This window comes from Acidobacteriota bacterium (assembly GCA_030697165.1).
Taxonomy (GTDB): Bacteria; Acidobacteriota; Vicinamibacteria; order Vicinamibacterales; family UBA2999; genus 12-FULL-67-14b.
Map to the genome: position 1 here is coordinate 1 of JAUYQQ010000022.1, position 114,155 is coordinate 114,155.

Annotated in this window: 110 protein-coding genes, 2 tRNA genes and 1 riboswitch; of the genes, 56 read left to right on the forward strand and 56 right to left on the reverse strand. The window is 64.9% G+C overall.

Annotated features, from left to right (window positions below; all coding sequences use genetic code 11):
* Window positions 1-461: 461 nt before the first annotated feature.
* A complete protein-coding gene (locus Q8T13_19575; protein MDP3719967.1) occupies window positions 462-1,130 on the reverse strand; it encodes a metal-dependent transcriptional regulator in 669 nt (222 codons plus the stop codon).
* Between the two features lie 89 nt (window positions 1,131-1,219).
* On the opposite strand from Q8T13_19575, the gene Q8T13_19580 reads away from it, so the two are divergent.
* The 5 genes from Q8T13_19580 (at window position 1,220) to Q8T13_19600 (ending at window position 7,689) form a co-directional block, all read left to right on the forward strand.
* Complete coding sequence (locus tag Q8T13_19580; GenBank protein MDP3719968.1) at window positions 1,220-2,251, forward strand: iron dependent repressor, metal binding and dimerization domain protein; 1,032 nt, start codon at window positions 1,220-1,222, stop codon at window positions 2,249-2,251.
* Window positions 2,248-3,066, forward strand: a complete 819-nt coding sequence (locus Q8T13_19585) for a FeoB small GTPase domain-containing protein (GenBank protein MDP3719969.1) — start codon at window positions 2,248-2,250, stop codon at window positions 3,064-3,066. Before Q8T13_19580 ends, Q8T13_19585 begins: the two co-directional genes overlap by 4 nt.
* The gene (locus Q8T13_19590) at window positions 3,063-4,466 is read left to right on the forward strand and encodes a nucleoside recognition domain-containing protein (protein ID MDP3719970.1); all 1,404 of its coding nucleotides are present in this window, start codon (window positions 3,063-3,065) and stop codon (window positions 4,464-4,466) included. The genes Q8T13_19585 and Q8T13_19590 overlap by 4 nt, the downstream gene beginning before the upstream one ends.
* The gene (locus tag Q8T13_19595; GenBank protein ID MDP3719971.1) at window positions 4,466-5,173 is read left to right on the forward strand and encodes a ubiquinone/menaquinone biosynthesis methyltransferase; all 708 of its coding nucleotides are present in this window, start codon (window positions 4,466-4,468) and stop codon (window positions 5,171-5,173) included. The genes Q8T13_19590 and Q8T13_19595 overlap by 1 nt, the downstream gene beginning before the upstream one ends.
* Window positions 5,174-5,358: 185 nt before the next feature.
* Entirely contained in the window at window positions 5,359-7,689 is a 2,331-nt protein-coding gene (locus Q8T13_19600) for an ATPase, T2SS/T4P/T4SS family (protein ID MDP3719972.1), read from the forward strand.
* A 46-nt stretch (window positions 7,690-7,735) separates the two neighbouring features.
* On the opposite strand, the gene Q8T13_19605 is transcribed toward Q8T13_19600, so the two are convergent.
* From Q8T13_19605 to Q8T13_19620, 4 genes are read right to left on the reverse strand one after another with little or no spacing between them, the layout of a single operon-like run.
* Window positions 7,736-8,164, reverse strand: a complete 429-nt coding sequence (locus Q8T13_19605) for a hypothetical protein (GenBank protein ID MDP3719973.1) — start codon at window positions 8,162-8,164, stop codon at window positions 7,736-7,738.
* Between the two features lie 18 nt (window positions 8,165-8,182).
* The gene (locus Q8T13_19610) at window positions 8,183-9,370 is read right to left on the reverse strand and encodes a CaiB/BaiF CoA-transferase family protein (protein MDP3719974.1); all 1,188 of its coding nucleotides are present in this window, start codon (window positions 9,368-9,370) and stop codon (window positions 8,183-8,185) included.
* Between the two features lie 26 nt (window positions 9,371-9,396).
* Window positions 9,397-10,461 (reverse strand): homoserine dehydrogenase, encoded by a 1,065-nt coding sequence (locus Q8T13_19615; protein MDP3719975.1) that lies wholly within the window; start codon window positions 10,459-10,461, stop codon window positions 9,397-9,399.
* Window positions 10,458-11,615 (reverse strand): aminotransferase class I/II-fold pyridoxal phosphate-dependent enzyme, encoded by a 1,158-nt coding sequence (locus tag Q8T13_19620; protein MDP3719976.1) that lies wholly within the window; start codon window positions 11,613-11,615, stop codon window positions 10,458-10,460. The genes Q8T13_19615 and Q8T13_19620 overlap by 4 nt, the downstream gene beginning before the upstream one ends.
* A gap of 33 nt (window positions 11,616-11,648) precedes the next feature.
* Here Q8T13_19620 and Q8T13_19625 point away from each other — a divergent pair, with 33 nt between their 5' ends.
* The 14 genes from Q8T13_19625 to Q8T13_19690 all read left to right on the forward strand — a co-directional run bounded on the left by Q8T13_19625 (window position 11,649) and on the right by Q8T13_19690 (window position 23,371).
* Window positions 11,649-12,449, forward strand: a complete 801-nt coding sequence (locus tag Q8T13_19625) for a formylglycine-generating enzyme family protein (GenBank protein ID MDP3719977.1) — start codon at window positions 11,649-11,651, stop codon at window positions 12,447-12,449.
* A gap of 92 nt (window positions 12,450-12,541) precedes the next feature.
* Window positions 12,542-13,207, forward strand: a complete 666-nt coding sequence (locus Q8T13_19630) for an SIMPL domain-containing protein (protein ID MDP3719978.1) — start codon at window positions 12,542-12,544, stop codon at window positions 13,205-13,207.
* A gap of 120 nt (window positions 13,208-13,327) precedes the next feature.
* Window positions 13,328-13,816 carry a M67 family metallopeptidase gene (locus Q8T13_19635; GenBank protein ID MDP3719979.1) on the forward strand — a complete coding sequence of 163 codons (489 nt, stop codon included), beginning with the start codon at window positions 13,328-13,330 and terminating at the stop codon, window positions 13,814-13,816.
* Window positions 13,813-15,297: a molybdopterin-synthase adenylyltransferase MoeB gene (gene moeB, locus Q8T13_19640; GenBank protein MDP3719980.1), complete on the forward strand. Its 1,485-nt coding sequence runs from the start codon at window positions 13,813-13,815 to the stop codon at window positions 15,295-15,297. Before Q8T13_19635 ends, moeB begins: the two co-directional genes overlap by 4 nt.
* A 129-nt stretch (window positions 15,298-15,426) precedes the next feature.
* A complete protein-coding gene (locus tag Q8T13_19645) occupies window positions 15,427-15,924 on the forward strand; it encodes an Rrf2 family transcriptional regulator (GenBank protein MDP3719981.1) in 498 nt (165 codons plus the stop codon).
* Complete coding sequence (locus Q8T13_19650; protein ID MDP3719982.1) at window positions 15,921-17,069, forward strand: aminotransferase class V-fold PLP-dependent enzyme; 1,149 nt, start codon at window positions 15,921-15,923, stop codon at window positions 17,067-17,069. Before Q8T13_19645 ends, Q8T13_19650 begins: the two co-directional genes overlap by 4 nt.
* A 3-nt stretch (window positions 17,070-17,072) precedes the next feature.
* Entirely contained in the window at window positions 17,073-17,438 is a 366-nt protein-coding gene (locus tag Q8T13_19655) for an iron-sulfur cluster assembly scaffold protein (GenBank protein ID MDP3719983.1), read from the forward strand.
* The gene (locus tag Q8T13_19660) at window positions 17,435-17,764 is read left to right on the forward strand and encodes an iron-sulfur cluster assembly accessory protein (protein MDP3719984.1); all 330 of its coding nucleotides are present in this window, start codon (window positions 17,435-17,437) and stop codon (window positions 17,762-17,764) included. Before Q8T13_19655 ends, Q8T13_19660 begins: the two co-directional genes overlap by 4 nt.
* Window positions 17,765-17,813: 49 nt before the next feature.
* On the forward strand, window positions 17,814-19,259 hold the full coding sequence (gene sufB, locus Q8T13_19665; protein MDP3719985.1) for a Fe-S cluster assembly protein SufB: 1,446 nt from the start codon (window positions 17,814-17,816) through the stop codon (window positions 19,257-19,259).
* A gap of 3 nt (window positions 19,260-19,262) precedes the next feature.
* Window positions 19,263-20,018 carry a Fe-S cluster assembly ATPase SufC gene (sufC, locus tag Q8T13_19670; protein MDP3719986.1) on the forward strand — a complete coding sequence of 252 codons (756 nt, stop codon included), beginning with the start codon at window positions 19,263-19,265 and terminating at the stop codon, window positions 20,016-20,018.
* Entirely contained in the window at window positions 20,018-21,283 is a 1,266-nt protein-coding gene (gene sufD, locus Q8T13_19675) for a Fe-S cluster assembly protein SufD (GenBank protein MDP3719987.1), read from the forward strand. The genes sufC and sufD overlap by 1 nt, the downstream gene beginning before the upstream one ends.
* Complete coding sequence (locus Q8T13_19680) at window positions 21,283-22,527, forward strand: cysteine desulfurase (GenBank protein MDP3719988.1); 1,245 nt, start codon at window positions 21,283-21,285, stop codon at window positions 22,525-22,527. Before sufD ends, Q8T13_19680 begins: the two co-directional genes overlap by 1 nt.
* Window positions 22,524-22,970, forward strand: coding sequence for an SUF system NifU family Fe-S cluster assembly protein (locus Q8T13_19685; protein ID MDP3719989.1), 447 nt, complete (start codon window positions 22,524-22,526; stop codon window positions 22,968-22,970). Before Q8T13_19680 ends, Q8T13_19685 begins: the two co-directional genes overlap by 4 nt.
* Window positions 22,971-23,065: 95 nt before the next feature.
* Entirely contained in the window at window positions 23,066-23,371 is a 306-nt protein-coding gene (locus tag Q8T13_19690; protein ID MDP3719990.1) for an SUF system Fe-S cluster assembly protein, read from the forward strand.
* Between the two features lie 25 nt (window positions 23,372-23,396).
* Here the strand turns inward: Q8T13_19690 and Q8T13_19695 are convergent, their stop codons facing one another.
* On the reverse strand, window positions 23,397-23,777 hold the full coding sequence (locus tag Q8T13_19695; protein MDP3719991.1) for a hypothetical protein: 381 nt from the start codon (window positions 23,775-23,777) through the stop codon (window positions 23,397-23,399).
* A 98-nt stretch (window positions 23,778-23,875) separates the two neighbouring features.
* Between Q8T13_19695 and Q8T13_19700 the strand changes: the two genes are divergently transcribed.
* On the forward strand, window positions 23,876-24,352 hold the full coding sequence (locus tag Q8T13_19700; GenBank protein MDP3719992.1) for a hypothetical protein: 477 nt from the start codon (window positions 23,876-23,878) through the stop codon (window positions 24,350-24,352).
* 3 nt (window positions 24,353-24,355) lie between these two features.
* On the opposite strand, the gene Q8T13_19705 is transcribed toward Q8T13_19700, so the two are convergent.
* Together Q8T13_19705 and Q8T13_19710 are read right to left on the reverse strand one after the other, a co-directional pair.
* The gene (locus Q8T13_19705; GenBank protein MDP3719993.1) at window positions 24,356-25,771 is read right to left on the reverse strand and encodes an amidohydrolase family protein; all 1,416 of its coding nucleotides are present in this window, start codon (window positions 25,769-25,771) and stop codon (window positions 24,356-24,358) included.
* The gene (locus Q8T13_19710; GenBank protein ID MDP3719994.1) at window positions 25,768-27,936 is read right to left on the reverse strand and encodes a multicopper oxidase family protein; all 2,169 of its coding nucleotides are present in this window, start codon (window positions 27,934-27,936) and stop codon (window positions 25,768-25,770) included. The genes Q8T13_19705 and Q8T13_19710 overlap by 4 nt, the downstream gene beginning before the upstream one ends.
* An 84-nt stretch (window positions 27,937-28,020) precedes the next feature.
* Here Q8T13_19710 and Q8T13_19715 point away from each other — a divergent pair, with 84 nt between their 5' ends.
* From Q8T13_19715 to Q8T13_19765, 11 genes are all read left to right on the forward strand, one after another.
* Window positions 28,021-28,593, forward strand: coding sequence for an NAD(P)H-dependent oxidoreductase (locus Q8T13_19715; protein MDP3719995.1), 573 nt, complete (start codon window positions 28,021-28,023; stop codon window positions 28,591-28,593).
* 4 nt (window positions 28,594-28,597) lie between these two features.
* A complete protein-coding gene (locus Q8T13_19720; protein ID MDP3719996.1) occupies window positions 28,598-29,380 on the forward strand; it encodes a class I SAM-dependent methyltransferase in 783 nt (260 codons plus the stop codon).
* A 14-nt stretch (window positions 29,381-29,394) separates the two neighbouring features.
* Window positions 29,395-29,754, forward strand: coding sequence for a dihydroneopterin aldolase (gene folB / locus Q8T13_19725; GenBank protein MDP3719997.1), 360 nt, complete (start codon window positions 29,395-29,397; stop codon window positions 29,752-29,754).
* Window positions 29,751-30,476 carry an SDR family oxidoreductase gene (locus tag Q8T13_19730; protein ID MDP3719998.1) on the forward strand — a complete coding sequence of 242 codons (726 nt, stop codon included), beginning with the start codon at window positions 29,751-29,753 and terminating at the stop codon, window positions 30,474-30,476. Before folB ends, Q8T13_19730 begins: the two co-directional genes overlap by 4 nt.
* Window positions 30,477-30,478: 2 nt before the next feature.
* Window positions 30,479-31,639, forward strand: a complete 1,161-nt coding sequence (locus tag Q8T13_19735) for a phosphatidylserine/phosphatidylglycerophosphate/cardiolipin synthase family protein (protein MDP3719999.1) — start codon at window positions 30,479-30,481, stop codon at window positions 31,637-31,639.
* Window positions 31,636-32,211, forward strand: a complete 576-nt coding sequence (locus Q8T13_19740) for a CYTH domain-containing protein (GenBank protein MDP3720000.1) — start codon at window positions 31,636-31,638, stop codon at window positions 32,209-32,211. Before Q8T13_19735 ends, Q8T13_19740 begins: the two co-directional genes overlap by 4 nt.
* Before the next feature lie 36 nt (window positions 32,212-32,247).
* Window positions 32,248-33,084 (forward strand): hypothetical protein, encoded by an 837-nt coding sequence (locus tag Q8T13_19745; protein ID MDP3720001.1) that lies wholly within the window; start codon window positions 32,248-32,250, stop codon window positions 33,082-33,084.
* 59 nt (window positions 33,085-33,143) lie between these two features.
* Window positions 33,144-33,881 (forward strand): M28 family peptidase, encoded by a 738-nt coding sequence (locus Q8T13_19750; GenBank protein ID MDP3720002.1) that lies wholly within the window; start codon window positions 33,144-33,146, stop codon window positions 33,879-33,881.
* Between the two features lie 13 nt (window positions 33,882-33,894).
* Window positions 33,895-35,049 carry a hypothetical protein gene (locus tag Q8T13_19755; GenBank protein ID MDP3720003.1) on the forward strand — a complete coding sequence of 385 codons (1,155 nt, stop codon included), beginning with the start codon at window positions 33,895-33,897 and terminating at the stop codon, window positions 35,047-35,049.
* Between the two features lie 97 nt (window positions 35,050-35,146).
* Window positions 35,147-37,486: a TonB-dependent receptor gene (locus Q8T13_19760; GenBank protein ID MDP3720004.1), complete on the forward strand. Its 2,340-nt coding sequence runs from the start codon at window positions 35,147-35,149 to the stop codon at window positions 37,484-37,486.
* 52 nt (window positions 37,487-37,538) lie between these two features.
* A complete protein-coding gene (locus tag Q8T13_19765) occupies window positions 37,539-38,420 on the forward strand; it encodes a hypothetical protein (protein MDP3720005.1) in 882 nt (293 codons plus the stop codon).
* A gap of 65 nt (window positions 38,421-38,485) precedes the next feature.
* Here Q8T13_19765 and Q8T13_19770 read toward each other — a convergent pair whose 3' ends face one another.
* The 3 genes from Q8T13_19770 to Q8T13_19780 all read right to left on the reverse strand — a co-directional run bounded on the left by Q8T13_19770 (window position 38,486) and on the right by Q8T13_19780 (window position 42,836).
* Complete coding sequence (locus tag Q8T13_19770; protein ID MDP3720006.1) at window positions 38,486-40,777, reverse strand: Tex family protein; 2,292 nt, start codon at window positions 40,775-40,777, stop codon at window positions 38,486-38,488.
* A gap of 132 nt (window positions 40,778-40,909) precedes the next feature.
* Window positions 40,910-42,004, reverse strand: a complete 1,095-nt coding sequence (locus Q8T13_19775) for a SurA N-terminal domain-containing protein (GenBank protein ID MDP3720007.1) — start codon at window positions 42,002-42,004, stop codon at window positions 40,910-40,912.
* A 37-nt stretch (window positions 42,005-42,041) separates the two neighbouring features.
* The gene (locus tag Q8T13_19780) at window positions 42,042-42,836 is read right to left on the reverse strand and encodes a cobalamin-binding protein (GenBank protein ID MDP3720008.1); all 795 of its coding nucleotides are present in this window, start codon (window positions 42,834-42,836) and stop codon (window positions 42,042-42,044) included.
* A 40-nt stretch (window positions 42,837-42,876) separates the two neighbouring features.
* Between Q8T13_19780 and Q8T13_19785 the strand changes: the two genes are divergently transcribed.
* Window positions 42,877-43,671 (forward strand): ion transporter, encoded by a 795-nt coding sequence (locus Q8T13_19785; protein ID MDP3720009.1) that lies wholly within the window; start codon window positions 42,877-42,879, stop codon window positions 43,669-43,671.
* Here the strand turns inward: Q8T13_19785 and Q8T13_19790 are convergent.
* From Q8T13_19790 to Q8T13_19805, 4 genes are read right to left on the reverse strand one after another with little or no spacing between them, the layout of a single operon-like run.
* On the reverse strand, window positions 43,647-44,342 hold the full coding sequence (locus Q8T13_19790) for an ATP-binding protein (protein MDP3720010.1): 696 nt from the start codon (window positions 44,340-44,342) through the stop codon (window positions 43,647-43,649). The genes Q8T13_19785 and Q8T13_19790 overlap by 25 nt on opposite strands.
* Before the next feature lie 27 nt (window positions 44,343-44,369).
* Window positions 44,370-45,263 carry a helical backbone metal receptor gene (locus Q8T13_19795; protein ID MDP3720011.1) on the reverse strand — a complete coding sequence of 298 codons (894 nt, stop codon included), beginning with the start codon at window positions 45,261-45,263 and terminating at the stop codon, window positions 44,370-44,372.
* The gene (locus Q8T13_19800) at window positions 45,260-46,243 is read right to left on the reverse strand and encodes an iron ABC transporter permease (protein MDP3720012.1); all 984 of its coding nucleotides are present in this window, start codon (window positions 46,241-46,243) and stop codon (window positions 45,260-45,262) included. Before Q8T13_19800 ends, Q8T13_19795 begins: the two co-directional genes overlap by 4 nt.
* A gap of 14 nt (window positions 46,244-46,257) precedes the next feature.
* Entirely contained in the window at window positions 46,258-47,046 is a 789-nt protein-coding gene (locus Q8T13_19805) for an ABC transporter ATP-binding protein (protein MDP3720013.1), read from the reverse strand.
* A gap of 37 nt (window positions 47,047-47,083) precedes the next feature.
* Window positions 47,084-47,229, reverse strand: a riboswitch (cobalamin riboswitch).
* Between the two features lie 85 nt (window positions 47,230-47,314).
* On the opposite strand from Q8T13_19805, the gene mqnE reads away from it, so the two are divergent.
* The 5 genes from mqnE to Q8T13_19830 all read left to right on the forward strand — a co-directional run bounded on the left by mqnE (window position 47,315) and on the right by Q8T13_19830 (window position 52,381).
* Entirely contained in the window at window positions 47,315-48,445 is a 1,131-nt protein-coding gene (gene mqnE / locus Q8T13_19810) for an aminofutalosine synthase MqnE (protein ID MDP3720014.1), read from the forward strand.
* A gap of 113 nt (window positions 48,446-48,558) precedes the next feature.
* Window positions 48,559-49,698 carry a quinolinate synthase NadA gene (gene nadA / locus Q8T13_19815; GenBank protein ID MDP3720015.1) on the forward strand — a complete coding sequence of 380 codons (1,140 nt, stop codon included), beginning with the start codon at window positions 48,559-48,561 and terminating at the stop codon, window positions 49,696-49,698.
* A gap of 66 nt (window positions 49,699-49,764) precedes the next feature.
* A complete protein-coding gene (locus Q8T13_19820; GenBank protein MDP3720016.1) occupies window positions 49,765-50,367 on the forward strand; it encodes a superoxide dismutase in 603 nt (200 codons plus the stop codon).
* 68 nt (window positions 50,368-50,435) lie between these two features.
* A complete protein-coding gene (locus Q8T13_19825) occupies window positions 50,436-51,899 on the forward strand; it encodes an alginate export family protein (GenBank protein MDP3720017.1) in 1,464 nt (487 codons plus the stop codon).
* 74 nt (window positions 51,900-51,973) lie between these two features.
* Entirely contained in the window at window positions 51,974-52,381 is a 408-nt protein-coding gene (locus tag Q8T13_19830) for a hypothetical protein (protein MDP3720018.1), read from the forward strand.
* 42 nt (window positions 52,382-52,423) lie between these two features.
* On the opposite strand, the gene Q8T13_19835 is transcribed toward Q8T13_19830, so the two are convergent.
* Together Q8T13_19835 and Q8T13_19840 are read right to left on the reverse strand one after the other, a co-directional pair.
* On the reverse strand, window positions 52,424-53,644 hold the full coding sequence (locus Q8T13_19835) for a molybdopterin-binding protein (GenBank protein MDP3720019.1): 1,221 nt from the start codon (window positions 53,642-53,644) through the stop codon (window positions 52,424-52,426).
* Window positions 53,644-54,147 (reverse strand): molybdenum cofactor biosynthesis protein B, encoded by a 504-nt coding sequence (locus tag Q8T13_19840; GenBank protein MDP3720020.1) that lies wholly within the window; start codon window positions 54,145-54,147, stop codon window positions 53,644-53,646. Before Q8T13_19840 ends, Q8T13_19835 begins: the two co-directional genes overlap by 1 nt.
* A gap of 208 nt (window positions 54,148-54,355) precedes the next feature.
* On the opposite strand from Q8T13_19840, the gene Q8T13_19845 reads away from it, so the two are divergent.
* Entirely contained in the window at window positions 54,356-56,152 is a 1,797-nt protein-coding gene (locus tag Q8T13_19845; GenBank protein ID MDP3720021.1) for a glycoside hydrolase family 3 protein, read from the forward strand.
* Here the strand turns inward: Q8T13_19845 and Q8T13_19850 are convergent.
* The 12 genes from Q8T13_19850 to Q8T13_19905 form a co-directional block, all read right to left on the reverse strand.
* Complete coding sequence (locus Q8T13_19850; protein MDP3720022.1) at window positions 56,141-57,493, reverse strand: sulfatase-like hydrolase/transferase; 1,353 nt, start codon at window positions 57,491-57,493, stop codon at window positions 56,141-56,143. The genes Q8T13_19845 and Q8T13_19850 overlap by 12 nt on opposite strands.
* Window positions 57,494-57,834: 341 nt before the next feature.
* Entirely contained in the window at window positions 57,835-59,208 is a 1,374-nt protein-coding gene (locus Q8T13_19855; protein MDP3720023.1) for a site-specific integrase, read from the reverse strand.
* A complete protein-coding gene (locus Q8T13_19860) occupies window positions 59,205-59,426 on the reverse strand; it encodes a hypothetical protein (protein ID MDP3720024.1) in 222 nt (73 codons plus the stop codon). The genes Q8T13_19855 and Q8T13_19860 overlap by 4 nt, the downstream gene beginning before the upstream one ends.
* The gene (locus Q8T13_19865; protein ID MDP3720025.1) at window positions 59,419-59,877 is read right to left on the reverse strand and encodes a hypothetical protein; all 459 of its coding nucleotides are present in this window, start codon (window positions 59,875-59,877) and stop codon (window positions 59,419-59,421) included. The genes Q8T13_19860 and Q8T13_19865 overlap by 8 nt, the downstream gene beginning before the upstream one ends.
* Window positions 59,878-60,148: 271 nt before the next feature.
* Window positions 60,149-60,745, reverse strand: coding sequence for a hypothetical protein (locus tag Q8T13_19870; protein ID MDP3720026.1), 597 nt, complete (start codon window positions 60,743-60,745; stop codon window positions 60,149-60,151).
* Complete coding sequence (locus tag Q8T13_19875; GenBank protein MDP3720027.1) at window positions 60,745-61,098, reverse strand: hypothetical protein; 354 nt, start codon at window positions 61,096-61,098, stop codon at window positions 60,745-60,747. Before Q8T13_19875 ends, Q8T13_19870 begins: the two co-directional genes overlap by 1 nt.
* 24 nt (window positions 61,099-61,122) lie before the next feature.
* Window positions 61,123-62,619 carry a hypothetical protein gene (locus Q8T13_19880; GenBank protein ID MDP3720028.1) on the reverse strand — a complete coding sequence of 499 codons (1,497 nt, stop codon included), beginning with the start codon at window positions 62,617-62,619 and terminating at the stop codon, window positions 61,123-61,125.
* Window positions 62,609-62,923 (reverse strand): hypothetical protein, encoded by a 315-nt coding sequence (locus tag Q8T13_19885; GenBank protein MDP3720029.1) that lies wholly within the window; start codon window positions 62,921-62,923, stop codon window positions 62,609-62,611. Before Q8T13_19885 ends, Q8T13_19880 begins: the two co-directional genes overlap by 11 nt.
* Before the next feature lie 403 nt (window positions 62,924-63,326).
* Window positions 63,327-64,601 carry an AAA family ATPase gene (locus Q8T13_19890; protein MDP3720030.1) on the reverse strand — a complete coding sequence of 425 codons (1,275 nt, stop codon included), beginning with the start codon at window positions 64,599-64,601 and terminating at the stop codon, window positions 63,327-63,329.
* On the reverse strand, window positions 64,598-64,762 hold the full coding sequence (locus Q8T13_19895) for a hypothetical protein (GenBank protein ID MDP3720031.1): 165 nt from the start codon (window positions 64,760-64,762) through the stop codon (window positions 64,598-64,600). Before Q8T13_19895 ends, Q8T13_19890 begins: the two co-directional genes overlap by 4 nt.
* A gap of 35 nt (window positions 64,763-64,797) precedes the next feature.
* Complete coding sequence (locus tag Q8T13_19900; protein ID MDP3720032.1) at window positions 64,798-65,031, reverse strand: helix-turn-helix domain-containing protein; 234 nt, start codon at window positions 65,029-65,031, stop codon at window positions 64,798-64,800.
* The gene (locus tag Q8T13_19905) at window positions 65,018-65,197 is read right to left on the reverse strand and encodes a hypothetical protein (GenBank protein ID MDP3720033.1); all 180 of its coding nucleotides are present in this window, start codon (window positions 65,195-65,197) and stop codon (window positions 65,018-65,020) included. The genes Q8T13_19900 and Q8T13_19905 overlap by 14 nt, the downstream gene beginning before the upstream one ends.
* A 246-nt stretch (window positions 65,198-65,443) precedes the next feature.
* Here Q8T13_19905 and Q8T13_19910 point away from each other — a divergent pair, with 246 nt between their 5' ends.
* Together Q8T13_19910 and Q8T13_19915 are read left to right on the forward strand one after the other, a co-directional pair.
* On the forward strand, window positions 65,444-65,668 hold the full coding sequence (locus Q8T13_19910) for a hypothetical protein (GenBank protein MDP3720034.1): 225 nt from the start codon (window positions 65,444-65,446) through the stop codon (window positions 65,666-65,668).
* 3 nt (window positions 65,669-65,671) lie between these two features.
* Entirely contained in the window at window positions 65,672-66,088 is a 417-nt protein-coding gene (locus Q8T13_19915; GenBank protein MDP3720035.1) for a hypothetical protein, read from the forward strand.
* 346 nt (window positions 66,089-66,434) lie between these two features.
* Here the strand turns inward: Q8T13_19915 and Q8T13_19920 are convergent.
* The 6 genes from Q8T13_19920 to Q8T13_19945 all read right to left on the reverse strand — a co-directional run bounded on the left by Q8T13_19920 (window position 66,435) and on the right by Q8T13_19945 (window position 72,441).
* Window positions 66,435-66,511 (reverse strand) — tRNA-Arg (locus tag Q8T13_19920).
* Between the two features lie 197 nt (window positions 66,512-66,708).
* Complete coding sequence (locus tag Q8T13_19925; protein ID MDP3720036.1) at window positions 66,709-67,821, reverse strand: hypothetical protein; 1,113 nt, start codon at window positions 67,819-67,821, stop codon at window positions 66,709-66,711.
* Window positions 67,822-67,918: 97 nt separating this feature from the next.
* A complete protein-coding gene (locus tag Q8T13_19930) occupies window positions 67,919-68,089 on the reverse strand; it encodes a hypothetical protein (protein MDP3720037.1) in 171 nt (56 codons plus the stop codon).
* Between the two features lie 277 nt (window positions 68,090-68,366).
* A complete protein-coding gene (locus tag Q8T13_19935) occupies window positions 68,367-68,627 on the reverse strand; it encodes a hypothetical protein (GenBank protein MDP3720038.1) in 261 nt (86 codons plus the stop codon).
* Window positions 68,628-68,718: 91 nt separating this feature from the next.
* Window positions 68,719-70,638, reverse strand: coding sequence for a pyrroloquinoline quinone-dependent dehydrogenase (locus Q8T13_19940; GenBank protein MDP3720039.1), 1,920 nt, complete (start codon window positions 70,636-70,638; stop codon window positions 68,719-68,721).
* Window positions 70,639-70,830: 192 nt separating this feature from the next.
* The gene (locus Q8T13_19945; GenBank protein MDP3720040.1) at window positions 70,831-72,441 is read right to left on the reverse strand and encodes a hypothetical protein; all 1,611 of its coding nucleotides are present in this window, start codon (window positions 72,439-72,441) and stop codon (window positions 70,831-70,833) included.
* Window positions 72,442-72,622: 181 nt separating this feature from the next.
* On the opposite strand from Q8T13_19945, the gene Q8T13_19950 reads away from it, so the two are divergent.
* From Q8T13_19950 to Q8T13_19965, 4 genes are all read left to right on the forward strand, one after another.
* Entirely contained in the window at window positions 72,623-73,057 is a 435-nt protein-coding gene (locus Q8T13_19950) for a hypothetical protein (GenBank protein MDP3720041.1), read from the forward strand.
* A gap of 85 nt (window positions 73,058-73,142) precedes the next feature.
* Entirely contained in the window at window positions 73,143-73,607 is a 465-nt protein-coding gene (tadA, locus tag Q8T13_19955; GenBank protein MDP3720042.1) for a tRNA adenosine(34) deaminase TadA, read from the forward strand.
* Window positions 73,608-73,613: 6 nt separating this feature from the next.
* Window positions 73,614-73,952 (forward strand): hypothetical protein, encoded by a 339-nt coding sequence (locus Q8T13_19960; GenBank protein ID MDP3720043.1) that lies wholly within the window; start codon window positions 73,614-73,616, stop codon window positions 73,950-73,952.
* Window positions 73,953-73,954: 2 nt separating this feature from the next.
* A complete protein-coding gene (locus tag Q8T13_19965; GenBank protein ID MDP3720044.1) occupies window positions 73,955-74,848 on the forward strand; it encodes a hypothetical protein in 894 nt (297 codons plus the stop codon).
* Here Q8T13_19965 and Q8T13_19970 read toward each other — a convergent pair.
* The 3 genes from Q8T13_19970 to Q8T13_19980 all read right to left on the reverse strand — a co-directional run bounded on the left by Q8T13_19970 (window position 74,845) and on the right by Q8T13_19980 (window position 80,187).
* On the reverse strand, window positions 74,845-76,953 hold the full coding sequence (locus Q8T13_19970) for a penicillin acylase family protein (GenBank protein MDP3720045.1): 2,109 nt from the start codon (window positions 76,951-76,953) through the stop codon (window positions 74,845-74,847). The two genes, Q8T13_19965 and Q8T13_19970, sit on opposite strands and share 4 nt — an antisense overlap.
* Window positions 76,954-77,073: 120 nt before the next feature.
* Complete coding sequence (locus Q8T13_19975) at window positions 77,074-78,363, reverse strand: sodium:proton antiporter (protein MDP3720046.1); 1,290 nt, start codon at window positions 78,361-78,363, stop codon at window positions 77,074-77,076.
* Between the two features lie 15 nt (window positions 78,364-78,378).
* Window positions 78,379-80,187, reverse strand: coding sequence for an AI-2E family transporter (locus Q8T13_19980; protein MDP3720047.1), 1,809 nt, complete (start codon window positions 80,185-80,187; stop codon window positions 78,379-78,381).
* Window positions 80,188-80,272: 85 nt separating this feature from the next.
* On the opposite strand from Q8T13_19980, the gene Q8T13_19985 reads away from it, so the two are divergent.
* Window positions 80,273-81,175 (forward strand): YihY/virulence factor BrkB family protein, encoded by a 903-nt coding sequence (locus Q8T13_19985; protein MDP3720048.1) that lies wholly within the window; start codon window positions 80,273-80,275, stop codon window positions 81,173-81,175.
* 117 nt (window positions 81,176-81,292) lie between these two features.
* On the forward strand, window positions 81,293-81,445 hold the full coding sequence (locus Q8T13_19990) for a hypothetical protein (protein ID MDP3720049.1): 153 nt from the start codon (window positions 81,293-81,295) through the stop codon (window positions 81,443-81,445).
* A 39-nt stretch (window positions 81,446-81,484) separates the two neighbouring features.
* Here Q8T13_19990 and Q8T13_19995 read toward each other — a convergent pair whose 3' ends face one another.
* A complete protein-coding gene (locus Q8T13_19995) occupies window positions 81,485-81,715 on the reverse strand; it encodes a hypothetical protein (GenBank protein MDP3720050.1) in 231 nt (76 codons plus the stop codon).
* Window positions 81,716-82,013: 298 nt separating this feature from the next.
* Here Q8T13_19995 and Q8T13_20000 point away from each other — a divergent pair.
* From Q8T13_20000 to Q8T13_20040, 9 genes are all read left to right on the forward strand, one after another.
* Window positions 82,014-82,102: transfer RNA gene (locus Q8T13_20000), tRNA-Ser, on the forward strand.
* Window positions 82,103-82,238: 136 nt separating this feature from the next.
* Complete coding sequence (locus Q8T13_20005) at window positions 82,239-84,740, forward strand: DEAD/DEAH box helicase (GenBank protein ID MDP3720051.1); 2,502 nt, start codon at window positions 82,239-82,241, stop codon at window positions 84,738-84,740.
* A gap of 117 nt (window positions 84,741-84,857) precedes the next feature.
* Window positions 84,858-85,142 carry a hypothetical protein gene (locus tag Q8T13_20010; GenBank protein MDP3720052.1) on the forward strand — a complete coding sequence of 95 codons (285 nt, stop codon included), beginning with the start codon at window positions 84,858-84,860 and terminating at the stop codon, window positions 85,140-85,142.
* Window positions 85,143-85,151: 9 nt separating this feature from the next.
* Window positions 85,152-85,706 carry a hypothetical protein gene (locus Q8T13_20015; protein ID MDP3720053.1) on the forward strand — a complete coding sequence of 185 codons (555 nt, stop codon included), beginning with the start codon at window positions 85,152-85,154 and terminating at the stop codon, window positions 85,704-85,706.
* Between the two features lie 184 nt (window positions 85,707-85,890).
* Entirely contained in the window at window positions 85,891-87,483 is a 1,593-nt protein-coding gene (locus Q8T13_20020; GenBank protein ID MDP3720054.1) for a class I SAM-dependent DNA methyltransferase, read from the forward strand.
* Between the two features lie 34 nt (window positions 87,484-87,517).
* The gene (locus tag Q8T13_20025; GenBank protein MDP3720055.1) at window positions 87,518-88,861 is read left to right on the forward strand and encodes a restriction endonuclease subunit S; all 1,344 of its coding nucleotides are present in this window, start codon (window positions 87,518-87,520) and stop codon (window positions 88,859-88,861) included.
* On the forward strand, window positions 88,858-89,700 hold the full coding sequence (locus Q8T13_20030; GenBank protein ID MDP3720056.1) for a hypothetical protein: 843 nt from the start codon (window positions 88,858-88,860) through the stop codon (window positions 89,698-89,700). Before Q8T13_20025 ends, Q8T13_20030 begins: the two co-directional genes overlap by 4 nt.
* Window positions 89,697-92,870: a type I restriction endonuclease subunit R gene (locus tag Q8T13_20035; GenBank protein ID MDP3720057.1), complete on the forward strand. Its 3,174-nt coding sequence runs from the start codon at window positions 89,697-89,699 to the stop codon at window positions 92,868-92,870. The genes Q8T13_20030 and Q8T13_20035 overlap by 4 nt, the downstream gene beginning before the upstream one ends.
* 300 nt (window positions 92,871-93,170) lie before the next feature.
* On the forward strand, window positions 93,171-96,197 hold the full coding sequence (locus tag Q8T13_20040; protein ID MDP3720058.1) for a DEAD/DEAH box helicase family protein: 3,027 nt from the start codon (window positions 93,171-93,173) through the stop codon (window positions 96,195-96,197).
* 239 nt (window positions 96,198-96,436) lie between these two features.
* Here the strand turns inward: Q8T13_20040 and Q8T13_20045 are convergent, their stop codons facing one another.
* The 4 genes from Q8T13_20045 to Q8T13_20060 all read right to left on the reverse strand — a co-directional run bounded on the left by Q8T13_20045 (window position 96,437) and on the right by Q8T13_20060 (window position 99,968).
* Window positions 96,437-97,015: a sigma-70 family RNA polymerase sigma factor gene (locus Q8T13_20045; GenBank protein MDP3720059.1), complete on the reverse strand. Its 579-nt coding sequence runs from the start codon at window positions 97,013-97,015 to the stop codon at window positions 96,437-96,439.
* A gap of 511 nt (window positions 97,016-97,526) precedes the next feature.
* Entirely contained in the window at window positions 97,527-97,907 is a 381-nt protein-coding gene (locus tag Q8T13_20050) for a hypothetical protein (GenBank protein MDP3720060.1), read from the reverse strand.
* A 238-nt stretch (window positions 97,908-98,145) separates the two neighbouring features.
* The gene (locus Q8T13_20055) at window positions 98,146-99,252 is read right to left on the reverse strand and encodes a DUF932 domain-containing protein (GenBank protein MDP3720061.1); all 1,107 of its coding nucleotides are present in this window, start codon (window positions 99,250-99,252) and stop codon (window positions 98,146-98,148) included.
* 125 nt (window positions 99,253-99,377) lie between these two features.
* Entirely contained in the window at window positions 99,378-99,968 is a 591-nt protein-coding gene (locus Q8T13_20060; protein ID MDP3720062.1) for a hypothetical protein, read from the reverse strand.
* 51 nt (window positions 99,969-100,019) lie between these two features.
* Here Q8T13_20060 and Q8T13_20065 point away from each other — a divergent pair, with 51 nt between their 5' ends.
* On the forward strand, window positions 100,020-100,376 hold the full coding sequence (locus Q8T13_20065; GenBank protein MDP3720063.1) for a hypothetical protein: 357 nt from the start codon (window positions 100,020-100,022) through the stop codon (window positions 100,374-100,376).
* A gap of 202 nt (window positions 100,377-100,578) precedes the next feature.
* Here the strand turns inward: Q8T13_20065 and Q8T13_20070 are convergent, their stop codons facing one another.
* From Q8T13_20070 to Q8T13_20130, 13 genes are all read right to left on the reverse strand, one after another.
* Window positions 100,579-100,899, reverse strand: a complete 321-nt coding sequence (locus Q8T13_20070) for a hypothetical protein (GenBank protein MDP3720064.1) — start codon at window positions 100,897-100,899, stop codon at window positions 100,579-100,581.
* A gap of 619 nt (window positions 100,900-101,518) precedes the next feature.
* The gene (locus Q8T13_20075) at window positions 101,519-101,842 is read right to left on the reverse strand and encodes a hypothetical protein (protein MDP3720065.1); all 324 of its coding nucleotides are present in this window, start codon (window positions 101,840-101,842) and stop codon (window positions 101,519-101,521) included.
* Window positions 101,814-102,074: a hypothetical protein gene (locus Q8T13_20080; protein ID MDP3720066.1), complete on the reverse strand. Its 261-nt coding sequence runs from the start codon at window positions 102,072-102,074 to the stop codon at window positions 101,814-101,816. The genes Q8T13_20075 and Q8T13_20080 overlap by 29 nt, the downstream gene beginning before the upstream one ends.
* Complete coding sequence (locus tag Q8T13_20085; GenBank protein MDP3720067.1) at window positions 102,061-103,074, reverse strand: hypothetical protein; 1,014 nt, start codon at window positions 103,072-103,074, stop codon at window positions 102,061-102,063. The genes Q8T13_20080 and Q8T13_20085 overlap by 14 nt, the downstream gene beginning before the upstream one ends.
* Before the next feature lie 109 nt (window positions 103,075-103,183).
* Window positions 103,184-105,040 (reverse strand): hypothetical protein, encoded by a 1,857-nt coding sequence (locus tag Q8T13_20090; protein MDP3720068.1) that lies wholly within the window; start codon window positions 105,038-105,040, stop codon window positions 103,184-103,186.
* Window positions 105,037-105,546, reverse strand: a complete 510-nt coding sequence (locus tag Q8T13_20095; protein ID MDP3720069.1) for a threonine transporter — start codon at window positions 105,544-105,546, stop codon at window positions 105,037-105,039. The genes Q8T13_20090 and Q8T13_20095 overlap by 4 nt, the downstream gene beginning before the upstream one ends.
* On the reverse strand, window positions 105,543-106,622 hold the full coding sequence (locus Q8T13_20100) for a hypothetical protein (protein ID MDP3720070.1): 1,080 nt from the start codon (window positions 106,620-106,622) through the stop codon (window positions 105,543-105,545). The genes Q8T13_20095 and Q8T13_20100 overlap by 4 nt, the downstream gene beginning before the upstream one ends.
* A gap of 807 nt (window positions 106,623-107,429) precedes the next feature.
* Window positions 107,430-108,437 (reverse strand): ATPase, T2SS/T4P/T4SS family, encoded by a 1,008-nt coding sequence (locus Q8T13_20105; protein MDP3720071.1) that lies wholly within the window; start codon window positions 108,435-108,437, stop codon window positions 107,430-107,432.
* Window positions 108,434-110,437, reverse strand: coding sequence for a type IV secretion system DNA-binding domain-containing protein (locus Q8T13_20110; GenBank protein ID MDP3720072.1), 2,004 nt, complete (start codon window positions 110,435-110,437; stop codon window positions 108,434-108,436). Before Q8T13_20110 ends, Q8T13_20105 begins: the two co-directional genes overlap by 4 nt.
* Before the next feature lie 12 nt (window positions 110,438-110,449).
* Window positions 110,450-110,734 carry a hypothetical protein gene (locus Q8T13_20115; protein MDP3720073.1) on the reverse strand — a complete coding sequence of 95 codons (285 nt, stop codon included), beginning with the start codon at window positions 110,732-110,734 and terminating at the stop codon, window positions 110,450-110,452.
* Window positions 110,735-111,191: 457 nt separating this feature from the next.
* A complete protein-coding gene (locus tag Q8T13_20120) occupies window positions 111,192-112,184 on the reverse strand; it encodes a hypothetical protein (protein ID MDP3720074.1) in 993 nt (330 codons plus the stop codon).
* A gap of 908 nt (window positions 112,185-113,092) precedes the next feature.
* Window positions 113,093-113,380, reverse strand: coding sequence for a hypothetical protein (locus Q8T13_20125; protein MDP3720075.1), 288 nt, complete (start codon window positions 113,378-113,380; stop codon window positions 113,093-113,095).
* A complete protein-coding gene (locus Q8T13_20130; GenBank protein ID MDP3720076.1) occupies window positions 113,377-114,078 on the reverse strand; it encodes a VirB8/TrbF family protein in 702 nt (233 codons plus the stop codon). The genes Q8T13_20125 and Q8T13_20130 overlap by 4 nt, the downstream gene beginning before the upstream one ends.
* Between the last annotated feature and the right edge of the window lie 77 nt (window positions 114,079-114,155).

Genomic DNA, 114,155 nt, shown 5'->3' on the forward strand with positions numbered 1-114,155 from the left:
AAGGCCGGTTTGATCCCGGCAATGCCGCACCCACAGGGGGCGCTCGCCGGCGAGCCGGCTCGCGCTGACCGCAGAAAACAGTGATTAGGAGGGGGTCAGTTTTAGTGGCGCAAGGGGGTCAATTTCCCCTGTCGTTTGACACATCGATCAGTTCGCCGGCGTGTTCGAATAACTTCCGTCATGACGCTTGACCCCGAGTGGGTGCCGCACTTGATGCAGGAACAAGGCGGGATCAGGGCGCGGAGTCGTGGGTTTACCCCACGTCCATTAGCGCGCGAGGATATTCGCGGTGACCATCTACGGAGTCCGCACTGCCACTGACCGTGCGCGGCGCCCTTGCTACCACTCCTGCAAGTCTTGGCGGAAACGCACAGCTCAGGTTTAGGGCGATCAACTCTGGCACGCGCGACGACGCCCGGCTCGCCATCGATCACCGGCGCGAACTGTCGGAGGTGCTGACGCTATCCCGTCACCAGCAACTTCGACGCCGCGCGCGCGCCGATCGTCATGCGCGCGTCGTTGGCGCCCTTGAGGCGGACGCTGTCGGACACTTCGTCGCGCGCTTCGACCTCGATGGTCTGGCCCGGCTTGAGGTTGTTGCCTTCGATGAACTGCAGAAACGCGGCATCCTGATCGGTCACGCGCGCCACGGTCACCGGCGTATTGAGCGGGCAGGTCAGCAGGCTTTCGAGCGTGCGATGGGGCAGGTGGCCCTCGGCGGTGGGAATGGGGTCGCCGTGCGGGTCCACTTCGGGTTGCCCGAGCATCTCGTCGATGCGTTCGATCAGGCGGTCCGACACCACGTGCTCCATCTGCTCCGCATCGTCGTGCACCTCGTCCCACTTCATGCCGATCACCTGGACGAGGAACAGTTCGATCAGGCGGTGGCGCCGCAGCACGCGCGCGGCGAGCTTCTGCCCGGCCGGCGTCAACCGCACGCCGTTGTACGGCTCGTAGACCACAAGGTCTGACTCGGATAGAGCCTTGACCATGGTGGTGGCCGTGCCGGGAGCAATGCCCAGCGCGACGGCCAGCTGACCCATCGGCACGAGCTTCTGGCCGGCCGCGAGGTGGGTCTCGCCAACGTAGATCGCTTTCAGGTAGTTTTCGACGGTACTCGACGGAAGCATTTATTTTTCAGCATGTTACCAAACTTGCGCAGGAAGGCCATTTGACTTTTTGTCAGCTGCCGTGATGTAATTTTGATGACTCAAAATTGTTGATCTACCTCATCCTTCTGCTCGTCGCCGCACTCGGACTCTTTGCCCCGACCTTCGGGTTGGTCGCGCAGGTGCGCAAGTACCGCCTTTCGCTGACGCGCGAGCGCACCGAGAACGCCCTCAAGCACCTGTTGCGGCAAGCCACCGACGGCCACACTGCGTCGTTTGCCTCGCTGCAGGGCGTGCTCCGCATGGGTGACCGGCAGTTGATGGCGCTAACGCAGAGACTCGAGCGCGAGGGCCTGGTCCGGTCCGAAGGCGCGCAGTTCCAGCTGACGCCTGAAGGGGAGCGCGTGGCGCTGCACGTCCTGCGCGCGCACCGGTTGTGGGAACTGTACCTGGCCGACGAACTCGGCGTCCCGATCGATCGCGTTCACGAGCAGGCCGAGCGGGCCGAACACGGACTAACCAAGCAACAACTGGATCGGCTATCGGCATCGATGGGCCATCCCGCACACGATCCCCACGGCGACCCGATCCCCTCCGGCGACGGGGCCGTGCCCGAGTCACCGGGCACACCACTCGGCGCGTGGCCGCCCTCGACCCCCGGCCGCATCGTGCATCTCGAGGACGAGCCGCCGCTGGCCTTCGCGCAACTGTCCGCCGAGGGACTGCGCCTTGGGCAGGTCATCCGCGTGATCGATCGCTCGCCGACCCGCGTCGTACTCAGCGACGGCGAGAACGAGTACCGCCTGGCTCCCGTGGTCGCGGCCAACATTCATGTCGCCGCGGTGCTGGCCGAATCGGCGCCTGCCGCCTGGCCCGACGGAGTGATCCCGCTGAGCGGCCTGCCGACCGGCGCTACCGCGGAGGTCGTCGCGCTCGATCCCGCGTTTCGCGGCTTCGCCCGGCGGCGCTTGCTCGATCTGGGTTTCACGCCGGGCGCGCGCATTCGCAGTGACCTGGCGACCTTTGCCGGCGACCCGCGCGCCTATCGGCTGCGCGGCACCACCATTGCGTTGCGGCGCGAACAATCGGATCGCGTACTCGTCAAGCGGCTGCCTGATGAAGGATTGAGAAGCGCATCATGAGCGTCGAACACAATTGCGAAGCCTGCCCGGTGCATGCCGAAATGGCGCAGCTCGGCGCGGCCGTCGGGGCGTTCGATCGCGTCGTGGCCCTGGCCGGCAATCCAAACACCGGTAAGTCCACGCTGTTCAACTCGCTGACCGGCCTGCGCCAGCACACCGGCAACTGGCCCGGCAAGACCGTCACGCGCGCCGAGGGCGGCTTTCAGTTCGGCGGCGTCCGCTACAAGCTCGTTGACCTGCCGGGTACCTACTCGCTGTTGTCGGCGTCCGACGATGAGGAGGTCGCGCGGAATTTCCTGTTGTTCGGCCGGCCGGATTGCACCGTGGTCGTGGTGGATGCCAGCGCGCTCGAACGCAACTTGTACTTGGTGCTCCAGGTGCTCGAGATCACCGATCGCGTCGTGGTGGCCGTGAACCTGATGGACGAGGCCAAGCGGCGCGGCATCGAGGTCGACACGCGCAGCCTCGCGCGCGACCTGGGCGTGCCGGCCATCCCGATCGTGGCGCGCACCGGCGAGAACATGATGGCACTGCTTGGTGAAGTGGCGGCGGTCGCCTCGGGCGAGGCGGTGACGCAGCCGCTGCGGTCCAAGGGGACGCCGGAGTTCGAGCGCGCCATCAGCACGCTGGTGCCGATGATCGAAGCGGCGGCGCCCGGCGTGCCGAACGCGCGGTGGATTGCCATCCGCCTGCTCGACGGCGACGTGCCGGTGGAAGAGGCGCTGGCCAGCGGCCGGCTGGCGGAACTGGTGGTGCGGCAGCAAGCCCCGGATGCCCGCTTCAGCAAGAAGATCGCGCTGCAGGGGGCGCAGTGAGCGAGGCGAGCGTCGTCACTCCCGCGGACATCGTCCGCGAGGCGGCGGCCCTGCGCCGCTCGCTCGATGCCGGCTTTCGCGAAGAGGTCGTGACGTCGCTATACGGTGAGGTGGAACGGATCACGCGGCGAGCCGTGCAGGATGCCGGTTCGCGTCCGCTCGAACTCGATCAGCGGATCGACCGGGTCGTGACCTCCCGGCTGTTCGGGCTGCCGCTGATGCTGGTGATCCTGGCGGTGATCTTCTGGCTCACGATCATCGGCGCCAACGTGCCGTCGCAGATGCTGGCGTCGGGGTTTTTCTGGTTCGAGGACCTGGCGGCCGGCTGGTTCACCGAGCTCGGCTCGCCGTGGTGGCTCACCGGTTTTATCTGGCACGGCGTGTTTCGCGGGCTGGCCTGGGTGATTAGCGTGATGCTGCCGCCGATGGCGATCTTCTTTCCCCTCTTCACCATTCTCGAGGACCTGGGCTACCTGCCGCGGGTGGCCTTCAACCTCGACTACCTGTTCAAGCGCGCCGGGGCGCACGGCAAGCAGGCGCTGTCGATGGCCATGGGCTTTGGCTGCAACGCCGCCGGCGTGATTGCCACGCGCGTGATCGACTCGCCGCGCGAACGGCTGGTCGCGATCCTGACCAACAACTTCGTGCCCTGCAACGGCCGTTTTCCGACGTTGATCATGCTGGCCACCATCTTTGTCGCCGCCGCGTTTCCGCCGGCCGTGGCCTCGCTGGTGGCCGCCGGGTCGGTGGTGGGGATCGTGCTGGTGGGGGTGCTGTTCACCCTGGTCGCGTCGTGGGCGCTGTCGAAGACCGTGTTGCGGGGCGAGGCCTCGGCTTTTACCCTCGAGTTGCCGCCCTACCGCCGGCCGGCGATGGCGCGGATCCTCTACACCTCGTTGATCGATCGCACGCTGTTCGTCTTGTGGCGCGCCATTGTCACGGCCGCACCGGCCGGCGCGGTGATTTGGCTGCTGGCCAACATCTCGCCCGGTGGCGTGAGCCTGGCGACGCGGACCGCGACCTTCCTCGATCCGCTCGGCTGGGCCATGGGCCTGGACGGCGTGATCCTGCTCGCCTACATCATCGCCATTCCGGCCAACGAAATCGTCGTCCCGACCATGCTGATGGTCTACATGTCGCAGGGCATGATGACCGAGATGGACTCGATGGACGGGCTGCGCGCCCTGCTCGTGGACGAGCACGGCTGGACCATGCTGACGGCGGTCAACCTGATGTTGTTCTCGCTGCTGCACAATCCCTGCGCCACCACCATCATCACCATCTACAAGGAAACGCTGAGCGCGAAGTGGACCGCGATCGGCGCGTTGATGCCCCTGGCGCTGGGCTTCATCGTCACGCTCCTGACCGCCGCGATCGCCCGCACCCTTTTCGGGTTCTGATGTCCCTGCGGACGGCGTTCGACACTCCTGACCGCAAACGCGCCCACAACCGCGCGCTGTTTGCGACCATCGCCGATCGTTACGACCTGATCACCAAGCTGCTCTCGTTCGGACAGGACGCGCGCTGGAAGCGCACCCTGATCGCGCGGGCGCGCCTGCAGCCGGGGGAGCGCGTGCTCGACCTGGCGTGCGGCACCGGCGACCTGGCGTTTGCGGCCGCGGCACAGGGTGGGCGGGTGGTCGGCCTGGACCTCACCCATCGCATGCTGCAACTTGCCGCGCGCAAATCGGCGGCGGCCAGGTTGGTCACCGGCGACATGACCCACCTGCCGTTTGGGCCGCGGTCGTTCGACGTGGTGACCACGGGCTATGGGTTGCGCAACGTGCCGGATCTCGCGGCCGCCATCGACGAGATCGCCCGCGTCTTGCGGCCGGGCGGCCGCTTGCTGTCGCTCGACTTCAACCGCCCCGAGCCGCCGCTGGTCCGTGGCGCCTACCTGGCGTACCTCACGGTCGTCGGCGCCGGCCTTGGCTGGCTCCTGCACCGCGACCCCGACACCTATCGCTATATTCCCGCTTCGATTCGCCGCTACCCCGGTGCCGCCGGTGTGGCTGAGCTGCTGACCGCGCGAGGCTTCACCGCAGTGACGGTGGTGCCGCGGTTGTTTGGGCTGATGACCCTGCACGTCGCACAACGCGCGCGCTAACGTTGGCTCCCTCCTCAACCGATTAACTAAGTGAACGCGGTGTTCGAAGTGTGCACTGCTATGCAGCGCCCTGCACTTTGGCACGCTGACAGTGTGGCACCCTAGGCACCTCAGGCACCTCAGGCACCGTAGGCACCGTAGGCACCGTATTTTTTGTGGCATTAGTCGAATCCCTCCTTTCCGCGATGGTCCGCGCCGACGGCGACGCGCTGGTGATGCACGTCGGCGAGCGGCCGTACGTCGTGGTGGGTGCCGGGACGCTCGACCTGTCGACGCAGATTCTCAACCTCGACGCCATGACCGGCATGCTGCAGCAGCTGTTGCCGACGGCCGCGCAGGATTCGCTCCAGGAGTTTGGCGCGGTGGAGCATCGACTCCCGGCGCACGAGGGCGACGCCTTTACCGTCGTCGCCGCGCGCGGCGGCGACGACATCTGGATCGAGATTCGCCGGCGCCGCCAGGCGGCCGTGGCGGCGGCCCCGGCGGCCGTGGCCCCCGCGCCGCCAGCTGCCGTTGAAGTCGTGACCCCACCGGCGATGGTCGAAAGCGTTCCCGACCCAGTCATCGAAGCTGTGGCCGAACCCGGCGTCGAGATGGTTGCCGAACCAGCCATCGAGAGCGTGGCCGAGCCCGTTATCGAAAGCGTCGCGGAACCGATCATCGAGAGCGCTGCCGAGCCCGTCATCGAACCCGTTCACGAACCCGTGATCGAGAGCGCGGCTGAGCCGCTCATCGAAAGCGCTGTCGAACCAGTCATCGAGAACGTGCCCGAACCGATCGAGATCGCTCCCGAACCGGTTCTGGTTGAAGCCGTCGCGGCTGTTGAAGTGGCGCCGCCCATCGAAGCACCGCTCGCCGAAGCGCCCGTGGTCGTCGAGGTCTCATTGTCTGAAGACGAACAGCGAGTGCTCGACGAACTGCAGGCGATCGAGGACGCGCAGGCCCTCGACGAGCCAGTGCTGACCGACGCGGACCTGTGGCCGCTCGCCGACGAGCCGCCACCGGTGGCCGAGATCGCGGAGATGGTCGTCGAGACTCCCGAGCCGGTTGCCGAGAGCCTCGAGATGGTCGCCGAGGTTCCCGAGCCGGTCGCCGAGATCGCTGAGATTCCAGAGCCGGTTGCCGAGGAGTCAGCCGCCGCCGAAGCGCCGTCATCAGTCGAGATGCTCGAAGGGCGGCTGTGGCCACCAGCCGAGGTGCCAGAGGTGCTCGAGCCACCCTTGGCCGAGCCGATGGTGGCACTCGAACCGCCCGTCACGATCGCAGAGCCGGTTGCACCAGAGCCACCGGCTGCATACGAGCCTCCCGCGGCTTACGAGGCGCCTGCGGCATTCCACCCTCCCGACGTTCCAGAACTGGCGCCCGTGCTCCAGATGACGCGGACCGTCCGTATTGAAGTGCCGCCCCGCTCCACCAACGTGCGCGTCTCCGGCGTCGAGCGGTTGCTGCGGCTTGCCGCCGCGCGCACCGCGTCGGCGCTGTTTGTCACGTCCGATTGCCGTCCCTCGATTCGCGTGGAGGGCGACATCCGCCCGCTCGAGGGCGAGCCCACCATGAGCCGGGCCGACGTCGAAGCGGCGGTCATGGAGATTGTGCCCGAGACGGCACAGGAAGCGGTCGGCCGCGGCGACTCCACGGAGTGGATCACCGAGTTCGCCGACCTCGGCCGCGTCCGTTGCATGACCTTTACCGATCACCGCGGGCCAGGCGTGGTGTTCCGGATGATCGCGACCCGCGCCGCCACGGCCGAACAACTCGGCCTGTCGCGCGAGGTGCAGGCACTGGCCACCGAGCCGCAGGGCCTGGTGCTGGTCGCCGGCTCGCACGGCAGCGGCAAGTCAACCCTGGTGTCGGCGCTGGTGGACCTCGTCAACCGTCAGCGGGCCGAATACGTGGTCACGCTCGAACGGCAAATCCGGCTCGTCCACGACAACCGCACCGCCATTGTCAGCCAGCGCGAAATTCGCGGTGGCGCGGACGAAGCGCTGACCGCCGCGCGCGCGGCCCTGCGCGAGGACCCCGACGTGCTGGTCGTCGATGACCTCGTGTCGGCGCAAATGGTCCCGCTGTTGCTGCAGGCCGCCTCCGAAGCCCTGGTGTTCGTCTCGATCGCGGCGCCGTCGATGACCGACGCCGTTGAGCGTTTCGTCGAGCTGGCGCCGGCCAGCACGCGCGCCGGCGTCCAGGCGGCTATGGCCGAGTCGTTCCGCGGCGGCGTGTCGCAGGTGTTGTTGAAGAAGGCCGGCGGCGGACGGGTCGCGGCTCGTGAAGTGTTGCTGGCGACGGCCGCGGTCACGCGCGTCATCAGCGACGGTGTGCCGGGACAGCTGCAGAAGGCGCTCGAAGGCGGACGCAAGCACGGCATGGTGCCCATGGCCGACGCGCTGGTCGCCCTCGTGCATTCGGGAGTGGTCGATGTGCGCGAGGCGTTCCGCAAGTCGCCCGATCGCGACCGCTTGCTGGCCGGCCTCAAGCGCGAAGGCATCGATACGAGCGTCGTCGAACGCCTGGCCTAGCGAAGGGGCCAGCCCGGTCGGTGTTTAATCTGCGCCAATCTGTGGCCTACAAGAGCCAGGGCCGCAGTTCTTCCAGCAACATCTCGATCACATCGTCTTCCGTCAGCTGTGCCAGCGGCGTGTTGCCCTTGATCGGGCGATCCGATTGCACGATGCGGCTGCCGCGGACGCGGGTGATGGTGACGAGCGGCTGCGGCGGGTTGGCGGCGGTGTCCAGCTCGAGCTCGATGCTGTCGTCGCGCTGGCGTTCCGACTGCAGCCGCGCGCCGCCGGCCGGGGTCATTACCTCGAAGTGCAGGCCCTCGGATTTCAGGATGTTCGCAAACATCTTGAACACCGGGATCGCGGCGCCTTCGAGGAAGGTCTCGTAGGCCTTGGTGGCCTCGGTGACCCGGCCGCGGCGTTCCGCCTGGTCCCTGCGAGCCTGCTCAATCGCGGTCTTGACCCGCTTCCGGACGACAGCCACATCAGCCATTGCTCTGATCTTACTCGTTCAGACCACCCGGGTGTTGCGAAGGGCGGCCACCTCCGCCGGCGAGTAGCCCAGTTCGGCGAGCACCGCGTCGGTGTGCTGGCCCAGCACGGGCGGCGCCGTGCGCAGGCTGGCGGGTGTGTCCGACAGCTTGATGGGCGCGCCGATCACGCGGGTGGCGCCAATGGTCGGGTGCATCAGCGTCTGCACCATCTCGCGCGCGGCCAGGTGCGGGTCGTTCAGCATCTGGCCAATGTCGCGCACTTCGCCGTTGGGCACCCCGGCCGCGTTCAGGCGGGCAATCCACTCGGCGCTGGTCGCCGTGCGGAAGACAAGGTCGATCGGCGGACGCATCTCGTCGTAGTTCGCCATGCGGTCCTTGTTGGTCGCGAATCGCGGATTGGCGGCCAGTTCGGGCAGGCCCGCGGCCGGGCAGAAGCGCTTCCAGATCTCGTCATTGCCGACCGCGATCACAATTTCGCCATCGGCGGTGGTGAAGGTTTCGTACGGGGCAATGGTGGCGTGACGGTTGCCCTGGCGCTGCGGCGTCTTGCCGGTCGCAAACCAGTTGGCGGCCTGGTACGTCAGCAGCGCCGCCGTGGTGTCGAGCATGCCGATGTCCACCCGTTGGCCGCGCCCCGACCGTTCGCGCGCCAGCAGCGCGGCGGTAATGCCCTGGGCGCAGTAGAGGCCCGACACCATGTCGGTGATCGCCACGCCCAGGCGGTAGCCGGGCCGATCGGCCTCGCCGGTCACGCTCATCAGGCCGCCCTCGGCTTGCATCACCGCGTCGTAGCCGGCCTCGTTGCGCCGCGGCCCGGTCTGCCCGTAGCCCGCGATCGACGCGTAGACCAGCCGCGGAAAGCGCTCGTGCATGGCCTCCCACCCGAAGCCCGCCCGCTCGAGCGTGCCGGGCCGGAAGTTCTCGACCAGCACGTCGGCCTGCGCGACGAGTTTCTCGAGCACGGCGCGGCCGGCCGCCGGCTTGTAGTCGAGCGTGACGCTTTCTTTGTTGCGGTTGATGCTCAGGAAATACGCGCTCTCGGCGCCGATGAACGGCGGACCCCACGCCCGCGTGTCATCGCCCTTGCCGGGCTGCTCAACCTTGATGATGCGCGCGCCGAGGTCGCCGAGCACCATCGTGCAGTACGGGCCCGACAGCACCCGAGTGAGATCCAGAACAGTAAAGCCTGCTAACGGTCCGGGCATGAGCTTCCACGAATCAAAAGGGTTGGTTACAGGTCGCGCAGGCGTTGCGAAATGCGCGAGAGGTCGCTCAGCAGCGCATACGCGGTTTGCGTCAGGTCGCCGGCGCGTTGGACGATGCCAACCTCGCCGAGCAGGTCGGTGTTGAGATAGAGCGCGTTCTCGACGCCCTCGAGACTGGCGAGCGGGTCGGTGCGGTCGAGTACCTCGGGTTCAACCCGCGCCCGCACCTTGCCGCCCTGGCGCGTCGCCGAGGCGACCAGCCGGATGCGGCGGTTCCGGCCGAGCGCGTCGCGGACATCGAGCCCGGTGACGTCGCGAATGCCGGTCCGCGCGACATGATGCGGCGTCATGGCGCTGCCCATCAACACGTTCACCAGCGCCGCCGTCTTGGCGGCCGCGTCCCAGCCGTCGACGTCGAGCGTCGGGTCAGCTTCGGCAATGCCGCGCGCCTGCATCTCGGCCACCGCCTGGTCGAACTGCTTGCCGCGCTCGAGTTCGGTCAGGATGAAGTTGCAGGTGCTGTTGATCACGCCGCGGAAGCCGTCGATGACAATCGCCGGCATCGTCTCGCGCACCAGGTTGAAGACCGGCACCCCGTCCATCACCGCGCCTTCGAAGAAGAAGATCCGGTCAACCGATTCGGCGAGCGCCTCGAGTTCATGAAACGCGAACGCCGCCGGCCCCTTGTTGGCCGTCACGACGTGCGCCTGGCCTTCGAGCGCCGCCCGCACGTGCGACACGGCCGGTTCGCCGCGATCGATGTCGAGCACCGTCGTCTCGATGCACACCAGCCGCCCCTCGGCGGCCTCGTCGGCCAGGGCGTCGGCCACCTGGCGGATCACGTCGATGCCGCTGCGCTCGCGCGGCTCGGGGTCGAGCCGGTCGAGCGACTGGCGGCCTTCCACGATCGAAATGGCGCGCGCGACGTCAATACCCTGGGTGTCGATCACCGAGCCATGGTGCTTGGTCGCGATGCCGACCACCTTCCAGGTGAAATCAAGGCGATCCGCGGTCTCATCCAGCAGGCGCAGAAAGCGGCGCGCCACGTTGCCGAAGCCAATGAGGACGAGCGGCAGCTCGGGCTGGCTCATGCGAACGAGGGCGCCCGTGGCGTCGTGGCGCCCGCCGGCAGCGTCGCGAGCACTTCGCGCAGCCGGTCGAGGCCGGTGCGGTTGTAGGCCGGCGGCTCGCCGAAGCCCAGTCGCAGGTACCCATCCATGCCGAAGTGATCGCCGGGCACGATCAGCACGCTCTTCTCCTCGCGGACGCGGTGCGCGAGCGCCGTCGAGTTGATGGCGTGGCCGTAGCGCACGTAGACAATGGCGCCAGCTTCGGGCCGAATCCACTCGAAGCCGCCGGCCTCGCGCAGCCAGGCTTCGATCAGCGGCAGGTTGGTGCGCAGGATGGTTCGCGTCCGCTCGAGCAGGCGCTCGCGCCGTGCCGGCGCCATGGCCACCCGCGCCAGGCGATCGCTGAGTGCGCCCGGGGCGATGGTCACGTAGTCGTGGTACGACCAGAACGCGGCCACGAGCGGCGGTGGGGCGACGATCCAGCCGATGCGCAGGCCAGGCAGGCCGTAGGCCTTGGACAGGCCGCTCGTGACGATCGCGCGCTCGGACCGGCCCCACATCGACGCGGTTTCCTGCCCGTCGATCTCGGCCCCGCGATACACCTCGTCCGACAGGATCCACGCGCCGTGGCGGTCGGCGATGTTGGCAATGCCGTCGAGGTCGCTCGCCGTGAGCCGGGCCCCGGTCGGGTTGTTCGGGTTGCAGATCACGATCATCCGGGTCTTCGCCGTGACGAGCGCTTCGAGCGCGGCCAGGTCGACCCGCCACCGGCCGGCGGCGCGGTCCTCGATGAACCGCCATTCGCGCACCGTGGCGCCGAACGCCCGCGCCAGGCCCCAGGTCTGCATGTAGTTGGGCACCAGCATGACCACCTCGTCGCCGGGCTCGATCAGCCGGAACGTGGTGATGAAGTTGGCCTCGGACCCGCCGTTGGTCACCTCGATGTGGTCGATGCCTGCGCCGGGATACAGCGCGGCAATCGCCGTCCGCAGCTCGATGGTGCCGTTCGACTGGGAATAGACCAGCGGCTGGTCCAGGAGCCCGTCGAGCCCGGCCGCATCCTCCACCAGTTCCCGCGGCGTCAGGGGGCGCACCCCGCTCTCCGACAGGTTGAATTCAACCAGGTTTTCGAAAGTGGACTGCATCCGTTCCATGTCGAATTGTTCGAGTCGCATGCCCGGCAGTTTATACTGCCTGCGACCCCCCGGATGCGTGATGACCCAATCCCGCGTTTCGTTCGCGTCCCCGCCGGCGAGTTCGCCATGGGTTCGGACGAGGGCGCCGACGACGAGCGACCGTCGCATCCAGTTCATGTGGACGCGTTTTATGCGTCGATCCACCCCATTACCGTCGAGCAGTACGCCGAGTTCGCCCGCGAAGCGGGCTACGGCGCGCCGGCGATTCGCGACTTGCCGCTGTTCGTGACGCCAGCCCAGGAGTCGGCATTCCGGGAACTCGCGGCGCCGTACGTGTGGCGCGGCGGCGAGCCCCCGCGCGAACGCGCGCGCCACCCAGTGACCCTGGTCACCCATTCCGACGCGACCGCCTATTGCCGGTGGCTGAGCGGGCGCGTCGGCCGGCTGGTCCGGCTGCCGACCGAAGCCGAGTGGGAGCGCGCCGCGCGCGGTGGCCGCGTCGGCACCCGCTATCCCTGGGGGGATGACGTGGACGCCTCACGTGCGAACTTTCTGCCCGACCCGGCGCTGAAGCGGCACCGGGGGACGCGTCCGGTCGGCTGCTATCCGCCCAACGAGATGCAGCTCTACGACATGGCCGGCAACGTCTGGCAGTGGGTGGCCGATTGGTATCGCGCCGATGCCTACCGCAGCGGCGAAAACCGCAACCCGCGCGGGCCGGGCAGCGGCACGTTGCGCGTGCTGCGCGGCGGCTCGTGGGTCACGCACGACGTCGACCAGCTTCGCTGCGCGCATCGGCACAAGGTGCCGCCCGATACCTATGCCTACAGCATTGGTTTTCGCGTCGTCTACTCGGACGACGGGTCGGGATAGAAGCTAAGGTGCCTAAGGTGCCTAAGGTGCCAAAGTGCCAGGCTCCGTGGCACACTGGCACCATGGCACTCCTAAGAATCGCTTTCGCTTTCGTGATCGCCTCTGCCACCGTCGCTGCCGCACAAACGGCCCCGCCTGAGCCGCCGACGGTGGTGGTGTCGGGCGAAGGCGTGGTGAAGGCCGTACCCGACCAGGCGTGGGTGACCATTGGCACCGAGAGCCGATCGAAGGTTTCGAAAGAGGCCCAGTCGCGCAACGCCGAGGCGATGACCGCCGTGCAGCAGAAGCTCGGCGCGCTTGGCATCGCCAAGGATGCCATTCGCACCATCGCAATCGACCTGCAGTTGGAATACGACTACGCCAATGGCCGGCAGACGCCGCGCGGCTACGTGGCTCGCAACACCATTGAAGTGCGGGTTGACGACTTCGCGAAGCTCGGCGACGTGCTCGATGCCGCCGTGGGATCCGGCGCGACCAACCTTCACGGCCTTCGTTTCGAGGTCAAGAACCGCGAGGCGCTCGAGCGCGAGGCGCTGCAGCTGGCCGTGGCCAATGCCATGGGCCGCGCCGAGGCGCTGGCCGCCGGTGCGAAGCGCACGATCGATCGCGTGATCCGGATTGAGGAGTCGTCGGTCGGCCGCGGCCCCGAGATGCCGGTGATGGCCATGCGCATGAAGGCCGAGGACGCGAGCACGCCGGTCGCCGCCGGCGAGCTGGAGATCAGGGCGCAAGTCAGGATAATCGCCGCGCTGAAGTAGCAAGTCGGATATGTCCCTTCCCACTATTACCCCGAGCAGCACCTCGTCGATCGTTGACGTGGTGCCGGGGCAGGTCATTCTCGACGCCCCGGAAGGCGCGTCGATTGGCGGCACCAACTGATGGACGGTCTCGTGCTGCAGCCGGCCGTCGATGCCGCGATTCGGGCCCATGGCCGGGAGGCGTTTCCGCATGAATGCTGCGGCGCCATGCTCGGCCGCGACGGCGTGGTGCACGAAGCGCATCCACTGCCGAACACTACCGAGGAAGGCCCGCGCCGCCGCTTCCTGGTGCGGCCCGACGATTATCGCGGCGCCGAGACGCGCGGCCGCGAAACCGGGCTCGACCTGCTCGGCTTCTATCACTCGCACCCGGATCACCCGGCGCGGCCGTCGCAGTACGACCTCGACCACGCCTGGCCGTCGTTTTCGTACGTGATCGTTTCGATCATGGCCGGCGAGGACAAGCTGCTCACGTCTTGGCGCTTGAAAGAAGATCGCTCCGCTTTCGAGGAAGAGCCAGTCGCGATCACCACATCTCCAAATCTCCAAATCAGTGAATCCCGAAGCCAAATCACCAGATCACCAAGCCACCAAATCACCAAATCATGACCAAGATCCTCATTCCAACGCCTCTCCGCCCCTTTACCGACAAGCTCGACACCGTGGAGGTGAGCGGCGCGACGGTCGGCGAGTTGCTGCAGAACCTGACCACCCAGTACGGCGGGTTGAAGCAGCACCTGTACGCGGCCGACGGCAAGCTGCGCAGCTTCGTCAACATCTACGTGAATGACGATGACATCCGGTATTTGCAGAAGAACGAGACACCGGTCAAGGCGGGCGACACGGTCAGCATCATCCCGTCGGTGGCGGGCGGCGCCCCTTCGACTCCGGCACACCCCGAGTCGCTCGGGGCAAGGCCCAGTGGTGAATCGCTGCCCGAGTTGTCGGGCGACGAGATCAAGCGCTACAGCCGCCACTTGATCATGCCGGAGGTCGGCGTCGAGGGGCAGCGCAAGCTGAAGGCGTCCAAGGTGCTGTGCATTGGCGCCGGTGGCCTCGGTTCGCCCGCGGCGATGTATCTCGCCGCCGCCGGTGTCGGCACCATCGGCATTGTCGACTTCGACGTCGTGGACTTCAGCAACCTGCAGCGGCAGTTGCTGCACGGCACGCCCGACGTGGGCCGGCCGAAGCTGGACTCGGCGAAGGATCGGCTGAACGCGCTCAACCCGAACGTTCACATCGAGACCTACGACGCGGCCTTGAGCTCCGAGAACGCGATGGAGTTCTTCGCGCCGTACGACGTGATCCTGGACGGTACCGACAACTTCCCGACCCGTTACCTGGTGAACGACGCCTGCGTGCTCAGCGGCAAGCCGAACGCCTACGGCAGCATCTTCCGTTTCGAAGGGCAGGCATCGGTGTTCGCGACCAAGGACGGTCCGTGCTATCGCTGCCTGTATCCCGAGCCGCCGCCGCCGGGTCTGGTGCCGAGCTGCGCCGAGGGCGGCGTGTTCGGCGTGCTGCCCGGGATCATCGGCGTGATCCAGGCGACCGAAACCATCAAGCTGATCCTCGGTATCGGCGAGCCGCTGATTGGCCGGTTCATGATCTACGACGCGCTGCGCATGCGCTTCCGCGAGTTGAAGCTGCGCAAGGATGCCGACTGCCCGGTGTGCGGCACCCACCCGACGGTGACCAAGTTGATCGATTACGAGCAGTTCTGCGGCGTGGCGCCGCACCAGCTGGAGGCGGCAAAGCCAATGATGACGAACGCAGACGCTGTAACGGCCCGCGAACTGAAGGCCGAACTGGACCGGGGCGAAAAGGTCGTGATCCTCGATGTCCGCGAACCCCAGGAATACCAAATCAACAAGATCCCCGGATCGATCCTTATTCCGCTGGGCGACCTGCCGAAGCGCTACGTGGAGCTCGACCCGAACGCCACCATCGTGTCTCAGTGCAAGTCGGGAGTCCGCAGCGCCAGGGCACAGGAATTCCTTCGTTCTAAAGGGTTTACGGGTGTTCGCAACCTCACCGGCGGCATTCTGGGCTGGATCGACCAGGTCGATCCGTCTCAGCCGAAGTATTAGTCCGGCTGAAGCCGGACTCTACCTTCAGATGTAGCGTCCGCCTGTAGGCGGACTATTGCCGACTTGCAGTGTCGGATATCCACAGGCTAATATAGGACTCCTGCGGTCGTATATGCAGAATCCGAAATTATGCTGAGACTTTCGAAGAAATCCGATTACGCATTGCTCGCGATGAAACACCTGGCGACGCGCCCCGATGGCAGCGGCTCGTCGAGCGCTCGCGAGATTTCGGAGTCGTACGACATCCCCCTCGAGTTGCTCGCCAAGGTGCTGCAGCGCATGGTGCGCGCGCGCCTGCTCGTGTCGGTGCAGGGAACGCGCGGTGGCTACCGATTGGGCCGGCCGGCGGCGACGATTTCCGTCGCCGACGTGATCCAGTCGGTGGATGGTCCCGTGACCGTCACGGCCTGTTCAGACGATGACCACACCTGCGACCAGTACACCAAGTGCAACATCCGCGACCCGCTGTGGAAGATCAAAAATCGCATTCTCGATGCGTTGAACACGGTCAGCGTGGCCGAGATGGCAGCGGAAGCGGAGGCCGCGATGGCGGCACCTGCGCCGACGGTATCGCGAATGATGTTCGTTCCGGCGATCGGCGAGGCCAAGGGCGTTGTGAGTGAATGAACATGATCTACCTCGACCACCACGCGACGACCCCCGTGGATGCGCGTGTGCTCGAGGCCATGCTGCCGTTCTTCTCCGAGAAGTTCGGGAACGCAGCCAGCAGGCAGCACGCGTTCGGTTGGGCTGCGAGCGATGCGGTTGAGCGGGCCCGCAAGCAAGTGGCCGCGCTCGTCGGCGCGGGCGGCAAGGACGTGATCTTCACGAGTGGTGCGACCGAGGCGAACAACCTCGCCATCAAGGGCGCAGCGAAGGCACGGCGAGAACGCAACCACCTGGTGACGGTGGCCACCGAGCACAAGGCGGTGCTCGACCCCATGGCGCGGCTCGCGCACGAGGGCTGGACGGTCACGGTGCTGCCGGTCAACGGCGCCGGCCTGATCGACCTGGGCGAGCTTGAAGCCGCGATCACCGAGCGCACCGCGCTCGTCAGCGTGATGGCGGCGAACAACGAGATCGGCGTACTGCAGCCGATCAAGGACGCGGCGGCGCTGGCCCACGCGAAAGGCGCGTGGTTCCACACCGACGCGGTGCAGGCGGTGGGGAAGGTGCCGTTCGACGTCGAGGCGCTCGATGTCGACTTCGCCTCGATCACGGCGCACAAGGTGTACGGCCCAAAGGGCGTCGGCGCCTTGTATGTGCGGAGGAAGGGTCGGACCGTCGCGGCGATTGCCGAGATCGATGGCGGCGGCCACGAGCGCGGCTTGCGGTCGGGCACGTTGAACGTGCCGGGGATTGTCGGCTTCGGGCAGGCGGCGGAGATTGCCCGCGCCGAAATGAAGGAAGAGGCCGGGCGCACCGCGGCGCTTGGCGAGCGGTTGTTGAAGGCGCTCTACGCGACGACCGACGGGATGACGGTGAACGGCTCGCTCGATGCGCGGCTGCCCGGCAACCTCAACGTGAGCTTCGATGGAGTTGACGGGGAAGCGTTGCTGGTGAGCCTCGACGACATCGCGGTGTCGTCGGGTGCCGCGTGCACCGCCGCCGAACCGTCTCACGTGCTCGTTGCGCTCGGGTTGTCGAAGGACCGGGCACTGGCCTCGCTGCGATTCGGCATCGGGCGAGGCACCACGGCCGAAGACGTCGATTACGCGGCCGCCAAGGTGGCGGACGTCGTGACGCGGCTGCGCGCCATGTCGCCGGTGTAAGACGTGCGCTACTCGGACGAGGTGCTCAAGCGCGTCCGCGAGCCGCAACGGGTGGGGGCGCTGCCCGCCGGGGCCGACGTCGGCTCGGGCGTGTTGGGAACGTTTGAGGAAGGCACGGTTACGCGGATCGATGTTCGCGTGAACGGGGATCGCGTCGTGGAAGCGCGGTTCAAGGTGTTTGGCTGCAGTGCGGCCATTGCGAGCGCCAGCCTGGTGGCCGAGTGGCTGGAAGGCGCGGCGGTAGACGAGGCGAAGGCACTGACAGCCGAGCGCGTCGTCGAGGCGCTCGGCCTGGCCCCGGAGCGAGAGTACGTCGGGCGCATGGCGGTTGACGCCGCGCACCAGGCATTGGCGAAGGTAGAGAGATGATCGAAATTACTGAAAGCGCATCGCGCGTCATCAACAAGCAGCTGACGAAGAACCAGCACCCGGGCGGCGGGTTGCGGATTGCCATCAAGGCCGGCGGCTGTTCGGGCTTCAGCTACCAGTTTGCCTGGGACGCCTCGGCCCGCGACAGCGACGTCGTGTTCGAGGGCGCCGGTGGCGCGAAGGTGTTTGTCGATCCGCGCAGCCTGAAGCTGCTCGACGGCACGGTGCTCGATTTCGACGAGCACAACATGATGGCGACGACGTTCACCTTGAAGAACCCGCATGCGACCAGCACCTGCGGCTGCGGCACGTCGTTCTCTGCTTGACCGGTTCCGGGAGTCGGGAGTCGGGAACCGGGAGTCGGAAAAAAACACAATGAGTACAGCAACGAAGCAAATCGAAGAACTGGCGAATACCGAATACAAGTATGGGTTCGTCACCGATACCGAGCAGGACATCATCCCGGTTGGGCTCAATGAAGACGTGGTCCGCCTGATCTCGTCCAAGAAGGGCGAGCCAGAGTGGATGCTCGAGTGGCGCCTCAAGGCGTTCCGCGCGTGGCTGAAGATGGCAGAGCCGCACTGGCAGAACGTCAAGTACGAGCCGATCGATTACCAGGGCGTGAGCTACTACGCCGCGCCGTCGGAGAAGAAGAAGCTGAACAGCCTGGACGAGGTCGATCCCGAGATCCGCGCGACCTTCGACAAGCTCGGCATCCCGATCGAAGAGCAGAAGCTGCTGTCGAACGTGGCTGTCGACGCCGTGTTCGACTCGGTCTCGGTGGCGACGACGTTCCGCAGCAAGCTGGCGGAGCTGGGCATCATCTTCTGCTCGTTTTCGGAGGCCGTGAAGGACCATCCCGACCTGATCAAGAAGTACGTCGGTTCGGTCGTCCCGCACACCGATAACTACTTCGCGGCGCTCAACTCGGCGGTGTTCAGCGACGGCAGCTTCGTCTACATCCCGAGGGGTGTGCGCTGCCCGATGGAGCTGTCCACCTACTTCCGCATCAACGCCAAGAACACCGGCCAGTTCGAGCGCACGCTGATCATCGCGGACGAAGGCTCGACGGTGAGCTACCTCGAAGGCTGCACCGCGCCGATGCGCGACGAGCACCAGTTGCACGCGGCGGTCGTCGAACTGGTGGCCCACAAGGACGCGACCATCAAGTATTCGACCGTCCAGAACTGGTACCCCGGCGACAAGAACGGCAAGGGCGGCATTTATAACTTCGTGACCAAGCGCGGCATCTGCAAGGGCGACCGCTCCAAGATCACCTGGACCCAGGTCGAGACCGGCTCGGCCGTCACCTGGAAGTACCCCAGCTGCATTCTGCAGGGTGACGATTCGGTGGGCGAGTTCTACTCGGTGGCGGTGACCAACAACTACCAGCAGGCCGACACCGGCACCAAGATGATCCATCTGGGCAAGAACACCCGCAGCACGATTGTCTCGAAGGGCATTTCGGCCGGGCGCGGCCAGAACACCTATCGTGGCGCCGTCAAGATTGGCAAGAACGCGGCCAACGCGCGCAACTACTCGCAGTGCGACTCGCTGCTGATCGGCGATCGCTGCGGCGCGCACACCTTCCCGTATCTCGAGATCAAGAACACCACCGCGAAGGTGGAGCACGAGGCCTCGACCTCGAAGATCGGCGAAGACCAGATCTTCTACTGCGAGTCGCGGGGCATCTCGAAGGAAGACGCGATCAACATGATCGTGTCGGGTTTCTGCAAGGAAGTGTTCCGGGAGCTCCCGATGGAGTTCGCGGTCGAGGCACAAAAGCTACTCGGTATTTCTCTCGAAGGGTCGGTCGGTTAAATCATGCTCGAAGTCAAGAATCTGCAGGTCCGGGTCGAAGACAAGGAAATTCTCCGCGGCATCAACCTCACGGTGAAGGCCGGCGAAGTGCACGCCATCATGGGGCCCAACGGCTCGGGCAAGAGCACGTTCGCGCGCGCCCTCGCCGGCCATCCCGGCTATGAAGTGACCGGCGGCGAGGTGCACTACCAGGGCCACGACCTGCTCGACATGGACCCGGACGAGCGCGCCCGCGCGGGCGTGTTCATGGCGTTCCAGTACCCGGTGGAGATCCCCGGCGTCAACAACGCCTATTTCCTCAAGGCGGCGCTCAACGCCAAGCGCAAGCAGCAGGGGCTCGATGAACTCGACGCCATGGACTTCATGGCGCTCGTCAAGCAGAAGCTCAAGGTCCTGCACGTGGACGAGTCGATGCTGATGCGGTCGGTGAACGAGGGCTTCTCGGGCGGCGAGAAGAAGCGCAACGAGATCTTCCACATGGCCGTGCTCGAGCCGACGCTCGCCGTGCTCGACGAAACCGACTCGGGCCTCGACATCGACGCCCTGCGCGTGGTCTCGGACGGCGTCAACGCGATGCGCAGCCCCGAGCGCTCGTTCATCGTCGTCACCCACTACCAGCGCCTGCTCGAGTACATCGTGCCCGACTACGTCCATGTGCTCGCCGACGGACGTATCGTCCGCTCGGGCGGCCGTGAACTGGCCCTGGAACTGGAAGAGAAGGGCTACGCCTGGACCGAACCCACCGGAGCGAGGAAGTAATGGAAGCTCTCGTGCAAGCCGCGCCGGCGTGGGTCAAGGAACGCCGCGAGGCGGCGGCGACGCATTTTGCCGCGGTCGGCTATCCGACGACCCGACTCGAGGATTGGCGCTTCACCAACGTGTCGCCGATCGCCGAGGCCAACTGGCCCCTGGCGCAGGGCGCGTTCGCGCAGGCGGCGGAGCTGGTGTCATCCGTCAACGTTCCGGGCGCCGTGCGCCTGGCCATCGTCAATGGCCAGTTTGCGGCGGGCCTGTCGGACTTGAGCGCGTTACCCAAGGGCCTGCGCATTGCCAGCCTGCGCGACGGCGCGCGCGATGCGACGGACGGGATCGAGACGCACCTCGGCAAGGTGTTCAGCATCGCCGCGCATCCGTTTGCGGCGCTGAACACGTCGTTCCTGGATGACGGCGTCGCGATCATGGTGACCAAGGGGGCGGTCGTCGAGACGCCCATTCATATCGTGATCGTCACCGGCGGCGACCAGCCGGTGGTGGCGCATCCGCGCGTCCTGATCGTGGCCGGCGAAAACAGCCAGGTCCGCGTGGCGCAGTCCTTCATTGGCGCCGCGGGTGCGACGTACTTCAACAACGCGGTGGCGGAGGTCGTGGTCGGCCAGGGCGCGCGGGTCGAGCTCTACACCGATCAGCGCGAGTCGGACCAGGCCTTTCACCTCGCCAACATCCAGGCGCATGTCGAAGCCAGGGGCGTGTTCGAGTCGCACGCCTTCTCGACCGGCGCCCGCATCATGCGCCACGACATCGGCATCGGCCTCAAGGGCGAAGGCGCCGACTGCACCATGAACGGCGTCTACCTCGCCGACGGCGAGCGGCTCATGGACACCCACACCTCGCTCGATCACGCCATGCCGCACTGCACCAGCCACGAAATCTACAAGGGGATCCTGGCCGGCAAGTCGAAGGCGGTGTTCAACGGCCGCATCATCGTGCAGCTCGACGCGCAGAAGACCGACGCCAAGCAGACCAACCGCGCGCTGCTGCTGTCGGACGATGCGACCATCAACTCGAATCCGCAGCTCGAGATCTTTGCGGACGATGTGAAGTGCACGCATGGGGCAGCGGTGGGGCAGTTGGACGAAGAGGCCTTGTTCTATCTGCAGGCCCGCGGGTTGAACCGCGAAGAAGCCCGCGAGATGCTGCTGCACGCGTTTGCCGGCGAGGTCATTCAGGGCCTGAAGATCCCGGCCTTGCGCGAGCAGATCGAGAGCAACTTCTTTGCGCGCCTTCGCAAGGACACGGCCCGCTGATGGCCACGCTCACCAGGGCCGCCGTGCCGTTCGACGTCGATCAGGTGCGGGCCGACTTCCCGATCCTGTCCGAGCGGGTGCATGGCAAGCCGCTGGTCTATCTCGACAGCGCCAACACCAGCCAGAAGCCTGAAGCCGTGCTGAAGGCGATGGACGATTACTATCGCCACGCCAACGCCAACATCCATCGCGCGACCCACTTGTTGAGCGAGCGCGCGACGGCCCTCTACGAGGGCGCCCGGGCCAAGACGGCGACGTTCGTGAACGCGCCCGACCCGCGGACGATCGTGTTCACCAAGGGCACGACCGACGGCATCAACCTGGTGGCCCAGGCCTACGGCCGGTCGATGCTGAAGCCCGGTGACGAAATCCTGCTGTCGTGGCTCGAGCACCACTCGAACATCGTCCCATGGCAGATGGTGGCGGAACAGACCGGCGCGGTGATCAAGGTCGTGCCGATCAACGAAGCCGGCGAGCTCGAGCAGGAGGCTTACGCGGCGCTGTTGTCGGCGCGCACGAAGATCGTCGCGGTCGGGCATGTCTCGAACGCGCTCGGCACCATCAACCCGATCAAGGCCATGATCGAACAGGCGCACGCCGTCGGCGCCGTCGTCCTGGTGGATGGCGCGCAGGCGGCGCCGCACCTGGTGATCGACGTGCAGGCGCTTGATTGCGATTTCTACGTGCTGTCGAGCCACAAGATGTTCGGACCGACCGGCACCGGCGTGCTGTACGGGCGCGCGGCGTTGCTCGAGGCGATGCCGCCCTACCAGGGCGGCGGCGACATGATCGCGTCGGTCACGTTCGAGAAGACCCTCTTTAACCAGGTGCCGTACAAGTTCGAGGCCGGCACGCCCAACATGGCGGGTGTCGTCGGGTTGGGCGCGGCCATCGAGTACCTGGCGGGCATCGACCGCGAGGCCGCGCTGGCCCACGAAGATGCCGTGCTCGCCTACGCCACCGCGCAGGTGAAGCAGATGCCCGGCGCCCGCGTGATTGGCGAGGCCCGCCACAAGACCGGCGTCCTGTCGTTCATGCTCGAGGGCGTGCATCCGCACGACGCGGGCACTATTCTCGATCAGCAGGGTGTCGCGGTGCGCACCGGCCAGCACTGCGCGCAGCCGGTGATGGATCGCTTCTGTATTCCCGCGACCATCCGCGCGTCGCTGGGCATTTACAACACGCGCGAGGACATCGACGCCCTCGTGCGAGGCCTGCATAAGGTGCGGGAGCTGTTCGTATGAGCGAGCTCGCCGACCTCTACCAGGAAGTCATCCTCGACCACAACCGGCGCCCGCACAACTTCCGGGTGATCGAGGGGGCGACCAAGCAGGAAGGCTACAACCCGCTCTGTGGCGATCGCCTCACGCTGTACGTGGCGATGGAGGGCGGCGTGATCAAGGACGTTGCGTTCCAGGGCTCGGGCTGCGCCATCTCCAAGGCCTCGGCCTCGCTGATGACCGACGCCCTCAAGGGCAAGACCGCGGATGAAGCGCGGGCGTTGTTCGACCAGTTCCACGCCATGATCACGTCGGACCATGACGGCCCGACGGCGGATCTGGGCAAGCTGTCGGTGCTCGCGGGCGTGCGCGAGTTTCCGACGCGCATCAAGTGCGCCAGCCTCGCCTGGCACACCATGAAGGCGGCGGTCGCGCATGAGAGCGACGCGCCGGTATCCACCGAATGAATTTGCCAGTCATGACCACCGGCGGCCTGCCCGAAGACAGCGCCGCCAACGAAGTCAGCCAAGCAACCGGCGACATCACGCCGGATCCGGTGAAGATGGACACCATCGCCCCGAAGGTGGTCGAGGCGCTCAAGACCGTCTTCGACCCGGAGATCCCCGTCAACATCTATGAGATGGGGCTAATTTACGACGTCATCATCGACGCCGCCGGACTGGTTGGCGTCAAGATGACGTTGACCGCGCCGGCCTGCCCGGCCGCGCAGTCCCTGCCGATCGAAGTGCGCGACAAGGCGCGTTCGGTCGAGGGCGTCACCGATGCCAAGGTCGAGGTGGTGTGGGATCCTCCCTGGACCAAGGACCGCATGTCGGATGCGGCCAAGCTCCAGCTCGGGATGCTCTAGCTGGGGTTCGCGCGACACGCCGATTTCACCTGGCCTTGTGAGACGACTCCACCAGGACCAGGCCGGCGCCGAGCCCTGCCGGGAGCCGGTCGCCCAACCCGCTCAGGTTGAAGCCTTCGCGAATCTTCCCTTTCACCACGACCCGCGCGCCGTCGCGCGGGACGCCCTTGTCGGAGACCACCCAGAGCTGCCCGGAACCGTCCCTGAGGCGATACGCGCCTCGGGAGCCGACCGAGAAGCTGTCGGTGACTTCGCCCGACACGTTGACCTCCTGGTCGCGATAGCGGCCGGGATCGCTGAGGACCTTGTTGATGGTGACCGACGCGCACGCCGCCGTCGCGAGGGCCGCCAGCAGCGCGAGCGTGCCGAGCGCCAGGATTCGTGGTCGATGGCTGGTGATGCTCATAAGTAAAGCTTCGCGCGTCGGGCCGGGTTGAATCTGTGCCGGATTGCACAGCACCACGGACCAAGCCCCAAGCCCCGTTCCGGCGTCATAATGGGCATATGCGGGTATTCGCGCTGACCGCTCTACTTCTCGGCCTGGCGGCGCCCGCGTGGGCGCAAGAGCCACCGGCCGAGGCGCCCGTGGACCCCAACCGGTTCGGCGTGTCCCTCGAGCGCATCCAGAAGGGGCTGTTTCTCACCGAGTCGCGCGAGAAGGATCAGCAGGCCGGAACGGCCTTCCGGCTCGAGTACCAGGTCCAGGTGTACGGCATGGCCCCGAAGATCGAAGTGCTCAAGGGCGTGGATCTGTTCAACGGCCCTGTGCCCGGTTCGGCCCCCTCGCACCGGCAGTTCATCGAGCATGTCACGCCGCAGATCTACCGCACGCCCGGCCTGCCGCTGTCGGCTGGCATCTTCTGGCTCGCGAACCAATTCTGGGAGTCGAGCAAGAAGTCGCGCTGCGAGGAGGAGATCGCCAACTATCGCGCCCTGCTCATGGAGGGCGTGAACGTCGCGGCTCCCCGCTGCACGCAGTAGCCGTCAGCGAATCCCGACCAGGCCCTTTACCGACTGGACGAGCGCCGGCGCGTCGTAGCCGGCGCCGTCCTTGAAGACCAGCGTCATCTGCCGGATGTCGCCGGGCGTGGTAATCGGGTTGCCGCGAATCACCGCCAGGTCGGCGATCTTGCCAGCCGTAATCGAGCCCAGGTCCTTGTCCACGCCGAGCATGCGCGCGCCGTTCAGCGTCATGATCCGGATGGCTTCGACCGGCGTGAAGCCCGCCTCGATCAGCAACTCGTAGTTGCGCTGGTCGCCGAATCCCGGCAGCGCGCCGCCGACGCCGGTGGGATCCACGCCCGAGCCCAGCAGCCCGCCCGCGCGCACGAACATCACCTCGAACTGCTGCGCCCGCTTGAACAGCTCCGGCATGGTCGACTGGGCCGAGCGCGCCGAGAACTCCTTGCGCGCGGTGAGGTACTCCTCGCGCGCTTCCGGCGACAGCGCCTCGAGCACGCGATCCTCGAGCGGCGGCCGGTCGGGGAACGACAGCTCGTAGACGGCCAGCGTCGACGACATCGCCACGCCGTTCTTGATCATCTCGGCGATCGTCTGCTTCACCTCAGGGCCGTTCATGTCGACCTTGAGCAGGCTGTCGCGCATGTTGTCGTGACAGTGGTCCGGCTGCCGGTTGGGGACGTAGTCGCTGTTGGTGAAGAAGCCGTGCTCGAGATTGTCAATCCCGAGCGCCACCGCCTCGCGGAACGACACCGAGCAGAGATGGCCGGTAAACTTCAGCCCGCGCGCGTGCGCCGCGCGGACCGCCGACGCCAGGGCCTCGCGGCTGATGTCGGTGTAGGCCTTGAACCAGGTGACGCCCTCATCGGCCCAGTAGTTGACGATGCGGCGCGCCTGTTCGGAGGTGCCGACCTGCGCCATGGTCGAGGCGCCGCCCGGCCCGGTGAGGTAGGGGCCGGTCAGGTGCAGGCGCGGCCCCGGGATCTCGCCGCGGTCGATGCCGCGCTTCATGTTGATCTCGTGATACGGCGAGGTGCCGCCGGTGGTGCGCGCGGTGGTGATGCCCGAGCCGAGGTAGAGGCGCGGTGACGAGAACTGCAGCTGCACGCTGCGGCCGCGCGTCGTGTAGAAGGTGTGGTTGTGCATCCCGACCAGGCCGGGAATCACGGTGTGGCCGGCCAGGTCGAGCACCCGCGCACCGGCCGGAATCGGCGCGGCGGCCGCGGCGCTGACGCTACTGATGCGGCCGTCGCGAATCACGATGGTCTGGCCCTCGGCCGGCGGCGCGCCGGTGCCGTCGACCACGCGCACGTTGGTGAGCGCCACGACCGCCTCCGGCACGGTCACGTATTGCCGGACCGCCGGCGTTAGTTTCGAGGCCGGTTGGGCAGCCGTGGCCACGGGGCACAACAGGAGCAGGACGAGGAGCGATCGATTCATGGTGTGACCTCGAAGACCATTCGCATGCCGGTCTCAATGTGCTCGGCGACGTGGCAGTGTAACATCCACTTTCCGGGATTGGTGACCTCCATCAACACCTCGGTGGTGAAGCCTGCCGGCAGCAGCACCGTGTCTTTCCAGACCAGGTGACTGTTGGCCACCCCGTTGGTGGACACCACCAGGAAGCGCTGGCCGTGGATGTGCATCGGGTGGTGCATGGCGTGCAGCGACGCGCGATCGTTCACGAACCGCAGCTTGACCATGTCGCCGACCTTGAAGCGCCAGTGGATGTCCATGTTGGTGCGGCCGGTCGCCGTGTCGCGCAGCAGCCACTGCGCCTGCCGGCCCGACACCACCCAGTCCATTTCCGGCATGGTCCCGGTCCACTCCACCGGGTTGCGGTAGACCGACTCGAACGTCATCATCGGCCGCAGCGGAAACGGCAGGTCGCCGGCCTGCAGCGTGACCAGCAGCTCGTGATCCACCGGCCGCGCGAGGTGAGGCCGCATCACCGCCAGCTCCGCCGCCGCGGCGGCCGGCTCGCGCAGCGTTCCAAACGCGGCCGCCAGGTCGGGGGACGCGGGCGCGCTGCCGACTGAGACCACGCCGACCTCGATCCGCTCCTCGAAGAAGCGCGCCTGGATGTGATCGATGGCGCGGACACGATTCACCAGCGACACCGTGCCGGACTCATCGAAGCGCGCATCAACGATGAAGCGCTCGGCCGGGGCGATGGTGATGTTATCAACCCAGGTCTCGCGCGCGTAGCGGCCAAGATCGGAGGCGACCAGCTTCATGCGCACGCCGGAGCGGCCGGGCCGGCCGGGCCGCTCGAATGACAGGTTGAACACCCGCGTGCTCGACACGTTGGTGAGCAGCAGGCGGACCACTTCCCCCCGGCGCGCCGTGGCCTCCCAGCGCGGCTCACCGTTAACCATCAGGTAGTTGCCGAAGCGGCCCATGATCGCGTGCGTCGGCGACTCGCGGCCGTAGCCGACCGGCCGGTCGCCCGCGACCAGCAAGTCATCCAGCATCAGCGTCTCTTCGCGGTGCATCGGCCCGAAGAACCCGGGCTCGCGCGAGCGGACCAGCAGGTTGCCGTAGAGGCCGAGGTCCTGCAGCACGTCCTCGCGGTGATGCGGGTGATACCAGTAGAGGCCCGCGTCCGGAAACCGCACGGTGTACTCGAACCGGCCGCCCGGCGGCACCGGGTCCTGGGTGACGTGGGGCGCGCCGTCAAAGCGATTGTCGAGCCGCAGGCCGTGCCAGTGGATGGCGGTGGCGAAGTCGGTGTGGTTGATGAACGTGATCGTGACCGACGACTGTTCCGTGACGTCGAGCAGCGGCCCGGGATATTGGCCGTTGAACCCGAGCATGGTGAACGTGCGGCCGGCGACCTGGCGCCGCACCGGCGCGGCGGTCAGCGTGAGTCGATCGCCGTCCTGGAGCCGCATCACCTGCCGCGGCCGGGCGAGCGGCGTGTCGGCGGCGTCGGCCGGCAGGTACGACGACACGTCGGGCCGCAGCGTCATCATCGCGGGTGGCATCGACACGCCGGGATACATCGGCGGCGGCGTCCAGGCGCCGGGAGCCGGCATGGCGTGGCCGGCATGATCGGCCGCCGCGCCGCCGGCATCGATCATGCCGGCGAGCAGAAACGCGAGATCGTGCGGCTGCATCCGGACGCTGGCTGACGTGCCGCGCAGCACCAGCCGTCCCTCGCGAGTGGCGACGCCGGCGCGACGTTCCGCGGTGATCAGGATCAGGAACCGATCGAAGGGGATCCGTCCCAGCGTGACCTCGCCGTTGGCCACTTCGCCGAGCCGCAGCTCCGGGGTCATCTGCGGCGTGGTCGCCCACGCCACGTAGGTGGTGAAGTCGCCCAGGGACGAGGGCGGCGGCAGGCCGCGTAACGTCAGCCGCACGTCGTGCAGCGTCTCTCCCGCCGGCGACACCGCGATGCCAAACGGCGTCGGCGGCGGCACCAGCTGCGCCCGCCCGGTGCCCTGCTCGATCCCCATTCCCGGCAGCAGCTCAATACAGTAGAGATCCGGGTCGCCCGACGTCCGCGGATCCACCGACGCGCATGACACGGCCGGGGTGGCCGGCTGACCCGCCCCCAGTGTCGCCATGGCCAGGACGCCGACGATCGCCAGTCCCTTCACGACATGCATCCTAGCTGAGCGTCTCCACAAGAATGCAAGTATCCGTCAACACCGCTCATCGTCCACCGCGCTAAGATGATCGCCATGGTCACCGCGAAAATTCTGGCCTTTGCCGGCAGCGCGCGCCGCGACTCCTGGAACCGGAAAGTGCTGGCCGTGGCCGCGGCGGCGGCGCGTGACGCCGGCGCCGAGGTGACGGTCGTCAGCCTCGGCGACTATCCCATGCCGATCTACCACGCCGACTGGCACGAGGAGCACGGCGTGCCGCCGGCGATGCTCGAGTTGCGCGGCCTGATGATGGCGGCGAACGGCCTGCTGATTGCCAGCCCGGAATACAACACCTCGATCACGCCGCTGCTCAAGAACACCATCGACTGGCTGTCGCAGGACGCGAACGGCGAGAGCGGCCGGGCCCTATTCGAGGGCAAGGTCGGCGGGTTGATGGGCGCGTCCAACGGCGCGTTCGGCACCATCCGCGCCCTGCCTCATGTCTCGATGATCCTCGCCAACCTTGGGGTGCTGATGTTGCCGTTCGTTGCGGTGCCCGGCGTGGCGAAGGCGTTCGACGAAGCGGGCACCATGACCAACGAGCGCGCCAAGAAATCGCTGTCCGCGCTCGGCGCGCGCCTGGCGAACACCATCGTCAAGCTGGGTTAGCGCGGTGCTGCCGACCAGCGAATACGATCGCTTCGCCGACATCTACCAGGCCTGGACCGAGACGGCGGGCTCGACGCAGGCCAACCTGGCGTTCTACGTTGACGCCTATCTGAACGAGACGGGTCCGGTCGTGGAGTTGGGCGTCGGCGACGGCCGCATTGCCGTGGCGGCCGCGTCGAGGGGACAGTCCGTGATCGGCGTCGACTTGTCGGCCGCCATGCTCGAGCGCTGCCGCGTGCGCGCCCAGGACGCCGGCGTGCTCGATCGGCTCACCCTGCTGAACGCCGACTTCCGGACCTTTCACCTCGATCAGCCGGCCGGCTTGATTGCCTTGCCGTACCACAGCCTCGGCCATCTCGTCGCGCTCGACGACAAGCGCCGCGCGATCGCCCAGGTGTTTTCCCAGCTCCGGCCTGGCGGCCGCTTCGTCTTCGACGATTTCCTGATGACGCCGTCGCTCGTCGCTCACATGCGGCAGGTGCAGTTGCGGGCGGAGTACCAGCTGGCATCCGGCGCCGAGGCCCTGCTGTGGGTCACGTCACTCGTGGACGAGGCGGCGCAAACGATCCGGGTGGTGACGTGGGAAGATGAGCTCGACCCGGAGGGCGCGCTGGCGCGGCGGCGGTATCGCCGGCTGAGTCTCAGTTGGCTCGATCCGTCACAAGCGCGCACGCTGCTCACGGACGCCGGGTTCGTGGTCGACGCCTGCTTCGGTGACTTCGACGGCACGCCGTTCGCGGACCGCACGGCGCGCGAGCAAATCTGGATCGCCCGGAAGCCCACGTAGGAGACAATCACGTCATGATTGGAACTGCCGGCCTGCAAGGCCTCCGGGTGGAGTGTATTGTCGGCATTCTCCCACACGAACGTGCGGCCCGGCAGGCCGTGCTCTTCGACATCGCTCTGGACTACGACTTCGCGGCGGCGGCGGCGGCTGACGCGATTGGCGACGCCGTGGACTACTCGCGTGCGGCCAGCCTCGTTGCCGAACTGGCCGAGCGACGGGCCTTCCAGTTGATCGAGACGATGGCTGAAGAGACGGCGGCGATGTTGTTCGCCGAGTTCCCGCAGGCGCGGCGAGTCCGGATCGAGATTCGCAAACCGGCGGCGGTTCCGGCCGCCGCGTGCGCCTTCGTCCGCGTCGAACGGGTGCGGCCATGAGCGCCGCTGCGCCCGTCGCCGTGGTAACGGGCGGCGCCCGCCGCCTGGGCCGGCACCTGAGCCTGATGCTGGCCACGCGCGGCTACGACCTCGTGATTCTCTACCGCAGTTCCGGCGAGGAGGCGCAGGCCCTGGTGCAGGAGATCGCCGCCGCCGGACGCCGCGCACGCGCGATGGCGGTGGACGTGGCCGATGAGTCCCAGGTGGCCGCGGCCTTCGCAGGGATCGCGAACGACGACGGCCGGGTCGATCTGTTGCTGAACAATGTCGGCAACTACAACCCGCAGGACGTCACCGAGCTGACCCCGGCGGTGTGGGATGCCACGCTGGCCGCCAACTTATCGGGTGCCTACTACTGCTGCTTCCATGCGCTCAAGGTGATGCCTGCAGGGGGCAACATCATCAACATCGGGATGGCGGGCCTCGAGGGCATCCGCGCCAACGTGCGGGGCGCTGACTACTACGTCAGCAAGACCGGCCTGTTGTCGCTGACCCGGTCGCTGGCGGTGGGCTATGCCACGCGTCAGATTCGCGTGAACATGGTGTCGCCGGGCCAGCTCGATAACTCCATCGATCTTCCGCCGCCAGACGAGATTGGGCTCACCGTGCCGCTTGGCCGGGCCGGCGCGCTGCCGGACGTCGCCCAGGCGGTCGGCTACTTGCTCGATGCGACCTACGTCACCGGCGCCAACATCGACGTCGCCGGCGGCTACCGGCTGTAGGGTTGACGTTGATCACCAGCGCCTCTGCGCTAGTGCCGCTATGGAACCGCGGCGCCGAATGGGAGCGCCGCCTCGCCATGGTGCGAGAGGCGCGCGCGTTTCTGTACCTGTCCACCTTTTACGTCGAGCACGACGCGTATGGCGTCGGGATGCTGTCCGAGCTGACCGCCGCCCAGCGCCGGGGCGTGTCGGTGAACTTGCTGATCGACGGGTTCGGCCAGCGGCTGGGCGGCGTGTTGATGTCGAGCGAGCACCGGGCCGCGCTCGCCGCCATGCTCGACGAACTGCGCAGTGCCGGGGCGACCGTGACCACGTATCACCCAGTGCGACGGATGCAGCGGTGGCTGGGTGGCGGCCAGCACGTCAAGATCCAGGTAGCGGAGGGCGGCGAGGCGATCTTCGGCAGCAGCAACTTGAGCAGGTCGTCGTACGAAGGGTGGAACGAATACTCCGTGGCCGTTCGCGGCCCGGTCGTGCGGGTTCTGCTCGAAAGCTATCGAGCCATCGGTGGTACGGTCAACGACTCACATCTTCGGCAGCTGGACGCCGTGGCCGAGGCCGGTGCTGCGGACCTGGAGCTCGACTACTGGGTCTGCAACCCGAACAGCTCGCAGGGCATGACTGGGCCACTCGGCTGGCGCGGTGTCAACGTCGTGACCGACCGCCTGATCGACCGGATCGCCACGGCCCAGCGCTCGATCTGCATCACCAGTTTCTACTTCAAGCCGGTCGAGCCGCTGTTGGCGGCGCTGCTCGCGGCGGCCCGGCGCGGTGTGCATGTGGAAGTGCATCACTCGCATCGCGAGGCGCTGCCGGCCACCGACCTTGCGTGGCTCGCCGCGGCGGCCCACTACCATCGCCTGCTCGAGGCGGGCGTGCGCATTTACGAGAACCGTCACGGGGAGCATTCGAAGATCGTGCTGATCGACGAAGCGTGGGTGGCGTTCGGCAGCTACAACTTCGAGCACGCGGCCCACGATCGGCTGGCCGAGGCCATGCTGGCGAGTGCCGACGCCAGGGCCACGCGGCCGGCCGCCGAAATATTCGCGGAGCTGCGCCGGGATCCTGGCAACCTGCCGGTCACGCCGCAGGTCGTGGCCGAATGGCCGGTTCGCCTGGTCGCCCGGCTCAGGCTGCTCGGCCCATTCAAGAGGTGGATGTGACACTGCGCTTCAAGGAGATCGAACACAAGTTCATCGTCTCCGACCAGTTCGACCTCGCGCGTTTCCGGCAGGCGGTCACGGCGCTGGGCCCGACGCGGACCAGCACCGTGAGCGTGCAGGACCGCTACTTCCTGACCGAAGGCGGCAGCGCCCGCCGGTTTCTCGTGCGACATCGCTACGACGCCGAGCTGCATCACCTGACGATCAAGTCGCTCGAGGCCGACAACGAGGTCCGCATCGAGGTCAACCTCGACCTTGGGCACCACGCCGGTCCGCAGGCGGCGCAGGTCGACGCCTTCATGGGCCACCTGGGCGTGAGCTGGCGCGGCGAACTGCAGAAGGCACTCGAGGTGTGGTACTTCCCTGACTGCGAAGTCGTCTACTACGAGGCCGCCACTTCGTCTCGCGCCGTTCGGTGCGTGGAGTTCGAGGCGACGCGCAAGGACTCGCTGCCGGAGGCGCTGGCGACGTTGGAGCGCTTCGAACGCGCCACCGGGTTTGATGGCGCGTCCAGGACTCGCGAGTCGCTCCCGCAGATCCTGTTCCCCGATCTGGCGGCGCTCATCTCCTGACGGCTACCGTGGCCGCAGTCGTGGAATAATCCCGGCATGTCTTCAACCGTTCGTGCCCTTGCCTTTGTGTACCTGACGTTTGCCGCCCAGGCCGCCGCCGCCCAGCCGGGCGCGGTGCCTGCCGCCATCCGCACCGCGGCCGATGCCATTTCGGCCGAGCAGGTGGCATGGGACCTGGCGTTCCTGGCCTCCGACGAGTTACGTGGCCGCAATACGCCGTCGCCCGGCTTCGACATGGCCGCCGACTACATCACCGAGCGTCTGGCCCGCGCGGGTCTCAAGCCGGGCGGCGATGCGGGGGGCTTCCGGCAGCACTACGCGCTTCACGAGACGCGGGTCGATACCAATGGCGCGACCCTCGAGATCGCCGGACGCCGGTTCGCGCTTGGGCGCGACTTTGCCATGCAGTCGTTGGCCGCGCCGACGAGCGCCGAACTGCCGGTCGTGTATGTGGGCCACGGCTGGGTGATTCCCGGCCGCAAGATCGATCCGTACGCCGGCGTCGACGTGAAGGGCAAGCTCGTGCTCGCCCATGGCCCGCGCGCGTTGCCGCAGGGCGTGGTGGTGCAGCAACTCGGGCGCGTTGCCATCGATGCCGAGACGCCCTCGTGGCCGCGGCCGCGCGTGGCGCCGCCGGCGTGCTCTTCATCACCCAGGCCGCCGACCTGGTTCGGTGGGACGCGCTTAAGGGCAACAACACCGTGCGTCGCGAACTCGAGCCGCCGGTGCCCTCCGCTTACGCCGCCGCGACCATCACCTCGGTGTTGCTCACGCCGCCGGTCACCACGGCGCTGCTCGAGGGCGAGCTGGTCACTGGTCCGCAGGCGGTTCGCATTGGCGAGCCGGCGGCCTTTCCGGCTTCGTTCCAGCTGAAGAAGACGGCGCGGCTGCATGTGCCGGTCTCGGCCCCCACGGTCTATCGCCCCTACAACGTGGTCGCCATTCTTGAGGGCAGCGATCCGACGCTGAAGGACGAAGCCGTCACCGTGTTTGCGCACCTCGACGGCGCGGTCGGGTCGCGCGAGATTGCCGGCGACGCGATTTACAACTCGGCCGACGACAACGCCTCGGGCAGCGCGGCGATGCTGAACATCGCGGAGCAGATGGTGGCGGCGCCTCGTCCGAAGCGGACGATCGTGTTCGTGTGGGACAGCGGTGAAGAGCAGGGGCTGTGGGGCACGCGCTGGTTCGTGCATAGCCCGCCGGTGCCGCTGGCGCGGGTGGTCGCGCACTTCAACATCGACATGATCGGCGCCAGCCGGCGGCCCGGGTCCGCCGATGAAGCATCGAACCTGGTCACCGAGCGCAACGAGGTGTTCGTGATCGGTCCACAGGCCCTGAGCCGGCAGGCCAGCGTGCTGTTGGACCGCGTCAACGAGTCGTACTTGAAGTTGAAGTACAACCGCCAATACGACACGTCCGACAGCGAGTTCTTCTACCCGCGCACCGATGCCGGGCCGTTCCTCGAACGCGGCATCCTGACGATTGGCTTCACCACCGGCATCCACAACCGTTACCATCTGCCCGCGGATGAGGCGCGCGCGCTCGACCCGGTGCAGGTCCACGTCATTGCCCGAACGGTGCTGGCCAGTATCTGGATGGTGGGCGACGCCGCTGAGCGGCCGGGCATCGATCAGCCGATTCCGCGCACGGTGCCGCGCTTCCAGTAGAGGATTCCTGCCCATGACCATGAAACCTCTGGCGATTGCGGCGGCGGTATTGGCGGGACTCGCCGTGGCGCCCGCCATGCGCGCGCAGGCCGTGCTTGACGGTCCCTCCTTCGCCCAGGCTACGGAGGGCGGGCCCGTCGGTCCGAGCCCCTACGACGTTGTTCGCGGATGGCAAAAGCCGTTTGCCGCGCCCGGTTACGCCTTCGGGGGCAACTCCGGCGTCTTTGCCGAGTCACCGGATCGCATCTTCATCGCGCAGCGCGGCGAGTTCCGGCTGCCCGATCCAGTGCCTCCCGCGTATGCCGGCTTCGCTGGTTCGCTCAAGATGAACGTACTGAGCCTGGTCGATCGCCGCGAGTGGCGTAACTGCCTCTACACGCTCGACCGCGACGGCAACGTCAAGGAGCGCTGGACGCAGTGGGATTACCTGTGCGAGGGCTCGGGCGGCCCCGGGCCGCATCGCATTCGCATCAGCCCGTACGACAAGGAACGGCGCGTGTGGGTGATCAACGAGACCTTCCACCAGATTTATGTCTTCACCAACGATGGCAAGAAGCTCCTGCGCATTCTGGGTGAGAAGAACGTGCCCGGCGCCGGCGAACGGCATTTCGCCAATCCGCAGGATGTCGCGTTCCTGCCCGACGGCCGGGTGCTCGTGGCTGACGGCCTCGACAACCACCGCGTGATGATCCTCGACCGCGACCTGAACTACCTGGGCGAATTCGGCGGCAACGGCAAGGGGCCGGGCCAGTTCAACGGCGTGCACGCCGTGGCGACTGGCCCCGGCAACCGCATTTTCGCCCTCGATCGATCCGGCGGCCGCATCAACGTGTTCAGGACGACCGCCGATCCGAAGACGGTCGAGTTCGTCACCGCCTTCCCGGGCTTCTCGCTGCCGCTCGACCTGATCGTCAACGACGACAGCCTGTGGGTGACCGACCTCAAGCCGCTGCGCTTCGTGAAGCTCGACTTCGAAGGCAATCGCCTCTATACGTGGCTGGTCCCGCCCGATCTGCCGGATGGCTATCTCGAGGTGCACGCATTCTCGGTGGATTCAGCCGGCAACCTCTACGGTGGCGACAACCAGTACGGACGCACGCAGAAGTTCGTGCCCAAGCCGGGCGCGGATCCGACGCAGTTGATCCGCGCGCCGTGGGTGGCTCGGTAAGGCGACGGCCACCAACCACCGGTGCGACGATTAGCCGCACCTCGTCCGCGAGTGCTCCACTCCATACTCGGATCCTGAGTTTGGAAAAGGAGCGTTCATGTCCCTCGTTCGTTACGTTACGGTTCCCTTCGTCGTGCTTCTGTTCGTCGGCCTCGCGGTGTTGACAGAGGCGGCGCAGCCGTCGGGTACGATCGCCGGAACCATCACCGGACCAGACGGCGCCCGCCTGCCAGGCGTGACCGTGGTCGTCGCCGGTCCCCCGGGGGAAACCCTGGTCGTCAGCGGCGACCATGGCGGGTATCTCGTTACCGGCCTGCCGCCGGGCACCTACACCGTGCGGGCGCAGCTGCCGGGGTTTCGCGATTCGGAAGTGTCGTCCATCCAACTGACCGGTGGCAGAGCCACAGTTGACCTGCGCCTGACGCTGGCCGCCTTGCAGGAGGCCGTCAAGGTCACCGGCACGGCACCGGCCGACAGCCTCGAAGCGGCTCGCATCAACGAAAGCGGCGCGCGCGACGTGGGTGACGCGCTCACGACGGTGGCCGGAATCTGGAAAATCCGCAAGGCCGCCATTGCGAACGATCTCGTCCTGCGCGGTTACCAGGGCGACAATGTCAGCGTGCTCATCGACGGCATGCGCCTGTACGGCGCGTGTCCCGGGCACATGGATCGCACCGCCTTCCATGTGGACTTTGCCGAGGTCGAGCGGGTGGACGTCGCGAAGGGGCCCTTCGACCTTCGCAACCAGGGCAGCCTCGGCGGCGCGGTGAACATTGTCACCAAGCGCCCGGACCAGGGCTTCCACGCCACGCCCGGCCTCACCGCCGGTTCGTATGGGTACTTCAATCCGTCGGTGACGGCGTCCGCCGGCAACAAGCGGATCGCCGTGCTGGGCGGCTACTCGTTCCGGTCGTCAGACGCCTACACCGACGGCAACGGCGAGTCGATGCTGGCCGTCACCAACTATCGCCCGGGCGCCTACGACGAGAAGGCGTTCTCGATCGACACCGGCTGGGCCCGCGTCGACGTCGCGCCCGCGGACGGACAGGCCGGGCAGCTGTCGTACACGGCGCAGCGCGCCGACCTCATCCTCTATCCCTACCTGAAGATGGATGCGATCTACGACAACGCCGACCGCGTGAACGCCGGCTACGACTTCACCACTGGCGTGGGCAGGCTGGCGGGCATTCGCGCGCAGGGCTACTTCAGCCAGGTGAAGCACTTCATGACCGACCAGTTCCGCACGTCGGCGCCCGTGTCGGCCGCGCGTCCCTACAGCATGGGCACCCTGGCGCGAACCGAGACGATTGGCGGCAAGGTGGAAGCGACGTGGACCAACGGCTTTGCCGGCGTCGAGGTCTACACCCGCTTCTGGGGCACGGAGGGGGCCGCGATGATGAGCCAGTACCAGCCCACCTACGCGCTGCCCGACGTCACGACCGACGCCGTCGGCGTCTATCTCGAGCATGCAATCCTGCCGTCGGCGGCCTGGCGGCTCGATCTGGGTGCTCGCTACGACCATGCCTCCAGTGCCGCGGATACGGCCAAGGCCAACACCGATCTCTACTACGCGTATCACGACACGCGCGCCCTCGATGCCACGGACGCTGCGCCGTCGGCCAAGGCGCGGCTCACCTGGCAGCCATCCACCGATCTCACGCTGAGTGGCGGCATCGGTCTGACGGCCCGGGTGCCCGACGCCCAGGAACGCTTCTACTCGGTGGCGAGCATGGGCGCCGACTGGGTGGGGAACCCCGGGCTGGCCACGACCAGTAATGTCGGGCTCGACGCCACGGTGTCCTACAAGCGGCCCCGTGTGTCGCTGAACGCCTCGGCGTACCGGGACGACCTGAGCGACTTTGTCGCCGTCTACTCGCAATCGCGCGTCCACATGCCGGCGATGACAGTGCCCGGCATGGGAATGGGGATGCCCACGGTCAACACCAAGGCGCGGTCGTTTGCCAACGTTGACGCGACCATGACCGGGGCCGAGATCGAGGGCGTGGTGTCGCTTACCGAACGCGTGTTCGTGTCCGGGGATGTGTCAGGGGTCCGGGGTCGCCAGGACGCAAGGCCGGAGTTCGGCATCGCCAGCGCCAACCTGGCGGAGATCCCGCCCATGCGGTCGCGCCTGTCGCTGCGCTACGACGCGCGCAAGCCCCGCGGCGGCTACTTCCTGGAGGCGGAGGGCGTGTATTCGGCGGCCCAGGACCACGTGAACGCCGATGTCCAGGAGTCCACGACTCCCGGATACTTCGTCGGCAACGCCCGAGCCGGCGTGCAGATGAGGGCGGCGCAACTCACGCTGGGAATTGCCAACATCTTCGACCGGGCCTACGTCGAGCACCTGTCGTATCAGCGCGATCCCTATCGCTCGGGCGTCCGCGTCTACGAACCCGGCCGGAACATCTACGCGCTGATGAACGTACGGTTCTAGCGGCGCGCCGCCATCGCAGAGGTTGACGCAGGCGAGCACTTAACGTTTACTCATGATCATGGTGACCAAGAAGCGCTTGTTGATGACCTTGCTGCTGGCCGTGCTTACGGTCGAGGCGGCGCCGTTGTTCGCCCAGGAGCAGGTGACGGTTGTTCGGCGCAGCGGCGAAAGCGTGTCGGGGCGGTTCGAGGATTGGGTGCGCCAGACCGACACGGTCTACGTGCGCGTGACGCCGAATGATCAGCGACAATTCCGAATGGGTGACGTGCTGCTCATCGACGTGGGCGGCACCGGCACCAACCTGCCCGCCAACGAAACGCAAGCCGCGCAAGGGGCCGAGCACATCCTCGTGACGCGCCGCGGCGACGTGATGACGGGCCGGCTCGTCAGCATCGAGGGCGGCGAGGGCTCCGCCCACTCGACTGAGCCGCGTCGTGTCTCGTTTACGGCCGGTGGTGGCGAGCAGCGGCTCCTCTTGTCCGAGGTGGCGCGCATCTACCTGGGCAACTACCGACGTCCGACGGCGGCGGCGACCGAGCCGGCACCGGCCGCGCCCAACACGGCTGTGCCCGAGGGCAGCATTCGCGTGCCGGCGAACCAGCAGTGGACGGCGACCAACATCACCATCGGTCGCAACGACCGGGTGTTGTTCACGCCCGAGGGCGAGATCCAGTTGTCGGGTGAGGCCGACGACAAGGCGACGGCCAACGGTTCGCTCAAGGGACGCACCGCGCCAAACGCGCCCATGCCGGGCGTGCTCGCGGGCGCGCTGATTGGACGCATCGGCAACGGCGCGCCGTTCGCCATCGGCAACCAGAGCGTGCCCCTGCCCATGACCGGCCAGGGACCGCTGTGGCTGGGGATCAACGACGATGCGGTCGGCGACAACACCGGCGCGCTAGTCGTGCGCATCATCGTGACGCGCGGACGGTAAACGCCGGCGGCTGAGGCACCCTAGGCACCTTGGGCACCCTAGGCACCTTAGGCACCTTAGGCACCCTATTTCAGCGTCAGCTTCCCGAACGCCGCGCCCAAGGCGGTGTTCGGGACCGCGCGCGGCTGAACCTTCGGGTTCGATCCTTCGTGTTTGAACCGTTGTGGTTGAACCGGCGTGGTTGAACCGGCGTTGGAACCGCTCTTCATCGTCAACGCAATGCGCTTGCGCTCGATGTCAACCTCGACGACCCGCACCTTGACGATGTCGCCGGCCTTGACGACCTCGCGCGGATCCTTCACGAACCGATCGGCCAGCTGCGAGACGTGAACCAGGCCGTCCTGGTGCACGCCGATATCCACGAACGCGCCGAAGTTGGCGACGTTGGTCACCACGCCCTCGAGCGTCATGCCCGGCACCAGGTCGCGCAGATCCTGCACCCCGTCCTTGAACGCGGCGGTCTTGAACTCGGGCCGCGGATCGCGATTCGGCTTGTCCAGTTCCGCCAGCACGTCCTTGATCGTCGGCACGCCGTATTGCGCGTCAACGAAGTCTTCGGGCTTGAGCGTGCGGATCACCGGCGACTTGCCGATCAGTTCGCCGATCGCCAGGCCGGTTTGCGTGGCAATGCGCTCGACCAGCGGATACGCCTCGGGATGCACGGCGGACGCGTCGAGCGGGTTGTCGCCGTTCATCACCCGCAGGAAGCCCGCCGCCTGCTGATAGGTCCGCTCGCCAATGCGCGGCACCTTCAACAGCTGCTTGCGATTGCGGAACGCGCCGTGGGCGTCGCGGAACGAGACGATGTTCGTCGCGAGCGCGTCGGAGAGGCCCGAGATGCGCGCGAGCAGCGGCACCGAGGCGGTGTTCAAGTCGGCGCCCACCGCGTTGACGCAGTCCTCGACCACGGCGTTCAGGGTCTTGCCCAGTTGGAACGGGCTGACGTCGTGCTGATACTGGCCGACGCCGATCGCTTTCGGATCGATGCGCACGAGTTCCGCGAGCGGGTCCTGCAGGCGCCGGGCAATCGACACCGCGCCGCGCAGCGACACGTCGAGGTCGGGAAACTCCCTGGCGGCCGCTTCCGAGGCGGAATACACCGAGGCCCCGGCTTCAGACACCATCACCTTGGTCAGCGGCAGGTCGGGCAACGCCTTGATCAGGTCGCCGGCCAGCTTGTCGGTCTCGCGAGAGGCGGTGCCGTTGCCGATCGAGACGAGCTGCACGCCGTGCTTCGTGGCGAGCTGGCCCAGCGTTCTCAGTGAGCCCGCCCAGTCTTTCCGCGGCTCGTGCGGATAGATGGTGGCGGTCTCGACCACCTTGCCGGTGCCATCGACCACCGCGACCTTCACACCCGTGCGAATGCCGGGATCGAGGCCCATGGTGACGCGCTGCCCGGCCGGCGCCGCGAGCAGCAGGTCGTGCAGGTTGCGGCCGAACACCTTGATGGCTTCGAGCTCGGCCTGCTCGCGCAGGCGTTGTTCGGCGTCGAGCTCCAGGTGTCCGAGCAGCTTGACCTTCCACGTCCAGCGGACGGTTTCGGCCAGCCACTTGTCGGCGGGGCGGCCCTGGTTGCTGATGTTGGCGCGGCCGGCAATGCGGCGTTCCGGCTCGGTCGGGCCGTCCACGCCTTCGTCAGGCAGGCCGATCGACAGGCGGAGAAACCCTTCCTTGCGCCCGCGCAGCAGCGCCAGCGTGCGGTGCGAGGGCACCGCCTTCACCTGTTCGGTGGCGGCGAAGTAGTCGGAGTACTTGACGCCTTCGGCTTCCTTGCCGGGCACCACCACCGACTTCCACTCGCCGCGTTCCCACAGCAGCGTGCGCAGCCCGCCGACCAGCTCCGCGTCCTCCGCGAAAGTCTCCATCAGGATCCAGCGCGCACCTTCGAGCGCGGCCGCGGCATCGGCGACGCCCTTGTCGGCATCGACATACGCCACGGCGGCGGTCTCTGGCGACAACGTCGGGTCGTGCCACAGCGCGAGCGCCAGCGGTTCCAGTCCGGCTTCGCGCGCGATCTGCGCCTTGGTGCGCCGCTTCACCTTGTAGGGCAGGTACAGATCTTCGAGCCGGGCCTTGGTGGCGGCGTCGCGGATGGCCGCTGCCAGTTCCGGCGTGAGCTTGCCCTGCTCCGCGATGCTCTTCAGGATCGCCGTGCGGCGATCGTCGAGATCGCGCAGGTAGGTGAGCCGCTCGTCGAGCGCGCGCAACTGGGTGTCGTCGAGGCCGCCGGTGGCCTCCTTGCGATAGCGCGCTATGAACGGCACGGTGGCCTTGTCGTCGAGCAGGGCGATGGCGGCATCCACCTGCGGCACGCGGACGTTCAGTTCTTCGGCAATCAGCTGGGCAATGGACTTCATGTGGGACTGGCGGACAGCAATGTGGCGTCCGGCTTTAGCCGGACAGGATGTGGCGTCCGGCTTTAGCCGGACAATGCGAGCAGGTGACGGAGCCCGAGAGCTCCGTCACCCCGATAGTGTGCGCTGACGCGCTTACTTCGCTGCGGCGGGCGCGGGTGTGGCCGGCAGCGCCTTGCCCTGCAACTCGACGAGACGCTTGGCGAGGATGTTGTTCACGACCGCGTTGTTGCGGATGTCGGTGAGGTACGCGGCCCGCAGCAACTGCTCGCGGCGGCCCTTCAGCCCGTTGGTGATGGCGTCCTTCACGGCCGGCATGCTGGGATCCTTCTGGCCGGCGGTGTCCTTGGCCACGAACAGCACGATCGTGTGGGCGCCGTTGTTGCTGACGACCCGGACCGAGCCGGGTTCGGACTTGAGCACCGCATCGCGCAGGGCCGGGGGCGCCTGCTGCAGGCGCGAGAGCGGGATGAAGCCCAGGTCGCCGCCGCGCGGCGCCGACTGCGGGTCTTCCGAGAAGTCGGCGGCGAGGTCGCCGAACGCGACGCCCGCCTTCAGGCGCTCCATCAGCATCTGGGTCTTGGCCGCCGCCTCTTGCGGCGTCCGCGCATCGTCACCCGACCGATTGCCAATCTCCTGATCGGCGACCGGCGTCACAGCGATCTGGGCGATGTGATACGCGTCTTCGGTGCGGTTGAACTGCGCCTTGTTGGCGTTGAAGAAGTCGGTGACTTCCTGGTCGGTGACCACGATCTTCTTGACCACTTCCTGGTCAACGACCTTCGTCACCAGCATGTCGCGGCGCAGCGCTTCGCGCATGTCGGCGGCGGTCAGGTTGCGCGCGGCCAGGCTCTTCTCGAAGGCTTCAGGGGTGATGTTCTTCTTGCCCTCTTCGAACGCCTGGTCGACTTCGGTGTCGGCGATCTCGACCTTGAGCGCGCGCGCCTTGGCCATCAGCAGGTCCTGGACGATCAGTTCGTTCAGGATGCCCAGCTTGGCGGTCGCCAGTTCCTCTTCCGACAGGACGGCGCCGTCCTGCGCGGTGCGGCGGTACGTCTTCTCGACCTCTTCGCGCTTGATCTCGCGGCCGTCAACGACCGCCCAGGCGTCGGGCGACGCGGGCGGCGTGGCGGGGGTGGATCGGCACGCGCCGGCAAAGCCCGCCAGCGCGAACGTGGCGGCCAGGGCGAGGTGACGGCGGCGCATGAGGGGCGACGTGAGTGTGTTCATCGGAGCCATTGTATCCGGCGAACCGCCTCCTCGGCCATTAGGGAGTGACGGCCCGCCGGATGATGTCGTGAAGTTGCCGCACGCCCTCCGTGAGGGCGGCCGGTCCCGGCTGCAGGATGTAGGTGGATTTCACCTCGTAGATGCGCTCGTTCTTCACGGCCGGGACCTCGGCCCACCCGGGGCGCGCGGCGATTCGGGCGGGGCGCACGGGCTTGCCGCACCACGAGCCGATGATGACGTCGGGGGCCCGCGCGATTACCTGCTCGCTGGTCACGATGCGGTCCCTGGCCAGGCTGGCCCGATCGAGCTCCGGGAAGGTCGGATCGCCGCCGGCAATCTGCACCAGCTCCTCGGTCCAGCGAATGCCGCTGATCAGTGGGTCATACCATTCCTCGAAGAAGACCTTGGGCCGCCACGGTAAAGCGGCGGCCTGCTCCCGTATGTCGTCGAGGCCCTGGCTGAGCCGTGCCGCCAGCGCCTCGGCCTTCTCGGCCACGCCGACGATGCCCCCGAGCACGCGAATCATTTGCAGGATCTCGGCGACGCTGCGCTGGTTGAACGTAAAGACGGGGTAGCCGCGCTTCACCAGGTCGGTGGTGATGTCCGCCTGCAAGTCGGAGAAGGCGAGGATCAGATCCGGCTCGAGCGCCTCGATCTTCTCGTAGCGGGCGTGCAGGAACGACGACACCCTGGGCTTCTGGCGGGCTTCGGGCGGACGCACGGTATAGCCCGAGATGCCGACCACGCGGTCGCCTTCGCCGAGGAGGTACAGCGTCTCGGTGGTTTCTTCCGTGAGGCAGACGATTCTACGCGGGTAACTCGATCGTTCCACTCAGCGCTCCCCTTGGCTCCACAGTTGCATATCCACCAGCATGACGCAGCTGGACAATCCCACCGACACCCTCGCCGCCGAGCGGCGCAACGTCCTGGAGCAGGTCGAAGACTGGCTCGAGACGCCTCTGCTCATCCTCGCCTTCGTCTGGTTGGTGCTCCTGATCAGTGAACTGATCTGGGGCCTTAGCCCGATCCTCGAAGCGACTGGCCTCGTGATCTGGATCGTGTTCATCGTCGACTTCCTGATCAAGTTCGTGCTCGCGCCAGACAAGAGTGATTACCTGCGCAGCAACTGGCTGACGGCGATTGCCCTGGTCGTTCCGGCCCTGCGCATCTTCCGGATGTTCCGTGTTTTTCGCATGCTTCGCCTGGTGCGAACCACGCGCGGGCTGCGCTTGGTACGCGTGGTCACGTCCCTCAACCGCGGCATGCGTGCGCTTGGCGAGAGCCTGGACCGCCGCGGCTTCGGCTACGTCGTCCTGCTGACGGTCCTCGTGACCTTCGGCGGCGCCGCCGGCATGTATGCCTTCGAAAACCACAACCCCGACGGCCGGGGCTTGACCACGTACGGCGCGGCGCTGTGGTGGACCGGCATGATGATGACGACGATGGGGTCGGAGTACTGGCCACAGACGGCCGAAGGCCGCATTCTCTGCCTGCTGATTTCGCTCTACGCCTTCGGGGTATTCGGCTACGTCACCGCGACGCTCGCGACCTTCTTCGTTGGCCGCGACGCGGCCAGCGAACAGGGCGAACTGCCGAGTGCCGAGGCGGTGCGGGAATTGCGCGCGGAGATCGCAGCGCTGCGTCACGCCTTGAGGGGCCCTGCGTAGGCTGCGTCTGGTGGTGTCGAAAGGTCGGCGAACACGAACCCGTCACGATCGACGACGTCGCCGACAGAGACGACGATTGGGTGGTTGAACATTGGCCCGGTGTGCGCGAACGAATGGAACTCGCCGTGCTCGCCGCACGGGTCAACCCCGGCCGGCAGGTCGTCGATTAGTGATTGATCGAAGGTGCGCCCCGCAAACGAGCGATCGAGCTGCTTCGGGTCGACGCATGAGAGCGTCGCGCGCAACCCGCCATCGAGCATGTCTTTCGCGAGTTCGGCGGTCGGCTTGGTCTTCCACAGCGGAAACAGCGGCTCGAGCCCGGAGCCGGCCAGCCGTTCCTCGCGATAGCGCCGCACGTCTTCGAGAAACAGATCGCCGAAGGCCACATGCGTGAAGCCGGCCGAGACGAATCCGTCCACCGCTGTTGTCATGGTCGACTCGTACTGCTCGTTCGAGCACGGCCACGGCAGCGGCACCACGTGCAGGGGCAGGCCCGCAGCGTCTGCCTGTGCCTGCAGCAGCTCGCGCCGAACGGCGTGCATCGCCACCCGGTCGAAGGCTTCGTTGGTCGTGGTGAGCAGGCCGGCGACGGCTCCTGGTTGTTGCTGTTGCAGCGTGTGCAGCATCCACGCCGAGTCCTTGCCGGTGGACCACGACACGAGGATCTTCATGGGTTCTCCAGGCGCACTAAAGTGCCCCTACGGGTGCAATGCCTTCGCCATGCGCTCCACGCTCTCGGCGACACGAGGGCCGGGTACCGTGACGGCGTGGCCGGCAATGAAGTGCACGCGCTGGTTGCGGACGGCCGGCACCGACCGAAGCCGCGCCCACGCCGCCAGCTCGTCACGCATCGGCTGGCCTTCGGGGATATCTTCCGGCCGCAGCTCGATGATCACCTCTGGCGCCCGCGCCAGAATCGTCTCGGTCGACACCTGGACCGACTCGCGGTCGAGGTCGTTGAACACATTATCTCCACCGGCCATGTCGAGCATGTCGTGCAGGAAGCCGCGGCCGCCGCTGACGTACACGTTGCGCAGGGTTTTCGGCTCGCGCGAGAAGACCAGCAGGGTGTTCGGCCGGCGTTTGCCGGCGACGCGGGCGCGGACGGCGGCGAGCCGCGCTTCGATCGCGCGGACCACCTGAGTGGCCTCGGTGGCGTGGCCGGTCCTGGCGCCGAGCTCCGTGATCGTGACCAGGAGATGGGCGAGACCGCCATGCCGGTAGTCGAACGTGGCGATGCCGGCGCGCTTCATTTGCGCCTGCAGGTCCACCTGGCTGCCGTAGGTGATCACCAGGTCGGCCTTGAGCGCGATGATGCGCTCGGTGTCGGGATCGAGCAGCGCGCCGACGCGCGGCAGGGCGGTGACCTCCGGCGGATACTCGTCGTAGCTGGAAACCGCGATCACCTGCGGCCCGGCGCCAATGGCGTAGAGCATCTCGGTCAGCGCCGGGACGAGCGAGATGATGCGCTGCGGGCGCGTTTGAAACGCAACCACGAAGGACACGAAGGTTCCCACGAAGGACACGAAGAAGACCAACCCAAGTAAATTCGTGTGCTTCGTGATTTTCTTCTTCGTGTCCTTCGTGGTCATGACTTTTTTACTAACAGCCAAAGAAAGAATGGCCCGCCGATCAGCGCCGTGATGATGCCGACCGGCAACTCCAGCGGCGCCATTATCGTACGCGCCACCAGGTCGCAGAGCACGGTGAACGCGGCGCCGAATAGCGCCGCCGCCGGCAGTACGATCCGGTGATCCGAGCCGACCATCAGCCTGACCAGGTGGGGCACGACGATGCCGATGAAGCCGATCGGTCCGGCCAGCGAGACCGCCGCGCCGGTGGCGAGCGACGCGCTCAGGAACGCCAGCCGCTGCGTGCGGATCACCTCCACGCCGCGGGCCGCGGCCACGTCCTCTCCCAGCGTCAGCAGGTTCAGCGTGCGCGGCAGCACCGCAAAGATTGCGAAGGCGACGCCAATAAACGGCAGCGCCGCGAGAATCGGGGTGTAGCTGCCGACGTCGAGGTCGCCCATCAGCCAGCGCACGGCCCGGAACGACTCGGTAAAGTCCGACATGTACTGCACGAACAGGATCAGGGCCGAGAAGAACGAGTTGAGCGTCACCCCGGCGAGCAGCAGGACGTTGGTTGATAGTCCGCGCTTTTGCGACGAGGCCAGCCAGTAGACGATGCCGATGGCGAGCAGCGACCCGGCGAAGCTCGCGATGGGAATCGAGGTCACGCCCATCAGTCCCAGTTCGAGGCCGAACGCGATCGCCAGCATGGCGCCGAGCGCGCCGCCGGCCGAGACGCCCAACGTGAACGGGGTGGCCAGCGGGTTGCGCAGCATCGCCTGCAGCACCACGCCCGCCGCCGCCAGCGAGGCGCCAACGATGGCGCCAGACAGGACGCGGGGGAGGCGGGCGACGAAGAAGATCTGCGCGTCGACGTTGTCGGCCCAGGGAATGGACCGGTCAAGCGCCCTGGCCAGGGAGATGCTGGTGCTGCCAACCGTCGGCGCCCACAGCACCACCGCGACGGTGCCCAGGGCAAACGTCGCAATCACCGTCAGCATGCGGCGCCGAATTCTCACCGGGGCACTCGCCGGACCGGCACCACGGTCATGTGGCCGGTGTCGTCGTGGACGTGGACGTCGGCCTCGACGTCGTACAGCGCGAGGACGTTGTCGGGGGTGAGCACTTCGCTGGTGGGTCCGGTGGCCAGCACCTTGCCATCGCGCATCAGGATCAGCTCGCGGCAGATCGCCGCCGCCAGGTTCAGGTCATGCGTCGACACCGCCATCGTCACGCCGTGATCCTGGTTGAGCCGCAGCAGCAGCGACGACACCTCGAGCTGGTAGCCGAGGTCGAGCGAGGCCGTCGGCTCGTCGAGCAGCAGCAGTGACGCCGATTGCGCCAGCGCCGCGGCGATCACGACGCGCTGCTTCTCGCCGCCGCTCAGCTCGTGAAACGGGCGGTCGGCCAGGTGCGCGGTGCCGGTGGCGGCGAGGGCCTCGCGGGCAATGCGGATGTCGTCGGGCCCTTCGACGGTGAACACGCCGAGGTGGGGGTGTCGGCCCATCAGCACGATCTCGATCGCGGAATACTCAAAGGCGAGCTCCGTTTCCTGCGGCACCACGGCAATGCGCCGCGCGACCTCGCGGCGCGACAGGCGATCGAGCGGCTGGCCGCCAAGCAGGACCCGGCCGGCGGTGGGCCGCCGCGTGCCGCTCAGCAGGCGCAGCAGCGTGGTCTTGCCCGAGCCGTTGGGGCCGAGAATGCCGACGAGCGCACCCTCGGCAAGGGCGACACTGACGCCGTCGACGACGAGCGGGCCGTCGGGCGCGTAGCGAAAAGACACCTGGTCTGCGGAAAGCACTGCGCGTCGCCTCCCAGGCGTCTCACGCGCCTGTATGAGTGACTTGCCCGTGAACTGCCAGTCTCCTGACTCGCGGATCTCCACTAGGGGGCCGCTTACAGTGGCGGGACCGTGTGGGCGTTTCACCCAACTTCCCTGGCTGTCCTGGTACGCGTCTGTTGAGCTGTGGATTGTACCATCAGATACAATCAAAGCTTCGTGCTTCGAGTGCCTAGGGTGCCTAGGGTGCCTACGGTGCCTGGGGTGCCTAAGGTGCTGAAAACCAACTATGCGACAGCGTCTGACAACTGCGGGGCTCGTTGATATTGCCGACAAGGTCGAGGCCCGCGAACGGCTGTCGTTCGAGGATGGGGTCAGGCTCTTCGAGTCTACGGACCTGCTGGCGCTTGGCTGGATTGCCAATCGCGAGCGCGAGCGGCGACACGGCGACCGCACCTACTTCAATCACAACCTGCGGCTCGAGGCCACCAACGTGTGCGAGGCGTCGTGCCTGTTCTGCTCGTTCGCGCGGCTGAAGGAAGGCGACCCGGGCTCGCACACCATGTCGCTGGAGCAGATCTTTGCCAAGCTCCGCCAACGCGCTGATCAGCCGCTCACCGAAATCCACATCGTCAACGGCCTGCACCCCGGGCTGCCGTTCAGTTACTACACCGATTTGCTGAGCGGGTTGAAGCAGATCCGGCCCGGCATTCACCTGAAGTGCTTCACCGCGGTGGAGATTGCGTTCTTCGCGGACCACTACGGCATGACCGACCAGCAGGTGCTGGTCCAGTTGAAGGCGGCGGGTCTCGACTCGTTGCCCGGCGGCGGCGCCGAGATCTTCGCGCCGCGCGTGCGCCAGAAGATTTGCCACGACAAGTGCGACGGGGCGCGCTACCTCGCCATTCATCGCATTGCGCACGGCCTGGGCATGCGCACCAACGTGACCATGCTCTACGGCCACATCGAGACCACCGAGGAGCGGGTCGACCACCTGTTGCAGACGCGGACGCTGCAGGACGAGACCGGTGGGCTGCAGGCGTTCATCCCGCTGGCGTTCCATCCCGACAACAACCAGATGCGCAAGCTCCCGGCGCCGTCGGCGACCGAAACGCTGAAGGTGCACGCGGTGGCGCGGCTGGTGCTCGACAACGTCGATCACATCAAGGCGTATTGGATCTCCTGTGGCGTGGAGGTCGCGCAGACGGCGCTGTGGTTCGGCGCGGACGACCTCGACGGCACGGTGCAGGAAGAGACGATTTACCACATGGCTGGGTCATCGACGCCGACGACACTGTCGACCGATGACATCGAGCAGCTCATCCGCGATGCTGGCCGCGAGCCGATCGAACGCGATACGCTGTACAACGTGGTTCGCGTACCCGCGCCTGTAGCGTCCGGCTTTAGCCGGACCCTGTAGGTCCGCCTAAAGGCGGACACCACATTTGAGCGGACCCCACATCATGTGGCGTCCGGCTTCTTGACCCGCCGTAGCCTTGGCGAAGGCGGTTAGCCGGACCATAGCAACAAACCATGCCCACGTTCTTACCGGTTCTGAACGAAGTTGAGAAGGCGTCGCTCCATGAGCGGCAGCCCCTTCCCGATGCGTATCTGAATCTCCCGGACGAAGAGATGGCGCTGCGCATCGGCGGGGCCCGCGCGGCGCTCGGCGACCGCCTGGTCATTCTCGGCCATCACTACCAGCGCGACGAGGTGATTCGCTTCGCCGACTACACGGGTGACTCGTTCAAGCTGGCCGGCGCGATCGCCAATCACCCGGCCGCCGACTACATCGTGTTTTGCGGCGTGCACTTCATGGCCGAGAGCGCCGACATCCTGGCGCTGCCGCACCAGCGCGTGATCCTGCCCGACCTCGCCGCCGGTTGTTCGATGGCCGACATGGCGCCAGCCGATCAACTGGAGATCTGCTGGAGCGAGCTTCAGCAGATGGGCCTGGCGGACCGGGTGGTGCCGGTGACCTACATCAACTCCGCCGCCGCGATTAAATCGCTGGTCGGCGAGAACGGCGGCACCGTCTGCACGTCGTCCAACGCCGCCGCGACGCTCGAGTGGGGCTGGCAGCAGAAGGAGAAGATTCTGTTCCTGCCCGATCAGCACCTGGGCCGCAACACCGCCTTCAAGATGGGCGTGCCGCTTGACCGGATGGTGGTGTGGGATCCGTTCGAACCGTTCGGCGGCCTCACGCGCGACCAGCTCGAGCACGCACAGCTCATCCTGTGGAAGGGGCACTGCTCGGTGCATGTGCGCTTCACCCCGCAGCAGATCGACAAGGTGCGCGCCGAGCACCCCGGCATCAAGGTGATCGTGCATCCCGAGGTGCCGTTCGACGTGCTGCAGGCGGCCGACGACAGCGGCTCGACCGAATACATCCTGAAGACCGTGCGCGAGGCGCCGGCGGGCTCGTCGTGGGCCGTCGGCACCGAAGTCCACCTCGTCCACCGGCTGGCGGAAGAGGTGGCGCCCGGCAAGACCGTGGTCTCGCTCGACCAGTTCGGCTGCCTCTGCTCGACCATGTTCCGGGTGTCGCCGAACCACCTCTTGTGGGTGCTCGACTCGCTCGTCGAGGGCGAGGTCGTCAATGAAATCGTCGTGCTGGACGAGCAGAAGAAGTGGGCTAAGATCGCGTTAGATCGGATGCTTGCGATCACGTAGGTTCCATCACGAGGGTTCAAACACGGCCGTTCAATCACGGCGGTTCAAACACGAGGGTTCTAAACTATGGCTCATTCACTTCCCGCGCTGCCCTACGACGTCGCGGCGCTCGAACCGCACATCGACAGCCAGACGATGCAGATCCATCACGGCAAGCATCACCAGGCGTATGTCACCAACCTGAACGCGGCGCTCGACAAGCATCCCGACCTGCACAACCAGAGCCTGGATGACTTGATGAAGGGCATCAACAGCGTGCCGGACGACATCAAGGCGGCCGTGCGCAACAACGGCGGCGGCCACTGGAACCACTCGCTGTTCTGGACGCTGATGGCGCCCGGCGCCGGCGGCGCCCCCACCGGCGCGGTGGCCGATGCCATCACCAGCGCGTTCGGCGACTTCGAGAAGTTCAAGACCGCGGTCAACCAGGCCGGCACCACCCGCTTCGGCAGCGGCTGGGCGTGGGTGATCGACAACGGCGGCAAGCTCGAAGTGATGAGCACGCCCAACCAGGACAACCCGCTGATGGAAGGCAAGAAGGCCATTCTCGGCATCGACGTCTGGGAACACGCCTACTACCTGAAGTACCAGAACCGCCGCCCCGACTACCTGGGCGCGTGGTGGAACGTGGTGAACTGGGACGCCGTGAACAAGCTGCTTAAAGGCTAACCACGAAGGACACGAAGGAAAATCACGAAGGACGCGAAGCTTCTTTGGGCAAGCCAGAAAGATTCTTCGTGTCCTTCGCGGTTCCCTTCGTGTCCTTCGTGGTTGCCTTGGGCTCCACCACGAAGGCGCAGGAACCTCCGGTCGTCACCGCCTCCGTTTCCAACCTCACCCGCGCCGAGTCGTGGTCGTTCTTCGATCCCTATCCCGCGGCGGCGACGGATCAGCTCGTCGGCAATCCCGACTACACCTTCATTGGTGACCGCGCCGAGCTGGGCGTGCGCGTTGATGGCCGCCGCTTCGATCTGGGAGGCGCGTTCAACTACGTGCGTCTCGAGAACGTGCCGACCGGCGCGATTGGGCCCGGCGGGCTCGGCGTGGGCGCCTTCTATTTCGCGGCCACCGGCCTCAGTTACAGCTACCAGCTCTATCTGAGCGAACTGTTCCTGCGGGTGAGCGGGGGCGACGACCGGTCGTCGGTCACGCTTGGCCGCATGTCGTTCGCGTCGGGCGCCGAGTTCGCGGCTGACAGTCCGTCGCTCGATCAGCTCAAGCGCGAGCGTTTGCACTCCAGGCTGGTCGGCAACTTCGAGTGGTCGTACTACCAGCGCCGATTCGACGGCGCGCGCCTCGACATCGCTCGGCCTGAGTGGCACGTCACGGCGGCGGCGTTCGTGCCGACGCAGGGCGGCTTCGAGGAATCCACCAACCTGTCGATGCCGAACGTCCGGGTCGCCACCGCCTCGTATACGCGAAAGAGCGGCGCGCGCAGGCAACCCCAAGAAGGGGTTGCCTCCACCTCGGAGCTTCAGGTGTTTGGCACTCTCTATCGCGACCGCCGTGAGCTGGCCGCGGTGGTGGATAACACGTTGTCGCCGGACCGGCCGGTGGATGTGACCATCGCGGCCCTGGGCGGCTCGCACGCGCGGGTTACGCCGACGCGCAGCGGCGAACTGGACACCGTGCTCTGGGGCGCCGTGGAGACGGGCGATTGGTACGGCCAGTCGCACCGCGCGGCCAGCGTGGCCGCCGAGGTGGGGCATCGCTGGAGTAATGCCGCTGGACGGCCGTGGCTGCGGGCCGGCTATCTGTGGTCGTCCGGCGATGGCGATCCAGCCGACGACCGGCACGGCACGTTCTTCCAGATGCTGCCCTCGTCTCGGAAGTACTCGCTGTCGGCCACCTACGCGCAGATGAACCTGACCGACGCGTTCGTGCAGGCCGCTTTTGAACCCCGCGGGGTAAAGACGCGTATCGAAGTACATGCGGTCGGCCTTGCGAGCGGGCAGGATCTCTGGTACCAAGGCAGCGGCGCCACGGCCAGCACCGGGCGCTACTTCGGTTTTTCAGGCCGCGCGGCCGGCGGCCAGTCGCGGCTGGGCACGGTGCTCGAGGGCGCCGTCGATGTGCCGCTCAAGAGATACTGGTCGGTGAACGGGTACGTGGGAACGATGTCGGGCGGCGGCGTCGTGAAGCACAGCTTCAGCGGCACGCGCCTCACGTTCTGGTATCTCGAGAACGTCATTCGATTCTGACGGGAGCTGAATGCTCGTCGGGAGATGAGCCTTGTCGGGAAGTATTTCACGTCGGGAAACCGGAGGAGTGATCGATGACTGATGCGACCGTTGTTCGTGAACCCGATTCGTCGCTCGTGACCATCACGCATGTCACCTACGCCTTGCACGCCCTGGGCCTGGCGATTGGCGCCTTCGGCGCCTCAACCGTGATCGGCGCGTTCATCTTCGGCTGGCCATCGATCATCGCCGTGATCATCAACTACGTGAAGCGCAACGACGCCCGCGGCACGTGGCTCGAGTCGCACTTCACCTGGCAGATCCGCACCTTCTGGTTCGCCGTGCTCTGGGCCTGCATCGTCTTCATCACCGGCGCCCTGCTGGCGATTGTGCTGATTGGCTTTGCGATCTGGTTCGTCGGGCTGTTCGTGCTGGGCTGCTGGGCCATTTACCGAATCTTGTCGGGATGGTTACGCTTGCGCGATCGGCGTGCAATCGCGTGACGGGAGTGGCCTTCGCCGTCGGGAGGACAACTCCTGTCGGGATCAGAAGAGCCGCACGTCGACGATTTGACCCTTCTCCACAATGTCGGTCTGCGCCGGGATCTCGATGTAGCCGTCGGCTTGCGACATCGAGGTGATGTCGCCGGAGGCCTTGAACGCTGGCATCGCCTGCCCGTCGACAATCTTCACCGTGTAGAACTGGTGGCGGCCGGTGGTCGAGACAATGCGCTGGCCCACCGGCAGGCTCACGGTGTGGGTATGGCGTGGCTGCAGGCGGCCGATCGCGCGCAGCGCCGGCACCAGCAGCATGTAGGCGTTCGACAGGCACGAGGTCGGGTAGCCCGGCATGCCGAACATGGGCTTGCCCTGGATGGTGCCGAACACGGTCGGCTTGCCCGGCTTCACGGCAATGCCGTGGAACACGATCTCGCCCTTGCGGCCGATCACGTCGAGGATCAGGTCGCGCTCGCCGACCGAGCTGCCGCCCGAAAACACCAGCACGTCGCACGCGACGCAGGCATCGATCGCGCTCTCGAGCGCCTCGATGGTGTCTTGCGCCGTGGCGTACGGCACCGGCACGCCGCCGTGCTCCTGGACGATCGTGCTGAGCGTGAACTTGTTGATGTCGTAGATCTGGCCCGGCTGCAATTCCTGGCCGGGATCGATGATCTCGTTGCCGGTCGAGAGAATGGCGACGGTGGGCCTGGCGTAGACCTCGACCTCGCCAATCCCGAGCGCCGCGAGCGCGCCGATCCGGCTCGGGTTCAGCAGGTCGCCGTCGCGGATCACCGTCTGGCCGACCACGATGTCGGCGCCCTGGCGGCCCACGTTCTGGCGCGGATACACGGGTGTCAGGATGCGGACGCGGTCGCCCGCCATCTCGGTCTCCTCGACCATCACGACAGCGTCGGCACCCGCGGGCATGGGCGCGCCGGTGGCGATCTCGACCGCCGTGGCGGGCGTCAGTTGCCGGGTCGGCACCTGGCCGGTGTAGACCTTCTCGATCACCCGCAGTGTCTTCGGTTCGTAGCGGCTGGCGCCGAAGGTGTCGCCGGCGATCACCGCGAAGCCGTCCATGCCGGCGCGCGAAAACGGCGGCACGTCGCGGGTTGACCGCACCTCGGCGGCAGCGGCCCGGCCGTTGGCGTCAACGAGCGCCACCCGTTCGCGCCGCGCGATCGGCGCGCACGCACCGGCAATCAACTGGCGGGCTTCCTCCAGCGGGATGGTGTCCATGATCGGACGCATTTCGGACTTGGCCATTACTTCTGTGCCTGCTGAATCATGTGTCCGAGCTCCGGAACGACGAGCTTGTTCATGGCGAGGCGGACCGCGCTCTCCGATCCAGGCAGCGAAATTACGATGACGCGGCCGATGGTGCCGGCGCAGGCGCGGCTCAGCATCGCGGCGGCGCCGATGTCGTGGTAGCTGAGCATGCGGAACAGCTCCCCGAAGCCGGGTAACCGCTTGTGCAGCAGCGCGTCGATGGCCTCGAAGGTGCTGTCGCGGCTGGTCAGGCCGGTGCCGCCCGTCGTGATGATAGCGTCAACGTCGCCGATCGCCGTCTGCTGGCGAACCAGTTCCGCGACCCGCGCTGGTTCATCCGGCTCGATCGCCTTGCCCGCCACCTGGTGCCCCGCCGCGAGCAGCAGTTCGATGATGGCGCGGCCGGCGGTGTCGGTGTCGTCGGTCCGGGTGTCGCTGACGGTCAGGACGAAGACCCGGGCCCTCTCGGGGGCCAGGGCCTTGTGTTCGGTGCTGCTCACGAAGCAATTATAGGGTGCCTACGGTGCCTAAGGTGCCTAAGGTGCCTAACGTGCCTAAGGTGCCTATGGTGCCTATGGTGCCTATGGTGCCTATGGTGCCTATGGTGCCTAGGGTGCCTATGGTGGCTAGGGTGCCTATGGTGCCTGATGTGCCCTGCCGCGCCGAAGCTCGCGGGATCACGCGAGCGAAGGCGGGTTACGATGGCGCATGTCCCGAGGGTTGGCGGTCTTTGCGTTGCTCGCGTTCCTTCTTTTGCCTGCGGGCGCGCAGTCGGCACTCGACAAGGCCGCCCAGCAGTGGGTCGAGACCACCCTCAAGAAGCTGACCGTCGAGCAGTTGGTGGGGCAGATGATCTTCGCGCCCTTGAACTCGACCTACCTCAGTAGCGACACCGACCAGTACGACGCGCTGGTCAAGCTGGTGCACGAATCGCACATCGGTGGACTGATTGCCTTTGGCGGCACCGAGCCCATGCCGAACGTGCTGCTGAACAATACCTATGGCCCGGTGATTCTCGGCCAGCCGCTCGCACTGGCGTCGTTGTTCAACCGCCTGCAGTCGATCTCGCCGCTGCCGCTGCTCACCACCTCCGACTTCGAGTGGGGCGTGGCCATGCGTGTCGCCGGCGGGACGAAGTTCCCGCGCGCCATGGCCTTCGGCGCCGCCGGCGATCCCGAGCTGGCCTACGAGGCCGGCAAGGTGGTGGCCCGTGAAAGCCGGGCGATTGGCGTGCACGTCAACTTCGCGCCGGTCGCCGACGTGAACAACAACCCGCGCAACCCGGTCATCAACATCCGCTCGTTCGGCGAGGATCCCGCCCGCGTCGGCGGCCTTGCGGCCGGGTGGGTGAGGGGCCTCCAGGAAGCCGGCATGATGGCGACCCTGAAACACTTTCCCGGCCACGGCGACACCGATGTTGATTCGCACCTCGGCCTGCCGGTGGTGGCGCATCCGCGCGAGCGGCTCGACGCAGTGGAGTTGGCCCCGTTCCGCGACGGCATGGCCGCCGGCGCCGCTGGCGTGATGGTCGCGCACATGGAGATGCCGGCCATCGATCCCGAGAAGCGCCCGGCCACGTTCAGCCCCATCGTGATCGGCGACCTGCTGCGACGGCAGATGAAGTTCGACGGCGTGATCTACACCGACTCCATGAAGATGGCGGCGATCACGAAGATGACGTCGCCCGGCGAGGCGGCCGTGCTGGCCGTCAAGGCCGGGGTGGATGCCGTGCTCGACTCACCCGACTCGGCGGCCGCGGCCGCCGCGATTGTGGCTGCGGTCAAGGCAGGCGACATCCCGCGCGCGCAGGTCGAGCGTTCGGTGCGCCGCCTGCTCGAAACCAAGGCACGGCTGGGCCTGCACCGCGCCCGCACCGTCAACCTCGATGCGGCGGCGCTGTCGGTCGGCGGGCGCAAGCACGAGGCGATCGCCCAGGCCGTGAGCGACCGTGCGATCACGCTGATCAAGGACGAGCGCGCCATGGTGCCCATGCCGACACCGCGCACCGGATCGGTGATGTACCTGTCGGTACTCGACTATCCCTCGGGCTGGCGCATTGCCGCGCCGAGCCGGACGATGATCCCGGAGCTGCGCGCGCGGTGGGCGGCGACCGAAGCGTTCGAGATTTCGGATCGGACGACTGCGTCCGAGCTCGACATGGTCCGCGCGCTGGCCGCGAAGTACGACGCCGTGGTGGCCGGCATCTTCGTGCGCGCTTCGTCGGGCAGCGGCCGGCTCGACCTGGCGCCGCAGCTCGAGCGGTTCCTGCAGGACCTCGCGCGCGCCACCGAGCGGCGCCAGCAGCCGTTCGTGTCGGTATTGTTTGGCAATCCGTACACCGCCATGGGCATGCCCGAGGCGCCGGCGGTGATGCTGACCTACGACTTCTCGGACGGTGCCGAACGCGCCGCGGTCAAGGCGCTGGCGGGGGAGATCCCGATCGGCGGCAAGCTCCCGATTGCCCTGCTGCCGATGTTCCCGCTGGGGCACGGGCTAACGCGCTGAGCCGCCGGCCTTGGCCTCGGTGTCCACGTCCTTTTCCCACTCCAGCAGTTGCTGACGCAGGCGCCGGACCACGGCCGGTTGTTGCTGGGACAGGTCGTCGTGTTCACCGAGATCCTTGCGCACGTTGAACAGCAGGTACCGGGACGTGCCGTCGATCAGCAGCTTCATGTCGCCGTTTCGCACCGCGCGCTGATCGAGTCCGCCGGTTTGGACACGCCAGAACAGGCTGCGTTCGACCACGGGCGTGCGGCCTTCGAGAATGGGAAACAGGTTGATGCCATCGAGCCTGGCCTCGGCCGGCACCGGTGACCCCGTGGCCGCGAGAATCGACGCGCTCAGGTCCATGGTGATGCCCACCTGCGGCGTCACGCGGCCGGCGGGCACGCGGCCGGGCCAGCGGATCAGTGTCGGCACGCGAATGCCGCCCTCCCACAGCGTGAACTTGCGATGCGTCAGCGGCGCGTTGCGCGACAGCCACTCGCCGCCGTTGTCGTTGGTGAAGATCACGATGGTATTGCGGCTCAGCCCAAGCTGGTCGAGCGCCGCCAGGATCTCGCCCACGCCGCGGTCAACTCGCTCGACCATCTTCACGTAGTCGGCGCGTGTGTCCGGCTTCTCGTCATACGGCATCACGTGCCGCGAGTTGTCGATCGCGACCGACGGAAGGTCGGGAACTTGATACGGCCAGTGGGGCGCGGTGTACGCCACCTCGAGGAAGAACGGCTGCGCGGCGCGGTCAGCGATGAACTTCAGGGAGCGCTCGGTGATGAGGTCGGTCATGTAGCCGGCCACCTTCACGGGCGCTTCGTTCTCGTACAGGTCGGGATGGCCATCGCTGTCGGTGTGCTGGTAGTAGTCGCCGTAACCGGCCTTCAACCCGAAGAAATAGCCGAAGCCATGGGCGCCGGGGCTGAATTCCGGCTTGTAGCCGAGGTGCCACTTCCCGACGAGCCCCGTGGCGTAGCCGTGGTTGGCCAGCAGCCGGGGCAATGAATGCGCGGTGGCCGGCAACCCAAACTCGCCGTCAACCCGCGGGATGCTGAGCGGACGTTCCATGGCGAACCGTTGTTGATACCGCCCGCTGATCAACCCGGCACGGGTCGGCGTGCAGGTCGAGGCATTGGCATAGAAGTCGGTGAAGCGCGTGCCGGTCTTGGCGAGGCTGTCGATGTTCGGCGTCCTGATATCAGGCGCCCCGTAGCTCCCAAAATCCCCATACCCCGCATCGTCGGTAATGATCAGGACGACGCTCGGTCGATCGTGACGGGCGGCCGGGGCCTGCGCGAACAGCGCAGCCGTAGAGAGCGTGACCAAGACAAGGAGCGGGATCAGCGGCTTCATGGCTGACGCGCATCCTATACGAGAACGACGAAGTGCGTTGTGGTCTTGGGTCCTTCGACTCGTTCAGCCTTCGAGAGCCTCAGGCTTCACTCGCTCATGGTGCGCCCAGCATGATTCGAACACGCTAGCGCGGAGCCGAAGGCGAGGCGCGGCTTGAACTAGACTCGGCTTCGTGCAATCAGAGCTTGGCCTGCCAGCCGAAGCTCGAACCGTCAGGAAGGTCCACCGCCGCGGCGGCTGTATTCCGCGCCGCTATGGTGGACAACCTTCGCGTGACCGAGAGCGAAGGTTGGTGCGCCCAGCATGATTCGAACATGCGACCTCCTGGTTCGTAGCCACTCCTACATGATGGTTGGTTCGTAGCCTTCTGCGGTTTTGCTGGCCTTTTCGTCCAGCCGCGTGGCCGCTGGTGGCGTCCCATACCCCTGTGATCCTGCATCCGTTGCAAGCCCGTTGCAAGCGTCCCGGCGCTCCTCGAACCGTCGCATGTGGTCGTGTTCGCTGGACGACGAGCCTGCGAGGTAGACGCTGGTCTGGCTAACGTTCGAGTGGCCGAGCCACCGCTGGATAGTCGCGAGCGGCACGCCAGCATCCATCCATCGGCTCCCGGCTTCGCGCCGGAGATCGTGAAAGTGCAGGTCGATCGTCCGGAGCGCGGCGCGAGAATCCGCGTCGAGGTTTGCGCCTTTCGCATACGTGGGCTCGTGACCATGCGCCTTCAGGACGGCCGTATACCACGCTCGCCGCGGGCTCTGCACCTGCTCGCCGACCGCGTTCCCGAAGACGAACTTGTCAGACGCCAACGGCTTGCCCGCCGGGTCTAGGCGGCGAAGTTCGAGGATGCTCCGGAGGCGCGTCGAGATTGGAATGCGCCGGTCGCGCTTCGTCTTCGTCTTCGACTTCGGTAGGAAGAGTTCAGCACGCGGCGCCCAAGAGACCTGCGTGTTGTCATTTTCATCAACACGCATGCCCTCAACCTGCACCCACTGCAACGAAAGGATCTCGCCGAGGCGCATGCCGGTCTCCAGCGCGGCCTCGACGCATGCGCGCAGGTGCAGACCGCAGGCCGCGAGCAGCCGCTTCTCCTCGCCATCCCTGAGGCGTCTCGTGCGCGGCGCTTCGTCCTCGAACTTGACGACGGTCTCGGTGCCGCGCTTGAACGGACTGGCCGCGACGTAGCCGACGCGCACCGCGAAGTTGAAGACACTCCGCAACGTCTCTAGGTAACGATTGATGGCGACCGGCCCGCTGCCGCCCGCGGCGCGGACTTCGCGGAACCGCTCTATCGTGTCGGTCACGATGTCCGACACGCGCCACTCGCCGAGCGGCGCGCTGCCCTCCGTCGGGCGGCGCACGGTGGTCTTGCAAATCGCGTCGAGCTGGTAGCGATGCGCCGCCTGATTCGCGGCGCACTTCACCTGCACGTGCCGCTCGTAGTAGACGTCCGCCAACTGCTGCATCGTCATCGCCTGCAGTGGCATCGGCTGTCCGAACGTCCCGGCCCGAATCTGCTTCCGCAGATCGGCAGCGAGATCCTCCGCTTCCGTCTTGCTGTCGATGTGGCGGTTGAAGTGCTTGTCGAGCGAGAAGCGGTAGCCCTGCCCGCCTCTCGGTTGAAAGTTGAAGTGCCAAGCGTGCTGGCACTTCGCCCACGCTCGCCGTGGGCAGTCGCAATGCTTGCGCAGCCCCTTGTTCTGGTGTCGTTTCGGTTTCATGCTCCTCCTCCTGCTGCTACGTGTTTGTTAACCGGCGGCGTTGGGTAGAGGTAGACGACCATGCCGTCAGCGAGCCTCGCGATCGCGAACGTCGCCTGCTCCTGCGGCACCGGCGTCTGGTCGTCGATGGACCGCATGAAGACGATGGTCGCCTTCTGCCCGTCCATCGTCGTCTCGACGACGCCGACCGGCCCTGCTCCCGCTCGTTCGCTACTCACGTTGACGGCGCCTGCCGAGGATGTTCACGTTCACGGTCGGCTCCGTATGCGTGATGGACGTCCACTGACCTGACGGCGATGGGCCGACATAGAGGCCGTCGATGAAGAGCGGCGCCGAGGACATCGGCTCTGCCTGCCGTCGTCGAGGACGAACGCTCTCAGCCCTGAGGCCTTGCACCTGCTGCGGCGGTCGAGGCACGTAGGACGTCGGCCCCATCTGCAGGCGGGCCATCTCTGCCTTCGTGAAGACCGGCACCGGAACGAGCATCCACTCAGGGATGTGCGGCTTCCTGACCTCGACGTCTCTGACCTCCTTGACGATCGCTCCTCGCTGGCCGTCGATGACGTTCGTGTAGACCGTCGACCGCTTCATCGTCTGCGCGCCAGCGAGTCCGGCAGTCGCGACGACGAACGCGAGCCCCGCGCCTATGTTGGTCGGAAACGTATTCATGACGTGGTCCTCCTGCTGCTGCTCTTGCGCGTCGGTGAAGTCCGCTTCGACGGCGACTCTTTACTCTTTACATCGGCCCGGAAAGTATGTCCAATACGGGGTTACTCAAGCAGCGCGAGGCCCCGGCGCCCAAGGGTGCAAGTGCCCTAGAACGCCGAGGCGCAACAACGCCCGCCCATCCAACCGACGCTCATCACCAAGGATGGGGGCGCGCCAATTGGTTGCCGCCGTGGGCGGCGGCGGAGGAGCATGGCCCCCATCCATCCCGCAGTCAGCTGACGGTCGTTGATATCTTCACGTCGGCGGCTGGCAGCGCCGCATTGATGCTCGCCCGCACCCTCGTCGTAGCCGACGAACCGATAGGACTTGCCGTGCGGCACCGCGAATCCCACGCGTCCAGTTCCGTCTGCAGCCGTGCGACATGCGGCGCGAGATCGGCTTCCGCCTGCGCGAGCATCTCGTCGCACATGCGCAGCGGCGGCAGTCGGTCGACGCCGAGTTCCTTGCACATGGCTTTCACCGCGCCCGGCAGTTCGTAGTCGGTGCCTTCGCCGCGTAAGTAGCACGCGCCGCCCCTCCAGTGGTCCCGTTCGCGCTCCGGTGCCGTCTCCGAGCGGCGCTCCATCACGTCGATGGCCCCGATGCTGCGGGCGCGTTCGCTGCGCAGCCTATCGATGCGCGCCGTGCCCTTCGCCGCGGTCGTCCACTCGCGGTTGATGGTGCCGATGCGGTCGCAGAGCACGCGCCACTCCTCGGCCAGCTGCTGGCGCACCTTCGGGCGCGGCTCCATGCCGATGTCCGGCCACGCGGACTTCACCTCCGTCATCTCTCCGACGATCCGCTCGACGCGGGCGCGCAGTTCGTCCATCACCGCACCTCCGCCGCACGCCGCTGCAGCGCGAGATCCCAGGGCTTGGGCACGCCGGGAACGTCGGCGCCGTGCCAGGTCACTGCCGAGTCGCGCCGCGCCAGCGCGAGGTCATAGCTGCCCGGCTGCGTCGCGACGACGTGCGCCTCGGCGAGGCGGAGCGCCATCGGCGACGACGGGTGCAGGCCATACTCCTCCGCGACGGCCGCGACGACCTGCTCCGCGGTCATGCCCTCCTGCCGCTGAGCGGCGTGCGCCATACGGACGCTGCGCGGCGCGTCCAACCGTGCGATCTGCTCAGAACGCAGCCAGCGGCTGTACGTCGCGGCGTCCATCGAAACGATTGCTTCCATCTCGGCCCTTGTCATGTTTCCTCCTCAGTGAAAAGAGATCGGTGTTGTTTCGTCTTCGTAGATGAGCCGCGGCGGCGTGTCTCGGGTACCTGCGACGCAGCCGATCACCCGTCGCTCGCGCTGCTCCCGCGTCGCTCGCGCCCCGCCCCACACGCCCGCGACGACGAGCCGCTTCGACTCCGAGAGCGCGACATCGACCACCCCGGCCGCTGCGTTCGCGAGGTCGTCATGCTCGCCGCTCTGGTGGTCGATCTTCCCGCCGCGCCAGACGAGCCCGAGCAACTGCTGCTCGACGACCGGTGCGTCGGGCAGGATCACCTGATGCGAATTAAGCCGCGGTTCCAGCGATTCGTACAGCTCGCTCTTGGTCTTCCCGGAGACGTGGTAGGTAATCCCCATCCGCTCGAAGTCGGCCTTGAACGTCTCGCCCGCATACGAGTCACCAGTGACCGCGGACACGCCGTAGTCAGTCAGCACGGCGACGAACCTGCCGACCGCGAGCCGCGGATCGAACGGTGGCCGCTGACCCTGATCGACGATCCGATCCACCACGGCGCGCCCGTCGCGATCCCTGTGCGCAATGCCAAGCGACGCATCATCACGACTGCCGCCGCTCATGTCGACGAACGCGACGTACTGCGTGTCCGCCTCTCGCAGTCGCACTTGGACGCCGCGATCGATCGCGTCCATGACGGACTCCGCCGAGAACGCCGAGCCTTCCGGCAGGCCCGGCAGATTCAGATGCAACCGCCGGTACTTGTGCGACGGCAAGCGGCGTTGCTGCTGCGCGAGATACCCGGCATCGGCCCACGCCGCCATCGAGGGATTGGCCCGCCGCTCCGGCGCGAGGTCCGCGAAGTCCGGGTCCGTCGTGAAGTCCGCGGCATACCACGAGAACAGCATCCGCGGGTCAGCGCCCGCCTTCGCCTGCGTGAACAGGTCGAACAGCGGCACCCCCGGCCGGTGAAACAACGATGCGTAGGACGTGATCCATTGCTGCGCGTCCCGTCGGTTCGGATCCGGCTGCATCGCTTCGAGGACGTCCCACGTCCGGTAGCCGTGGATCTCGTCGTAGCCGACGAACCGATAGGACTTGCCGTGCTGCCCGACCACGTCGCCGGCCGGCAGCACTTCGAGGAACCCGCGCCCGTCCTTCCGCTCGATGCTGTTCGCCTTGACCTTCAGCCATTGACCGAGGACGTCCGGGTTGGCTTTGACCATCTTCTTCGCGAGCGACAGATCGTCTCGGGCTTGGTCGCCGTCGTTCGCGAGGATGTAGCACTCCGAGTCGTGGCCCGCGGGCGAGTCGCCGACGAGCGCGAACAACGACGCATGGACCAGGTCGGACGTCTTGTCGTTCTTCTTCGAGCGGCCGAAGAGACCGAGGTTGCGGAGAAACACGCCATCGTCGCCCACGGCGAAGAACTCCTCGAACAACCGAAGGCGATACGGCTGGATCCGCGGCAGGAGCGGCGCGCCGTCGAGCCATACGAGCCGGGCGAGGAAGTCCTCAATCCGCATCGGACCTCCCGCGCACCGGCTGCGCCATGAGCGCCTCGGTCAACGAGGTCACCGGCCGAGAGACGCGGGCGAGCCCGACCATCTGGCGAAGGCGTTGCACCCGGTCGAGCACCTGTAGGTAGGTCATCGTCGCGGCCCTCGTGCGGCCCTTGCCGGTCAACGGGCCGCTCTCCAGCAGCCGGTCGAACAGGAACTCGCCCACCAGCTCCAGACGCAGGAGGTCTCGAATCGCGTCCCGATGAACACGCGACAGGTTCGGCGCACCGCCGAGGTCTGCCTCGATCTCGCTCTGACGGTCAGTCAAGGCCGCGAGGGCATCGGCCTGCGAGGGCAGCTCCCCGCGCTGAAGCAGCGTCGAGCTACGGCCATGCCTGAGAGCCGGGCCGGGACACCCGGCGACCGCCCGGCCGCCCGGATGCACCTTGCCGCAGGAGCGGCAGGCCACGCCCCGTGGCTCAGGCGCGACGATCGTCTCGTCGGATGGAGCCGAGTCAAGGTGTGCGACATCGCACGGCGTAGGCTGGCTAGGCTGCGAGGGTATAAGCCCAGAGCGCGGGAGTTCCTGAGACGGCGCCGACGGTTGCAAAGGTGGTTGCAAGATCACTCCCGAATCCTCGGAATTACTAGACAAATTGCGAGAGACCTGTTGCCTGCGTGGCAAAGGGTCAGGGACGCGCACGGGTCAGCCGTTCTGATGATTCGAGTAGTCACTGGACGCCGACCCTTGCCAGCGGTCGGAAGACGGCTTCGACGTCACGAAAGACCTTTGAGCGCTGTCGGGCGCAGGCCGCAGGATCGTCCTCGCAGGAGTCGCGGCTGCACACAGGGCAAAGACCCTCCGATTCTGGTTCCCCGGGAACCGCGGGAACTGAGGGAACTTGGGAACCTGAATCCGTCCTTGAAACGTTGGATTTTTCTTCAAAGAGAAGAAGAGAGGATTCAGGTTCCCGACTTATAGAGGGAACCTGGGAACCAGAACCGGAATCGCCCGACAAGGCGAAGCGATGCGGATCGACCTTCGAGCCGGCGCCCGAACGGATGATGGTTCCCGAGGCGACGGCTCGACGGAGGGCTTCGAGCTTGATTTGGCGTCGGGCTTCGACGGTGTCGAGGAGGTCAGCGCGCAACTGGGAACCTGCTTTCAAGGACTCGATGAACGCGCGGGCGACGCTCTGAACGTCCGCGTCGTGGCGGGACGGGCCGGCTTCGACGCGGCCGTCGTCGGCGAGCGTGAGCACGGTCTCGGGCAAGTCGGGGCCGATGCGTTGGACCGACGACAGCACCCGATACCGCTCGGTGCGCGAGAGGATGAAGACGTTGTCGACGCTGCCGGTGAGCGCCGTTGAGCCGAGCACGCTGTCGAGTCCGGCTCGTTCCGATTTCCCGGCATGGTGGACGAGCAGCACCGCGGCGCCCGTGTCGCGGGCCAGCGTCAGGATGGGCGTCAGCTTCGTCGTGACTTCGGAGTAGTCGTTGAGATCGTCGGCCTTGATGAGGCGCTGGAGGGTGTCGACGATGATCAGGCCGGGTCGTTCGCGGATCGCCAGCGCGTGCAGGCGTCCGATGAGGTCGTGGGCCGGTTGCCGGAATAGAAACCGCACCGGTTCCGATCCCGTCGCGCCCATCTGCCGTAGGTGGCGGCGGACCTCGCTGCGCTTGTCTTCGAGCGCCAAGTACCACACGCACCGCGGCAGACAAGCGGAGCCGAGCCAGACGCCGCCGCGCGCCGCTTCAAGTGCCAACCCTCGGGCCGCCGTCGATTTGCCGGCCTTCGGTTTGCCGGCGAGGATGTTGACGCTTCCGAACGCGATGCGATCGGCCACAAGGTAGTCGGTAGTTTCGTCGGGCTCGGCCAGCAGCTCGCGGAGCGACGTGAGCGCAAGTCCGGGGCGAGACGTTGCCTTGGTGGTCGTTTCGAACACGGCCTCGACCGTGTCTGGAGGCGCGGCGGCCGTGACGACGCGAATCGATTTCGCCATCATGCCGCCTGCTTCCGATCGGCGCGCCGAGCGTCGAGCAGCGCGTAATAACGTTCGCGCAGACGCATCAACTCGAGGTGTTGATCGTGCAGAAGATGGACCGCCTGCTGCGCAATCTCGTGATGGCGATCGCGTTCGTTGCGCGCTTCGCTCAGTTCACGCACGATTGAGACGAGCAGCTTGCAAGACTCCGTCGCCGTCAATGTCGTGCCTCGCGGAGCGGGCGCAGGATCTCGGCGGGCTCGCTCGACTGCATCAGCCATTCATCGACCCAGGCGTCGAGTAGACGGAAGTCGCGGCGTCCGCCGACGACCGCGGCGCGCAACCTACCTGCGGCAATCTCCCTGTAGATCGTCTTGCGGCCGACTCGAGCACGGGTGGCGGCCTCTGCGACCGTGAGCCACGGCGTGAGTGGACGGTCAGGCGCGGGCACGATCGTCGCCTCCGCCCTGATTGAGTGCGCGCTCGATTAAGTGTCGAGCCTCACCGCTGCGCGTTCGGCAATTCTTGTTCGCTTCGATGAGCAGCTTCCGCGCCAGCTCACGCGGAACTTTCACAGCGATGGTCGTGGTGGCGGGATTATCGACCTTGACGCGCATTCAGCAAACCTCGGGTGTGAGGCCCGACTGCTGCTGCGCTCGCCCCTGGGCTTTTCTGGGGCGGTCGATGCCCGCGATTTGGTCTGCGGGACTTTAGGAGTTAGTAAACCTTATAGCACAAACCAAAAAAAGAAAAGGGCAATGCGCTGATGGTAATGGCGAACGCCGCATGGCCGTCAGCTAGATGGCCATGCGCGTCTCTACTTAGATCACCGCCCGCAACACGCGCTCGGGGCGAACTGGCCGTTGGGCGCGCGGCAGCGCAGCACGTTCGGGTTTGCGTCCCAGGTGTATGGGGGCGTCGGGCAGGACGCGGTGGCTGGCGGCGTCGGAGCCGGAGTGTTCTCGGTCAGCGTGAAATCAGACCGCGAATCGCTCGTCAGCGTCACCGTTCGGGAAGTCGATTGGAAGCCTGATGCAGTGACCGATGTCCGCACCTCTCCTTCACGCAACGGCGCGATCGAGAAGTAGCCGTTGCCGTCGCTGGAGCCGGTCCGAGCGACGTTCGTGCTGTCCGTCGCGCTGACGGTCGCATTGGGAACGGCGCGGCCGGACCGGTCCGACACGACTCCTACCAGGGTGAACGTCCTCGCAACCGGAGCAGGTGGTGGCGCGGACGGCTGTGTGAAGCTCGCCGAGCCGCTAGCGTTGCCCGAGCGCCCACTGTCGTCCGAAAAGCCGACGCTGACGCTGATTGACGTGATCGATGAAGTCGCGCCAGTCGAGTCGTTAATGTTGATGTTGCCTGATGGCGCGCTGGCACCAGCAGCGAGGCGTATCGGCGGTGCGGGATCGGCGTTAGCATTCCCGGTGCCTACCCCGAAGCGAATGGTCGTCACGGTTGCTGACGCGCGGCCGCTCGTCTCGGTCATCGTGAAGGAGACCAGATAGCTGCGACCGCTGCCGACAATCGACGGCGTGACCGTGAACCCGGAGATGGAGACGTTGGCGACTATCGCGCCCTGAGCGCCAGCCGACGGGGATGTCGGTGAGTTGCCGCCACCGCCGCCGCAGGCGAGGACAAGGGACAGAGCCGTGGCTAGGGTAGCTAGCCGAGTAAACCGCATAAGAGGGAGCCTCCAGCTGAGTTAGACGGCCGAGAGTAGCAAAACTCTCACGCTGGTGGAAGAAAATGCGATCCGTTAGCGGCGCAGGGGAACAAGCGCCGCCGTTGCAATCTCGTTGCAAAGAGGAACGGCGCGGGTTTGGGGCCCGCGCCGTAAGTCCTTCATTTCATTGGTGCGCCCAGCATGATTCGAACATGCGACCTCCTGGTTCGTAGCCAGACGCTCTATCCAGCTGAGCTATGGGCGCGACAGACTTTCAAGCTTAACACAGGAAATGCCCGTCAATGAACCGGACGGGGAGCTGTTTCCTGTCGGGGAATTGCTGCCGGACGGGGAGTTATTCCCGACGGGAGGTGCCTCCCGACAGGAGGCGCCCTCCCGTCAAGCAGCAACCCCCCGTCAAGGAGTCCCCTCCCCGTCAAGTGTCGCCGCCTCCCGTCAGGCTCAGCGCGAGGTGCGTCCGCTGACGCTGATGTTGACCACGAACTCGCCGTTGTTATCGGGCAGGTGGTCGTCGTTCACGCCCAGGTACACGCGGCCGCTCGCCGGCGCGGTCAAGGTCTTGCGGTTGCCGATAAAGACCGGGCCGTAGTCGTCGATCCGCATGATCAGGCCGCCGGCCAGCTGGTTCAGCACCGGCGCATCAGGCGCCTTGCGGTTGCGGTCCGAGCCGGCCACCGAGGCGGTGTCGTTGTTGTCGCCGCTCATCGTGATCGAGCCGCTGGCGTCGAACGTGATCGTGTCGCCGGCGCGAACGTCGATCGCGGCATCGGTCCAGCGCTGTCGCGCGTTCACGCGCACGCTCTGTGAGCCCGCTGCCGTCGTCGTCGCGCCCACCGCCGGCGCGCCGCCGCTGGTGTCGAACTCTTGCCGCGACAGCCGGCCGTCGCGGTTGGTGTCGCGCGACAGGAAGCTGGCGTTCGACCAGTGCCATTCGGCGCGCTCGATCACCGCATTGCGGTTGACGTCGAGGTCGGCGAACTCGTCGAAGGTGTCGAGGCTCGGGAGCGAGCCAACCACTTCGTGCCGGCTCAGCACGCCGTTACGATCGCGGTCGAGCAGGTTGAACATGCTGCCGCTGGCGTGCCACTCGTCGCGCTCGACCAGGCCGTTGTTGTTGAGATCGAGATCGTCGAAGCTGTCTTCGCGGTCGTCGTCTTCATCCTCGCCTTCGGCCAGGAACTCCTGCCGGGTCAGCACGTCATCACGGTTCCGGTCGGCGCGACGGAATGCTTCGAGGTTGAAGTGCCACTCGTTGGCGGAGATCCGGTTGTCGCGGTTGTGGTCGAGCGCGGTGAAGCCGGCCGCGGTCCAGTTCAGGTTGCGCTCGCTGCGGCTGGGGACATGGTCCGCGACTTCGCGGTCGTGGTGGCGTCGCGCGCCAATGCGCACTTCGTCGCCCGAGAGGCGGCCGTCACCGTTCCAGTCGTGAACCGTGAACGAGCGGGCCGAACCCTTCCATTCCTCGCGCGAAATCTCGCCGTCGCCATTCCGATCCATGGCCTCGAAACGCATCCGGGCGGCGCGGCCCTGCTCATCCGTAGACGAGGCGAGCATCAATTGGGTGGATAGTGCCGCGAATGAGAGCGCTAGTAGCGTACGCGAAAGCATAGGAATCCTCCGTGGGATCCCAGTGCATATCGCGTACCTTGCCCTACTTTTTCTTGCCGACGCGCTTGGCGATGTCGCTCACGACCCGTTCCCAGACCTTCAGCGCCTTGTCGTAGCGCGCCGCGGCCGGCGTGTCGTCGGTGACTTTGGCGTCCAGGCCGAAGTCCTTCGGCTGGGGCATTGGCGGCAGGTGGACGACAACTCGATCGCTCATGGACCGATCCTAACAGCCCGTGCAGAAAATCGGTGTCCAATCGGTGTGAATCTGTGGCCGGTGTGAATCTGTGGCCCAGACCGGATGGGCGGCCGGACCCTCGTCGACTTTGGCGCCCCGTCCGGCGGCCCGGAGAGGTCCTTGTCGTCAATGCCATCATGCCGTGGCTGCGGCATCTGCTCGCCCGTGCGGTCCACGATGTCGGCTGAGTTGGTGTCGCCCGGCACTTCCACTTTACGGTCGTGCCGGACCTGATCTGGGTCGCGGCCTGCCATGGCTACGCCTTGTCGGCGTCGGTGCCCGCCGTGTCGATGTCCTGGTCGCTCATGGTCTTGTCGAACTCGGACCGCTTCGGCCCGGGCGCGCCCTGCACCTGATCGGCACTGGGGCTCTCGACGTCCTCGGGGGTCGCCTGCGAAGTGGCGGCCTGGCCCTCGTGTTCCATCTCTTTGACCTGGTCGTCGGTCGTGCCGTGCGGCTTGGTCGCGGGGTTCTTCGGGTCTTCGACGGGCGCGTTCATGTTGATCATGACCGTCATGTCAGCAAATGGCGTACCGTCCTCCAGGGTTTCTATCCGCCTAAAGACGGATGCTACATCTTGTCTGGCCGGCTGAAGCCGGACGCCACATTTATTTGGGCATGGCGAAGGCGACGAGGGCGGTGTCTTCGCCGCGGCCGGTCGCAATCAGCACGAACTGCCGGCCATCGGCCGCCAGATACGTCATCGGCGTGGCCGTCGCCTGGCGCGGCAGCACGTGGCGCCACACCTCGCGTCCCGTCACCTTGTCGAACGCCGACAGCGCCATGTCGTTGCCGCCGACGAACACCAGCCCACCCTTGGTGACGATGGCGCCGGGAGGGCCGATGGCACCAAGGCGATCCGGCAGCGCCACGCCCTTGAGCGCGGGTACGTTGCGCAGCTCGGGCGCGTCGCCGAACGGCACTTTCCAGGCGATCTCGCCGCGATTGAGGTCGATCGCAACCAGGTGCGCATACGGCGGCTTCAGGATCGGCACGCCGTCCACGAACGACGAGGGGCTGCGCTGCACGTACTCGGCATCCACTTCGTCGAAGCGATCGGCCTGCTGGCCCGCCTTATTGAACGGTTCCAGCTTGAAGATGCTCGGGCTGCGCGAGGTCTTCACGAACAGGCGGCCGGTGGCGGGATCGAACGCGCCGCCGCCCCAGTTGGCGCCGCCCCACACGCCCGGCAGGACCACCGTGCCCTGCAGCGACGGCGGCGTGTAGATGGGGCCGAGCCGATACTTCATCAGCTCCGCCTGCGCCTTCGTCTGCAACTCCGGCGTCAGGTCAAACGCATCGTCCACGGTGACACCCTGCGATTCGAACGCAGGCGGCTTGGTGGGGAACGGCTGCGTCGGCCACGAGGCCTCGCCGGGCACGTCGCTGCGCGGCACCGCGCGCTCTTCGATCGGCCACACCGGCCGGCCGGTCACGCGGTCGAAGACGAACGCCCAGCCCTGCTTGGTGAGCTGCACTACCGCGTCGATGCGCTGGCCGGCGACGGTGATCGTGACCAGGTTCGGCGCGGATGCGGGGTCGTAGTCCCATAAGCCGTGATGCACGATCTGGAAGTGCCACTTGCGCACGCCGGTGTTGGCGTCGAGACACACCAGCGATTCGGCGAACAGGTTCTGCCCGGGCCGGCGGCCGCCGTAGTAATCGTTGCTTGGCGTGCTGACCGGCAGGTAGAGCAGGCCGCGCGCTTCGTCCACGCTCATGGGCGCCCACACGTTGGTGTGACCGGTGAACTGCCACGAGCCGGCGTCCCAGGTGTTGTTGCCGAACTCGCCACGCTGCGGAATGGTGTTGAACTTCCACACCAACTTCCCGCTCCGTGCGTCGAATGCCCGCACGTCGCCCGGCGGATCGTTTTTGTAGGTCAACCGATCGCCGACGCCGTTGCCGACGATGATCAAATTCTTGAAGACGATCGGTGGGGAGGTGTTGGTGTAGTGCTTCTTGTTGATGGCCCAGACCAGGCCCTCGCTCAGATCGACGACGCCGGCGGTGCCAAAGCCCTCGACCGGCAACCCCGTCTTCGCGTCGAGTTGGATCAGCTTGTACCGCGCGTTGATGAAGATGCGCAGCGCGCCGCCGGAACTTGCCCCGAGCGCAGTCGAGGGATCCCGCCACGCGGCGACGCCGCGATGCGCAAAGCCCTGTCCATTCGGCGGCTGTCCGTCTTCGTAGGCCTTGGGATCGTACCGCCACAACTGCTTGCCGCTCGCTGCATCGAGCGCCGCGACCTGGTTGTAGGGCGTGCTGACGTAGAGCACGCCGTCGATCATCAATGGCGTGTTCTGGAAGGCGCCGGGCCGCGTCCCAAACTCAGGGAGGACCTTCTCGCCCGGTTTCCACTCCCACGCCACCTGGAGCGAGCCGACGTTGGCGGCCGTGATCTGATCGAGCGGCGAGTAGTGCGACGCCGCCTGGTCGCCGGCGTAGTGCGGCCACTGTTGAGCGCGCGGGGCCGCTACCAGAAGGGCCGTGAAACAGAGGGCAGCGATCAGGCGATGCTGAAGCATGCGGCCCATTGTAGTGGCGCTTCGGGCGCGCCAGACGGGAGGGTGCTTCTTGCCGGGAGGGTGTCCCTTGTCGAGACGACACTTCGTGACGGGAGAATGCAGCTCGACGGGAAATGCCCGTCTCAAAGTGCCCTCCCGTCAAGCAGTGTCTTCCCGTCAGGTCGTACCCTCCCGTCTGGGAGCGCAGGTTCCTTAAAAGCGCGACGAGCGGATCCAGGTGTCTGAACGGGCCCAGCTTTTGGCCAGGTCTTCGTCCACCGCCGGATCGCTCTTGCCCTGCGCCTTGAGCGCCTGCTGCAGGCCGAGCAGCGCCCACCCGTTGTGCGGGTGCGCCTTGATGTCTTCGCGATACGCGCGTTCGGCGTCGGCCGGCCGCTTGGCTTCGAGCAGCGCCGCGCCCAGCCAGTGGCGCGCTGCGAAGGGCAGCGGCTCGGGCTCGTCGTATTCCAGTTCGTCATCCAGCTTGGCCGCGGCCTCGAACAGCGTGATGGCCTCGTCCAGCTTGCCTTCGGTGCGGGCGATCTCGCCTTCGAGAATGCCGGCCATGATGCCGCCGAGCCGCTCGGCCGAGTGCTGGCGGAACTGCTGCTTCGAGGTGGCGGCCGTCTTTTTCACCTTCGCGAGATACGCCCTCGCGAAATCCACGTCGCCCAGCTTCAGCTTGGCGTAGCCCTGCGAGAAGTCGAACGCCGCGGCGGGGATGTCGCGCTCGGGCCGCTTGGTAATCTCGACCACCTCGTCGAAGCGCCCGAAGCGAACGAGCGTCAACACCTGGTACATCGTGTCGCCGGTGCGCTTGGTGTAGTCCTTGCCGGCCTGCGTGGCAATGGCGCCCTGCCCGTCCATCGACGCGGCAAACAGCAGCATGTGCAGGTTGTGATCGGGGTAAATGGCAAAGCCTTCACCGGCATCGGCCTTCAGGTCCGAATGCCACGCGTCGAGGTTGGCGCGCACCGAATCGGCCCAGCGCCCGACCACGTTCCAGGTGTGCGACGGCATGTGGTTGATGTGGCTGGCGCCCGGAATGGTCTTGCCCAGGTACTCGGCGCAGGCCACGGCCTTGTCGGGCACGACGGTGGATTCGGTGGCGTGGACGTAGAGGTGGCAGGCGCCCGGGTGCTTCGGATCCTTATTGAGGACCCGCTCCAGCACTTCATGCAGGCGCTTGACGCTCGGCTGGTTGATGTCGCGGGTGCCGCGTCGCGGCTCGAGCAGGAACAGCGCGTCGCCGTAGAGCGTGACCGCATCCAGGTCGTTCGGATACTGGTCGGCCACCTTCTTCATGGCGTCGGCGTAGGCCTGGTCCTGCTCGCGGCGCGTCTTGGGGTCGAAATCCTTCACGTAGCGGACGCTGAGCGCCTCGATGAACGCGCGCTCATTCGGCGTCGCCTTGTCCTTCAGGCTGACGGCCTTCTGCATGGCGGCATAGGCAAAGGGCGACTGGTCGGCCGACATCGGGCCATTCAGGTACGAGCCCCACGCCCAGCCTTCGCCCCAGTAGCAGATGGCGCATTCCGGGTCACGCTTCCACGCCTCGCGGAACGAACGCACCGCGTCGAGGCGCGCGAACGCATACATCATCTGCATGCCCTGGTCGAAAAACCCCTGCGCTTCCTTGTTCTTGGAGGAGATGGGCCGGTGGAACGGGCCGAGACCGGTTGTGAACAGCTTGATGGGCTCCTGGACGTATTTGGGAACCTCGCCAGGTTTGTCGAGATGACTCTCTTGGGCCCAGCTCGGTAACGAGCCGGCTATGAGACAACAAAGACACAGGGCCGCGAGACGACAGAAGCGAACGGTCATCAAATCCTCCAGGCACATGGAAATAGTTCGCCCATCATATCAACGACCAGCAGGCGGGGATTTTTCGGCGCGCTCCGGGAATCTTCGCGCCCCAGCGGGTCGGCCGCGCGAAATGCGCCTGTTTTCTGCCATCAGCAAACGGCACGCGTTTCGCTATGGTGAGGGTCAAAGCGGAGGACTTATGTATTCAGGATTACTCGCGTCGCTCGGATTCGCCGGACTACTTCTCATCGCGCCAGCGGCGCTCGCAGCCGAACCAGGTTGTTGCAGCGACAAGGCCCAGGCAGCGCCCGCAGCGCAGCCGGCTGACAAGGGTTGTTGCGGCGAGAAGTCCCAGGCAGCGCCCGTAGCCGACAAAGCTTGTTGCGGCGAGAAGGCACCGGCCGCGCACGCGGTGCACGCCGCCGACAAGGCGGACAAGCCCCAGGCCGCGCAAGCCTCGCACGCGTGCTGCGACATGCCGTGCTGCAAGGACAAAGCAAACCACAAGAACCATGTGCCAGCGATGGCCATGCTCGAGGCGGACGCCACGGCCATCTTCCTCATGACGATGCAGACCGATCCGCCGGCCCCGCCGGTGGTCGCCGCCAGGCCCGGCACGCCGACGATTCGGTAGTCCGGTCGCTCAACAGGACGCCAGGAGGCCAGGAGAATTCAGAATAGTTTTCTCCTGACCTCCTTATCTCTTGTTTAATGACCTGATGGACCATGAGCACTTCATGCGCCTCGCGCTGGCCCAGGCGGCGCGGGCGCGCGAACAGGGCGAAGTGCCCGTCGGCGCCGTCCTGGTTCTCGACGCCGCGGTGATTGGCGCCGGCTACAACCAGCCGATCACGGCCCACGATCCCACCGCCCACGCTGAAGTCGTCGCCCTGCGCGCCGCGGCCGCGTCCCTCCAGAACTACCGCCTCCCAGATTCAACGATGTATGTCACGGTGGAGCCGTGCCTGATGTGTGTCGGCGCCATGGTCCATGCGCGCGTCGGCACGGTGGTCTTCGGCGCCACCGAACCCAGGTCCGGCGCGATTGTCTCTATGACGAGCGCGCACGAGTTCGGCGGACTCAACCATCGCCTGGCGGCGACGGGCGGGGTGCTCGAAGACGAGTGCCGCGCCATCATCCAGGAATTCTTCAGGGAAAGACGGACGGCGATCAGGCAAGATTAGAGCAGAGTGACGCGCGACCTCGGCCATTCAGCCAGCGGTAACGACCGCGATCCGACGCCGCACTTCCTGGTTGGCGGCGGTGAGATGGGCGCCCTGATACGCGCCCACGACTGGAGCCAGTCGTCGGTCGGGCCGCCCATTGCCATGCCGGGCCTCGGCGGGCTCGAGCTGGCCCGCCTCGTCCGCGCGGAGGCGTGGGGCGGGCCGGTGCTGATGATTGCGGTCAGCGGCTGGGGCCAGGCGGTCGATAAAGCGCGGTCCAGGGAGGCCGGTTTCGATCATCACCTGGTGAAGCCGGTGGAGTTCGCGGCGCTTGACGTGTTATTGAGAGAGCCGGCCGGCTAGCCATGGCGCTGGTCGTTGGCCTGCTTGCCGCGCTGCTCACGGTGGCGTCTGCGCACGCGCAAGCGCCTCCCGAACTGGCGATCATCGCGCCGGCCGAACTCGCCGCCGCGCAGAGCCGCCTCGAGCGCTTCAACCGCCTTCCCCTCGCCGGCATCGTCCGCACCGTTGGACTCGAACAACCGGGCCCGCCGATCCAGGTGGTGCTGGCCGGCGAGGACAGCGCGGCGGCCCGCGGTGCCGGGGCGTGGATTGCCGGTTACGCCCTCAGCAATGCCGGCCTGGTGGTGCTGTTCCCGGCGCGCTCCCCGGTTTATCCCCACGACACGCTCGAAGACGTGCTGCGCCACGAGGTGTCGCATGTGCTGATTGCCCGGGCGGCGGGTGGCCGCGACGTGCCGCGCTGGTTTCACGAAGGGCTGTCGGTCGCGGTCGAGCGGCCGTGGGACTTCGAGGATCGCTCGCGGCTGGCCTGGGAACTGGTGGCCGGGCCGCGCCTGCGGCTGCGCGAGATCGACGCCATGTTCGAGGAGGGACAGGCGGCGCAGTCGCGCGCCTACTCACTGTCGGCGGCGTTCGTGCGCGATTTCATCCGCGAGTACGGCGCGACCGCGCCGGCCGCGATCCTGCGGTTGGTGCGGGAGGATGTGGCATTCGATCAGGCGGTGATCACGGTGGCCGGACGCACCCTGACCGGGGTCGAGAACGAGTTCTGGAACCGGCAGCGGGTGTGGACCGTGTGGGTGCCGTACTTCACATCGGGAGAAGCGTTCTGGCTGCTGGTGATTGCGGTGGCCGCGCTGGCCGTGTGGGTGCGGCGCCGCCGCCGGGCCGAGACCCGGCGGCGATGGGATGACGAGGAGCGCGCCGCGGCCGAGCGAGAGCTGGCAGAACCCTAAGGCTTCAGCGCCGTCGTTGCGATTGTGTTGGCTTCGATCTGTGTGCGTTGCAGCCACAGCTCGCGGAACTCGTGCCTCGAGCTGTGCGCGATCTGGTCGCTACGATGCTTGGTGCCCGGTTGCCGCGAATTTCCGTAGGTCATCAAGCCGTAGGCTTTCACCGGCGTGGTGAACTCGATCATGCCGACCCACGTTTCGCCGTGCTGCGGGTAGCGCTTGCCGGCGGCATCGAGCGGCCCCCAGGTATGCACCCGAAACGGCCCCAGGCCGCCGACGTGGCCGTCGCCAGGCACATCGACATCACCCAGCTTGAAGCGCGACACGTCGCCGAACACGCGATCGAGGGCGCCGTATTTCTTCTTGGTCTCGGCAATGGCCTTCCGCAGCATCTCAACCGCCGCCGCGGGATCCTTGATGCCCGAGGGGGTTGACGTCGCGCGCGCGCCATCGAACGGCACGGCGTAGTTGGCGACGCCCGTGAAGCCGTTGCCGGCAAACAGCCGCGCCCATTCCTCGAATAGCAGGCCGGCGCGATTGTCCTTCGAGTAGAGGCGGTCCCATTCCGACAGCAGCGTCACGGCCGCCTGCATGTCCGCGCTGGTGTCGGCCGTGGCCGCCGCAATCAAGTCGGGGAGCGTGCGGTCGGCGAGCAGCGAGCGGGTCGAGAGCTTCAGCGCGACGAACTTCTCGAACGTGATCTGCTCGTGCTCGGCAATCATCTTCAACGCGTTCTGGGCGCGCATCGACTCGGGACCTTGCGGTGCCAGGTACGGCGGGTAGTCGGCGGCCTTGATCGGCGTCGGCCACGACGGGAACCACGGCGGATCGTTGGAGTTCTGGACGAAGCCGGCCGGCGGGTTGGTCACGCGCGGCAGGTCCTCGTAGGCGTGCACCTCGGTCCAGAGGTACTCGGACGAGTCGCCGGGCACCAGGCCGCGCCAGAACTCGAGGTCGCCCGACTTCCGCTTCGGGGCGATGCCGTTGAAGATGTACTCGACGTTGCCGTCGCGGTCGGCGTAGCTGATGTTGAAGGTTGGCACCTGCAGCCGCTTCATGGCGGCGGTGAACGCCGCGTAGTTCTTCGCCGTCACCATGTCGAAGTACTGGTGCAGCATGGCGGGCCGATCCAGGCCGGCCACGCGCAGCGCCGTGACCGTGCCGTCGCGTCGCTCGAAGACCGGACCGTGCACGGTGGACTTGATCTCCAGCGTCTTGTCCACGACCGTCCCGTTGGCCTGGCGCAGCTGGTAGCTTGTGGTCCTGGTCGTGAACGGGACCACCTTGCCGTCGAACACGTATCCGCCGTCTCTCGTGGTCAGCTGGTAGGTGGTGGCGCCCACCATGCCGTTGACGGTGTTCGAAATGCCCATCTGCTGGTTGAAGGCGAAGCGGATGATCGGCAGGCCGATCTGCGTGGCGCCATAGACTTCGAAGTCAGGACCGACCAGGTGCGCTTCGTAGTAGGTGAAGTAGTTGGTCAGCCACGACAGGTGCGGGTTCTGCAGCAGCATGGTCTTGCCGCTGGCGGTCTTCTTGCCCGAGATGGCCCAGGTGTTCGAGCCGTCCTCACCCTGGTACTCATCCGCAGGTGCGTCGCCTTCGCCACCCAGGTTTGGTGAGGCGACGTAGACGAAATTCATCAACCGGTGCGCGTGCGCCACGACATCCACGCCGCTGACTGGCAGCACGACCTTGACTGCGGAGTCGATTGAGTTCGGGTGGGCCGCGGCGTAGTCGTTCATGCCCTTGGCAAACGCGTCGAGGTTGGCCTTGAACGCCGGCTGCTGGGCGTCATACCAAACCCGCGATCGCGCCGGCACGTCGTTCTTGAGCAGCCACACGGCGGTCGCTTCATACGCCTCGCCCCAGTACTCCGCACCCCGTCCGCGCGATTCGCCGTAGAGCCGGAGGATCTCGTCGGCGTGGCTCTGCGCCTGCGCGTAGCCGTAGCCGTAGAACACCGCGCCCGCGTCGCGCCCATAGATGTGGGGGACCCCGTACTTGTCCCAGAGGATTTCGTTCCGGGACGGCGCCTGCGCCGCCGCCAGGCCGGCACACATGGTCGCCAGCACCAGCGTGGCGAGGGTGCGTCTCGAGATCTGCATGCCGACACTTTACCGCGACGGGGCCTGGCACGGTTACATGCCTATTCGTTGCAGTTGTTGCCCAGTGAGCAAGAACTGCGTCCTTTTCGACGTAACCGTGCCAGGCCCCGTTACCTCCCGTTACCTCCGCCGGCGGGCCGAATAGAGCTGCATCAGCGGCGTCACCGACACGCCGTGGACCACGATCGAGGCCGAGACGACGACGAGGGTGAGGTCGACGAGCTGGCGGGCCAGCGGGCCGTCGACGCCGTGCGCCAGCGCGAACGCGAGGTAGTAGATCGACCCGATGCCGCGCACGCCAAACCAGGCGATAAACGCCCGTTGCGCGCGCGACAGGGTGGTTGGCAGCAGCGCGATCGTGGTCGAGAGCGGCCGAATCACCGCGAACAGGATCACCGCCAGCCACAAGCCCGGCCCGATCGATTCAATGCGGGCCAGCATCGACCCGACCACGACCACGACCGCCAGTTCGCCGAGCCGCTCGAGTTGTTCGTTGAAGCCCAGCACCGCGCCGGCCATGTAGGCCGGGGCGGTGTTGGCGCCGGTGGCCTGCTCCTCGGCACTGAGGGCCGCGTTCTTGACGGCCTTGGAGGGCGCGACCTCGGCGTGCTCGCGCTCGACCCGGCGCATCGACAGGCCCGCCGCAAACACCGCGAGGAAACCGTAGCCGCCGGCGAGCATCGTGAGGCCGTACGACAGCGCAATCAGGCCAAGCGCGAGGAACTCGTCCAGACCGACCGCTTCCTGGTGCTCGCGGCGCAGGTAGATCACGAGCCGCGCGACGCCGGCGCCGCACGCCGTGCCGATCGCCAGACCGGCGGCGACTGCCCAGAGCAGATCGACCGTCCACCAGCGCCATCCGCTCTCGCCCAGTTCGTGGTGCCCCAGCAATCCCAGCCCCAGCATGACGAACGGAAACGCGCTGCCGTCGTTGAGACCGGCTTCGCCCGTCAGGCTGAACCGCACCGGCTCGCCGTCGTTGGCGTTGGTGACCTGGACATCTGACGCCAGCACCGGATCGGTCGGCGCGAGGATCGCGCCGAGCAGCACCGCCGCCGCTAGCGGCAAGCCGATCGCGACCCCGAACGCGGTGATTCCGGCCACCGTCAGCACCATCGCCACGCCGGCCAGCATCACGGCCACCCGCCAGCGGCGATCGGTCATCGGCAGGCGCAGCTTCAGGCCGGCGGTGAACAGCGAGATGATCACGGCAATTTCGGTCAGCCGTTCGAGCATCGCCGTATCGTCCAGGGCGTCGATGTGCAGCAGGCCCACGCCCCACGGCCCGAGCCACGCGCCGGCGGCCAGGTAGAACATCGACGGCGTCACCGGCAGGCGTTTGAGCACGGTGCCGGCCAGGGCAAACCCGATCAGCAGCACGCCGGTGATCACGAACCATGCGTTCGCCATCAGCGGGTCCGGTCGTTAAACATCGGTCATCGGCTCGGCGGCCACGGGCGCAGGGATCCGCGGCAGTTCGACCAGGCCCGCCAGGAAATCCCGTGTTTCGGCGAGCGTGGCGCAAACCAGCGAGGCGCCGGCGTCGCGCAGTAACTGCGTGGAGTCATCGGCCAGCGCCGCCGGACTCCATCGGCCGACGACAATGCGCACGTCGGGCAGCGCGGCGTGCAGGCGCTTCACCAGGTACCGCGTCTTCGATGGCGGGCTCGGTGGCAGGTCGGCGATGCACACCACCGAGACGCCTTGCGCGTGGACCAGTGCCACCAACTCCGACGCCAGCACGCGCGTCTTCGTCATCTCGATGACGATCGGCAGGTCGGCGAGCACGTGCCCGAGCATGGTCAGCGACAACTCGTCGGCCGCGCCGTTGGCGGCGTACCCCAGCACGCGCAGCGGCTCGCGAGGTCCGGGCAGGACCGGCGCGCCGGTGGCCGGCGCCGGCGGCTGCAGGCGGCGCATCGAATCCGCCGCGTCCACCAGCAACTCGCGGGTGGCCTCGATCACCGCGCCCTCTTCTTCGTCCGACAAGCGGCGCTCCAGCCGATCGCGCTCGGCGTAGTTGAGCGCCGGCAGCAGCAGGGCGTCGTAGACCGAGCCCCAAGACTCGCTCTTGATGTGGCGCTCGATGATGTCGGCGGCTTCGCCCGGATCGCGCGCGAGCAGCCGCTGGTAGTAGCTGAACTCTGGCGCCAGCGCCGGCGCATCGCCCATCACCGTGCCGATCGACGCCAGCCCCGGCACGTGCCGGCCGAGCACGACGACGCAGACCGTGAGTGGCGTGGCCATCAGCAGGCCGAGTGGTCCCCACAGCCAGGTCCAGAAGGCGACCGACACCAGCAGCGCGACCTGCGACACGCCCGCCGCGCCTGCGTAGAGGACGGTTTCGAGAACCAGGTTCGTGAACAACTCGAGCACGACGAACATGCCCATGACCGAGAGGGGGCCGGTCCAGCCTGGCATGGCGGCGAGGCTGGCCAGGATCGGACCGGCGGCGCCGATCATCGGCCCGACATATGGAATGTAGCGAAGCGCCGCGCCGAGCGCGCCCCACACCAGTGGATAGGGCACGCCGAGGAGATACAGGCCCACTCCCGCCACGACGCCGTAGACGAGGCTGGCCAGCGACTGCATCAGCAGTTGGCGGCTGACCCGGCTGCCGGCTTCATCAAACGCCTTCGTCGTCACCGTCAGGCGGCCTTGCCCGAACAGCCCGATCAGGCGATCGCGCAGGTCGCGCCGTTCGAGCAGGATGAAGATCACCAGCACCACCACCAGGCTGGCCGTGCCGAGCGGGGCCATGATGGGCTCCAGCCACCCAAAGCCCGAGGCGAGCTCGGAGGTGACCACCACCGGCGGGGGTGCCGGCTGTCCTTTCGGGACCTCGGTTTTGCCGAGGTCGGTCTTGATCTCCTCGATCGTCTCCTGCAGCTTCTCGACCGTGCCGCCCTTGCCGGCGCCGCGCACGTCGGCGATCTTGGCGAGGATGTTGACGCGGTAGCGCGGCAGGTCCTCGGCGAGGTTCCCCATCTGCCTGGCCAGGCCCCAACCGGCCAGGCCCAGCACGACGAAGACCAGGGTGACGACCACCAGCACCGCCGGCACGCGGCCGAGCCAGCGCTCGAGCCAGGTCACCGGCGGGGCCAGCACGAACGAAATCAGCACGGCGAGCGCGATTGGCACCAGCACCGCTTGCGCCCAGTACAGGACGACCACGATCAGCACGCTGCCGGCGAATGTGATCCACGGTTTCAGGGAGTTCGGCGCTTCAGTCATGCGGTCTGATCCAGTTTGACTGTAGTGCGCCGGCGCGCGGAAGGGACGTTCACTATTGAACAGTCACGCTACAGTGGTCATGACAATGCTGGTGAGACTGATGAGCATGGCGGTGTTCCTGAAGCTGTTTGGCGCGGCGGCCAGGGCGTGGTGGGACGATGACGCGACGCGGCTTGGCGCCTCGCTCGCGTATTACACGTTGTTTGCGATCGCGCCCATTCTGCTGGTCGCGACCGCGATCGCGGGCGCGGCCTTCGGCGAAGAGGCGGTGCGCGGCGAGATTGTCGGTCAGCTCGATTCGCTGGTCGGACGCGAAGGCGCGCTCGCGGTGCAGAGTTTGCTCGAGGGCGCCAGCCGACGGCGGGCCGGCGCCATTGCCACGGTGATTGGCGCCACCACGTTCCTGGTGGCCGCCACCGGCGCGTTCCTCGAATTGCAGGTCGCGCTCAACACGATCTGGCGCGTCAAGGTCAGCGAGGGCATCAACCTGAAGTCGTTCCTGTTGGACCGTTTGCGATCGTTCGGGCTGGTGGTCGCGGTCGGTTTCCTGCTGCTGGTGTCGCTGGCGGTGACGGCAGCGCTGGCCGCGCTCAATGCCTGGCTGACCCGCCTCTCCCCCGAACTCCCCTTCGTCTGGAGCGCCATCGGCATGCTGGTGTCGCTCGTGGTCACCACGGGCCTCTTTGCCATGCTGTTCCGTTTCCTGCCCGACGTTCGTCTGCATTGGCGGGACGTGACGACCGGCGCGCTGGTGACGGCGGTACTCTTTGCCCTGGGCCAACAGGTGATCGGGTTGTACCTGGGGCAGAGCAGCATGGCCTCGGCTTACGGCGCCGCGGGATCGATGATGGTGCTGCTGCTGTGGGTGTACTACTCGTGCCAGATTCTGTTGTTCGGCGCGGAGTTCACCCGGGTCTACGCCGAGAGCCGGGGCCGCAGGCCCAAGCCGGAGTCGTTCGCGGAGAAGGATCCTGACGCCATTAAGTGAACCTGACGGGAGGGCATCACTTGTCGGGAGGGCATCACTTGTCGGGAGGGCACCACTTGTCGGGAGGGACTGCCGGACGGGGCGGGCTGTAAACTGAGTTGAGAAGAGGGAAGAGTCATGTGCCAGCGGGTTCAGTGTCCAAAATGCGGCAAGCCGTCGTGGGTGGGTTGCGGCCAGCACGTCGAGGCGGTGCTGGGCGACGTGCCGAAAGGGGAGCGCTGCCAATGCCCGCGGCCGAAGTCGTTCCTGCAGAAGCTGTTCGGCCGCTAGGGCAATCGGCGCCGGCGGCGCACTGCCTGGTTTGAAACGCTACTCGACGGGGTCGCGCGTCTTGGCGGGTGGCCGAATGACCGTAACGGCTCGAGAAAGTCCTGGTTCATGAGGCGGCGCGCCCTGCAGTTGCCACTGCTCGACGCTGAGTTTCCAGGCCTGCATCACCCGCACGTCGATTGGGAGGGCGGCCCAGTAGGCAGCATCGTTACGATCCTGCTCGGCCATCGAGGAAAAGACCCGAACGGTGATATCGGGGCGCTCCGGCATACCCAACTATTATCCCACGCGGGAAGGGCGGGGCGGAGATAGTCCCTGGACGGGGGCACACTGCCTGACAGGGTCGCACTACCTGACGGGGACCCACGACGGAGTGACGGGTCTTGAGTCAAGAAGTGCCTCCTGTCAAGGCTTGCGAGCCCGTCAAGAAGTGCCCTCCCGACAAGAAGTGCCCTCCCGACAAGAAGTGCCCTCCCGACAAGAAGTGCCCCCCCGACAAGAAGTGCCCCCCGTCAAGAAGTGCTGATATAATCGGTGATTCCGGCGACAGTCGCGGTCCCACCCTAGCGGAGAGGTACCGAAGTGGTCGTAACGGGCGCGCCTCGAAAGCGTGTTGTCCGAAAGGGCACGTGGGTTCGAATCCCACCCTCTCCGCCAAAATAAAGTACAATAAAATCAGTCAGTTATAGGACAGGCGTCTCGGCTGTGTTCCAGTTTTGTTCCAGAATGCCCTCGGCCAACGCCCAGGAAAAGTCATCTCGCAACCTCGTGGCCCGAAAGAGAGCGTGAGGGAGTGGATTTCAACAAGCTGCGAACGGCAACTAAGAAGCCGAAGGCCATAGATCCGCTCGAGATCTTCCGCCGCCTGCCGAAGGCGCCGGGCATCAATGATCTGTACACCAGCCAAGCCGAGGTATTGCAGTCCTGGTTCGCGAAGCGCTCCGACCGCGATGTCGTCTTGAAGCTGCATACCGGCGGCGGAAAGACGTTGGTCGGCCTCCTCCTCGCGCAGTCGTCCCTGAACGAACTCGGCGACCCAGTACTGTATCTGACCGTTAACAACCAACTCGTGAACCAAACGGTCGCCAAGGCAATCTCCTACGGGATCGACGCCGTTCCTTACACGGCGGGCGTGCCCCTGGACGAGGACTTCAAGAACGGCACCAAGGTGATGGTCGCGACCTATGCCGCGCTATTCCACGGCAAGAGCAAGTTTGGCGTCCGGGGCGGCGCCAATGCACCGGTCAGCGTTTCCGCCGTCGTACTCGACGATGCGCATGCCGCATTTTCGGTGCTGCGGGACCAGTTCACTCTGGCAGTTGAACAAAAGACGGCGAAGGAGCTCTATGCGGCCCTCACGAATACGTTCCGCGCAGCGTTTCGCGAAATTGGCAAGGTGGGAACGTTCGACGACATTGTTAACGGCGATGACTATGGCGTCATCGAGGTTCCATACTGGGCGTGGCGCGAGAAGCTCGATGCGGTACAGGAACTTCTGAAAGCGCGATCGGCGGACTACGCACTGGTGTGGCCCCTTCTGCGTGACAACCTGCACCTATGCCACGCCCTGATCACTCGCTCGACATTTTCGATTACACCGGCGCTCCCTCTGGTGAACGCGATCCCCACGTTCTTCGATGCACCGCGTCGCGTTTACATGTCCGCAACGATCGCAGACGACAGTGAGATCATCCGCACGTTCGGTGCGGGGCTGGAGGCCGTAAGCAGTGCGCTGACGTCTCGGTCGTTGGCAGGCGTCAGCGAGCGCATGATCATCATTCCGGAACTGATGCCATCGCGGTTCGATGTGGTCGCCAGCGCCAAGAAGCTGCTTCAAGCAACCGCATCGAAGAAGAAGGGCGCTGTGGTACTCGTGCCGTCAACTAAGGCGGCCGCCAACTGGACCGACATCGCGACCTTGCCGGCAAACACCCAGGCTGTTGAGGTGGCGGTGGAGGAACTACAGACGGGTCAAGGTTTCGGACCGGTCGTATTTGCCAGTCGCTACGACGGCATCGATCTTCCTGGAAATGCCTGCCGACTTCTGGTGATCGACGGCCTTCCGGTAGGCACGTCAGACTACGAGTTGTTCAGAGCCGCAGCATTGCACGGCGCGACCGCGATCACGCGAATGCTTGCGCAAAGGATCGAGCAAGGCATGGGGCGCGGAGCCCGAGGTGCTGGCGACCACTGCGTGGTATTGATGCTCGGAAGGAACTTGTCAGCGTGGGTGGCTAAAGCGAGCAACTTTCGATATCTGACGAGTGCGACAAGGGCCCAGCTTGAAATGGGCCAGACCATCAGCAAGTCCATCGCGAATACCAAGGAACTCGGCGCAGCGATCCTGAAGTCGTACAACCGTGAAAAAGACTGGACAGAATTTCACGCGGAGACGCTCGCGGATCTCGTCGACGAAACCGCGGTGGACAAAGCTAGCTTCAAGTTGGCAGCTGCGGAGCGGAAAGCGGTCGACCTTTGGCAGGATGGCCATCATGAATCGGCTATCGCCCGAATCCAGAAGGCGTTGGCGGACCAGGCACCCGATGATCAGACGGTCGGTTGGTTCGAGCAGTTGTCGGCCCGTATCGCCGACTCGTGGGGACACTCGGAAAGGGCGCAAGAGTTGCAGCGTAGCGCCTATTCCAACAATCGGAATTTACAGCGACCGAAGGTGCTGCCGCCGTATCGACCAATACCTGAGCCGAACGATCAAGCCAAGGCGATTGTTGCTCGCGTAGAAGAATACAAACCGAGACGCGGTTTCATGCAGGCGTTCGAGGAAGCGGTATCGGCGCTCGACAAGAATGCCTCAGCGAACCAGTTCGAACAGGCACTCGCCGATCTCGGTCGAATGATTGGCCTCTCCGCCGAACGTCACGACGAAAACGGAGAAGGGCCAGACGTGTTGTGGCTCTTCCCGTCGAAGATTGGCTGGGTCATCGAAGCCAAGAGCCGTAAAAAGGCTGCGGCTGCATTGAAAAAGGAAGAGCACGGTCAACTCCTCGTCGCGAAGGAGTGGTTCTCTAAGAACTATCCGGGCTTCGGGGTTGTAGCGGTGTCAATGCACCCCGAGGCTAAGGCGACGAAGGCCGCTGGTGCTTACGCGTCGCACGCATTGACGTACGAAAAGCTAGCGATGCTGGTTTCGGACGCACGAACGTTGCTAACTGCCGCCTGTGATTCACAGTTGCCCAAAGAGGAACTCGCGCGTGAGTGCGCCAGACTGCTAGGTAAATCGCCTGTTGCTGCCGACAAATTGGCAAAAACCTACCTGCAGCCCTTTGCAGAGCTGTGATCGATTCGACCGAATCGTGTCAACGCGCTCAGGCGGGCATTACTTGTAGAGAAGGGACTTGCCAGTCCCCGGCCAGCACCCTTGGCGAAATAATAGCGAAACTGCTAGATTGTGGGCGTGCCCCCGAAGGACTGCCGGGTCGTGATGACCGACCCGCAAGGAACGAAGCGAACGGTCAGGGTGACCGCCGACAGCCTCTTTGAAGCCGCGGCTTTGGCCGTCTACGCGTTCAAAAAGGACGGCTTCACCGACTTCATCGCAAACGTCCTCGAAGTTGAAATTCGTGAACCCGTCGTTAGGCACCAGGTTTCGATTGGGCAGTTGAAACAGTGGCTCAATGGCTCTGTGCAAGACCCGCGCGAAAGAACGCGCCGCGATCGCCTGAAGGCGATGGTCGGATAAGGCGATTCCGTGACGCTCTCGAATCGAACGCGGCTTGAGTTCTTGAACACTGCTCTCCAGCGCATGCGCGAGGATCTGGCCGATCACTGGATTTCGGAAATGCGCTTCGAAATCAACAGCGAGCGCTACAACGATCTTCCGCCGACGACTTGGCTCGATCTCCAGCAGCAGACGTGGGTCAAGACGGACAACTATTTCGGCAATCCTGCATTCAAGCTCACTGGCAGCGGACTGATTGCCGCCATGAAGCACACCGGCGAACTGCAATCCGAGGAACACAAAGAACGCTGCGTTCGGCTTCGGGCGGCCTTCAAGGACGTCGTGAAGGGCCGCGAGATTAGTGGTGGCCGCACCGATACGTCGGAATTGACCGCTAAGACCGACTTGTCCGCTAGCTGGATATTCAACGCGATTGACGCGCGCTTCCTCGCCAAGCTGTGGCCGCACGATCACGTCGATGTTGAATCCCGTTATGGCGGACGGGATATCAAAGTGCCGGCAAATTTCGGGACGCAGCGCCTGTCGGGCCTCGAAGCCGGCCCGCTGGCGCTCATCCCCGAATAGACCAGACGAGCGGCAAATCCGCTGCGAAGCGCGCTCGCCGACGGGCTTGTTTTCGATAAACAGGGTAGGCCGTGGCTGCCGGAACTTCTGGATTGAACCTCACCCAAGTGGCATAGTTCCTCCTGCTCAGCTTATGGCCGCCATCTACGGTGGGGCGAGCGCAATCAAGCTGAAATAGGTATTCATGGCTCGCACCAAGAAAAAGGCAGAGACGGAGTCCGCACCAGCTCCTACCAGCCTGAAGAACAAGAACGGCGCCAACCTGGGCTTCGAAGCCCAATTGTTTCAGGCCGCCGACAAGCTTCGCAAGAATCTCGAGCCGTCGGATTACAAGCACGTCGCCCTGGGCCTGATTTTTCTGAAACACATCTCGAATGCGTTTGAGGCGAAACACGAGCAGCTGCTGAAAGAAGACCCGTCGATTGCCGAGGACTCCGACGAGTATCTCGCAGAGAACGTGTTCTGGGTCCCAAAGGAGGCGCGCTGGTCGTATCTCCAGGCGAACGCCAAGCAACCAACGATTGGCAAGATCATTGACGACGCCATGTTGGCGATTGAGACATCAAACGCGAGCCTCAAAGGCGTTCTTCCGAAGGATTACAACCGGCCCGCGCTCGACAAGGTCATGCTGGGGGAGTTGATTGACCTGGTCTCCGGCATCGGCATGGGCGAACCGGGCGACAAGGCGCGCGACATTCTCGGACGGGTTTACGAATACTTCCTCGGCGGTTTCGCCGGTTCGGAAGGCAAGCGCGGCGGCGAGTTCTACACGCCGCAGTCCGTCGTCCGCGTCCTCGTCGAGATGCTGGAGCCCTACAAGGGCCGTGTCTACGATCCCTGCTGCGGTTCCGGCGGCATGTTCGTTCAGTCAGAGAAATTCGTCGAGAGCCACGGCGGACGCCTCGGCGACATTGCTATTTATGGTCAGGAGTCGAACTATACGACATGGCGGCTGGCCAAAATGAATCTCGCCGTTCGCGGCATTGACGCCGATATTCGCTGGAACAACGAGGGAAGTTTTCACAAGGATGAACTAAGGGATCTTCGTTTCGACTACATACTGGCCAATCCACCTTTTAATGACTCCGACTGGGGCGGCGAACGTCTTCGTGAAGACGCTCGTTGGTCATACGGAGCGCCCCCAGCCGGAAATGCGAACTTCGCTTGGCTTCAGCACATTCTCTGGCACTTAGCGCCTCGCGGTGCCGCAGGCGTGGTCTTGGCGAACGGTTCTATGTCTTCCACGCAGAACGGTGAGGACGAAATCCGCAAAGCCATGGTCGAGGCCGATGTGATCGACTGCATGGTCGTGCTTCCGGGCCAATTGTTCTATTCAACTCAGATTCCCGCCTGTCTTTGGTTCTTGACACGCAACAAGAATCCTGGCGGCAAGTGGCGCGATCGACGAGGCGAGATCCTTTTTATCGACGGAAGGAAACTTGGCGCATTAGTCGACCGCACGCGCAAAGAACTCAGCCCCAACGACGTCACGCGGATTACTGATACGTACCACGCATGGCGTGGCGAAGCAGACTGCGGACCGTACTCAGATCAGCCTGGTTTCTGCAAGAGCGTCGAGCGCGAAGCGATTGTCAATCACGGGTTCGTGTTAACCCCGGGCCGATACGTAGGGGCGCCGGACGTGGAGGATGATTCGGCATCGTTCCCGGCCCGCTACGCCTCGCTCCGCTCCGAGCTGGAAAGCCAGTTCTCTGTTGCCCATCATCTCCAAGAGCAGATCAGAGCGACCCTGGAGAGGACTCGGCGTGACGACTAGATCTCCGATAAGCGTCGCGCGCGACTGGCCGGTAGTGCGACTCGATGAGATCGCTACGAAGATAGGCTCTGGGGCGACTCCAACAGGAGGGGCCGAAGCCTACCTGAAACAGCGGAATCAATTCGCACTCATTAGAAGCCAGAACGTCTTTGATCGTCGCTTTGACCCGGATGGTCTGGCCTTTATTTCTGACGCGCAGGCAAGCGCCCTGAGAGGTGTAGTCGTCCAACCCGGCGACCTTCTGCTCAACATCACCGGCGACGGGATCACCTTTGCGCGGTGCTGCGCTGCCCCTGAGGCGCTGCTGCCTGCTTGCGTCAATCAGCACGTGGCGATTATCCGCGTCGACCCCGCTCGGGCGCACCCAGGCTACGTCCTTGCGTATCTCACACACCCACAGGTGAAGGCGTACATCGAGTCATTCAACGCAGGTGGTTCGCGCCGCGCTATTACGAAGGGACATATCGAGTCATTTCGCCTGCCGCTACCACCACTCGCGGAGCAAAAAGCGATTGCCAGAGTGCTTGACCTCCTCGACGAGAAGATTATTGCGAACACGCAAATGAATCGAACGCTGGACGGTCTCGCCCGGTCGATATTTGGCGACTGGTTTCTGGCGTTTGGCCCGACCCGAGCGATGGCGCGAGGCGAGAAGCCCGCGAGCATTGGCAAGAACCTCTCGGCGTTCTTTCCACCGGCTTTTGAGCATTCGCCGGTTGGGCCAATCCCCAAAGGGTGGAGAGTTGAACCACTAGCCGAGCACGTCGATATTGAGCGCGGGCTAAGTTACGACGGCGATGGGCTTCGAGAAGATGGCACCGGCCTTCCGATGCACAACCTGAATTCGATTTACGAAGGCGGCGGATACAAACACGATGGCATCAAGTTCTTCTCGGGCACGAACCGTGACAAACACCTGATCTTGCCTGGTGACATGATCGTCGCAAATACCGAGCAGGGGTTTGATCGATTGCTGATCGGCCACGCCGCAATCGTGCCCGCGCGCTTTGGTCAACGAACTATTTTCAGTCACCATCTGTACCGCGTCCGGCCAGCGCCGGGGTCGCCGATGACCACGCACTATCTTGTGCAGCTGTTTAATTCTGAGCGTTGGCACTACTGGATTAGTGGCTTTGCGAACGGCACGACAGTAAACATGCTGCCCAAAGACGCTCTGCAGATGCCTCTGATTGTCATCCCTCCAGAGGAATTGGTTCAGGCATTCACAGAGATTGCTCAGGCGTTACACCAGCAGAGCGAAGCGAACTTGTTAGAGTCCCGAACATTGGACGCAACACGCGACCTGCTTGGACCACCGCTCGTCTCGGGAGAGATCGGCGTGTCAGAGCAGATCAACCCATCGGGGGCGGCGCATTGAGCAGCCTCACGGATATCGACAAGCGCTATCTCGAAAAGCTGCTCAATATGCAGGGCGGCTACGTCCTGAACTATACCGACCCGACATTTGGTGCTTTCTTCGCCCGCCACAAGATCGACGTTCACAACGACATGCGGTACCAGAAATACGGCACGTCGAAAGCCAAGAAGATGCGTGCATTCTGGGAGGTTGAGCCAGATGGAGCCGTCGCACCGGTTCTGTCGGAGTTGCTGGAATCCTATGTTGCCGACTGCGAACTGAATGGCACGGCTCAGGACGTGCCGATTCTAGAAAAGTGCCACACGATTGTTAACCGCCTGGCCGGTGTGAAGCCGAAACCTGCGCCGGCACCTGCGGCAACGGCAGACAATTTCCTCGAGAAAGAATTCACGATCCCGAATCTCCACAAGCTACCGGTCGAGTCCCAGGTTGCAGCGATAGTGGAAGCACGTCTCACGGAGGCTCGGGTCGCTCTCAAGGCCGGGGCAAACCTGTCGGTCATCTTCCTGTGCGGCAGCGTTCTTGAGGCAGTCTTGCTCGGTGCCGCTCAGAAGGAGCCGCAGAAATTCAACTGTTCAAGTGCCGCGCCGAAGGACCGCAATGGAGCGGTGAAGCCTTTCCACGGCTGGTCCCTGGCGGAGTTCATCGACGTGGCCTGTGATGTCCAATTGTTGCAGCCAGACGTCAAGAAGTTCAGCCACGGATTGCGCGATTTTCGGAACTATATTCATCCCTATCAGCAAATGATCTCGGGCTTCACGCCGGATGAGCACACGGCGAAGGTGTGCTTTCAGGTCCTGAAGGCGGCATTGGCCAGCGTCGCGGGGGAGCGGAAGTGACCAAGCTCGTGGAAAGTCACGTCGAAGAAGCGGCACTTGCCTGGCTTGGGGAGCTCAGTTGGGCGACAACGCATGGAAGCGTGATCGGGCCGGACGCGGATGTTCCGGAGCGTGCCAGCTATGGTGACGTTCTCCTGCTTGGGCGACTGAAGGCCGCGATCGAGCGGCTCAACCCGCGGTTTGAGCCCGAGGCGCGCGCCGCGGTACTCTCGAAGGTGATCCAGTCTGAGACTCCCTCGGCCGTTGAAGAGAACCGCAGGCTGCATCGCTACCTGGTCGAAGGCGTGCCGGTTGAAGTGCGCCGTGCCGACGGCTCCATCAGCGGCGAGTATGCGCGCTTGATCGACTTCGACGATATCGACGCAAATGACTGGCTCGCCGTCAACCAGTTCACTGTGATCGAGAACAAGGTGAACCGGCGGCCTGATGTCGTGCTCTTCGTTAACGGTCTGCCGCTGGGTATTCTCGAACTCAAGAACCCGGGTGATGAGAACGCCACCGTCGACGGGGCTTTCAACCAGTTCCAGACCTACAAGGCACAGATCCCGTCCCTGTTCCGGACAAATGCTGTCCTGGTGATCTCCGACGGCATCGGCGCGCGCATAGGCTCCCTGACCGCCGATCGCGAGCGCTTTATGCCGTGGCGGACCGTCGAGGGCGATGACGTGGCCCCGAAGGGCACGCCCGAACTTGAAACCATTCTCAAGGGAGCCTTCAACCGCCGTCGCTTTCTCGATCTCATCAAGGACTTCATCGTCTTCAGTGAAACGGGAAGCGACGTCGTAAAGATCCTGGCCGGATATCACCAGTTTCATGCCGTGAGGCACGCGGTCCGCCGGACCATCGAGGCGACCAAGCCGGATGGCGACCGCAAGGTCGGGGTCATCTGGCACACGCAGGGGTCGGGCAAGAGCTTCCTGATGGCCTTTTATGCCGGGCAGGTCATCAAACACCCGGCGATGGAGAATCCGACCCTTGTCGTCCTGACCGACCGCAACGACCTGGACGATCAGCTTTTCTCGACGTTCAGCATGTGCAAGGACTTGCTTCGGCAAACCCCACAGCAAGCCGAAGACCGCGAGGAGCTGCGCAAGCTCCTGGAACGCCCGTCGGGCGGCGTGATCTTCACCACGCTTCAGAAGTTCTCACCCGAGACAGGTGCGTCTTCGTACCCGGTGCTCACGGACCGCCGCAACGTTGTCGTGATTGCCGACGAGGCGCACCGAAGCCAATACGGATTCAGAGCCAAGGTCGAACGCAAGACCGGCGACATCTCCTATGGGTTTGCCAAATACATGCGAGATGCGCTTCCCAACGCCTCGTTCATCGGATTCACCGGCACGCCAATCGAGAAGGACGATGTCAACACGCCGGCTGTGTTCGGGAACTACATCGATGTCTATGACATCAGCCGCGCAGTGGAGGATGGTGCGACCGTTCCCATCTACTACGAGAGCCGTCTCGCGCGGATCGAACTGGATGAGAACGAGAGGCCTAAGATCGACGGGGAAGTCGAGGAGGTCACCGAAGACGAAGCTCTGACCGAGCAGGAACGCCTCAAGCGGAAGTGGGCGAGCGTCGAGGCCCTTGTCGGCGCGGACAAGCGCCTCAAGATGATCGCCAAGGACCTGGTCACGCACTTTGAAGCGCGCACGGCGGCCCTCGCCGGCAAAGGCATGGTCGTCTGCATGAGCCGCCGGATTTGCGTGGCTCTTTACAAGGAGATCACCGCGCTGCGCACCAACTGGCACAGCGACGACGACGAGAAGGGCGCGATTAAGGTGGTGATGACCGGCGCGGCCTCCGATCCGGCGGCGTGGCAGCCGCATATCGGTGGGCGACCGAAGGCACGCCGTGAGTTGCTGGCCAAGCGCGCTAAGAGCGCGAACGACCCGCTGAAACTCGTGATTGTCCGTGATATGTGGCTTACCGGCTTCGACGCGCCGTCGATGCACACGATGTATATCGACAAGCCGATGAAGGGCCACGGCCTGATGCAGGCCATCGCCCGCGTGAACCGCGTCTTCCGGGACAAGCCCGCAGGGCTCATTGTTGACTACATTGGCGTAGCGCAGAACCTAAAGACTGCGCTCGGCCAGTACTCGGGCGCGGATCGCGACCAGACGGGCATCGATGAGGAAGAGGCCGAACGAGTTCTGCAGGAGAAGTACGAGATCGTGCGGGCCGTCTTTAGACCTGACACACCCGGTGGCTTTGATTACCGGCCGGCCGTCGACGCCAGTGCGACGCCGCAATCGCGGCTGAAGCTCATGGCTGGCGCCATCGATTGGGTCCTAACAGTCCAACAGGCTGAGGCCGAGAAGGAGACATCGAAGGAGGGTAAGAAACGGGCGCACCGCCGCTACGGCGACGCGGTTGTCGCCCTTTCGAAAGCCTTCGCCCTCGCCGGTGCCAGCGACACCGCGAGCGCGATCCGGGAAGAGGTCGGATTCTTCCAGGCCATCCGCGCGGCGCTGATCAAGAGCTTGCCGGGTGACGGCAAGAAGAGCGCCGCGGAGCGGGAACTGGCCATCCAGCAGATCGTAAGCCGCGCCATCGTGTCGACCGAGATCATCGACATCATGAAGGCCGCCGGCCTGGAGAGTCCCGATATCTCGATCCTGTCTGACGAGTTCCTCGCTGAGATTCGTCAGACCGACAAGAAGAATCTCGCGATCGAGGCGCTCAAGAAATTGATCAATGGCGAGGTACGCTCACGCTCGAAGTCAAACATCACGCAATCGAAAGCATTCACCGAGCGCCTTGAGGCTGCAATCGCCCGCTATCACAACAACGCCATCACGACTGCGCAGGTGCTGGAAGAGTTGATCCAGATTGCCAAGGACATCCGTGCCGCTCGCACGCGCGGCGAAGAAACGGGCCTGACGGAGGACGAGATTGCTTTCTACGACGCCCTCGCCGAGAACGACAGCGCGCGCGAGGTCATGGGCGAGCCACAGTTGAGGGTCATCGCCCATGAGTTGGTGTCGGTCATCAAGAGCAACGTCTCGGTGGACTGGATGCACCGCGATTCCGCCCGCGCTAACATCCGCCGCCACGTCAAGCGGTTGCTGCGGAAATACGGCTATCCGCCGGACCTTCAGGACGCCGCCGTCCAGAACGTCCTGCAGCAGGCTGAAGCCCTGTCTAGCGAGTGGGCGAGCCTGTGATGCGAGTTTCAGGGCGGTCCCTCACCCATGGATAGGGGCCTGGTCGCAACCATCACTGGAGTGCGGCTCCCCGCACGTTACGCATTCGAGCATCGCGTAAGCGGCCTAGTAGTCCGGCGCCTGCAGCAGGGAGGCCACAAGGTTCCCTGCTCAGCCCAGCCTTTCAAGTCTCGCGGTGCGAATTGTCGCAGGTTGATAGTCGAGGCTGAGGGCGGTGAGCGTCTCGTTATTGAGCTGGCTAGCGTCACGGAAGACTACGGACCTGACATCTCAGGCGTTCTTCGATCAAGGGCAGCGAATGTGGTTGATGGAACGCTCATTCTCGAGCAGCCCGCATTTCGCAACATCCCATCGGAGATTGCTCCCTTCGTCGGCGTCAGAGACCAGGTCCACGCGGCATGGGGAGAAGGCATTCGCTATCGCGAAGAACGGGAGGCCGACGCCGTAGCACCTGCGCGCCTCGGGCTGCGTCTCCCGCAAGTGGGAGCACTGCACGCCATTGCGTCCCACTGGACAGTCAATGACGACCCGGCCTTGGTCGTGATGCCGACCGGAACCGGGAAAACGGAAGTCATGATGGCTGCGGCGATCGCGTCCCGCTGCCGTCGATTGCTTGTCGTGGTGCCGACAGACGCACTTCGCACTCAAACGGCTGAAAAGTTCGAGAGTTACGGGCTATTGGAGAAGATTGGCGTCATTACCGGTATGCCGAACCCCGTGGTCGGCGTCCTCGAATCGGCCCCTGCCGACGTGCATCTTGACGCGCTACGGGCGTGCAACGTCGTTCTTACAACAATGAGTTCAATCGGTCAGGCTACCGAAGCGCCGCAGCGCATATTCGCGCAGCTGTTTTCTCACGCGTTCTTCGACGAGGCCCATCACGTCGAGGCGACCACCTGGAAGAAGTTTCGCGCGCATTGTAAAGCCGCCAAAGTCGTGCTCTTCACGGCGACGCCTTACCGGGAAGACGGCAAGGCCGTTGATGGGCGCATCATCTATGAGTTTCCGCTCAATGTCGCTCAGGAGCAGGGTTACTTCAAACCAATCCGGTTTGTTGAGGTCTTTGAGCCCGATGATGCCCGGGCTGATTCTGCGATTGCCGAAGCTGCCGTCGCCCGGCTACGAGAGGACCTAGCCGCTGGCCACAGTCACGTCTTGATGGCCCGAGCCGCAACGATTGCCGATGCTGAGCGCCTGTTCGAGACGATCTATCAGCCCGTTGCGGGCGACCTGAATCCCATCTTGATTCACAGCCGTACACGGGGTAAACGCGCCCTCTTGGCGAATGTGAGGAATGGCCAGCACCGCATAGTCGTCTGCGTGAACATGTTCGGCGAAGGCTTCGACCTGCCAAGTCTAAAGATTGCCGCCCTTCACGCGGTGCACAAGAGTCTGGGCGTAACACTTCAGTTTATCGGGCGCTTCGCGCGCACCGCGCAGAACGTAGGGGACGCAACGTTTGTAGCAAACACCGCCGCCGACGGCGTGCCCGAAGCGCTCGAGAGTCTCTATCGCGAAGATGCCGACTGGAATCTCCTGCTGTCCGACCTCAGCTATGACGCGATCAACCCTCAGGCCCGTCTTTCCGCGCTCGTGGCGAATCTTCGCCCAGCACCAGCGGGGGACCACAGCCTCGACATTTCGACGCTCGCCTTGCGCCCCAAGATCAGTACCCAGGTTTATCGAACCGACTCTTTCTTCCCCGGACGGTTTGCAAAGGCTTTTCGGCCCGCCCAGAAGATTCATCACCCATTAATCAGCGAGCGAGATCGATTCCTCGTCTTGGTCGTCAATCAACGCGACACCCTTGATTGGACCGATTCGCGCGAAATCGTGACCGATGGATGGGATCTGTACATTGCCTATTTCGACCCGGCGCGCGAGTTTCTTTATGTGCATTGCTCCCGAAAAGGCAACGCGACAGCGGGACTGGCCAAGGCCATTGCCAACGATCCGCAGCTGGTAAACGGTGAAGAAGTCTTCAAGACATTTGCGCGACTCCAAAGGCTCATCCTTCACAGTGTTGGGCTGACCAGCCGGAGTCGGAACGTGCGCTACCAGATGTTTGCCGGCCTCGACGTGCGAAACGCTATCGACCCCGTCCTCCAGCAGGACAAGATGAAGTCCAACGTGACGGGCGTTGGATACGAGAACGGCACCAGGCATACGGTTGGCTGTTCGAGAAAGGGGAAGATCTGGTCGATGGCGACGGGCTCTCTCGCACAGTGGAAATCGTGGTGCGACGAGATCGGCGCCAAGCTGGCGGACCCGAATGCCCAGCCCAACGATTTTCTTCGCTTCACTTTGATTCCGTCTCTAGTCGTCGCCCTTCCGGACGCGGAAGCACTCCTTGTTGATTGGCCAGACCAGCTCTTCGAGGCGTGGAACTTCCGCTTTCAAGCACGGTCCGCCGCCGACGCTTCCCACGACTTTCATGACTGCCAGCTCGATCTGGGCGCATGGACGGTGGGTGGAACCAGCTTTCGATTCATATTCCGCGCAGGACTCGAACTGGAGAGCCTGCTTGAGCTGACCCTGACACCTGGCGTTGGCGGAAACGAAGGCACCTACGCGGTCAGGCTAGTGGCCGGGGAAGCGCTACGCATTGTGGCCTCCGGGACTGAATGGGACATCGCCGCCTTCTTCACTGAGAATCCGCCACTAGTCAGGCTCGCCGACGGCTCCCAACTGTCTGGAAATATTCTCTTGAAGCCGCGCGAGGCGCTCGCGGATACGTTCGACCGAACACAAGTGCAGACGCTTGATTGGATTGACGTCGATTTCGCCAAAGAGAGCCGTTGGAAGGACGGTGCAGTCCGCGAAGACTCAATTCAACATCATTTCATTACCCATCTCGAAGCCACTCTAGCGACCTTTATCGTCGACGACGACGATACTGGCGAGAGTGCCGATATCGTCTCGGTGGAGGAAACCGCCGACACGATCACCGTGTTTCTCTGGCACTGCAAGTATTCGCACGGTGCGCAGCCTGGCGAGAGGGCGAGTGACCTCTACGAGTTATGCGGTCAAGCTGCCAAGAGCGTCAAATGGACATGGAGTCTTGAGACGCTCGTGAAGCACTTGGTCCAGCGAGATAGCCGGCACGGCAGGGGGCGGCCGTCACGCTTCATCCGCGGCACACCTGCGCAGCTCGTGACATTGCGCAAGAGCGCCCGCAAGAAATTCGTCGTCTTTCGAGTTGGCATCGTTCAGCCTGGCTTCTCGCGGCAGGATGCGCCGGCCGACCACCTTTCCATCGTTGGCTCAACCAACAGCCTCATTCAAACGATCACTGGCTACCCGTTGCTGATTTACGGAAGCGACTAGCCACCGTACGGCGGCCCAGCCGCACCTTGTTAATCCGCCGCGTTGGTAGTCGTCGTCCCCACGGTATCGGCAACCGCGGTGTCATGCAGTCCAGTGTCCCGGGCGTTATGTCGCTGGGCTGTTGCGGCCCGCAGCGCTACCCGGTCCGGATGCGGTTGCATCCTCGTCTCTGGCGCGAAGCAAAGCAGTCAAAGGACACCTTGGCGTCATCGTCACAATTTGGACACTCAAGGTCGCAGTCACTTCCCCTTACTCCATTGCTCTCCACCCGGCTTGGAAGAACTTAGCAACTGGCGAAGTCGGCATTTGGCTCGGGAGTAAACAGTGTCGACCGAAGGAACGGAGCGACCCAGCAAGTGCGAGATCTCGAAACTTGAGAATCCAGCTTGCTTCCAGAGGCAAATGCGGCGCTCTTCGGCGCTTAGCCTGCCCAGTATCTGGCGCAGCAGAATCCGTTGCTCCACTTGCTGAGGAGTTGCACGCACGGCGGGCTCCGCAGTCAGCAAGGCCTCGCTCGCTCCAGGTTCGAGCGTCTTCTGAGTCAGGCGGACCGAGCCTCGGCGCATGAACGAAGTCGCAACACTGCGAACAGTTACCCACGCGTAGCCATGGAGATTCGCAAGTGGCCCAGCGCGCTCCTGCCTGGCCACGATCCGGCGGCCGGCCTCCTCCAATACCTCGACGAGAGCCACGTCGTCCTTCAGCGCCGGAAACTGACGTACGGCTCGTGCCGCCAACCGAATCAGTGCCGCCTGGATTGTGGTTTCGAGAAGCTCCCCATGTTTACCTAGCAGTATCAATCGACGCGCATCATTCATTTCACCCGCCGCAGGTCCATCGACTGGGGAGTCGTCGGAACCTTCGTGAGACAACGTTTTGCAATGCAACGGCCAAGAGCGACTCGCAGAATGCCGAACGATTCTCGATCCACCGTGCGGCGGCGTCACCGGCGTCGGGTATTGGCTACCCGCCAAGAGTGGGTAGCCGCTTCTCGTTCGAGTAGCGACTACTCGCGACCGACCACGACCTTACGAGAGCGGGTCACCGCGCCCGGCTAGTGCCGACTCCAGCGGTGGCTTCCGCGCGCGCCTTACCGAGCGCGCGGCGGTAGACACGTTCGGCCACCGACTGCGGGACGCGCAGCACTCGATACCTACGGCGGCCTGGCTGCTGTCTAACCCATTCGGTCACGCCAGGCTCATGCTGAACGATCTGCCGAACGAACTCGCTGGATAGGTTCCACATGGTTGCCAGCTCGGCGACCGTATAGTGGCGCTCCGCAAAAGGCTCGTCGATTCCAGGTGATGCGGTGTCCATCGGCGGTTCTCCTTAGGACGTCGCGATGCGAGTTGAACCCGCCTTCTGTGGGCGCTGGAGGCGCCGCCAGAGCCATTCCTGCAGAGTGTTGAATCCGACCAGCAACGGGTCGGCCGGCGTAAGTCGATGCGCCTGGGCCCTGCAGCTTGCCTTCTGCCACGACAGTTCGGCTGTATCGATGAGGATTAGCCGCGCCGGCGTTCTGGCCTTGCTGGCATGCAGCGGAGCCGAATCCAGCGCAAATGCGATCACGTTGATCAGTGGGCCCTCGTAGAGGGTCAGTGTGGAGGGTGCGTCAAGACTTGCCGGTGCTGTTGTAACAAAGGCGTGATACAGCCGCGTCTGGCGGCCAATCGTGACCTGGATGCTGGGAACCGAAGATGTATCGGACATGGCGATAACCTGCAAAGGTGATCGGAGTCCGATGCCGGGCAGGTGCGCCGGGACATCGCATAATTGCTCCAATGGCTCGACGAGTCGTCCGTCAAGGCCGAAGCCTGACGAAGTCAGGTCGAAGCAAAGCGAAGAGCCTTGACGGCGAGGAGGCGAGCCACAAAATCTGGAGTGCGATGGCCCGTCAACCGCGAGAAGGTCCGTGCGGGCACTTGGCCCGCACGGTGAAATGCCACGGTCATTGAACCGTGGCCAGCAAACTTCCAGCAGCACGGTCCAGGACAAAGCGGCCGTCCTGCCACGGTGTGCGCTGACTGAGCCTGGTGAGACCCTGAACGTAGCCCCACACTGAGCGGGGGTTGGTCTCGGTCGCCTCGGCGATGTCATAGGCTTCAGCAGCGTGCTTCTGCGGCAGATCGAGCCGCTGGGTCACGCTCTGGATAACCTGCTCCCGGCTAGGGGCGATCTCTGAGGCAGCCGCCTTCGCGATCACCGCCGTGTCGGCATCGGTGTCAGCATCCAACGCCGCCCGAACACCCTGAAGGGAGTCGGACCAGGCATCCTGTATCGACGCGCCGATATGGCGCCGCCGAAAGCTCGCGACATGTTGGAAGCCCCAGATGATGTGGTTTCCGCAGACCGCGCGGAAGAGGAACACATCAAGGGTCAGGGCTGCGGCGCCGACATCGCTATTGCGAAGGATCAACCCACGGAACAGCCCCGAGTGCGAGGCGTCCGTTGGATCGTTGATGTCGCGATTGCCGTCCACCAGGAACAGGAACATGTCTCGATCCCCCAGGTATGCGCCGGTCGGAACACGTTCCGCGCCGAACACACCGTCCTTGTAGCCGAGCGGCAGGTGCCAGGCGGGATGCGTGGACGTCAGGTCGAGCATCCGGCTAGCGAGCTCGTCGTGGTGGACGCGTGCGTATCGAGGCGATGTCATCGCCCTGACGGTCCATGGTGCGATCCGGTCGGCAAACAGCTGATGCTGCAGGCGCGGTTGTCGCTGTAACCCATGATTGATGGCCGCTGCGGCGATCGTCGCGGGTAGGGTGCGGAGATACTTCGGCGGCGCGCCTGCGATGGTGGCGAGCTGTTCGAAGCTCCAATGCGTTAAGGCTGCGGGCTGAGCGCATCCGCTCCGCAGAGCCAGACGATCGTCAGGCCCGGCCTGTAACGCGATCTCACGAGTCTCAACACGATGCTCGTCAGTCTGGAGCCGCCGATTGTGGGCGGCTTCGTAGAGAGCGCGAACGGAATCAAACCGTTCGTCGGGCGGCCGGGTAGCCCACTCCTTATGTGCAGTGAGCGCGTTGACAGCCGATACACCAATACCGTGCATGGTCTTACTCCTTTGAATGTGGCCGTTATGGCGACAGTGGTGAGTAACTCCGCATCGGGCGATGCGGAGGAGTGGCCGGAATGGCCACGGCGAGAGATCAGACGCGAAGCTCAGTGCGTGATGGCTTACCTGCTCGGCACGGCGAACTCGCGACGAAGGTTGAACGGACCAACCCGCCTCGTTACCAAGGCACCAAAGATCACCAGTTCGTGAGGGCGCATGTCCCGCCGCGAAGACAACCGGTGCTCGCGCAGTTTGACCGTGGCGTCGGGCAGGGCAGACTGCAGGCGCTTGACGACGGCCCACTGGCCCGCGGTCGCGCCGGTCGCGTCCGCGGACTTAACCATCAGGTCGGCTGGCGCAACAATTACGTTCGCGTCGCCGACCGTGTCGCGCAGGTGCGCCTGGAGTCTCTCGGAGCCGTCCATCTCGTAGCGGGGCAGTTCCGCGACGGCCTGAAATGCCTCATCGGTCATCGCCGCGATCACTTCGTCCAGCGGCAGAACCCCAGCCGCCGAGCGTGCCTGCTGTTCGGCGCTGCCCCTGAGCGCGACCCATTCGCGAGCGGCCGCGGTCTTCTGCTCGTGGAGCGCCAGCTGGTCGGCGCGCTGGCTCAGGTTGCGCTGGCGCCGAGCGGCCAAATCCGCACGGAACCGCCGATGGGCCTCGGCGGGAACTTCGCGCGCTGGTCCGACATCGGAGGTGACATCGAACATCACTCGGCCATTCGGTGTAGCTAGGAAGCACCGTGAGGGACTGGGAGCAGGGTGAACCGTCGCCCGCTGTTTGGGGCTGGACAGGAACTCGAGCGCGGCCTGGGAACGGCGATCCTGGTCGGCTTCTCGCCGCTGAGAGCGCCAAGTGTTTCGCTGAGCCTGGAACAGCCGCTCGAGCTCGTGATTCCTCGCCGCATCCCGAAACAGATCTTCGACCGTCGGCGGCGCGTCGTAGGTCGGAAACGCGTCATGCCGAACGACGCGTTCGTTGGCACCCAGCTCGAATCGCGGTCGCAGCTTCAGTCGCGCGACGCCCGCCGTATCGACATCGACCAGGTGCAACCTGGAGATGGGAACTGGAATCGTGAACTGCTGGCGCCCGCGGCCATCCCCACCGGTGAGCAGTGAGGCCTTTCGACCCGCCTCGGAGAGGTCATAGGTGACCGTCACACTAAGCGTTTGGGCCGCGTCGGCTGGACGCAGGTGCGGGTGTGGTCTCTCGGCAGTGGCGCGAACGGCGGTATCCATAGTCAAGTCCTTCGGTTACGGAATGAAGTCGGCTCAAGCGGCCGGGCCCTAAGGCCCGACCGCCAGAGACGTATTGGACGCGTCAGACAGGCTGCTCGACGCGGCTGTACGCGTCGAGGATGCACTGCCGAATCGCGTCCTGCACACCGGCCTCGCCATTTGCGGGGCGCAACAGTGAGAAGCTGCGGCGTTCTCCGTTCACGGAGTACGTCCGAGCTGGAAACGTCACGTTCTTCCCTCCGGTTGGACGTTCCCAAACCGCGAAGCCGAGAAGACGCAGACCGCTGAACGGGCCGCTACCGGCTTCGAAGATCACCTCCGCATCAGCCAGCTTCCCCTTGGGACTGCCGGATTCGTTACGGAGAATCTTCACAGACACCACTTCGCCATTGCCTTTGGACATGATGGGCCTCCTGAAAAACGCTACGGGCCTGAACCGATAGCGTTGGCTACGTTCGCGTGTGTCGGTATGACGCACGGAACAAGGGCGGGACGCACGAGCCAATGAGGCGCGAGCGTGAACGATGAATCGCGGCGACTTGGAGCCGTCGCCTATATCGTCTGAACGCGCGATTCTATTGAAACCTTACAAGTCGATTACCTGGGAGGACCCACGCTTCTCCAGATGGAACCCGCTGATGACGTGGTTGCGCAGCATCGAAGCAATCAAGGCTAGCGAAGCGCGCCCTTGGATGAAACAGGGCGGCTGACCCGCTGACTAGGGGTCAATGACAATTCCTAAAGCTTATTGGCTCGCGAGCGGCTTTCGATGGTCGGATGTTTAGTGCTCGCCGCGTTGGCAGCCACGCCGCTGTCAACGCCGCCGCAAGGCCTGCCAGTATCACAGCGCCAATGACGACAGTCGGATTGCCGCCGCCATCGTCAGTTTCTCTTCGTGCGCGCTGGCCGGGACGCGGGGCGGCCCGGTGAGGCTTGCCGAATAGAGCGTGGTCCGCGCCGCGCGCGGATTCGCCGGCACACTGCTACAGATGCCAAGCCTGTCTATGGGGACCGGGTGCGAATTAGAGATCGGCCATCGGCAGTATCGGCCCTGCCTCCATCCCCCAGGGCCGTTGCATTCCGAAGTTAGCCGGAACCCGGATGTCGCGGCCACCACTACGGAAATCAACATCTACATAATCACGCGGCCATTCATGCGCCAGGAAGCGCGCGTCCATGGCATTGAAGATCCAGTTGTCAGTCAGGCCGGTCGTCGCGACAAGCGACCACGTATCAGTGCGGCCTCCTTCGAGTTCACGGCCTTTGACAAGGGCCTTGAAGGCGGTGCGCAGAGTGACACATCGTTGCTTGTGCTCATCAGATGGCAGTTCGCCGGCCGCGCGCATCGCAGCGATTAAGCCCGGCCCCCGTGAGCTTGAACCCGAGGTCACCGTAATTGTCGGGCCGAATCCACATCCGCTCTTTCAAGTCGAGCCATGTGGTTTGCGGTACACCACTAAACAGATCGTCGTCGACTGCAAAGCGCACCGCACCTATCCACAATTGGCCGAGCTCTTCACGCATACGCCAAAGTGCCGTATCGATCGACTCGAGGCGGGCGCGGCTAGAGATTGTCACTGGGGGCATTCTCAGGCGGCCGCCCTTCAGACGCTTGCTCCGAGTCAGGTTTGGATTGTGGTAATGGGAGGCCAAAGGACGGCTCGTGCGGCCATTCGTAGGACTGGCCATTTACCATCACACTCGAATCGCCGCTGTCACGGGATTCAGCGAGCCGGTCGTAGAAGTCCATATCCCAGGGCGCGGGAAGGAAGATGATGTGGCGTCCAACACGCGCACAATAACCATGCAACGATTCAGGCTGGCGAACTGTCACGAACGTTCGCTCAGTCCAGTCGTGCTCCCCCGGAGTCGTAACCATCCAGAGACGAATGTGCTCCGCCTCTGGATCGGCGATCTGTCTGCGTACCGGATCGAGTGCGGGAGAGAAGATGTAGCGATATCCCATGCACGCAAACGCAGCAAGGTACGCCGTTCGCAACCAGCTTATCCGTGCGTTCCTCTCGGAGTGCCTGTCGCCGCTGAAATCGATGTTGATGTCTGAAGGCTGACCTGCGGCGAACTGGGTGACGGCCCGAAATCCTTCCAAGGCACCAGGTTTCTGATACTTCTCTTTGTTGATCTTGATCGCCAGTACGCCTTCTTGGTTCTCGAAGCTGGCCGACAGTGTGTGCCCCCCTGCCGTGACGTTGACAGCCAGCGGCGTGGTCGGCCGTCCCGCGAACACGTCGCCCGGGTTCTCCCGGCGCCTTGCGTGCGAATCGAGAAATGCACCGGCCCTGTGGTTGCATTCGGCGCAGGTGAGAAGCAGATCCCGGCCGGCGAAACTCTCGGGTGGCACGTGCTCTGAGGTCAGCTCGCCAGACCCGACAGCGCCTCGGCGAAGCATTCGAAATGAGTAACGGCCTGTAACCTCGTCGCGGCGGATGCAGAGGGGGCACACATAGTAGGGCTCGGTCAGCTCGTCGCCCGTCGCCGTCTTGAATGACGGGAAGAAGGCGCGCGCGGCCTCCGCGCCACGGTCGAACCACCGAAACTTGGTTTCAGGACGGACTGCCATATCTCTATTTTACGTGTCTGGTGACGGGTGAGCTATGTAACCAAACAGGACTATGGGGGGGGGGCGTCGGAGCCGTTACGGCTATTGGAGCCGGTTAGCTACGATCGCATCATGAGGGTGCTGAAACTGGTTGTGCCGGAGGCAACGGAATGAAGCCCCAACGCCCTTCAGCCGTGCCGGTGAAAAGTACAACGTGAGCGGCGTCACCGAGATCGGCTGGCGGCTCGTCGTTCTCCAAGATGATAACTTGCATTTCAGTGAACACCTTTGAGACTTCTCGGTAGAAGGAGTCCTTGACGCTGGCCGGGAACTCTTCCTCGCCCGGATCGGGCTCTCGGTATACGACAAGGGGAGAGTCAATCAACACCATCGCAGAATACGGCTTACCCTCACCCTGAAACAGCCGCAAGAGGGCGAGATTGAAAGCAGCGTGTGTGATGGCGCGAACGCCTTTCCCATGGCTTCCGCGAGGTTCGCCCGAAATAACTACATCGAGCTTCTCTTCGCTGAAAGTTACTCGGTCCAAGTTCGGGAAACGCCAATCCCGAAGAAGCCGCTCGGTTTCCCGGCTGAAGTTTTCAGCAGCGCCGCTGCTAACAGCGATCTGTGCCGGCTCCTTCTTCTGCTTAGCCCGCGGCGCTTCAGCCTCACCCAAAAGCCTTTCGTATTCATCGACGCGCCCCAGAAGTTCTAGCTCCGTGTAAATTTTGTCTCGCTGCAGCTGAAGTTGCCGGAATTTCTGCACGGCTGCCTGCAGACGAGGCTGAAATTGGGTTCGGAGTTCTAAAGCTGCTGCGTCGAGTTCCAACTTCCACTTCCGACCGCTCGCTGCGAGCTGCTCAATCTCTGCGCCATTCGAGGCAAGCGTCGTGGCGAGATCGCGCATCAATGCCGCCGTCTTCTGCGCCTCGGCGCGCGAGGCGCCAGCGACATCGACCGCTGCGGTATCATTATGTTGATGCTCTTGCACGTGATGTTCTGGAAGGGCGCCGCAAACCGGACACCTGTCCTGTTTCATCTGACCAAGGCGGAAACCCGCTTCAGCGACGGCCTCTAGCCGTCGCAGATCGGAGCCATATTGCTGTTCAAGAAGCTCGAAGCGCGCCTGCAGCTCCGTCAGTACATTGCTGCGTGATTCAATTTGGCGAAGTTCATTCCACGCCTTACGGCGGCGCTCCTCAATGGCCGCGACGCCAGCCTGCTCGGCTTCGAGTTCGTTGTTGGCCGCGTCGATTGATTCGTCTGCTCGCGCCAACTGCTCGCGCTTATCTTCGAGGGTCACTTCGAGTTTTCTTTCTTGAAGCTTCTCGCGGGCTCTATCCAGCAACGCCGCCAGGACTTCGGTCTTGCCTTCTGTCCGGCCTTTTAGGACTTTCGGATCGACCTTCGCGATTACACCACTGTCGTCGGTTCCAGTGAGCAGCAAACGGAACACACTGCTCTCAACCGTTTCGTGAATGAATTGGCCGCTCAAAGCGGGAGAGCCTTTTGTAACGACGGACAGCTCGTCCACGATAACGAGAGGGGCGATGTCTCGAAAACTGAGCATGCGGGTCGTGCCCCTGGAATTCATTCTGACCTTCCTGCCTTCTAGCCCACAAAGTGTCAGCAGGAAAGCGGAGACAGTGTCAGGATCATTGGGATCATGCTTAGCCGACACCGTACGCGGGTGGTGGCCCATCGCCTTGATCCCAATGTCACCGCCCCGCAGGCCTCGTTCGAGCGTGTAGAGGGTGCCGTCTGGTCCCTCTATATCGAGGAAAATCGATGTGTATGGCTCTGCCTTCTTTATGTCCCTTGGGGCGGTCCCACTTCCTAACGCGTAGTCGATACATTCGACGATGAACGTCTTTCCGGTATCAGACGGGCCGGCGATAACATTCAATCCTCGCTCGAACGTTACTTCGGCACCTTCGACCCTGGGCCCGGAGAGGAGCAGGCGCTTGAGGATGAATCCAGTGCTCATGCCTGTTCCTCCGCCCACAACACTGACTCAAGCGCGAATTCCGCTCCCCATTGACCGATGTGCTGGCGCACCAACGCGTCAAGCTCGGTATCGCTCAGCGCGCTAAACCCCTCCACCACCCAATCAGCCCGGTCGCGCAAGCCTGCGACGTAACTCGAACTCAGCACATCCAGAAAGGGTGCGGATTGATCCGTCGCCGCGTAGAAGACGCCTGAAGTGGTGTAGACGGTGTCAATCAGTCCGCGGCTCTGGTAGAGAAGTAGCCCAGATTGCAATACGCCTCGGCGTACGAGAATCTCGCCGCTACGGTGTGGTGTCTGCGGGTGAAGCCCGGGCGGGCCTCCTGGGATGTCATCTGAGTGCACCACCAAGTAGTCAAAGACGACCAGTCGTTGCAGTGAGCATGGGGTAGGGAATCCAGCCGATAAAAGGCATAGCATCCGCAAGCCCGTTTCGATCGGCGAATTGAAGGGCGAAGTTCGCTCGCGCGCGATGTCGTCCGTCACTTCACCCACCGGAACTTTTGATCGTTCACCATCTGATGGCAGATGCCACCGCGATCGCGCATGGACATGCGACCGTGGACGGCGTGAGAGGTCAAGGGCAGAAGTCGCGCTGTTTTGACTACGGCGACGACTCGGCGGTATCCATCTTCGTGCCGGTCGTCTCGCAGATCGTCGGCAATGCCGGTGTGAAGATCGTCTTGCAGACGCTCGTACGCGCCGGGTGGCAAGGTATCTCGAGAGAATGTTCTCAGCGATTCTGCGCTGTAGAACTCAAGTCTCGCGTCGCCATAGTGTTGTCGCAAATCGTCCGAATCAAGGTCGTCAACTACGCTGACGGGCTTCTTAAGATGGTCGCCATAAGCAGCCAGCAGTTCCTGTACGAACACAGTCTCGTGGACGGCAGGCGTATGCGGTGGCATTGCGTCGGCCGGGCGTTCCGGCAACCCTCCCCCAAACCGCGCCACGTGCCAGCGCGTCTTGGCGTGCCCATCCAGGATCCGTAGCGGCGGAACGTAATCGAAGATTGAGAAGTCAAGGCCCGCGATGTGCGCTCGCATCTCAGTGTCGAGCTCGATCGTCTTTGCCTTCGTGATCTTCGTTCGGCAGTGTTCGGCCCAGTTATCCAAAAGACCGGCGCGAAGCTTATCGGGCTTCTTAAGTAGTTTCGAAAGCTTCTGCCCGGCGCCTAGCGGAGCAACGAAGAAGTATCGGCGTGGATAGGCATACTCGCCGCGCTTTGTGTAATAAACGAGCTTCCCAAGCTCAATCCAAATATGGTGCGGGGCAAGAAGTTCCTTGTAGTGCTTGCACTGATAGTTGTCCCATGCGCCAGTAGCAGGATCGACCATCGCAATGACGTCTCGCCCCATATCGCCCGCGCCGCCGCACCGCTCCACCCGCGGATACTCTTTCGCGAGAGAATCAGCCCACTCCAGCACAAACTCTTCCCATTGGGTATCGCTGAATATTTTCAGGTGATCAAGGGCCGGGACCAACTTGCCGAATGCGGTGACGTCGCTGGAAACGTTGGCAGGCTCTGGCGGTGACGGGATCGGAGCGGATGGTAGCTTGGACATGCGCGTCAAATCACCGCGATGGCGTCTTGGGCGCACGAACGGCCAAACCTACTTGTGCCTTTTGTCTCAATGTCCCTATGGCTCATCTGCATTCGCAAGAGCCTATGGCCCCCACTTCATCCTGTCAAACGTTGATTAGAGCCGGGACGTGCTCACCGTAGTTGAACGCTCACGCCCTCAGCCTGCATGCGCTGCGAAACGAATAGTTCCGTTTGTGGCTAGGGCTCTTCGTGAGTATTGCTAGGTTGGCTTCTAACTGCGAGCGATGCGAGTGGCGGCGGTGATCGCAAGGCGACCAGAGTGAGTCGCCGAAAGTTAAGGTAAGTAGACTTGGCTAACTCTTTGTGAGAATCAAGTGGCCAGTGAACGTCGCCGCTTGGCAATCCGTGCCGGTAAAGTCGGCTTCAATCCGGCCGGTCTCCGCACGTCCGACGCTTCCAAACGTGCCTCGGCATCCGCGCGGCGACGTGAACTCACCCTGGGTGCTGATCTGAGCTGGTGCGGTGTTCCCGGGAGTGATCGCCGTCGTGCCGGTCGTTGTCATGGTCAGCCACGAATGGTCCGAGTGCACCGACGTGCGGAAGGACTGCAGGTTTGTCTGCGGGAGCGCCTCAAAGGTCCACTCCATCGCGCCACTGGTTGGAGGCGGCGCCTGAGGATCGCCAGGGTTCACCTGCAGAACCAGGGTCCCGCGCCACGTTCCCGTCAAGAACGATGTGGGAGCTGATGGACTGGTGGGACCCGGTGAACCTCCACCGCACGCAGTCAATCCGAGAAACAGCATTGGCGCCAGCCAGGCTCTTGTCGTCATGAGTCCTCGCTTTCGTGGGGAGCCATTTCATCAAACACCCAAAATCGATCGAGTTCAAACTGATCCGTTGGGCCGCAATAGCCGGAGACGTGCAAGGCTTCGGTAACGATCCGCCGCCCGGATCGGCGGTCGATGTGAACGACTAGATCGATCGCCAGGGCAATCGCCTCCCGCGTGCTGTGGTGAGGCAGGCCGACGTTCGCTGCAACCACGCAATGAGCCAAGCGGGCGAGAGCTTGTGTGGCGGAGTTCGCGTGGATAGTGCTGAGGGCGCCCTGGTGGCCGGTATTGAGCGCTTGCAGGAGGTCAAACGCTTCCGCTCCCCGGACCTCGCCCACAAGGATGCGGTCCGGCCGGTGCCGCAAAGTTGCTCGCAGAAGGTCGGCAATCGTCACCGCCGGCAAAGGGGCTTCCTGCCCGAGCGGTTGCTGCAGGCGACGGGCCTCGAATCGGACTAGATTGGGCTTGTCGATCCGGATCTCTGATGTCTCCTCGATCAGCACAATCCGATCGGTTGCCGGGATGGTTGCGGCAAGGGCGTTGAGAAGCGTTGTCTTTCCCGTCCCGGTGCCGCCGGATATCAGGATGTTCTGGCGCGTGCGGACAGCATCCACCAGAGTGTTCGCCAGGTGGTCAGGCAACGTTCCAGACTGGACGAGTTCGTCCAGCGAATAGTGGTGGGTGAACTTCCGCACCGTGAGTGTCGGTCCATCGACCGAACACGGCGGAAACATTGCTGCTACGCGCGAGCCATCCTCAAGTCTGGCATCGAGCGCGGGTTGGGCCTCCGAGATCTCATCGCCGCAGGCCCTGGCGATGTTCTTGATCGCGACCGTCAGGCTGCGGGAGTCCAGTGTGCGATCGGCTACCGCCTCGATGGCGCCGTGGCGCTCGACGAAGACCTGCCGGCCGCCACGGTTCACCATTACCTCCGTAACCGTCGGATCCCGCAGAAGATCCTCGATGGGCCGCAGAAAAGGAAGGATCCGGTCCAGGCTGCTCACAGGGCGCCTCGTTCGAGGTGATCGAAATAGCTCGTTTGCACATCCAGGTAGTGCGGTTTCAGATAGCAGAACTGCGGGGGTAAGGGATTCACGCCGTCGTAGGGCAGGACGATGGCCTGCGCGTTCTGCAACTGGGTGAAGACCCGTGGGGCAAAGATGTGTTCGTGGGTGGGTGCGTAGCTCTTTGTCGCGGTGATCGAATGCTTGTTCGCGGCAGCGCGGCCGGTGAGCAGTGAAATGTGAGCCTCGCGCCCGGACTCGGAGAGGCTGTAGTGCGCCTTGAGCTTGTCATGCCGCCCGCACAGGTCGGCGGCGTTTCGGGCCGTGAACTCGTCGCTGGTGGCGAGAAACACTTTGTTACGGAAGCACTGCAGCAGCGTCCTCCAGCTCTCGTCTCCGGGAAGGACCGACCGCAGTGAGCTGATGCTTTGTGTGGCAACGATCGGAATCAATCTCGCCTGCCTGGATAGCGCGAACGTGCGCTCGTCGCCGGTCGGATCGGTCTCCCCAACCGTCGCGAACGCATGGTACTCGTCGCAGATGAACATCAGGTCTCGCCAGGCCTTGCCCGGTTGCGAACTAATCTTCGGAATGCGCTGAAGAACGGCTCGCTGAAAATCCAGCTTCAGCATCACGCCGATGATGCGCGCGAGCCCTGGATTGGCGGCAACAGGAAAGTTCAGAGCCAGCACGCGACCGGCATCGAGGAGCGTATCGATGGGAGGTAAGGGTGTGGGCTCGCCCGGACTCAAAGTTCCGGAGTAGGCGCGACGCGGGGGACAGAAGGCCCGGTGGACCGCAGGGTTATCGTCGAACAGTGACAGGAACACGACGATGCCCTCTGTGATCGACGAACGCAAACGTGTGTCGAGACGACTCCAACCGCCGGCGTACCAGCGCTCGACGGCTTCCAGCTGATGCCTCCGATCGGCCCAGCCGGCGCCTTTGGCCTTTCGCACTTCATACGACGCGCCTCTGCTGTCCAAGAACGTTTCGAGCTCGGCGTCATAAGGGTGCGCCATATGCTCCGCATCGTCCTGGAACCAATGAGCCCAGGAACGCTGCAGGTCCAGCAGTTGATACTCGACCGTCGGCACGAGCACTACTTCCGGAACATCCGACAGTGACACCTTCAGTCGCCGGATGTCGCGGTCGATCTGCGAATCGTCCAGCACATAGCGGTAGACATCGGAGAGGGTGGTGTAGCCGTCGCTCAGACGCCGCAGCAGGATCACGAACTTCAACAGGTCGGTGTACGCCTGTTGCCAGAACGGCTCCTTTGACTTCCCGAACAAGTTGTTCAGCAAGGAAGCAATCGCGTAGGCCACGGCATACGGGTCAAGGTCGTTGTGAAGCGGGTTGTAGCAAGTGCCCGTATCCAACCCGATCTCAACGTAGTCGTCGGCACGACCCGCGTCCGTTAGCATCCTGCGGACCTGCAGACAGAAATCGCCCTTGACCTCCATCACCAGGCCACCGATCTTCCGCTCTTGGTCCTGGCTGCGCCACCTCACAAGCTGGTCCACGTAGGGATACATGCATGCGGAAGTCTTTCCGGTTCCGATGGCACCAACGATCATCGTTCCCGTGTAGAGCCCGCGTTCCGGAATGATCAGCCACGTCGGTTCGGCGGCCCGACCAATCGTGGTGGGATGGTGGGACTCGCCGAGTATTAGCGATGGGGCTGGGCGAGTCTCGGGAGATGGGTAGGGCGGTAGCTCGCGGAACCGCATGCGCGGTTGCTTGCGGTAAAGGACGATTGCCGTCAGAGACAAGAGAAGGGACGCCACGTGGAAAGGCGTTGAGAACCACATGGCGGCGTACCCGTAGCTGATCACTGTGAGGACATCTGGCCGGCGGCTTGCGATCGCGGCGAGGAATGGCTCGTCCGGATTAACAGGAAACGCGTAGAGCCCTGCCGATCCGACCAAGGCCGCCGTGGTCAAGGCAATCAGGGCCCTCGACTCAAGGAACGCGCGCAGGCTCGACGTTGCCAGCACTGAATGGACTCCTCACGCACCGCTGGCAGCAACGGGAGTGCGACGCCGCCCTCCGGGAGCCCGAGCACCGCGCGCACCAGATGCGCTCGGAACGAATGTCTCACTGTGGGTCGCACGCCACTGCAGGTATTCCTTGTCCCTGGCGAGCACGGTGTCGATCACCTGATTCAGGACGTACTCGGTGGACTCGCCGATGAAGTGCGCGTAGGCGTACAGCGTCTCGTTGGTTTCGTAGTCGAGACGCGTCCGGTGCCGCACCAGTTGCTTCCCGCGAGTGCGTGGCTTGATCAGTGTCATGGGCATCATCCTTCCCGTCGGCGGAACGACAAAGAGGGCAGAGGCGACTGCCTGAAACAGACCGCCAGTCTGAGTGAACGGCGAGGGCAGGCCGCGACCAACGCCGCGACTGCATCTGGCCATGAATCTCCCGTAGACCTTACCGACGCCGGCTGGGCGTGAGCGACCCCCCTTGGACGGACCGTGGGCCACCAAACCCACTTTTGAGGGGGGTCGCTCACGCCCAGACTCCCCTAATTGCGGTCTGTTCGGATCGCGGAGGGCGGCAGAAGGCGCCGCCCCATCAGCCAACGACTGCTCAAGCCCAAGTCCGGACCACGCAACGAGTTGGAGGCGCCGCCCGCGATTCCTGGCTAGAGGCTTTCGACGGAGGAAGCCAGGATTCCGAGCCTCGCCGAGGGGGGAACATACTCCTCCGATTTGCGTTCCCCTCCGTGTTCCCCCATTTCGACCCGCGCTATGCAGTGCCGACCAGAGTTCGCAAGTGGAAGTACGGGTGTGGCAGGACATGTGCTTCAACCTTTCCAGTGCCGCGAGCCATCGCGTCCGCCAGTGCCGGTGACGAGAGGTCGCTAAGGGCGCCCGCACCCTCGTTCCGCCACCGCCGATACAACAAACGAAATCGAGGCGTTCCGAAGGCCAGACGAGCCCGCAGGAGTCGCTCCTGGTCGGCTGCCGAGTCGTTCGCGCCCGTGCGCTGCGCCTCGAATAGCCACTGCAACTCCGCGGCTGCGGACAAGCGCATCGGGCTCAGCAGTTCTTGCTGAAACGCCGAAAGGTAGACCTGGCGAGCGGGCGCGAGGTGGGCCGGTATCAGCAGTCGCACACGCCACGCCGGGAGTCCTCGGAGGAGTTCCGCATGGCGCTGTAGAAACTTCCTGAAATCCCGCGCGTCATCGCCCGTCACCAGGAAAGTGAACACCCGCACTTGGCCGTCTGACGAGACTCCAATGGGCAGTTTGTCGGGGAAGTACCGCGTCGTGGTTCTGGGCGGTTCTCCGAACACCAACCGGGGCAATTCCTCTCGACGAATCGTGGTGCCGAACATACGAGTGAAATGCGCCAGCTTGTCCTGCTCGGTCGCCAGCCAATCGAGGTCGCGACTTCCAATTACCGCGTCGAGCAACATCAAGCGTTCGATGGCCGCCCCAACGGGAACAGGCTTCCGATTGCGGTTATTCTCCTGGCCGATTGCCTCATACAGGGAGCGGTGCTGAACGTGAAATATCCGCGTTCGCTGATAGGGATCGGTCGTGAATGAAGCATGCTTTCGCTCGAGTAGCGCAGAAAAGAAGTTTTGCGTCTTCTGGCCGCGGGCGATGCCACTGAACTCGCAGTACTGGCGCACCATGCACACCCCTGAGTGGAGCAAGACGGTCACCAGGAAGCGAGCCTGCCGGTCGGTATATCCCTTCGACGCAATCGCGGCAACGCGGTCCTCGAACGTCAATGGAGCATCTCCTCAGCGAGCCGAGACTCGCGGCCCCGGCCGCCTCGACCAGACGAGCCGGCGCTACCAACCCTGGCGGATCCGTATCGGTAACAGGTGAAACCTGCTGATACTTTCGCCGACGCATGACTGCCGCGGTAGTGGGGGGTGACGACCTCTATGTCTTGGTGACCCCGCTCGCCATCCGGACGGTCGTACTCGATGCGGAAGTCAGGAAATTTGACGCTGTCGTCGATGACGGGTAGGCCGTGCTCTTCGGCCCACCTGGCAATGGCCTCCCGATCGCGTCTTGGCTGCCCAGTCGCCCCGCGACGCCGGCGATTGGGGTCTTGGAGAAAGCTTTGGTATTCGCGTTTCAGCTCGCGATCCAAGGTGACTCTTTGGATTCGACACCCGTCCCGGGCCAGCCGCTCAGCGGCATCCAGATACGCCGGAAGCAGCCGGCTGTCGTGAGCCAGCTCGCGCTTCGTCGAACCAACGTGGAACGCCTGCGGCCTTGGCTGGTTGCGGTCGCCACGGCTACTCTCCAAGACGGCCCGCCCCTGGTCCGTCAAGGTGACGAGCGTGCATCGCTCACGGCCAACCACGTAAGCGCTGGTCGACACCAAACCGGCTTGGCGGAGGGGCTCGACGTCCTTCGACAGCAGCTCGCCAGAGCCCGCCAGTCGTTGAAGATCGTCCTCTCTGACGACGCGGAATGCGCCGACCGTGGCGAGGGTCCGAACCTCTGACGCGCGTAGTCTGCAGTTTCCAATGCGCTCACGTCTCAGACCGCTCGGAAGGTGCAGGTCGCGGCTGAAGACCTCTCGCGGATCAACGCCGCGGCGAGCCTCCTGTTCACGGAGACGGTCGATATCGCGGGCCTCAGATTCGCCTGGCTCTCGATCTCTTGGCATGCACTCTCCCTGCTATTCCGCTTGCCCTGGAAGCTGCGGCAGCGACGAGTCGGCGGTGCCTAGCTGGCGATCGAGGTGCAGCAACTTGCTGCCGGAGTCGCGTAGAAAGAGCCATCTAGCAAGGTTGTAGTAAATGGCGCAAAGGTTGAAGAACGTGACCAGGCAGGCCGCGCCAATCAACCAGCCATGACGCCGGAAGAGAGTCGCCTTGTATGGCGCCAGGAAACTGAGTTCGCTGGCCAGCCAGCCGGCCAGCAGGAAGACGGTAACGCCCGCCAAGAACGCGGTGTTCGCAATCATCTTCTGGCCTCGTCGAACGCCTGGTCGATTCGGAAGTAAACGATTTGCAGCCCGAGCGGGTTGACTCGCACAAACGCGTTCGGCACCTGCTCGCGCAGGACGAAATCGACTTGCGCGACGTAGGTCTCCCGGGACCGCTCTTGCCGGGTCCCAGGCGCGTAATGCACCTTCTGAAAGCCGATGGCGGCCTTGAAGGGCGGCCGGGTCAGCTCGGTCAGGCTGACGTTCTGGACGATGACATCGGTTTCATCAGCACCGGGATTGGTGACGAAGGACTCGATGCCGCGGGTTTGATCATTCTGCGCAATGGTGGCGTCAGCCAGCGTCGCATCGAGGAACAGCAGCGAGTCGGGATACTCGCGCTGAACAGTGGCCCGGATGCGGCTGAAGTGCTTGATTACGAACTGCGTCAGAAAGTACCGGAGTTCTGGTGGTTGTGGCTGGTATCGGGTCGCGTCATACTCGACGGCCTCCGCTCGCCCGACCGAATCAATTCGGATCACCAGCGGTTTTACTTGGGCGTATTTCGTCACGGTGTGGGCGTTGAGAGCCACCAGGCCGGCTGCCACCAGCGACACGAGGACGAGGGCAATCTTCAGATAGGAGTTCAGCACTAGCGACGAGCCGTACAGCTCCACGAACTGGCGCTTCGCGCTTTCCAGCGTCTTGGGATTGATGTCGCCAACGGTCGGATTCATCAGGTGCTCGCTATTGAAGAAGGTTCCAGCCCATCCAGATCACGCCCGCGACGAGACCCATTGCCCCAGCCACGATG

What these genes read in the sequence shown, in the direction of transcription:
- Q8T13_19575 (MDP3719967.1), bottom strand. Translation starts at nt 1,130, where the DNA reads ATGCTTCCGTCGAGTACCGTCGAAAACTACCTGAAAGCGATCTACGTT.
- Q8T13_19585 (MDP3719969.1), top strand. Translation starts at nt 2,248, where the DNA reads ATGAGCGTCGAACACAATTGCGAAGCCTGCCCGGTGCATGCCGAAATG.
- Q8T13_19595 (MDP3719971.1), top strand. Translation starts at nt 4,466, where the DNA reads ATGTCCCTGCGGACGGCGTTCGACACTCCTGACCGCAAACGCGCCCAC.
- Q8T13_19600 (MDP3719972.1), top strand. Translation starts at nt 5,359, where the DNA reads ATGGTCCGCGCCGACGGCGACGCGCTGGTGATGCACGTCGGCGAGCGG.
- Q8T13_19605 (MDP3719973.1), bottom strand. Translation starts at nt 8,164, where the DNA reads ATGGCTGATGTGGCTGTCGTCCGGAAGCGGGTCAAGACCGCGATTGAG.
- Q8T13_19610 (MDP3719974.1), bottom strand. Translation starts at nt 9,370, where the DNA reads ATGCCCGGACCGTTAGCAGGCTTTACTGTTCTGGATCTCACTCGGGTG.
- Q8T13_19615 (MDP3719975.1), bottom strand. Translation starts at nt 10,461, where the DNA reads ATGAGCCAGCCCGAGCTGCCGCTCGTCCTCATTGGCTTCGGCAACGTG.
- Q8T13_19620 (MDP3719976.1), bottom strand. Translation starts at nt 11,615, where the DNA reads ATGCGACTCGAACAATTCGACATGGAACGGATGCAGTCCACTTTCGAA.
- Q8T13_19625 (MDP3719977.1), top strand. Translation starts at nt 11,649, where the DNA reads ATGCGTGATGACCCAATCCCGCGTTTCGTTCGCGTCCCCGCCGGCGAG.
- Q8T13_19635 (MDP3719979.1), top strand. Translation starts at nt 13,328, where the DNA reads ATGGACGGTCTCGTGCTGCAGCCGGCCGTCGATGCCGCGATTCGGGCC.
- moeB (MDP3719980.1), top strand. Translation starts at nt 13,813, where the DNA reads ATGACCAAGATCCTCATTCCAACGCCTCTCCGCCCCTTTACCGACAAG.
- Q8T13_19645 (MDP3719981.1), top strand. Translation starts at nt 15,427, where the DNA reads ATGCTGAGACTTTCGAAGAAATCCGATTACGCATTGCTCGCGATGAAA.
- Q8T13_19650 (MDP3719982.1), top strand. Translation starts at nt 15,921, where the DNA reads ATGAACATGATCTACCTCGACCACCACGCGACGACCCCCGTGGATGCG.
- Q8T13_19660 (MDP3719984.1), top strand. Translation starts at nt 17,435, where the DNA reads ATGATCGAAATTACTGAAAGCGCATCGCGCGTCATCAACAAGCAGCTG.
- sufB (MDP3719985.1), top strand. Translation starts at nt 17,814, where the DNA reads ATGAGTACAGCAACGAAGCAAATCGAAGAACTGGCGAATACCGAATAC.
- sufC (MDP3719986.1), top strand. Translation starts at nt 19,263, where the DNA reads ATGCTCGAAGTCAAGAATCTGCAGGTCCGGGTCGAAGACAAGGAAATT.
- sufD (MDP3719987.1), top strand. Translation starts at nt 20,018, where the DNA reads ATGGAAGCTCTCGTGCAAGCCGCGCCGGCGTGGGTCAAGGAACGCCGC.
- Q8T13_19680 (MDP3719988.1), top strand. Translation starts at nt 21,283, where the DNA reads ATGGCCACGCTCACCAGGGCCGCCGTGCCGTTCGACGTCGATCAGGTG.
- Q8T13_19685 (MDP3719989.1), top strand. Translation starts at nt 22,524, where the DNA reads ATGAGCGAGCTCGCCGACCTCTACCAGGAAGTCATCCTCGACCACAAC.
- Q8T13_19690 (MDP3719990.1), top strand. Translation starts at nt 23,066, where the DNA reads ATGGACACCATCGCCCCGAAGGTGGTCGAGGCGCTCAAGACCGTCTTC.
- Q8T13_19695 (MDP3719991.1), bottom strand. Translation starts at nt 23,777, where the DNA reads ATGAGCATCACCAGCCATCGACCACGAATCCTGGCGCTCGGCACGCTC.
- Q8T13_19700 (MDP3719992.1), top strand. Translation starts at nt 23,876, where the DNA reads ATGCGGGTATTCGCGCTGACCGCTCTACTTCTCGGCCTGGCGGCGCCC.
- Q8T13_19705 (MDP3719993.1), bottom strand. Translation starts at nt 25,771, where the DNA reads ATGAATCGATCGCTCCTCGTCCTGCTCCTGTTGTGCCCCGTGGCCACG.
- Q8T13_19715 (MDP3719995.1), top strand. Translation starts at nt 28,021, where the DNA reads ATGGTCACCGCGAAAATTCTGGCCTTTGCCGGCAGCGCGCGCCGCGAC.
- folB (MDP3719997.1), top strand. Translation starts at nt 29,395, where the DNA reads ATGATTGGAACTGCCGGCCTGCAAGGCCTCCGGGTGGAGTGTATTGTC.
- Q8T13_19730 (MDP3719998.1), top strand. Translation starts at nt 29,751, where the DNA reads ATGAGCGCCGCTGCGCCCGTCGCCGTGGTAACGGGCGGCGCCCGCCGC.
- Q8T13_19745 (MDP3720001.1), top strand. Translation starts at nt 32,248, where the DNA reads ATGTCTTCAACCGTTCGTGCCCTTGCCTTTGTGTACCTGACGTTTGCC.
- Q8T13_19755 (MDP3720003.1), top strand. Translation starts at nt 33,895, where the DNA reads ATGACCATGAAACCTCTGGCGATTGCGGCGGCGGTATTGGCGGGACTC.
- Q8T13_19760 (MDP3720004.1), top strand. Translation starts at nt 35,147, where the DNA reads ATGTCCCTCGTTCGTTACGTTACGGTTCCCTTCGTCGTGCTTCTGTTC.
- Q8T13_19765 (MDP3720005.1), top strand. Translation starts at nt 37,539, where the DNA reads ATGATCATGGTGACCAAGAAGCGCTTGTTGATGACCTTGCTGCTGGCC.
- Q8T13_19770 (MDP3720006.1), bottom strand. Translation starts at nt 40,777, where the DNA reads ATGAAGTCCATTGCCCAGCTGATTGCCGAAGAACTGAACGTCCGCGTG.
- Q8T13_19775 (MDP3720007.1), bottom strand. Translation starts at nt 42,004, where the DNA reads ATGAACACACTCACGTCGCCCCTCATGCGCCGCCGTCACCTCGCCCTG.
- Q8T13_19785 (MDP3720009.1), top strand. Translation starts at nt 42,877, where the DNA reads ATGACGCAGCTGGACAATCCCACCGACACCCTCGCCGCCGAGCGGCGC.
- Q8T13_19790 (MDP3720010.1), bottom strand. Translation starts at nt 44,342, where the DNA reads ATGAAGATCCTCGTGTCGTGGTCCACCGGCAAGGACTCGGCGTGGATG.
- Q8T13_19795 (MDP3720011.1), bottom strand. Translation starts at nt 45,263, where the DNA reads ATGACCACGAAGGACACGAAGAAGAAAATCACGAAGCACACGAATTTA.
- Q8T13_19800 (MDP3720012.1), bottom strand. Translation starts at nt 46,243, where the DNA reads ATGCTGACGGTGATTGCGACGTTTGCCCTGGGCACCGTCGCGGTGGTG.
- mqnE (MDP3720014.1), top strand. Translation starts at nt 47,315, where the DNA reads ATGCGACAGCGTCTGACAACTGCGGGGCTCGTTGATATTGCCGACAAG.
- nadA (MDP3720015.1), top strand. Translation starts at nt 48,559, where the DNA reads ATGCCCACGTTCTTACCGGTTCTGAACGAAGTTGAGAAGGCGTCGCTC.
- Q8T13_19820 (MDP3720016.1), top strand. Translation starts at nt 49,765, where the DNA reads ATGGCTCATTCACTTCCCGCGCTGCCCTACGACGTCGCGGCGCTCGAA.
- Q8T13_19830 (MDP3720018.1), top strand. Translation starts at nt 51,974, where the DNA reads ATGACTGATGCGACCGTTGTTCGTGAACCCGATTCGTCGCTCGTGACC.
- Q8T13_19835 (MDP3720019.1), bottom strand. Translation starts at nt 53,644, where the DNA reads ATGGCCAAGTCCGAAATGCGTCCGATCATGGACACCATCCCGCTGGAG.
- Q8T13_19845 (MDP3720021.1), top strand. Translation starts at nt 54,356, where the DNA reads ATGTCCCGAGGGTTGGCGGTCTTTGCGTTGCTCGCGTTCCTTCTTTTG.
- Q8T13_19850 (MDP3720022.1), bottom strand. Translation starts at nt 57,493, where the DNA reads ATGAAGCCGCTGATCCCGCTCCTTGTCTTGGTCACGCTCTCTACGGCT.
- Q8T13_19855 (MDP3720023.1), bottom strand. Translation starts at nt 59,208, where the DNA reads ATGAAACCGAAACGACACCAGAACAAGGGGCTGCGCAAGCATTGCGAC.
- Q8T13_19865 (MDP3720025.1), bottom strand. Translation starts at nt 59,877, where the DNA reads ATGAATACGTTTCCGACCAACATAGGCGCGGGGCTCGCGTTCGTCGTC.
- Q8T13_19870 (MDP3720026.1), bottom strand. Translation starts at nt 60,745, where the DNA reads ATGGACGAACTGCGCGCCCGCGTCGAGCGGATCGTCGGAGAGATGACG.
- Q8T13_19875 (MDP3720027.1), bottom strand. Translation starts at nt 61,098, where the DNA reads ATGGAAGCAATCGTTTCGATGGACGCCGCGACGTACAGCCGCTGGCTG.
- Q8T13_19880 (MDP3720028.1), bottom strand. Translation starts at nt 62,619, where the DNA reads ATGCGGATTGAGGACTTCCTCGCCCGGCTCGTATGGCTCGACGGCGCG.
- Q8T13_19890 (MDP3720030.1), bottom strand. Translation starts at nt 64,601, where the DNA reads ATGATGGCGAAATCGATTCGCGTCGTCACGGCCGCCGCGCCTCCAGAC.
- Q8T13_19905 (MDP3720033.1), bottom strand. Translation starts at nt 65,197, where the DNA reads ATGCGCGTCAAGGTCGATAATCCCGCCACCACGACCATCGCTGTGAAA.
- Q8T13_19925 (MDP3720036.1), bottom strand. Translation starts at nt 67,821, where the DNA reads ATGCTCGCCTCGTCTACGGATGAGCAGGGCCGCGCCGCCCGGATGCGT.
- Q8T13_19930 (MDP3720037.1), bottom strand. Translation starts at nt 68,089, where the DNA reads ATGAGCGATCGAGTTGTCGTCCACCTGCCGCCAATGCCCCAGCCGAAG.
- Q8T13_19935 (MDP3720038.1), bottom strand. Translation starts at nt 68,627, where the DNA reads ATGACGGTCATGATCAACATGAACGCGCCCGTCGAAGACCCGAAGAAC.
- Q8T13_19940 (MDP3720039.1), bottom strand. Translation starts at nt 70,638, where the DNA reads ATGCTTCAGCATCGCCTGATCGCTGCCCTCTGTTTCACGGCCCTTCTG.
- Q8T13_19945 (MDP3720040.1), bottom strand. Translation starts at nt 72,441, where the DNA reads ATGACCGTTCGCTTCTGTCGTCTCGCGGCCCTGTGTCTTTGTTGTCTC.
- Q8T13_19950 (MDP3720041.1), top strand. Translation starts at nt 72,623, where the DNA reads ATGTATTCAGGATTACTCGCGTCGCTCGGATTCGCCGGACTACTTCTC.
- tadA (MDP3720042.1), top strand. Translation starts at nt 73,143, where the DNA reads ATGGACCATGAGCACTTCATGCGCCTCGCGCTGGCCCAGGCGGCGCGG.
- Q8T13_19965 (MDP3720044.1), top strand. Translation starts at nt 73,955, where the DNA reads ATGGCGCTGGTCGTTGGCCTGCTTGCCGCGCTGCTCACGGTGGCGTCT.
- Q8T13_19970 (MDP3720045.1), bottom strand. Translation starts at nt 76,953, where the DNA reads ATGCAGATCTCGAGACGCACCCTCGCCACGCTGGTGCTGGCGACCATG.
- Q8T13_19975 (MDP3720046.1), bottom strand. Translation starts at nt 78,363, where the DNA reads ATGGCGAACGCATGGTTCGTGATCACCGGCGTGCTGCTGATCGGGTTT.
- Q8T13_19980 (MDP3720047.1), bottom strand. Translation starts at nt 80,187, where the DNA reads ATGACTGAAGCGCCGAACTCCCTGAAACCGTGGATCACATTCGCCGGC.
- Q8T13_19985 (MDP3720048.1), top strand. Translation starts at nt 80,273, where the DNA reads ATGCTGGTGAGACTGATGAGCATGGCGGTGTTCCTGAAGCTGTTTGGC.
- Q8T13_19990 (MDP3720049.1), top strand. Translation starts at nt 81,293, where the DNA reads ATGTGCCAGCGGGTTCAGTGTCCAAAATGCGGCAAGCCGTCGTGGGTG.
- Q8T13_19995 (MDP3720050.1), bottom strand. Translation starts at nt 81,715, where the DNA reads ATGCCGGAGCGCCCCGATATCACCGTTCGGGTCTTTTCCTCGATGGCC.
- Q8T13_20020 (MDP3720054.1), top strand. Translation starts at nt 85,891, where the DNA reads ATGGCTCGCACCAAGAAAAAGGCAGAGACGGAGTCCGCACCAGCTCCT.
- Q8T13_20045 (MDP3720059.1), bottom strand. Translation starts at nt 97,015, where the DNA reads ATGAATGATGCGCGTCGATTGATACTGCTAGGTAAACATGGGGAGCTT.
- Q8T13_20050 (MDP3720060.1), bottom strand. Translation starts at nt 97,907, where the DNA reads ATGTCCGATACATCTTCGGTTCCCAGCATCCAGGTCACGATTGGCCGC.
- Q8T13_20055 (MDP3720061.1), bottom strand. Translation starts at nt 99,252, where the DNA reads ATGCACGGTATTGGTGTATCGGCTGTCAACGCGCTCACTGCACATAAG.
- Q8T13_20060 (MDP3720062.1), bottom strand. Translation starts at nt 99,968, where the DNA reads ATGTTCGATGTCACCTCCGATGTCGGACCAGCGCGCGAAGTTCCCGCC.
- Q8T13_20070 (MDP3720064.1), bottom strand. Translation starts at nt 100,899, where the DNA reads ATGTCCAAAGGCAATGGCGAAGTGGTGTCTGTGAAGATTCTCCGTAAC.
- Q8T13_20075 (MDP3720065.1), bottom strand. Translation starts at nt 101,842, where the DNA reads ATGCGCGCGGCCGGCGAACTGCCATCTGATGAGCACAAGCAACGATGT.
- Q8T13_20085 (MDP3720067.1), bottom strand. Translation starts at nt 103,074, where the DNA reads ATGGCAGTCCGTCCTGAAACCAAGTTTCGGTGGTTCGACCGTGGCGCG.
- Q8T13_20090 (MDP3720068.1), bottom strand. Translation starts at nt 105,040, where the DNA reads ATGAGCACTGGATTCATCCTCAAGCGCCTGCTCCTCTCCGGGCCCAGG.
- Q8T13_20100 (MDP3720070.1), bottom strand. Translation starts at nt 106,622, where the DNA reads ATGTCCAAGCTACCATCCGCTCCGATCCCGTCACCGCCAGAGCCTGCC.
- Q8T13_20115 (MDP3720073.1), bottom strand. Translation starts at nt 110,734, where the DNA reads ATGACACTGATCAAGCCACGCACTCGCGGGAAGCAACTGGTGCGGCAC.
- Q8T13_20125 (MDP3720075.1), bottom strand. Translation starts at nt 113,380, where the DNA reads ATGATTGCGAACACCGCGTTCTTGGCGGGCGTTACCGTCTTCCTGCTG.
- Q8T13_20130 (MDP3720076.1), bottom strand. Translation starts at nt 114,078, where the DNA reads ATGAATCCGACCGTTGGCGACATCAATCCCAAGACGCTGGAAAGCGCG.